The organism is Bradyrhizobium sp. AZCC 1577 (assembly GCF_036924575.1).
In the GTDB taxonomy this organism is placed as follows: Bacteria; Pseudomonadota; Alphaproteobacteria; order Rhizobiales; family Xanthobacteraceae; genus Bradyrhizobium.
In genome coordinates this window covers 3,256,054-3,367,075 of the sequence record NZ_JAZHRQ010000001.1, presented here as the reverse complement: position 1 = coordinate 3,367,075, position 111,022 = coordinate 3,256,054, and the positions used below count along the sequence as shown (strand labels likewise).

Sequence of the window (111,022 nt, the reverse complement as noted above, 5' to 3'; positions counted from 1 at the left end):
GGTCGCCTCTCCGTTGGCACCGCGGCGAAGGTAGACCCTCCCTTCTCGTCCTGGCGCTTCAGTTCTTCAATGATAGCTTCAAGTGTGGTCATCCCGCCCTCCTCGGCTGCAACCATTCCTTGACGTGCGGCACCAGGTCGGCGGAACTCCGTCCTTCGAGCGCTGGCGAGCAGAGTGTCAGATAGTGCGCAGTGAGGTTTCCGCGGTATGTGCGCTCGGCCTCTTCGCCGATGACGAACTCCCCGCCGAGCCCGCCCTCCGGCATCTTCGTTTGCCTGTCTTGAGGTCGAGACAGCCCTTCACCTTGAAAAATCGGGTTCGCTCACGCCGCTATCTCCTCTGTCCCGGCCGCCATCGCGGCCACCAGGAGGCCCCATGCCTCCAACTGTGCGACCGACTCGTCCAGGCCGCACGCCACCGCGCAGATCGCGCCAGCGGCGACCAGGCGGGCCATCATGGTCTTCTGCTCCTTCGACACCCGCCCGCCCTTGGCCTTCTTCATCTCGAGGAAGTAGGCCTACCTGGCGTGGATCACGAAGATGTCCGGCACGCCGGGCGTGACGCCTTCCTCGCGCATCTCCTTCGCGACCTTCGGGTGCCGGTGGCCGCCGTTGCCGATCGCGAACGCCACCGCGCCGGCGACCAGGCGAACGCGGATGTGCTCGTTGAAAAGCTGAACTTGGGCATCGTGCTCTTCGGCTTCGCCCTCTCCTTCGCTGGCATCCCGAGCAGGCGCGCGAGCTTCGGCGTCATCGCTTTCCAGCGGACGGCCTTCCTGCGCGAAGGGGTGCGGGCGAAGTAGGAGGGCATCAGGCAATGCCAGCGGGCGGTTCGACCTTGCAGAAGAACTGGAGCCCTTTTGCAACCGCGTCAGAAAGATCGTCGGCCTCGGCGGTACCATGCCATTCTACCCAGCGGCTATCGCCCCACTCCCTGACGTAGACGACCTGAGGCCCATCAGCGGCGCCACGGTACCGAGTCCACCAGAGTCCTTCGGTGATGCCGGCGAGATATGCCGGGCACTCAGCCATATTCTCAGCCATATTCTCTATGATGAAGCTGCCGATGTGTCCTGTCGTAACGGCATTGGACAGGTTGTCCTTGATGCCGATCGAGCACAGGAACTCCTGCGACTGTCGCTTGGCGTTGGCGACCTGATCGATAAAGTCGTCTGTCAATTCAGCCTCCCCTTGTCGCCTTCACACTCCTCGTATGGCGCCACGATCCGGTCGGCGACCGACAGGAACTACATCACCGACTGCAGAGTCGGGAGCGAGAAGATGTCGCCTCCGGAAAGTTCGCCGGCGACAATCCGCGGCAGCAGCCGGTCGACGAGGCGCTGACCGATCTCGTCGGGACTCAGCCAGTGAGCGTGACGACACCCTCGATCGCCGGCACAATGGATCCAGGCACTTCGAACAAAACGTTGATCTTCAATTCAGCCTCCCTTTTCCGGACGCACACGCGCGTCTCGGTCTCGGTAGCTCATGGTCGCACCATAGTCGGCTCGATCGCCGCTGCCCGTTCCAGCACCTCGACGACATCAGGAATGGCGTCTTCATCGAGCGACATCACGCACATCGATGCGATGTCCTGTCGGTCGTTCAGCCAGAACAGGATCTTGCCCGCCGTCGCGTAACTGCGCGGTGGCGTATCCCTCGGACCGCAGTAGCCCGAACAGCTGATGCAGGAGCGACTTCATGCGCTCGATGGCGGGGTTTGCTATCTCAGCCACAGCAGCCACCGCCGGCATCGTTGCGACGAGTGCGGTAGCGCCGGCACCGGCGATGAGTTGACGACGGTCCATCAATTCAGCCTCCGCTTTCTCTCCGCCTCATCGACCAACCACGCCTTGAACAAGGCATCGTGCGGGTGTAGGTAAATGTCGACGTTCGGCGTCGACAGCGCGCGGGAGATGACCAGCAGGTTCGACAGCGGGCCCATCGCGATGACCTCGCCGTCCTGCACGATCATGACGCGGCCTGGAAATTGGTTGGGCGCGGCGTGGATACGTTGGGTCACGATGTCGTCTCCAGTGGCGGGTGCAGTTTGTTGTGGTGGTCGATGCGTCGCGCTGCTCGGCTTCCGTCAGATCGCGCCAGCGAACGATGAAGTCGCCGACGCGCGGGCGGCAGACCATCCAGAGCGATTCGGCGCCGTCGTCGACGTCGGTGGTGCCGGCGGGATCTCCCATCACCTCCTCATTCCGAGCGAGAGCTTCGGCTCCAACTCGATCACCAGCGCCGGGTCGAAATCCGGATTCTCACGGCGGCCGCCGAGCTCCGGATATCCCCTCGGGTTCGAGACGATCCTGGCGTTGCAGACGGTGTAGTCGCGGTTGCCGTGGATGTGACCGTGCAGCCAAAGAGAAGGTGCCGCGTCGCCAGTCATCAGGCGCTCGAGGTCAACCGCGTAGCACCAGTCCATTTCGCGGATGCGCTCCGGATGCGCAGGATCGTAGCCGAGCAGCGAGCGGCGCGACGGGGCCATGTGCGTGACGACGACCGCGTCCTGATCGGCGGGACGGTCCGCCAGCGCGCTCTCGATGAATCTGACCGACGCCTTGTGGGCGTCGACGGTCTGCCCCGGCGTCAGCCTGTCGCGCGAGCGGCCGGCGCCGGTTTTGATGCACCTGTAGTCGTTCATCGTGCGTCCGGCGGCGCGCACCGCTTCGGCGTGCGACATGTAGGGCGGGCGCACGGACATGTCGGTCCACATCGTGCTGCCGATGAAAAGCACGCCCTCGATCTCAACAGCGGAGTCGTCGAGCAGGATGATGTCCAGTTCGCGCGCGACCTCCGGCATCAGCCTGCGCTGGGCGTCCCAAGTGGTTTTCATTTCGGGGTGACGACGCAGGATCTTGGGATTGCCCTCGCTGTAATAGTCGTGGTTGCCGGCCACATAGATCAAAGGCCGGCTCCGGTCCGAATACAGATCGCGCACGCGGCGCAGCGCGACCGTCCCCGGCGCGGCCGCGTCGCCGGCAACAACCGTCACGTCGGCGTCGACGGCCGGCATGCTCGCGAGCGCGTTGCCGGCGATGTCGAGATGCAAATCGCTAACCAGGTTTATGCGCAGCGTCACGGCGTCACTCCTCCGTTCGGATCCGGGTCGCCCTCAAGATCCGACAGCGGCGGCAGCTTCGCGAGGTGCGCCTTGATCTGATTGAGCCGCAGCGGCGCCCAGCCGAGGACGTCGACGCCGATGTCGGCGCTCCGCTGGGTGCCAGCGAGACGCCCGTGGCTGTGGCCGAACAGGTGGAGGGTCGAACCCTTCCGCATCGACGGCCAGACGCGCATCGCGTAGTGACAGAGAACGAGTCGTGTCGATTCCACCGAGCACAGCAGGATATCCTTAGGCGGCGTAGCCCACGGCAGCGCCAGCGTGTTCGGGCCGTCGTGATTGCCGATCACAAGGTGCTTCCGCCCCTGCAGGCTGTCGAACAGCGCGCGCAATTCCTTCGCGTCGCCGGCGCGGTGGGCGAAGTCGCCGAGCACGATGACGTCGTCATTGTCGCCGACGACCGCGTTCCAGGACATCTTCAGGACGTTGTTCATCTCGCGCACGTCGGCGAACGGGCGCTGGCACAGCCTGATGATGCCGGCATGGAAGAAGTGCGGGTCCGCGATCAGGAACGTGCTCACGCTGCCAGCCTTTCCGGTTCGACGACGCGCAGCTTCGGAGTCGTCGTTCCGATCACGCCTGCGCGCGCCCTTACCTGTCTCGTGGTGCGCGCAACAAGCAGGCCTGCAGTGAGATCCGGACCGAACGTCCGGTAATGGAGGCGAATCTTGCCGTCCTCCTCTGCGGTCCAGGTGCGATACGCGACGCCGAGATTCCACGCGCGACGGCACACCTGATCCGGGGTCCTCCCGGTCAGCAGCAGTCGCGCCGTGCGCTTCGAACCGAGCAGCGGAAAATTCGCGCGGATGATCGCATCCTCCTCGGCCGTCCAGCGGCGTCTCGCCTTTGCGCGGGCGGACTGGACGCCGTGCCGGTGAGCAATGACCTTGATTGTCCCGATCGAGCGATGCGGCAGCAGAGCCTGCACCGCGCGGCAGCCGACGGGATAGAGCCGATGCAAGATCTCGTATTCGTCGTCCGACCACTTCGTCATCGCTGATACGCCTGCACCACTCGATAGTTCAGACCGTTCTCCGTCATCTGAGCCTCCGGCGGAGAAAAGCCGAATCCTTGCAATCCGAAGGATTCATTGGATCGATAATTAACACATGTTCCCGTATAGTACAAGCGCGGTACATATTGTGTCCTACGAACCAGAAGGAAGAGCAGATCATGGCAGGAGGCAGCCACACGAACTTTGAGAGCACCGCATTCAGCGTCGGCGCCGTTGCCGGAGCCGCAACGATCGCTGGCGCGCTCGGAGCCGGGCTCGCCGACTTGCGCGCGCAGCGCGCGGCGGCGAACGCCGGCTGGCGCGAGCACCAGTTGCGCGCCGCGCTCGAGTTGTCGGAACTGCTCCGGCGTCGCGAACATCGCGTCAACCGCGCGCAGCGCATCACGATCGCGCGATTCGAGCGCGAGCGCGCGATCGCACGGGCCAACCGGCATCTGTCGCGTAGCTGAGAAACCCCGGGGAGCCCTCGTCGAACGCCAGCGAGGGCTCCGCCGGCCACATCTGCAGGCGCGGCAGGCGCTGCACGGGCCGCACGCCAGGCAGCGGGAACATCTGCTGCAAATGGGCAGAAACGGCCTTTTCATCGGCCCTAATGAGCGCGAGGCACTCGTCGCGCGTCAGACCCGGCAGCCACTCTCTCAGATCGATCGGAATGTCGCGCGCCGCCAACGGCACCGGCCGGCCGGCCACGACTGAGTCCGCCGCCCAGGTCATGATGCGGTTGGCGACCTCGGCGTAGATCGCCTGGCGATCGAAGCTGTCGGTCGCCTCCCCGTTGTCGTACGGGCGCACCTCCGGAATCTCCTGTGGAGAACCGCTATCGCCGACCAGCACACGGTCGATGAGGCGCAGCGGCGCCACTGCCATTCTGCCGACGACGCGCCCGAACGCGCGCAGCGCAGACACTATTGATCCCACGATAGCTCTTAGCATAGCGGCTCTCCCTGCTGTTCCGAGGAAAACTCCGTCGAAAAGCTGCAAGAGGCAAACAGCAAAAATTTTGCAAGGATTCACGGTCAAGGATTCACTGCCTCTTGACTTTGGCACAACCTCTGTCTCAGATGTAGCCCTAGCGGTAGATATTGTCGCCTTCTAATCTCAAGGACTCGAAGTGCCGAAGAACACAGAGATCCCTGCCACCCAAGGCGGCCGCATCCGCTGGGTCGGCGAACTCCTCTACCCTCTCGTCGGATGGCGCATAAACATCGCCTGCGACCTCGGGATAGGCCGGTCGACGCTCTACAGATATTTGGCGCGAAAGCGCCCTGCGCCCGGCATCGATGACCGCCTGATGCTGCTGATGGCGCGCGAACGCCATCGCCGCCCACAGCCGCGGCCGAGAGATCGCCAAAGCCGAGGAGATGTTCGCCATGAGATGGGCCACACCGCACCAACCTCACGCGCCAAAGACTGACGACCACAATGACCTTTATGCCTTCGACTTCGGGCTTCGCGCGCGCCACGAAATTATCCGACGCAGATCCCTGCGGCCCGATGGACAGGAATGGCGATCACTGGACCGAGGACCAGATACTCATTCTCGCCTGCTTCGTTCGCGACGAGGGACTCTCCAATTCGGCCGTTGCCCTGCGCATGGGCCGTACCGAGGGGTCGATCATCACCGCTGTCTCGCGCTACTGCGTCCGCGATCCGAGGGCGAAGCTGCGGCCATGCCTCGGAGATGCGTGCCACGGGAAGAGATGTTCTTTAGCCTGAATAGGGGCAATCGCATCTGCGCGAAGTGTTCGCGGCAGAACTATTTGGAGTGCTGGTGATGGCGGCACGCTGGCCCAACTATCCGCACTGGGAACGGCTCGTCTCGACGTTCCAGCGGACCGATGGATCCGCATGGCGCACCGCGGGGGCCGCCCTGCTCGGCTGCGAGAAGAGTACGCTCCGTGCGCTCGTCGATCGCAATATGCACCCGGACGACGTCCGAAAGCTCGACGCGCTGTTGGTCGATCATCTGCACCGCTACGCCGAGGATCTGCGGCGCCGTGCGGACGACGCCTGCTACTCCGCCAACGCAGTCGGGCGCGCAGCCAACGAGGTCAGCTCATTCGACATCGATGCATGGATGCGCGAGTGCGAGCCGCTGGACGAGTTTGCTCACAATGCCATAGCCGAACTGTTGGAGGACGCATGATGTCGCGCATTGGAGGTTTCCCCAGGTTCAAGCGGCCGGATCACAAGCCGGCGCCCGTGGTGCCGGTCGCGGCGGCGCCGACTGCCGTCGAGCAGCGGGACGAGCAGCAGGCGAAGCCGAGCACAAGATTTCCGCGGCTGCCGACGTGGCCCGCGACGTCGCCTAGGCCGCCTGGGATCTGGGTGCCCATTCCAGCCGAGCCAGCGGCTCTGATGCCGGTGGCTGAGCCGGAATTCGACGAGGAAGGCAGGCGCATCATCACGACGCCGCTGGCACCGCCGCCGCGGCGTTCAGGGGTAATGTGGCAGCCGACGCCCGCCATCGATCGGACCCCGGCGCCGGCCGCGCCGCCGACGCGACTGCCAGGGGCGGGGCTGATGGCGCCACCGCCACCGTTATCACCACCGCTGCCGCGCCTGTCGATGAACGACGCCGGGAAATTTCCTCTTCGGCCTATCACCAAGCCGCAGCAGCCGGTGCCCGCCAGCACACAAAAGCCGACGCTCACGGCCGACGACATCCCGTTTTAGATCGTCGTTCCTTGGAAATTCCGACTAACAAGCGGAATTCGTAGCAAAAACAGAGGGATGGCTGCTCTGGAGGAATCAATTTTCCAGCTGCCATTCCTCCCCAGGACGTGATTTCGCGGATTCGTCAACTAGGGAGGCGAATCCGCAGGTAAATCAGTTACTTGCAGCCGAACTCGGCAAATAAAATTGCAACTCCTGTCACGCCTCTTCAGCTCCCATATTTCGGCTCCCAAAAACTTCGAACTGGGGGTTGAAGGATGGAATGGGGCGACATTGCTCCTTTGAGCACGAAGACCATTCGGCTGTTGGAAGGTGATCTCTGCGTTCTTGCCATCAACAAGTACGGCCTGCAGGTCGACGACGCCAACTGTATTGCACCATGGTCCTGCGCCCGACGAACATCGCGCTCAGGACTATGCAGGCGCGGATGGATGCGATCTGTCAGCTGTATAATTGGGCGGGACCCGCTGGCGTTGATCTGAAGGCTCGGATCGAGAGCGGAAATTTCGGCCATCCGGATTTTTGTGTGGAATTCCTAGGTTTAGACTCGTCGCCTTGACTATATAATCAGGATTATTATAATCCATATTATATTGATGGAGCGGTCTATGTTTGTCGGTCGCGAACAAGAATTGGTGGATTTGGACCGGGAATTTCGTACCTCACGGGCCTCGCTGTGCATCGTCTATGGCCGCCGCCGAGTCGGCAAATCGACGCTCCTACAGCACGCCGCAGAACACCACGGCAAGTTCGTCTATTTCCAAGCGACGAAGGTTGATGAATCCCTAAATCTCTCAGCCTTCAAGTCGGAAATCGCAAGAACCATCGGGGCCGACCCCCTGCTCGACGGCATCGGCGACTGGGCAAGCGTGTTGCACTATCTCGCACGCGCTGCCGAGACTCACCGCGGGCTTGTCGTCATCATCGATGAATTTCCATATCTGTTGGATGGCAGGGATTCGCTTACCTCGGTCATCCAGAAGTTTTGGGACAGCAAGGCAGCGGAACGGGGCAACCTGAAGGTCGTGCTGTGCGGTTCATTGATCGCGCACATGGAGAGCCTGCTTTCGGAGCGCAATCCTCTCTACGGAAGGCGGACGTTTTCACTCTCATTGGAGCCGATGAGCCTGCGGGAAGCCGCCGAATTCCTCCCCGACTACTCTGCGGCCGAGCAGATCGCGGCGTACGCGACGTTCGGCGGCATCCCACACTACCTGCAGATGTGCGACCCTCACGCCCCTCTTCGGGAGAACATCGAGCGGCTGCTGTTGGCGAAGACTGGCGCCTTGTTCGAAGAGCCCGAGTTCCTGCTGCAATCGGAACTCAAGGAACCTCGCCGGTATGCGTCGATCGTAGCCGCTATCGCCCGCGGCGGAACGAAGCTTGGCCAAATCGTCAATCGCGTGCCCGGCATGAAGGACACGGCGCAGATAACACCCTATCTCGAACCTCTGATCCGGATGAGGATCGTCGAGCGGATACGCTCGCTCGACGCCGATGAAAATTCACGGGACAATAGGTACTATGTAAGCGATCCGCTGTTCCGGTTCTATTACAGGTTCATTCTGCCGAACGCGTCCCCGATCTCTCTCGGATTCGGAGGAGAAGTCTACGAACGACAGATCCAACCTCATCTCGCGGACTACATGGGCTGGGCATTCGAGCAGGTTTGTCGCGACCACATCCGTTTGCACGCGCAGGAGCGTTTCGGCGCGCCGGCGTCGGAGATAGGCAAGATCTGGGGACCCGACTTCGACATCGATATCGCCGGCAGCCTCCTGGATCAGTCGAGACTCTTCGGCGAATGCAAGTGGGAGAACGCCCTTATAGGCGAATCGATACATCGGGATCTGCTCGAAAATATATCCAAATCGAAGTTCGCCACGGAAGGAAGGACGCAAAACACCGTATATTTCTCCCGCAAGGGCTTCACCGATGGCCTCCGCAAATTGGCGGCCACGGATGCGAGCGTTCAGTTGATCGGCACAGATGAGCTTGTCAAAGCGCCCGCATATGGATGGAATGGTCCTTCGGGCCCTTGAGCCGTCATAATAACCCGGCCCGGATCTTTGCCGGCTATATAAAATGTCGAGCGGCGTTTTGCTGACTGGCGAGCCTCCAAACGTTCGCACGCCCATGGCGTCATTCCACACGATAATCCGGATAGCCGAAATTTCTTCGAAAGAGATGAAGTCGTCGCTTTGCGCACAGACTTGCGGAAGGCAAGCTGGGCTTCATTGGAAAGGCCCTCGCGCAAGACATTCTTCCTGATCGTGATCTCGCCGACCACGTTCTCTTTGAAACCGTCCAGCCGCCGGCGGTACTCACGCGAACCGTCCGGTGACGACGCGCGCAGCGCGCAAGGGAGGGTCCGCGCCGCAGGCGTGGATGCCCTTGCGCGCGAGCACGGCGGTGCCAGGGTCTTGAGCGGGAGGGAGGTTCCGGGGATCCGTCATTGATCCCTGGTGAGCCTGAACAGAGGTTTTGTTTGCTGATCTTCGTGTGGGAGTGCGCGATGAAAATTTGACGTTGAGCGCACCGGCCTGAAGGCGGCGGGCTTATCCTCACGGTCGAAGCGGACCGACATTCACGACGGACTCGGGATACCGCTCATTAATCAGCCGGTACTGCCTGATGAGTTCTCTTAGCAGTCCCTTGTCCGCCGGAGCGATTACGCCGTTGCCCGGCTTGTCGATCTCGGGAAAGAATTTCCGCGTGAACGGGATGAACGCTCGCTTGCGAACGTCGATGAAGAAGGGCGACTGATCGCCATTTTTGGTCGCCCGTTCGCCAGTGACCTGTATGACGCCGACAGGCAAGGCGTCGCCGAACTTCTGAACCTGGGATGACGTATAGACCCCCAACCACCAGACCTCGCGAAGACACCGGCGCCGTTGTAGCAGCCGAAGCCTCCTGATTGAAGGCCCCAAATTACGCAGGCCGCGTGCCGTATCGGCCCTGGGACGTCTGGGTCGGATTCATAGGGGAAGAGCGTCCAGACGAAGTCGCCAGACCGCACCGGAATAGTGTTCACCGGAAGAGGCTCTTGCGATGCTCGTATTCTTCGTCGGTTTCCCCGGGGTCGCGCTGCATTTCGTAATGGTCAAGACTGAAGCGGGGCATGTGGGACGATAGGTCGCCGAGAGCCTCAAGGTACTCCGCACGGCGTCGGACAAGGCTCTCCAACAGGGTCGTCACATCAACCTTGTCGATTGCCGCAGCTCGCTTCGCAACCTCGAAGACATCGTCGCTGATCTCAATTGTGCGGGTGGCCATGTCTGATTTCCGGAATCCTGACTTCCTGAACAACATAGTGCACTCGGCCGTGACTCGCCACAGTCCGTGCGGAGCCAATTTGGCAAGAAGCTGTTGCCAAATTGGAAATTTCCTTAAGCGCCGCAAAATCAAGGATTTATAGAAAGACCCCGCGTCCATAGCGGTGGAGAGGCTCAGTCCATCGTTAGGTCGAAGAGAATGTCCGACCTCGACCCCACCCCGATGGACCGCACCCAGATCAGGCATCTCGAAGATATCCGCGAACTGTGGCGCGCTACGACTCCTCACGGCTCTCCAGGAGAAATTCCGGGGCGCCATGGGCTGGAAGCAGGTGGGTCCGCACGAATACCTGACGAGCTATTGGACCGACCCGGTCACCGGCAAAAAGCAGATGAACTCGCTCGGCCGACGGTCGCCGGCGACCGAGAAGAAAAAGGCCGACTTCGACCGCGGTCGCGCCGAGGTCGACAAGGCGGCCGCCGAAATGAAGCAGGAGCTCGAGCCCTTGATCCGGGTGGGACGGGCGTTGCGGATCGGTCGGCTGGAGCCGATCGCTGGCGACGTGTTGCGCGAACTGGCCACGAACGAGCTGCTCGGGCCGAAGCTGATGGTGATCGGCAGCGCCGCCATCCCTCTTTACGAAGCTTCCGCCGGCGCCATGCTGCCGATGGCGATCATGTCCCGCGGCGACCTGGACCTCCTGTCGTCGGCAGACAGCCGCCGGGAAACGCTTGAGGAGTTGCTTCAGGTCATTCTGCGTGCGGACAAGTCTTTCGCGCTCGTTGAAGACCCCGTCCCATCGCTCAGGAATGCTCGTGGCTTCCGGGTCGACCTTCATACTCGTCAATCATTGGTGCGGTCCATCGATCAGCTTGACGGGGCCTCCGAGGAGCAGCTGTCGGTGCTCCACAGCCTGCTCGATCTTGAGCCCGTTTCGGCGGTTACGATCGCCCAGGACGGCGCCCCAGTTGGCATGACGGGAATGGACCCGCGGGCCGTCGCGATCACGAAATACGCGCTCGCGACGCTGGATCCCGACAGGGACGGAGCCGCCCCTCGCCACGCCAAGGACCAAGCCTTCGCCGTCGGCCGACTGGTCATGCGGTTCGGGTCGAGACCATTCGAGGACGAACATTTGGCCGCGTTTCCCGCCTTCGCCGAATCCATTGAGACCGGCGATCCGGGAATCGCGGAGACCATCGGCAGATGCCTGCGGCCGTAGGCCGCTATTCGTGGCGTTCGTGTAGGTCGCGTTTGTCACATGAATCGCGCGTGGATTTCAGTCCCCCGGTAGAATCAGCTTACGGATCGAATCCTTGGAAAAAGGACGAGATGCCGAAGCCGACGAAGGACTGGGAGAAGATCGACAACGGTCGCCGCAAGCGCCCGGTCCGAACCCGCGCGTCCTCGTCGCCTTCGGGCAAGAAGCGCCTCCGGATCAAGGAAGCCGCGAAGAGCCGGATCAGGGATATCATCCTCGACTGGGACGAGCCGAATTTCACGTGGGATCTACTCTTGGAGAAGATCAACAAGGAATTCGGCGGCAAATGGTCGGCTTGGGCCGTCGGCAAGCACCGCGAGCTTCAGGAATATTTTCAGATTACCAAGGACCGGATCCGAAAGGAGAAGGCGGAGCGTGCGGGCGCCAACGACGACGACGAGATCTGCACGCTGGCGCCCGGAAGCCGGCCCGGCATGCCTGCCGAGATCACGATCGGACCGCTGTACGAATCCACGAGCGACGTCGACGACCCGCGCCTGGTGCCCACGCCGGCCGAAAAACGCCGCGGCAGGCGTGCGGACTACGTCACGGTCTGCAGGCGCCAGGTCGAGCGGGTGCGCGAACCCGGCAAGCTGATCTGAATGAATCGCGGGTTTCTCGTCACCAAGGGGGGGAAGTAACGGGGGCGTTCCAGGAATCTGGCGCACGTGTGACGGCGTCACGCGTATGCACAGGGTAACTTAGAGTGCGATAGCGGGAAGCTAAGACGAGTTAGCTTCCCATCAGAATGCATGCACGAGAACGCTGACCGAACTAGCGCCCGGAGCCCGCCGGATCCCGAACGTGACCAGGCGCGCGCAAGCCGAAGGGCACCCGAAGCCTCGCGGGCCCCGGATGCCCTGCGGTCGAATCCCAATGATGGCAGTTTGATCCCAATACTCAGCGCCGCTGCGGCAGCCGGCGGCGGTCGTCCGGAACGATCGGCGTGATCAACCGGGCGGCCCCGACCGCGGAGCGCCGCGCCTGCGGGCGACGGAGAGCTTGCCCGCAGGCGCGCATTCCGCTATATCCGCAGCATGATTTCGAGCCGCGACACACGCCAGATACGACGCGCCTGAGAGCCTTCTCTCCGGCGCAGCACTGGTTCGTGCGGCAGGGATTTATACCCCCTTAGTTGGCAGTGGACGACTGTCTGCGGCTCGGTTCGATTCCGAGGCGCCGGACCAATCCGTTAACTTGTTCGAGCCCGAATCCATGGCATGGTCAGATACGCGGACGTCTCACATGCCCCACTCTTCCGGGGTCTGCAGCTGTTTGAGGATCTCCGAGCGCTGCTGCTCGGCAACGCGCGGGAGCTCGCGCTAGGCCTGCAGGATGATCGAGAGCGCGTAGAGGCCGAACGCGCCGGCCAGACTCAGCGAGATCAACCAGCGAGCTGCTCCCCTCAAAATGGCCGCGATCATCTCCCTGGACGCCCCTTCAAAATTGTGAGCCGGCGGGATCTACGCCGCCGGCCTCGTGCGTGCGCTGTCCGCGTCCGGATTCCGCGCCGCCTCGATCCTGGCTTTCTCGATTTCGTGAGCGTAGCCGTTGATATTGAATTGTATGGCGCCGACGGCGGCGAAGATGTCGTCTCCATCACGCGACGGCATGCCGCAATGCAGGCGCCTCAGATCCTGAAAGTGGCGCGCCAGCGACTTGATGTAGCTGTCGAGCGAGATGCCCTTCTTCCAGTTGTTAGAAGCCCGCCAGCTGCCGTCCGGCAGGATGCGGTGCTCGTGCATGTAGCGGGCGGCGACTTCCTCAGCCAATGGCGACAGGTGTCCCTCGAAATCGATCTTGTCGATGTCGGCGTCGCGGAACGCTCCGGAGTTGAATACAGTGCGGTCGGTCGTTTGTGCGCTCTTCTCGGCTGTCACAGTCCGCATTCCTTCCTGAAAAAATCAATGTCGGCGAGCTCGCGCTCGGTGCACTCGGATCGCGGCACCCATTCGAATGTCCCTCCGGGACCGGCATCAGCACGCAATCCCTGGTCGGAACGCTCGCCCGCATCGCGCGCTGCGCGGCGAGCCGGCAACGGTAGAGGACCATGTCGAAGACCTTCCCGCTCATGCTGCAGCCCTGTACGGAAGCGGCACCGGCCAGTTGACCGAGTGGCGGCCGTCTTCGTAGCCGTCGGCGTGGAGCGCCACTGACCGCATCTCTTTGATGGCACCGGGGAAGTGCAGATGTGCTTAGGCGTCGCCGGGCACCGGCTGGGTGAACGACCCGACCTTGACGCTGCCGACGCGCTTGACGGCGTCGTGGTTCACGTGGCCGAAGATGAACCAGCGGTACGTCGACGCGCCCCAGTAATCCGGGTTCACCTCGGACATGGCGCGGGCCATCATCTCCGGCTTCATATTGCGGCCGTGCATCGAGCCGATGTAGCACTTGCCGAATAGACACCAATAGAAGTCGAAGTCCCAGCCTCGATTTCGATCTTCACGCGCGGATTGCTGGCGAAGTACATTGCCACAGCGATCGTGAGTGCGACAGCGGTCTCCTGATCGTGGTTGCCGCGGAGGTTCTTGACCTCGACGAAGTCGTGCTTCTGCAGCGCCCGCTCGATGATCCGGATGTAGGTCTTGACGCCAGCGATGAGCACCTTCGGGTGCCGGCTATCGACGTCGAGCTGGTGGCCGGACGCCGGGGTGACGTTGCACTGGTCGTTAGCGTGAAAGAAGTCGCCGGGGTTGAGGATGAGGGCGTGGCCGGCCGGCTTCGCGCGGTCGACCGGATCGTCGACGCCGCCGTAGACGCGGGCCGTCACCTCGTCAAGGTCGTTGGCCTGGCCGGTCTCCTTGTCGTCCGAGAGCAGCCCGAGATGAAGATCGACGAGGGTGTAGACCTGCATCTTGTCGTTCAAGGCCATTGGGGCCTCGATAATCTTGCTGACGGGCAAGTACTCCTTGAAGGCCGTCCGGATCGCAGCGAACTGCGATTCCAGGTCGGCGGCATTGGCCTTCAGCTTGAGCCAGTCCTGGCGAACGTTCTGATCACCGTCGCAGTTGACCGTCATCCGATCGATGTACATCCCCCGGCGGTAGCTCGGAGAACCTCGGGCCAGCCTCGTGGCCCGGCACAATCGTTTGGCTCTTGAGGATGCCGCCGCCGGTTGTCGTCTTTACCGAGCGGACTTCGAAGCCATCCTGCGCCGGCTCGTAACCGGTCATTCCGAGCCTCGCCGCCCGCTTCATGTGATGGCCGACGGTGCTCTTGGCCATCCCGAGCGCCTTCATCGCCTGCGCTGCGATCCGAACTTCTCGACGGCAGTTCTTCGCGGGAGCGAGCGGACGGCATCAGTAGCCTCGATACGCGAAGATACGGTTTCGGGGGTAGACGGCCTCGCGTACAGCGCTGAGGTGGTTTCCTGAGATGACGACCACGCCGCCGTCGGCGACGCCTGTGACGATGCCGACGTGGCCGCCGCCGCGGCGATGCATGACAGCGAATGGCGTCCGGACCAGATCCGCTCTGGCTTAATCGCGGGTGGCGGCGCGCCGATCTGGCGCCGATACTTGTGGGCCAGCTCGTGCATGTGCTGACGTTCGCCGTCAGTCAGGCCGGCGACGGCAACGTTGCGTTCCCTGAGTTGGCGCCGGAAGCGCTTGTCGGCACTGCCAGACGACATCGAGAAGGCGCCGAGCCGTCCATAGACGTGAGCGTCTACCGTTGCGGCCCGGGAACTTCCAGATGCCGGAGGCCTTGTGGCCGTGCGCGTCGAGCTTGACGAAGCCGTAGTGGGCCGCCTCGCCAGCGCCCTTCCCCTTCTTGTTGCGGGCGATCCGGGCCGAGACCTTCTTGATGAACTCGGCAGGCAGGCCACCATACTTGTTCTTCGAGACGAATGTCGGAAGCCAGATGCGCTTGCGGGTTGTGCCCGGATCGCCTGGGCCGCGCACACCGCCATCGAAGATGTACTTGAGGTACTCGCTCTGGGTCTCGGCGATCGAGAACATCACCACGACGCTGTCGCCCCGCAGCTGCCGTGTGGACGACTGGTACGCGCCCTTCCTGATCGTGAACGGCGTCGGCTTGTCGACGTACTTGTTCAGCGCATCGAGCGTGCGGTCCTTGGCATTGAGGCCCTTGGCCTTGACAGTGCGCGACGACGACGCCTGGATGGCGCCGGCGATGCCGTTCATGTTTCGCTCGAACTGCTGCTGGTCAACCTTGAACACTGGCAGGCCCTCCCGCAGCCGCACCGGCCTTTGCGAGCAGCGCCTTCACGGTGGTTCGGCAGCCGCGGTCGGTAACATCACCGACGGACAGCTGCTCGACGACCTTCTGCACCAGGTCCGGGATGTCGATCGAGAGCTCACCGGTCTGGTAGGAGGCGAACACCGCCTCGCGCAGCGCACGGTCGAAATTCTGGATCGACGGTTGGCCGGCTGAACGCATCCGCCGGCGCTGCGCGCGCTTGCGCTCGGCCGGCGACATTGCTGCTGATGAGCCTTGTTCCATCATGGCCGGCAATGTGCCGGCCGAAAATCCATCAAACTACAGCCGTGTGACGGGTCACGCCGGTGCATCTGCGTAAAATCGATTCCGGCTGCGTAAAAAGCATCTTCGGAGCACTTCCCTGCGTAAATTCGATTCCGGGCTGGCTACCATGCAAAGAAAAAGCCCGATGACGAATGCCACCGGGCCTGAGTTTACCCACCAACAGCGGGTCAACCCGCCATCGATGACGGCATCACTGAGTCCAAGCTCGGACAAGGTCAACCGGCGATCTGAAAATTAATTGGCCCGGCGCGCGGGGTCGCGGCCGGGCCTGGGGGTCTGTCGGCTTCCCGCCAAGGATTCTGCCGACATGTGCTGACGTTTCAGCGTCGCAAAGAGACGATCGCCCCGATCCCAGCAATCGTCAACCGCGTTCTGCTAAAAAATCGTGGACTCCGTTTTCCACGAAGACGGCCCGATTTGCGGGGCCGGTGGATTCGGATTCCTCGCCCTGCCGGTCTGCCGGATCCAGCAGTCGATTCCGGAGCCTGCGCAGCACCCGCAACACTTGCGCCCGGTCGAAACCTCGGCTTTCGAGGTCAGCCAGTGCCGCGGAGACGAACCTGACCTCCGGCCCTGTCATGGACAGAAGGTCGGGAGACGACGCGAGAGCGGTGACCAGAGACATGCCGATATCACGGGCTTCCGGCCGCCCAAGGCGGTCGAGCTCGTTCCGCCAGGCTGCCGTCCGGGCCCGGGCCTTGGCCCTGCGGATCGCCGGGTCCTGCTTCTGACGTGTGGGTACGAAGGCCCGCGACGGCCGGTCCGGATCCCGCCAGAACTCCGATTCCTTCCGCCTGTCGATCTGGTCGACGATCTTGGCGACGTCCGACGGCCGCAGGCTCATGTTGGTTCTCTCCAGGCTACACGAAGACCACGACACTCTGGTTCCACCTCCTGCAACTTTCAAGTCGTTTTCGTTGCCGGAGAACCTTTGAGTTGATCTGCAGGCCTCTTGGGGCCTGCATGGGGTCACCGGAGACCACCTGATGACCACCGACCACCATGGCGTCACCGGAGCATCGATCTGATGACCACCGGTGGGCCCTGCCTGACGTCGCCGGAGAGCCGCAGGCGACCACCGGAGAGGATGTTTCGATGATTGTGGGTTGGCCGGATCCCGGGAGGCTGTGTCAGCAGGCTGTCTGCCGCGTATCGGCTCAATGTCGACGGTGATGCGACCAGGCGGACCGGTCGAGCAGCATCGCGGCACGGATCATCGGATCATCCTCGTCCAGATCAACCAAGTCACCGTCGTGCAGGTGCTGCGTGGCGCTGCGCCACTCGTCGACCACGAGGCGCCACATCTCTCGGATGCGACAGGCTTCCTGCCAACGTGTTAAAGTGCCCTTGTCCACGACCCACGGAGGAGCTTGACGGTAGGGATGGGGCGGATTCAGCACTGGAGCGACGGTGACAGGTGTATCCTTCGGCTCAACGTCCGTTGTTTCGTTGACGGAGACCGTTTCGGGAATGCTGTCAGGAGTGGCTTCGACCGGCTGACAGGATGACGAAGACGGTGTCTCAAGATGTACTGCTTGATATCTTGGAGCCTGCTGGACGATCTGAAGACAGTAATCGAAATGATTGTAGGCTGTTGATCTCTTTACGGTTCCGGCCTTCACGAGTGCATTCACGACCTCGGACTTGACCACCGGAACGCCGGCGGCAATTCGAGATTCGATCTCCTCGGAGATGAGGCCGCAATGGAGCGCCAGCTTGTTCAGCTGGGTGTACGTCCCGCCCTGGCCCTTCCGCGCGTCTCTCCATGCCTTGCGCTCCTCGGCCGTCGCGTTCCAGCCGGGAGCGGGTAAGGTCTCCTCGTTCAGTGCCGCGTCGCGCCCGTGATTGTACCACTGGCTGGCCTGCTTCGGGGTCAGCTTGAGCTCGACGACGAATTCGCGCTGCGCCTTGAGGACTGAACGCACCGCCGGCGTGTCCCCGTGGATCTTGATGAGCCTTCGGGTCGCATTGCCGTCGACAGGATGGTAGAGCCAATCGACGAACGCCGCGTGCGAGGTTTCGACCGCCTTCAGGAACGCCGGATCCTTGCAGGCCTGAGCGGCGCGGATCAACAGCCGGCGCGAGGTCACGCCGTCGTTAAAGACCGCCGACGACAGCGTCACGTCGTCAGGATCGACGCCGAGCCTGGCGGCTTTCACGACCTTTGCCCGGCGCTTCATCTCGCGCTGGTCGGGCGTGATGGTCGGCAGAAAGCTGCGCCACTCACTCATCGTCGGGAAGGAATCGTCGCAGGCCGCGACGCTCCACTTCGGGGACAGCGGGTTCTTAAATTTCCAGACATTGTGATGGTCCGGATCCGCGCCGATCGGGATGAGCAGGCTGACGATCCCCTTCTGGACCATACTGTGCAGGTTGAACTGCTTCTTCTTGTTCTTGTTCTGCTTGCTCTTGCCATTCTCGAGGCAGACCCGGGCGCCAGGCGGCAGCATCCAAAACAGGTGCGGGTTTTCAACTCCACCCTTTTCCTCGCTGCCGCGACACACGATCAGATTTGGCATGAACTCTGGCGGCAGCAGCCGGCGCAGATCCCGGCGCAACTGCTCGATGCTCGCCCACCAGCCGTCGAGATCAACCACGAACAACGACCGACGGTACCGGTCGCTCTCGATATACTCCATGTCGCGCGCGTCCATGCCGGATGTGCCGGAGATGGACGCGGAGAAAACAGTCGTCTTATCGTAACCGTAGACCAGCGACTTCGGCAGCGCGCTACTCAACAGCTGGAACGAGATGATGTTGAGGGCCGTCCGGAATGCCTTCGACGGGCTGCCGTCTGGCTTCTTGAACTCCTCGATGAAGCGGGCGGTGTCGCGATCGGCGACAGGGCCGCGCGTGTGCACGTAGCGCCTCAGCCGCCGTGCGTTGTAGCGGAAATACGAGGCTGCGCGCATGTTCGCGCGCAGTTCCGGATCCTTGATGAACATCGTCCAGTTGTCAGGCGGTGGCTTGTAAACCGGCCGTGGTGGAGCCGGCTGGCCACGGCGGAACGCCCGGTCGCATGCGCGCTTGTACTTCGCCTCGCGGTCAGCCTCCTGCTTGGCTGACCGGGTCTCGAAGTATGTTTTGACGGCCCGGTGCGCGGCCGCTCCCGCTGCCGTGCTCTGCGCGTCATGCGCGGCTAGGTCGCCCAACCATCGTTCCCAACCAGCCTGTGTGGCCTCGGTCATGCGAGGCATGACCGGCTCCACTGGACCGGTGACAACGAAGGATTTGTCACCACGCATCAGTGTGATGGTCGGGACATGCACGAATGGTGACTTGTGCGGGTGCGACGACGGCTCGTCCCAGTCGGCGGGATAGGGAATGTCGTCGGCGGTCAGAGTAGCGAGCCCGCCACCTGTGCTCTTGATGAGCTTGGCGTTCGGGGGCGGTGCCGGCTTCTCATCGCCGTAGCGCCCGCCTGGCAACGCAAAGATCGATGCAGCCGTTGGCACGGCCGAGACGACTGCTGCAGATGTGGGAGAGATCGAGAGCATCGAAGGTTTGAATCCTTGGCGACTGGCAAGGATTCGATCACGCCTCTCAGAAATCCGGAATAGAAATTTTCAGCACTCCCTAAAAATCTTTCACTCAGAAATCGCCGACTTTCCCTCACCTCATCACTCAAGCCTTGAGGGAAAGTCCGAGTGAAAGTCCGAGACCTCGGAGTGAATTCGACGAAAGATCGACAACACTTCGACTCTCGAATTATCAGAATCTCGAAGTGTCGTCGCACGCATTCTGATCAAGAGATCGCGGGTAGCTCGTGTCGAGTTGCCAACACAGATTCGAGAAGTCGCTGAGATGACTCGCGTTTCCGACGACACTTCGACTCTTTGAATTTCCGAGACTCGAAATGTCAGCGACCGATCAATGGTCGTCGTCGCTCGGAGGCTCGTAGTCCGCCGGGTGCCGCCGCGGCTTTGCAGGATCGCCTCCGATCGCGCGCTGCCAGATGCTGCGGAAGGATTCGGGAGTGCCGAGGGGACGGCTCTGCGGCGGCGGCTCGCTTTTCAGCTCCCGCCCCATGTAGTCGAGGATCGGTTGCGGTTGCGACAAATTGACGAACGAGACCAACGTCCTCTCCACCAGCATGCTCCTCGTGATTCCGTTTTCCGCGGAAAGCCTGCCCAGCCAAGTCATCAAGTCCGGGTGCACGCGTATCACCAAACGATCGGTTCTGAGCGTATTTGGGTCCCGGCGCGGCCTGCCGCCGAGGTTTTTCTCCTGCGCCCGCTTGGTCGCTTTCTTGGGTTTCGAATCCTTAACCACGACGCCTGTCAATCCTTGCTTTTGCGTGCTTTTTGTTGCAACAATAAGCCCTATGATGGCAACTTCGTACAGCGAGATTTGTAGCATGGATTCGAAGGATTCGCAGTCCGCCGGCATCAAGGATTCGAGGGCCGCCGCCTATTGGCTGCAGACCGTCCTCGAAGACCGCGCCGAGAGCGCGCCGCTGCCGGTGTCCGTTGAACCGGAGGCCGAGTGATGAGTGACGTCGACGCGCGCATCATGCTGTTGGCCGGCTGGCTGTGCCTGCCGACGTGGCGGGCGGCGTTCCGCATGGCGAGCGACCGAACCCGTCAGGTCGTCGGTTTCGACGCCGTCGGCGAGCTGGAGGCAGCCGTCACGATCCTGGATCGCATCCACACTCTGAGCGGATTTGCCCAGCGCGTGCGCGTCGCCGACCCAGTTCTGTCGTGCGCGTGGAAATTGCTGGCGCTGCGGCCGACCGACGACCAGTCGGTGATCCACGCCGCCGTCGCTGGCGCAATCGGCGTGGTCGTGAGCGCCGATGGCGACACCCGCGAAGCCCGCGCGCGCTTGCGCGTGTGGGACGACGTCGCGCGCGGCAAGCACGACACTGCGGCGTACGGCGACGATTTCTTCGCGGTCGCAGACATGTACTGGCGCGGTGAAACGCGATTCATCGTTGCTGCCGCCGAAGGAGACAACAACATGCGGCCAGCTACTGAGCACCCGGCGCTCACCCTACTCACGCTCGATCGCTGGGACGATGCGTTCGGATGGCTGCATGGAACGTCCGAGGCCATCCTTGGGGCGCAGCGCAGCCAGGCGATGCTCGACGCGCTGCGCGACCGCCTCGCTGTGCAGACCGAGATCCAGGAGGCGGTCGAATACCTCTATGAGATCGGCACGCCAAGGACGGGCGCGCTGGCGCTGGCCTGGTCGATGCTGACGGTCGACCCGGAGCGGCCGCACACGTTCTGGCACGTGCTGCCGCAGTTACAATTCGCAGTCGACCGTGCGGATCTCGATGCCGACACCGGCGCCGACCTGCGCCAGCGAATCCGCATCTGGTGGCGCGCCGCCGAAGCAGAGTGGACGGGAAGTGAAGTCAGCATTTTTCGTATTGCCGATGTCGAGACCCGCGCAGACAACGAATTTTCCAGGATCGACACGGAGACAGCGGAGCAACTCGAACCGCACATTTCGACGGCCGCCACCCTCTTCGCCGACATCGGCCTGCCGACGCTCGTCGTAATGCCGGCGGATAAGGCGACCAAGCTCAACAACTTGCAAAGCGCCTACAAAGATCTGGTCGACGCCCCGCTTCCGCTCGTCACAGTGCGCAATCTGGCCGGGATTCGGGCCGAGCTGCACGCCGAGTTTCCGCACGCGGTCACGGCCGTCGATCTGATGCTGCGTGATTTGCGCGATCAACGTCCGTTTCGCCTCAAGCCCGTCTGCCTGGTCGGGAGTCCCGGCGCCGGCAAGAGCCGCCTGGTGCGGCGGCTGGCGGACCTTGCGCGCGGCCTCTACGTCTACCGCTTCGATGCGTCGTCATCGACAGACGCGGTGGGGTTTTCCGGCTCCGCAAAATCGTGGTCGAACACTGAGCCGAGCGTCCCGTTTCGTGCGATCGCACAGTCGAAGACAGCGAACCCGGTCGTGCTCATCGACGAAATCGAGAAATCTTCAGGCCACAGGCACGCATCGGGCCGCTGCACGACGCGCTGCTCCCCTACCTCGATCGGGAGACGGCGGCCAGGCACCGCTGTCAAAGCCTTGACGCCGAGCTCGACCTCTCGTTCGTGTCGTTCATCGCGACCGCGAACTCGGTTGAAAAGTTGCCGGCACCGCTGCGCGACCGCTTGCGCATCATCAAGGTGCCGACGCCGACGCTGCAGCATATGCCTGCGCTGGCGGCGAGCGTGATGCGCGACCTCGCCGCCGAGGACGAGGCCCGCGCCGGCGACGAGCCGCTCGCCGGCGACGAGCTGGCGGTGATTGGCAAGGCCTGGGCGCAGGCTAAGTTCTCGATGAGGGCGCTGCAGAAGATCGTCGGCGCGACGCTCGAGGCCCGCGACCAGCACGCGATGAGGCACTGATATGCAAGGAGTCAAAGAGGATCTACTGCGTGACATCGAACGCTACACCTGCGGCGAGCAGCCGTCGCCAATTGAGATGCTGCGCGCGCCGAAGCTGGAGAACTGGTCGGCGCGCATCGGGCGGCGTGGCAAGGAATTCGTTTTGCTCGTCTACGGCAACGTCCACAAGCACCGCGATCACGCCGATGGCGACGCAATCAAGACCAGTGCCGTGGCCTGGTTCGACCGCCACGCGCGATGGGTGCGGACGCACGAGCGCCTATGGGTGCTCGGTAAGCAGCGGGGCGACGAATGAGCGCGATACAAAGACTCCTGGAGCGTCTGCAGACGGGTTGGCGTCCGCTCGCGCTCGAAATCGATCCCGCCGTCCCGCAGCGGACGCTCGTGGAATGGGACTTCGTATATCGCCGTCGGCGCTCGGCGGCGCGGCTGCACGGCACCCTGCTCGATCAGATCTACGATCTCGAGAACACGTGGATGACCGAGGAGGTTCTCTGGCTCGACGCCGGCCTGGCCTGGGCGCTGGCTTCCGACGGATTCTACTGGCTGCAGGTCGAGGTCGTCACACGCCGGCACGGCGTGATGGGCGGAGCCGCATGCTTCGACGGCACGCGGATCCCCGTCCGCATACTATGCAGCTACGTGCTGGCATCGTCGGCGGTGGACGACATGTGCCGCGACTACCCGTCGCTGTCGCCAGGCGCCGCGCAGACGGCGATCGTGAAGGCGTTCAGGCTGCTCGAACGCGAGGCACCTCGCGTCGGAGAGTGGCCGCCGGATCCGCTCGAGCAGGCGCTGCGCGAGATCGCGGATGCAGACGATGTCTGGACGCTGCAGCGCGACCCCGACGAAGCCGACGCGGACTATGCGGAGCGGTGCCGGGCGCTCGGATGCGATGCCGCCGGAAGGCTGCGCTTGCGGCGGTGGCAGTTGAGAGACGAGCGATAGGTGTGGCGTAGGGGCTGCCGACCGCAACTGCGGTGCCGTAGCCGACGATGCGCTGAATTACATTATAACGTAATAAACATCGCAAATTACGTTTTACTGTGACGTCGCGCCAGATCGGGAACATCGTATAATTTTCTGCAGTCAATTCATTTTCCATTTGGAGCTTGCAGCGATCGCGCGGATGATTCCGCTCGGTGGTGCGGTTCGACTCCGCCTCGCTGGCCGAGATCGGGTGAGCAATGAGGTTCGAATCCTCCCCATGCGCAAGCGTGGTTCACAGCCGACATGATTGGAGGTCGGGGCCATTGGGGGCGTCGCGTGTAAGAGCGTGACGCCCCCTCATCAAAACGGGAGAGGCGATGATGGCAGACAAGCTTGTGAGCGTTAGCGTGGTGGACTTGTCCAGCGCCGACACTTTCAGGACGAGGTAACCATGGTTCAGTGCGATGCCTCGCATCCAGACGCCGTACAGGTCAAGGTTAAGCACGCTGGTGGCGAACTGGATGTCTGGATGCGAGAAGAAAGCCGCAGGACCGTGCGCTGCGAAGATCAATCGGAGCCCGCCTGATGCACTCCGTCCTCATCCTCGTCGCCCTGGCGGCCGTCAGCTTCGTGCAGAACGCCGCCTTCGCGGCCGTCTCGCGGTCGCGCAACAGCGGCGACGTCGCGCACCACGCGAAGTGGTCGGTCGCCTCGAACGGCGTCTGGTTTGCGACGCAGATCCTCGTCTTCTCGACCGTCTGGAAGGCAATCGAGAGCGGCAGCTACAGCCTCATCGCCGCCGCTGGCGTCGTCTACGTCGCCGCGACCACGGCGGGGTCGTGCTGGATGATGGCGAAGATGCTCAAGACCGAGACCGGCAAGAGAATGGTGGGGGCACGATGAAGATGATCGTGGCCGAAGGCAACACCCATGGACCCGGTCGACTGGAGATCATGTGGAACGGGTTCATCAGCTTTCTTGTGATGCCTCTTCTTCTAAAGCGCGTTCCTGTTTTCATGGGTCACTGGCGTTTCCAACCCAGCAAGCTCGAGATTGCACTGCGCGGCCTTCCGCCTGATACGCCAAAGCAGACGGTGCGAGACATCTTCCATACCGGCTGGCGTTACGCGTGGCTGTGGGAAGCGGATGTAAGGCGCACGGAGCTGGAACGCCTGTTGGACAGACGAAAGGACTCGCGATGATGCCCGCCGACCGCCGCCTGTTCGACAGCAGCTCGATGACGCCGCCGCCCGCGCCGGAGGTCGACGCCATGACGTGCAATGTCGAGACGCCACATAGCAAGCTGCTGGATGCCTTCCCTTACGAAGGCCCGTCGGTGCCGCTGATGGAGCCGTCTTTCCGACTCATGACACTCCAACAGTACAGGCTCCGCTGATGCCCGCCCTCACCCGCCGCCATCTTCTCGCCGGCGCGGCCGCCACCGCGGCGTGCGCAGCCATGCCCGCTGCTGTGATCGTCGAAGCCGATCACGATTTCCTCTACATCACCAAGGGCGTCGACGACCAAGCACAGGGATTCGATCCCGCAGCTTTCGCTCGCGCGACACGGCCCTCCGCAATCATCAAATTTACGCTGCGGGATCCGGAGAGCGCGTGATGGAGATCGGCCCGATGCCAGCCGACACACTCGACAGGATGACAGATATCTTCGGAAGGCCGCGTCATTGCGTGCCTGATACCGAGATATCGATGTCGAATGCGGTCGGCTACACCATCCTGTTCAGGGCTGACCATAGCCACATTCCGGATCTTTGCTGATGCGCAGCGGATCGGTAATAGCCAGCCATTGCAAGATTGAAGCTTGAGCGTCCGCTTGGCGGGGGACGCATTTGTGTTGCTCGTCCAACCGCTCGATCAGCCAACCAAAGAAACGCTCTGCGTTATAATGCAAATAATTGCCACCTATGACCTCGGCGAAAAGTTCCAGCAGAACGCTCCTAACAAGTGCGGGTTCATAAGTGATCGCGATTCGGGTGAGCTCACCAAGCACGGCTGGTGGAATCGTATCCGTCGTCGACAGCAACTCGTCGATGGTGACGCGATGATCGAGCCGCCAAGCGCGCCACATGCTATCGCTGTATGCAGGCGAAAATCTCTCCCGTGGCAACGCGTCGACACGAACCTGATCGAGCTCGATTGCAACGGACAAATGTTTGAGAAAAGTTTGGATATCGGTCGGCACCAACGTCTCGATCATCGCTACCTCTATTCCTGTCGCTGTGGTGGCAGTTCATTTCGCACATCCACCCCACTTCCTGCATCAAACAGTATTTGGCAAAATGGTACCCTTCAAACGGCATAGGGAAGCTAACTCGAGTTAGCTTCCCTATGCCTAGCTTTTCCACATTTATGTTTTTCTGTCGCCGGAGCCGCTCGGGATATCTGTCGCAGAACGAAACCCAACGCCGGAAGCGATGCCGGGCATTTTGTTGTCGACGCGGGCGAACACAGAGTTAAGCTTAATATCGTGGGGTCCACCTGGGCGAGAACAGTATCAATCACGTGCACCATGGTTGACAGGCGACGACATCGGCCGTGTTGGGCGTACTCCCGCGCCTGATCGTTCGAGTAGGCGCGACCGGCGTGGGCGGCCTTCAGCTTGCGCAAGGCCGGCTGAGGCTCCGCGCGGCCCTTCGTCAGTTTGTCGACGGCCTCTTGGCTGAATACCCCACCGGTCCTACGCCTCCACGTCCTCAACTTCTCCACGGCGGTCGACCAGAGCGATCCTGATGCCGTTGGCCCCGCAGCGGGCGCAAGCTTTCGAACCAGCCGCAACATCACCTCGGTCTGCAGCATGGCGGCCACCTGGCGGCCGGGCGAAGGCTTTGACATCAAGCCCAGACGATCTCGCACAGCCCCTTGTCGAGGCGCGAGAGAGGTCCACGATAGCGGCCTCACCGCGCCTTTCGTAAAGATATCGGTCTGGCTCGTCGCCGGCGCTTCCGCCGTCGGGCGGCCGTTCCACAATCAGATCAAAAGGCCACTGAAATCCGCAACTCGAGATAGTCCCGCGGGAACTCGACCTCCTGCCGATTTTCGCATCAGGTGCAAATCCTTCCAGCAGCAGAGGGCCTCAGCTACCGACAGCCGAATCCAATCTCGCCGCTTTTCCGTTGTGCGGCGGCGAGCCGGCCCGTTTAATGCACGTTACAAGAAACATCTGGAGGAGAGACTGAATGAGAAGGATTTTGATGACCGCCCTCATGGGTGCGGCGCTGACCCTCGCGGGGTGCGGACGGGATCCAGGACCGAAAGGGGATACCGGCCCACAAGGACCGGCCGGGCCGCAGGGCGTACAGGGCTTGCAAGGCGTGCCCGGCCCCCAAGGGCAACAGGGTCCCCAAGGGCCACAAGGACCGCAGGGTGTGCCCGGTCCGAAAGGCGATCCCGGACCGGCTGGCGCTTCCATCAGGTCGGTTCAGGCCAGCGGCGAGGTCGGCTGCGATGCAAATGAAAACCTGGTGTCGGTGTTCTGTCCGTCCGGCGGTGCCCCCGATGGCGGCAAGTGCGGCACCGGTCCGGCCGTTGGTCTCTGCCTCAAGAAGTAGCCGCCCTGCTGCGCTACGATCCGACGAATGATGGTCGGCGAAAAAACATGAAAGCGTTCGCGATTGGTTTTCTCCTGGCTTGTCTTGCCACCACCGCGGACGCCGGCTCCTCAATAATTGGTGCGGGCTCTCAAACCTGCACGGCTTGGACCAACCGCAAGAAGAATGCGGTCGTCAAAGGAAGCTTTGAATCCTGGCTGGTTGGATTTATCAGCGGCCTGAACATCAGCGGCGAGCGGGACATGGTGGGTGGCGGCGACTTCGATGCGATCATCGCGTGGATGGATCAACGTTGCCTCACCACGCCCTCAGACAGAATAGGTATCGCGGCGCTCGACCTCGGTATGGAATTGGCCAAAAAGGCCGCCAAACCATAGTGCGCGGTTCTGAACGCTTGGGTACCCTATTTGCCCTTCCAGTTCGGCGAGCGCTTGTTGAGGAATGCGTCCATTCCCTCGCGGAAGTCCTCGCTCATATAGGCGCGCAGGATCAGGTCCTCGCCCTCGTCACGCGTCAATGTCCGCCGGATGCGGCGCACCGCTTCCTTGGTGACTTCGAGCGTGATCGGCGCATGGCTCGCAACGAGTTTCGCAGTCTCGTCGGCGCGGCGCTGCAACGTTGCGACATCGGGCACCACCTCATTGAGCAGCCCGAGCGCCAACGCTTCCGGCGCTTCCACCAGTCGCGCCTTGAAGATCAGGTCCTTGGTCCGCGCGGGGCCGACCAGCGAGACCAGCCTGGAGATATTGGACATCGACAGGCAATTGCCGAGTGTACGCGCGATCGGAAAGCCGATCCGCGTTGTCGCAGTACCGATGCGGATGTCGCAGCACGCCGCAATCCCGGCCCCGCCACCAGTGCAGGCGCCGGCAATCGCCGCGATCGTCGGCACCCGGCAGGCCTCCAGCGCACCGAGCACGCGGTCGATCCGCGCCTCATAGTCGAGCGCGTCCTGTGCGGTCTTGAAGGCGCGGAACTGCGAAATGTCGGTGCCCGATGCGAACGCCTTGTCGCCGGCGCCGGTCAAGATCATCGCCTTGATCGAGCGATCGTTGTTGATGGTCTCGCAGATCGCCGCCATCTGCTCGTACATGGCAAAGGTCAGCGCGTTGCGCGCCTGCGGACGGTTGAACGTCAGCCGGGCGATGCCGTCCTCGACGGAATAGATCAGGTCTTCGGTCGAAACTACCGGAGCGTTCATAGCAGCTCTCTCTATTTTTGTTTCGGTCAAACAGGCTCAGGCAACGGCGGCCTTCGGCATCGCCACGACGTCGCGTCCCTTGAGCACTTCCATCGCCCCCAGCACGCCACCGCCGCGATGCGGCACCTTGGCGAGATCGAGACCCATCTCGACACCTGTCAGCGTGCCCATCAGCATCAGGTCGTTGAAGTGTCCGATATGGCCGATCCGGAACACCTTGCCCTTGATCTTGTTCAGGCCGGTGCCGAGCGACATGTCGAAGTTTTCCAGCACGACCTTGCGGAAGTTGTCGGCGTCATGGCCTTCCGGCATGACGACGCCGGTCAGCGCGGGCGAATGCGCGCCCTGCTCCTGACATTGCGTTTCCAGCCCCCACACCTTGATGGCCGCGCGCGTCGCGGCGCTGTGGCGCTTGTGGCGGGCGAAGACATTCTCGAGGCCCTCCTCCTCGAGCATCTTGACCGCTTCGCGCAGCCCGAACAGCAGGTTCGTTGCCGGCGTGTAGGGCCAGGTGCCCGCCTTGTTGATCGCGATGACTTCCTGCCAGTCCCAATAAGAGCGCATCGCGGGATTGGCCTTCGCCACCGCGAGCGCCTTTTCCGAGATGGCGTTGAAGCCGAGACCCGGCGGCAGCATCAGGCCTTTCTGCGACCCAGCGACCGAGACGTCGATGCCCCAGGCGTCGTGCTCATATTCCAGCGATCCCAGACCAGAGATGGTGTCGACCATCAAGAGCGCGGGATGGTTGACGCGGTCGAGAACCTTGCGGACGTCCTGCGGATGGGTGACGCAGCCGGTCGAAGTCTCGTTGTGGACCACGCATACGGCCTTGATCTTATGCGCCTTGTCGGCCGACAGCCGCGCCTCAATCTGCTCGAGGTCTGCGCCATGACGCCAGTCACCGGGAATGAAATCCACTTCGAGCTTGAATTTGTCAGCGATGCCGCGCCACAACACGGCAAACTGCCCAGTCTCCGCCATCAGCACTTTGTCGCCCGGCTGCAGCGTATTGACGAGTGCCGCCTCCCATGCGCCCGTGCCGGACGACGGATAGATGATAACCGGCTGTTTGGTGCGGAACACCCGCTGCATGGCCGCCAGCACGGCATGACCAACCTCGGCGAACTCGGGACCCCGGTGGTCCATGGTCGGCATGTCCATGGCGCGCAGCACCCGGTCCGGCACGTTGGTCGGTCCCGGAATCTGCAGAAAATGCCTTCCAGTATGCACAGTCATGGGCGTCCTTCCCGGTATTGCCTTGGCGTTTCGAGCCGCTCGAATATCACCATTCGGCGGGCTTGTCGCCCGCCGGACGCAGCACGTCAATGCGCAAGGAGCAGGGCTGGAGCGGCGTCGCCGCCAGGCGCGAGCCGCTGGCTAGCTGCCGACGACCTTGAGATGCGCCGGGGAATTGCCTTGGGGACGCTGCTCCAGATACCTCATCGCGGCATCGACCCCGCCGGCCCGGTACGGAATGCCCGCGACCGACAATCCCATCTCCACGCCCGTCAGCGCAGCGAGCAAGGTCAGCTCGTTGCATTCGCCGAGATGACCAATGCGGAATACCTTGCCAGCCACCTTCGACAGTCCGGAGCCGAGCGACATGTTGAAGTTGTCGAGCACCACCTTGCGGAACTGGTCCGCGTCATGCCCCGGCGGCATCAGCACGGCGGTGAGCACTGGGGAAAAGTCCCTTGGCTCCTGGCAGAGCACCTCCAGTCCCCAGTGATTGACGGCGGCACGCGTAGCAGCGGCGAGCCGCTGATGGCGCGCGAAGACCTTGTCGAGCCCCTCCTCAAGCAACATCGCAACGGCCTCGCGCAGGCCGTAGAGCAGGTTGGTCGCCGGGGTATAGGGAAAGAAGCCATTCGCATTCGGCTTCAGCATTTCCTCCCAATCCCAATACGACCGCGGCATTTTGTTGGTCTTGGCTGCAGCGCGGGCCTTGTCCGAGATTGCATTGAAGCCCAAACCAGGCGGCAACATGAACCCTTTCTGCGAGCAGCTCACGCTGACGTCGACCTTCCATTCGTCGTGCCGGTACTCGACCGATCCCAGCGAGGAGATGGTGTCGACCATCAGCAAGGCCGGATGACCGACCCGGTCCATCGCGGCGCGGATTTCGCCGATCCGGCTGGTCGAACCCGTCGACGTTTCGTTGTGGACGACCATCACGGCCTTGAGTGCATGCGATGTGTCGCGCGCCAACCTTTCTTCGATGACCGTCGGGTCAGCGCCACGACGCCAGTCGCCGGGCAAGAAGTCGACGTCAATTCCCCAGCGTCCCGCCATCTGGCGCCACAGGGTCGCGAAATGGCCGGTCTCCACCATCAGAACCTTGTCGCCAGGCGATAGCGTGTTGACGATGGCGGCTTCCCAGGCCCCTGTCCCCGACGACGGGAAGATCACCACCGGTCCCGAGGTCTGGAAAATCTTCTGGCTGCCGCCGAGCACGGCCCGCCCGAGTTCGGCGAACTGGGCGCTGCGGTGGTCGATCACGGGCATGTCCATCGCGCGAAGAACGCGGTCCGGGACCGGACTAGGCCCTGGAATCTGCAGAAAATGACGTCCTTGCTGCATGAAAACCTCCCACTAGGCCCCGCCTCCTGATAGCGCCGGCCTCATTTTGCATTCATTTTTTATCTTTTCAATGCTAATTTGGCATTCGATCTGAAACGTCGACGCCGCAGATTTGCCAAACTACGGTTATGCAAATGAAATCAATGATTCCCGAAGATGGGGCGCCGATCGCCCAATCCGCGTCCGGCAGCGGCGCCAACCGGCAGGAACCATCACTGCACGGGGAAATTTTGCTGCGCCTTCGCGACTATGTCGTTGAGGGCAACATTCCGGAAGGCGCGCGGGTTCCGGAGCGGCAGCTCTGCGAAATGCTCAGCATTTCAAGAACGCCGCTGCGCGAAGCGCTGAAAGTTCTGGCCGCTGAGGGCCTGATCGAGCTCCTGCCCAACCGCGGCGCGCGGATACGCCAGCTCAGCCAGCGCGACCTGGAGGAGCTTTTCGACGTGATGGCCGGCCTGGAAAGCCTGGCCGGACGCCTTGCCTGCGAAGCCATCACCGACGAGGAAATCGCGGAAATCGAGCGGCTGCACTACAAAATGTATGGTCATTACCTGCACCGCGACATGCACGGCTATTTTCAGATCAACCAGCGCATCCACGAGAGCATTGTCGCCGCTGCGCGCAACGAGACCCTGCGCGCGGCCTACGCCAACTTCGCCGGCCGGATTCGCCGCGTCCGCTACTCCGCTAACTTTGCCCGCAAGCGGCAGCGCTGGGCGGAGGCCATGCGCGAGCACGAAGCGATCCTGGATGCGCTGCGTCGCCGCGCCGGAAGCGAGCTGAGCGACATCCTGTTCGAGCATTTGCGCAACAAGCGGACCGCCGCTATCGAGCACTTGGCTGAAGCACGGGAGACCACCGCAGCCACGGCCGCCGGGGACTAGCCTTGCCGATTATGAATTCATAAGCTAGTTCATCCGACGAAAAAGTGCATAACCGTGTCGAAGGGGTAGCCTCCCTTGGATCACTTTGGATTTGGGATGAAGAACGCCTCAACGCTCGAGCGACGCCTGCGGTCGAACATGACGGGCGATGTCCTGTTCGACGCTTTCAACCGCGGCCGCTACGCGACTGACGCCTCCTTCTATCAAATCCTGCCACTCGGCGTGGTGGTGCCCCGGACCATGGACGAGGCGTTGCGGGCACTTGACATTGCTGGGGATGAGGGCCGGATCGTCACGCCGCGCGGCGGCGGGACGTCGCAGTGCGGCCAGACGGTCAACGACGGGATCGTCGTCGACTTCTCCAAACACCTGAACCGCATCCTGTCGCTCGACGTAGAAAACCGCACCTGCGTGGTCGAGCCCGGCATCGTGCTCGATGATCTCAACCGCCAGCTCAAGAAGCACGGGCTGTGGTTTCCGGTCGACGTCTCCACCGCCTCCCGCGCCACCATCGGTGGGATGGCCGGCAACAATTCGTGCGGCGGCCGTTCGCTGCGTTACGGCACCATGCGCGACAACACGCTGTCGATGGATGCGGCGCTGGCCGACGGCACGCTTTTGCATTTCGGCGAAGTGCCGCGGGATCTCGCGCGGGTGAATTCGCCCCAGAGCGGGCTTGCGCTGTTCCGCGACATGCTCGATCTCGGCGAGCGCGAGGCCGCCGAGATATCCGAGCGGTTTCCAAAGGTGCAGCGCCGCGTCGGCGGCTACAATCTCGATGCCCTGGTGCCGCGCAACGCGCCCAACAACATGGCGCACCTGTTGGTCGGCTCCGAGGGCACGCTTGCCTTTACAACGCAGGTCGAGCTCAAGCTGTGGCCTGTCATTCGCAACAAGGTGGTGGGCGTCTGCCATTTCGGCAGCTTCTACGAGGCGATGGATGCCACCCAGCATCTGGTGAAGCTGCGGCCGATTGCGGTAGAGCTGGTTGATCGCACCATGATTGCGCTCGGCCGCGAAATCGCGATGTTCCAGCCGATCATCGCCATGGCCGTGCGCGGCGATCCCGATGCGGTGCTGGTCGTCGAATTCGCCGAGGAAGATCAGGCCGAGAATTTGCATCGGCTGAAGCAACTCGGCGAACTCATGGCCGATCTCGGCTTTGGCTGGGACAAGCCGCAGCGCAAATGGGGCGGCGTGGTCGAGATCACGGAGCCAAGCTTGCAGACCGGCATCGCCGATTTTCGCGCCGCCGGCCTCAACGTGATGATGTCGATGAAGCAGGAGGGCAAGCCGGTCTCCTTCGTCGAGGATTGCGCCGTGCCACTGCCGCACCTCGCCGACTACACCGAGCGGCTCAACGCCATCTTCGCCAAGCACGGCACCCGCGGCACCATGTATGCGCATGCCTCCGAAGGTTGTCTGCATGTGCGGCCCGTCCTCAATTTGAAGCTTGAGAAGGACGTCAAGGCGATGCGCGCCATCGCCGAAGAAACATTCGAGATGGTGCGCGAGTACAAGGGCTCGCACTCCGGCGAGCATGGCGACGGACTGGTTCGCTCCGAATTCCACGAAGCGATGTTCGGCTCGCGCATTGTTGCCGATTTCACGGAGGTCAAGCAGCGCTTCGATCCGAACAATTTGCTCAACCCCGGCAAGATCGTCGATCCGCCAAAAATGGACGACCGCTCGCTGTTCCGCTATCGGCCGGACTATCGTGTGGCTGAGCTCAAGACCGTGCTCGACTGGTCGGCTTATCCGGGCGCCGGCGGCGGCTTTCAGGGCGCGGTCGAGATGTGCAACAACAACGGCGCCTGCCGGAAGCTCGAGGGCGGCGTGATGTGCCCGTCCTACCGCGCGACCGGCAACGAGAAGGACGTTACGCGAGGCCGCGCCAATACGCTGCGACTGGCGATCTCGGGACAGTTGGGTCCTGACGCGCTGGCCTCCGACGAGATGATGGAGACACTCAAGCTCTGCGTGTCCTGCAAGGCCTGCCGCCATGAATGCCCGACCGGCGTCGACATGGCCAAGATGAAGATCGAGGTGCTGGCTGCACGCGCGGCAAAACATGGTCTTTCGTTGCGCGACCGGCTGGTCGGCTATCTGCCGCGCTACGCGGACCTGGCGTCCCGCTTCGCTTCGATCGCCAACTGCCGCAACAGCAGTCCGATATTGCGCAAATTGTTCGAAAAATTTGCCGGCATCAGCACGAAGCGCGCCCTGCCCGCGTTCCGCCGCGACGTGTTCAGGCCGGAAGCCGAGATCTTCGGTCCGGCAGATGGCCGCGAGATCGTGCTGTTCGCCGACACGTTTAATCGTGTTTACGAGCGGGAGAATCTCGACGCTGCGCTACGCGTTCTGGTCGAAGCCGGATACCGTGTCCACTTGCCGAGACCGACGGATCGCGCCCGGCCGCTGTGCTGCGGGCGGACCTTCCTTTCGGCGGGTCTGGTCGATCAGGCGCGCAGCGAGTTGAACCGGCTGGTCGCCACCTATGCGCCGTTCGCCGCGCGCGGCGTGCCGATCGTCGGGCTGGAGCCAAGCTGTCTCCTGACGCTGCGCGACGAACTGCTGTCGCTGCGCTCGGACGATGACGCCAAGAGCGTCAGCGCGCATGCATTGCTGTTCGAGGAATTCCTGGTTCGTGAGGCAGAGGCCGGCCGGCTCAAGCTGCCGCTTGGCGCCATGCCGGCGAAAGCGTTGGTGCATGGCCACTGCCACCAAAAATCATTCGGCGCGTTCAAGCCGGTCGAGAAGGTGCTGCGTCTCATTCCCGACCTCGGCGTCGAAACTATCGAGTCCAGTTGCTGCGGCATGGCTGGCGCCTTCGGCTACGGCGCCGACACCTATCAGGCCTCGATGGAGATGGCTGAGCTGTCGCTGCTACCGGCGGTGCGCCGCGCCGATACCGCCACGCTGATCGTTGCCGACGGCACCTCATGCCGCCATCAGATCAAGGATGGCACCAACCGTGCATCACTGCATGTCGCCCGGGTGCTCGCGATGAGCCTCGACAGCGCGCAATCCAACCGTTAATCCTGCCTAATCGCAAAGGAATTCATTTATGGCTGAGCTCACTCTCGACGTCGCCCGCAAGATTCTCGATGCCGCGCTTGCCAAAGGCGTCGAGAAGAAGCTGAAGCCGCTGGTCATAACCATTCTGGACGCCCGCGGCTGCGTGAAGGTCACGGCGGCGCAGGACGGCACCAGCCTGATGCGGGCCGAGATTGCGCACGGCAAGGCCTATGGCGCGCTCGCAATGGGCATGGGATCGCGCGCATTGTTCCAGCGGGCCCAGGAGCAAGCTTATTTCGTCGGCGCGGTGAATGCGCTGGCACAGGGGCGCCTAGTGCCGGTGCCGGGCGGCGTGCTGATCATGGACGGCACGACGTTGCTCGGCGCAATCGGCGTCAGTGGCGACACGTCCGATAATGACGAGACTTGCGCGATCGCCGGCATCGAGGCCGTCGGACTGAAGGCAAATGCGGGGTAACGGTCGGGCGTCGTCAATTGATCTCACTTAGCTGACGCCTCGCGCGCTGCGAGAACGCTAGCTCACCGCAATCGAAACGGCATCGGCTTCCGCCGCACCGTTGCGGATTTCGATCGCGAAAGACGATCCGCACCGGTCATGGGGATTCGGCTTAGCGAGCGAGCGCGGAGTGTCCTCCGCGCCGGCCTCGATCGACACATCTGATGCTACAACGAATGCAGATCCCTGTTTAGCGCCAATATCGATTTCAAAAACTGCGCTAAGTTGTGCCCCGGAAACAAATACCCTTTTATGCCAGCAGCCTGCGCTGCTTCAAGATCGGTGGGCTTGTCGCCTATCAGAATGCTGCGACTGACGTCCACCGGAAAGCGCTCCACGAGATCCTTGATCATCCCTGGTGCAGGCTTGCGTCGCGGACTTACTCGACGATATCGCTCTATCGCTGCCTCGGGATGGTAAGGGCAGTACTCGAATGCATCTATGTGCGCACCGATCTTGGCCAGGTCATTTTCCATCCACTTATGCAACGCTTCTACGTGAGTTTCCTCGTAAAGACCTCTAGCTACTCCCGACTGGTTAGTAATCACGAACACAAAATATCCAGCACCATTGGCAAGTTTGACCGCTTCGCGCGCTCCCTCAATCCATTTCAGCCGACTAATCTCGAAAACATAGCCGTGGTCCTCATTGAGCACTCCATCTCGATCAAAGAAAATCGCTGGTCTTTTCATTTCATCGCCTAAGAAAAGCAGGAAAGGATTTTGGTGAAGATCGCTGGTGCATTTGTTGATGTTCGAGGACTTTGGCTGGCAATTGCCCGAGGCAGCCCCCCTCGGGAATGAGATTTCAAAGCACGATGTCGTTGGAATAGCGAGGTATTATTTCCCATATTCTGAGCGGAGCCGGGTCCGGGATTCGAGTAATTTCGAGCAAGGAACTTGCGACAATGTTGCATGAGAATCGACACTTAGCTGTCCGCTGCGCGCTTATAGCTGCCCCGGTGTTGTCCGTGAGCCGCTATGGAACCGTCCTAATCGCGACAGAATTCGGCTCAGGTTCCACTTCAATCTGTTCCAGTGCCTACCCTTTCGAGTGCCGACTATGCGTACCCTTGGAATTTCCGCGATCGTCATCGCTGTAGCCCTTGCCACACTTTCGATCATTTTCGTCGGACTGGCTCACGACAATGGGTGGTCGGGTGGCCCCGCCTGCTCGATGGCGGCGAGCCTTTGCCGCCAGCCGTCCCTCTTGGCCATCCCGGTATTGGCGACCATGGCTTGGGGTCTAATGTTGATGACCGAGAAATAAGACCGCTTCGGTTTGCGGGCTCTTGAGTCCCCTGACGGTCTCAGCCTCCATTCCTTGCGTGGTCGAAGGCGTCAGCTTGCCTTCGCGGACTTACAATCGAGCTATTTGCCGGGCCACGCAGGCTTTCGCTTCTCGCTGAAAGCCCTCAGCCCTTCCTTGGCGTCTTCCGTCATCGCCAATAGCGCAATCTGGCTTTCGGTATAGGCGATGCTTTCGTCGAACGACATCGAGGCGATCGCCCGCATCGCATATTTGCCGCGCCGGATCGCCGTCGGCGACTTGTCGACGATGCGGCTGACCAGCCAGTCGACCTTGGCGTCGAGTTCGGCCGCCGGCACCACGTAGTTCAGGAGCCCGGCAGCCAGTGCCGCGTGCGCATCAAACGGCTCGCCGGTCAGCGACCACTCGCTGACCAGCCGCTTCGGCGCGATGGACTGCAGCAAGCTCAATACCTGCATCGGGAATACGCCGACTTTCACCTCGGGCAACCCGAAGATGACGTGATCGGCAGCGACTGCCATGTCGGTCATGCACAGCAGGCCCATGCCGCCGGCCATGCAGACGCCCCCGACCCGCGCGATCGCGGGCTTGGTGGCATTTTGCGACAGCCTCAGCAAATCGGCGTAATCGACATTCGGCCGCGAATAGTCCATCGCAAAGGCCGCACCACTGTTCTGCAGGTCGGCGCCGGCGCAGAACGCCTTGTCACCTGCCCCTGTCAGGACGATGACGCGGACGTCCTTGTCGTCATGCGCGTCGCGATAGCCGCGGGCGATGCCAGCGACCACATCGGCATTGATGGCGTTGCGCTTGTCCGGGCGGTTGATGGTGATCCAGAACGCCTGCCCGCGCTTTTCGTTTATCACACTCGTCATGTCGGTCATTGTCCCGCTCGCCTTTTTGCCGTGGCAAGCATTTGCAGCAGGATGACGGTGGACTGCAAGAGCGATCTAACGCTTGCGCCCACTGGCTGACGTCGCCTTTTTCACCCAGACCTTGTTGTCATGAAACGCCGCGCCGCCGACCGGCGCGACGGCTTCGGCCCCGGTCAGCATGTTGATGCCCTGACCACCGATATGAGCCTTGTTGGGATGAATGGATTCCGCGACCAGCACGCCACGGCGCAGGCCGTCGAATAGCCGCGCGGTCAACGTCGTTTCGCCGCGCGTGTTGCCGAGCATGACGGCATCGCCGTCGGCAATCCCGAGTGACGCCGCATCCTCGGGATGGATCATGACGGTCGGACTGCCCTCGCGCGCGATCGACGACGGGGTTTCGTTGAAGCTGGTATTGAGGAAGCTGCGCGACGGACTGGTGGCGAGCCGGAACGGATGCGCCTCATCCGCTTCCTCGATGACCGTCCAGTGGTCCGGCAGCGACGGCATCTGCTCCCACGGACCGAGGCCAGGCTTGCCGGACGGAGGATTCGCCCAATCGGCCTTGAAGTGGAACTTCTTGTCCGGGTGCGCAAAACCGTCGAGATAATGCGAGGTTCGAAAATCCGGCTGGATATCGCGCCACAGATCCGCTTCCAGCGTCTCGATGTCGCCGTGACCGCTCCTCTTCAGCGTCGCGTCGATCAGTTCGCGCGGCGTCATCTCAAATCCGGGATGCACGGCATTGAGGCGGCGGCCGAGGCCCTGCAGCACCTCATGGTTGGAACGGCACTCGCCGGGCGGGTCGATCAGCTTCGCGCCCACCGAAATATGCTGGTGGCCGCCGCCGTAATAGAGATCGTCATGCTCCATGAACATGGTGGCTGGAAGCACGATGTCGGCCATGACCGCCGTCTCGGTCATGAATTGCTCATGCACTGCGACGAACAGGTCCTCGCGCGCAAAGCCCCGGCGCACCAGCGCCTGCTCGGGGGCGACGGTCACCGGATTGGTGTTCTGGATCAACATTGCCTTCACCGGACCACCGCCCTTCAAGGCGTCGGTATCGCCGGTCAGGATGCGCCCAATTTTTGATTGGTCGAGCCAGCGGGTCGTGGGATCGATCGCATCGTGGCCTTCGATGATGGATTCGTTGAACTGCCAAATCGAAGCATTGTTGAAGAATGCGCCGCCGCCTTCGTATTGCCAGGCACCCGTCACCGCCGGGATGCACAGCGCCGCATGCATCTGCGTGGCACCGTTGCGGCTGCGGGTGAAGCCATAGCCGAGGCGGAAGAACGCGCGCTTGGTCTGGCCGACCAGGCGCGCAAACGCCTCGATCTCCTCGACCGGTACGCCCGAGATGTTCGAAGCCCATTCCGGCGTGCGCGTCGCCAGATGCGCCTCGAGTTCGTCGGGGCAGTCGGTATAATGATCCATATAGGCGCGATCCGCGTACCCTTCGCGGAACAGCACGTGCATGACGCCGCAGGCGAACGCGCCGTCGGTCCCCGGCCGAAGCAATATCTTGATATCGGCCTGCTTCATGGTGTCGTTGTTGTAGACGTCGACCGCCGCGATTTTGGCGCCGCGCTCCTTGCGGGCACGTGAGGCATGCGTCATCACGTTGACTTGGGTATTCACCGGATTGGTACCCCAGATCACGACGAGATCGGAGACGCCCATCTCGCGCGGATCGACGCCGGCGATTTTGCCGGTGCCGATGGCGAAACCGACACGCGCGATGTTGGCGCAGATCGTCGAGTAGAAGCGCGAGTACTTCTTCACATGCGCCAGGCGATTGATGCCGTCGCGCATGACGAGCCCCATGGTACCGGCATAGTAATAGGGCCAGACCGACTCAGCACCGAATTCACGCTCGGCCTGATCGAACCGCGCCGCGACTTCGTCCAGCGCCTCATCCCAGGAAATCCGCGCAAACTGACCGGAGCCCTTCGGTCCGGTGCGGCGCATCGGGTAGAGCAGCCGGTCGGGATGATGAATGCGCTCGGCGTAGCGCGCCACCTTGGCGCAGACGACGCCCGCCGTATAGGTCTGCTGCTTGGAGCCGCGGACCCGGCCGATCGAGCGCCCGTCGATCACTTCGATATCGAGCGCACAGGCCGACGGGCAATCGTGCGGACAGGTGGAATGGCGGATATCGACCTTGGCATGCTGGTTCATGCGTTTCTAGGTAACATCAAACACCTCGGTCGCCGAGAGGGTTTGTCCGACAGTACGTCTGCAAAAACGGCCTTTAGCCATGCATCAGGCGCCCAAATAGGCGCCGCCATTCGTATGGATCGCCTGCCCGCTGATGTAGCGCGCGCCAGGCCCGCACAGGAAACGCACGGTTGCGGCGACGTCTTCCGGCAGTCCCCGATTGCCGCTGATGGTCTGATGGGTCAAGTGATGCGCCGGCTCCGGCTTATCCTTCGGCCGCGGCGTGCCGATCAGGCCGGGAACCACGCAGTTCACGGTGATGCCGTCATCAGCGAGGTCGTGCGCCAGCGCGCGGGTCAAGCCGATGATGCCAGCCTTCGCCGTCACTACATGCGCGCGATTTTTTGCCCCCGTGTGCGCGCTGAGGCCACCGATATTGACGATGGTCCCCGCGCCGGACTTTCGCAACGCCGGCAGGCAGGCCTTCACGCAGTGGAACGCGCCATCGAGTGTCACGTCGAGGATTTCGCGCCACGCCGCATAGTCCATCTCGGCGAACGGCTTTTCGCGCCGCAGCGCGGCGTTGTTGACGAGGATATCGATACGGCCGAATTGCTGCACGGCGGCATCCACCATGGCCTGCACTGCGTTAGCATCAGCGACGTCGCCGATATGAACCACCGCCCTGCTGCCGGCGGCCTCGATCTCCTGGGCGACTGCCTCCGCTTCGGTGCGGTTGCTGCGCGCGTTCACCACGACGAACGCGCCGCCTTCCGCCAGCGTCAGCGCGATCGCGCGGCCGATATTGCGGCCTGCGCCGGTGACAATGGCGACTTTGCCGGCGAGTTCTTTGGTCATGAGCCGCTACCCGCGCAATGAGGAAAGATCGATGTGGCCATCATACAGCCCCGCCATCAGCTTCAGCGCCGCGTCGCTTTGCGCGGCGCTCCAGCCGCCATGCTCGGCGTTGAGCAGGAACTTGTCGGTCACGTCCTGCCGCGTCAACGGCTCCTGCGCACCGCCGCGCAGGTACGGCTGCCGCTCTTCCACCACGCTGCCGTCGCGGAGCGTAGCGCGGATGTGGCCGGTGTAGTTGTTCGGATAGGGATTGTCCGGGTCGATCACGAATTTCACCTTGGCGGCCAGCGCCAGCACTTGCTGATCGCGGATCGCGCTTTCGGTGAACGCGGCAAGCCCGACCCCGCCATGCACGAAGCCGGTGGCCAGCAAATAAGGCACGGCGAATTTTGCGGCATACCCGTTGTGCGGATGCTGCTTGTCGGCCAATGGCTCCCACAGCCGATGCACCGTGCCCTCCGCCACCTCGCAGACGATCTCAGCGACATCCTCCGGTCTTATACCACGTGCAGCCAATCGGCGCGCGCAATCGATATAAGGCTGCGCCATTGTCCCGCATGGATAAGGCTTGAACGCCAGCGTGTCCGTCACCCATCGCGTGCCGAAATCGCCGGTCAGCGCGGCGTAGTCACCTTCCGTGGTGTGTGCGAAGCCATGAAACAGGCCGTTTACACCCTCGAATACCGTGCGCGGCCCGACGAACCCTCCCCGCGCCAACAGCGCCGCGCGGATGCCTGACTGCGCCGCCCACCCGGCATGCAGCCGTTTGGTCCAGGCGCCTTCGGCAAGATATTCGATGATGCCGCCGGCCATGCTGCCGGCAATGCCGAGCGCATCGACGATCCGCCTGGCGTTGAGGCCAAGGACAGCACCGACGCCGGCGGCAGCGCCCATCGCGCCGAGGACCGCAGTCGGGTGAAAGCCCGCCTTGTGAACCGCTTTGGGCACCACGAGACTCAGCCGACACAGCACTTCGGTGCCGACCGCAATCCCGATCAGCGCCATTCGGCCATCCGGGTTGTGCCGCTCGCAGGCGGCAAGCACTGCCGGGACAATCACCGCGCCGGCATGCACCGGACCACCTTCAAAAGTGTCGTCGAAGTCCTCGCCATGCGCGGCGGTGCCGTTGACGAAGGCGGCGCCGGCCGCGCTCAGCGTGCGCTTGTGCCCGATCGCCGTGCAGGAACCATCATCGTCGCAACCGGCCAGCGCACTTCCGACGTAGTCCTCGTTGCGCGCGGTGACGCACAGGCCGACCACGTCGATCAGCAGGTCCTCGCATTTGCGGACGGTTTCAGCCGGTAACGCGCCGGGCTTCAGTGCGGCGATCCTTTCGGCAAGCGTTTCGGCGACCGAAATCCTGGGCAGTCCGGAGGCCATCCCGGTCAAATGCGAAAGATCTTGGTGTAGCGCGCCTTGATGGCCTCGCTTTCCTTCTCTACTGCCGCGGCGTCGTCCTTCATGGTCTTGATGTCTTTGAGCGGCTTGCGCCCTGCCTTCTCGACGGTTTGAGAATGCACCGAGCGCAGGCCACCGACATCGATGATCAATTGCTGGGCCTCCCGGCTGAGACTGAACGACTGGAACAGTCTTGCCGCGTTGGGATTGGGTGCATCCTTGAAGACGCCGTTCGGCCCGATGATCAACGGCGAGCCCTCCGTGGCATAAATCGGCTCGACCGGACGACCTGCCTCCCTCATCTGGAGGATGTTGTATTCGTTGCCGTCGGCCATCACGGCGCGCTCGCCTAGATCGAGCTTCTTCGGCGGATCGGCCGACGACTGCACCTGCATGATGTTCTGCCTGGCGAGCTTTTCGAAGAAGCTCCAGCCGAGATCGCGCTGCATCTGGTAGGTCGCGGTCATGATGGTGCCGCTATAGCCCGGGTGTGCCTTGACGATCTTGCCTTTCCATTTGGGATCGAGCAGATCGGCAAAGCTCTTCGGCGCGTCCTCCGCTTTCACCAAGTTTGTGTTGTAGGCAATGATGCTGAGCCAGACGCGGAAGCTCGCAAACTGACCGTCCGGATCCTTGTGCTCGGCCGGATAGAATTTTGCGACGTCTTCCGGCACGTAAGGCGCCAGAATGCCGTCACGCTTCCAGACGATGAAATGCGCGGCGTCGGATGAGTTCACGATGTCGACGGCGTGGATGTTGCTGGAATATTCCTGGCCGATACGCTGGAACAAGCGCTCCGCGCCGGTGCGCTCGACACGCACCGCAATATCAGGATATTTCGCCTCGAACGCCTTGGCCAACTTCTCCGCAACCGGCAAGTCGGTCGAGGTGTAATAGATGACCTTGCCTTCCTTCTTTGCCGCCTCGATCAGCGCGGGTGTGACCGATTCCGGCGGCGGCGCAGCCGCCATGACGCGCGTGGAAAATGCTGCGCTTGCGAGAACGGCCCCCGTGCCGTTGAGCAGGTTGCGTCGCGAAATCGAATTCATTGGCGCTCCCATCTACATTTTGTCAGGCCTGTTCTGCGGGGCCTTTCCCCGGGGTTCGTTCTTGCTGGGTCCGGTACACCGGAGAATACCCTTTATTCCGAAGGCGCGCAGCGACTCTTTCGTCGACAGCTCATTTGCGTTGCAGCTAGACTTGGCGCAACGAACAGAACACAAGTTCGAGGGATGGAGATGACAAGCCCAAGGATTACATTGGCGCTGGCTGCAACTCTGCTCGCAATATCGTCCCCAATCGCGCCAGCGCAATCGCAGGATTATCCGTCGCGGCCGGTGAAGGTGATCGTGCCCTTCGGCGCCGGAGGGCCTGCCGACGTCACCGCCCGGCAGATCGGCAGCATCCTGCAGGAAAGCTTTGGGCAGGCCTTCGTGATCGAGAACCGCACCGGCGCCGGCGGCGTGATCGGCACGCAGGACGTCGTCAAGTCGCCGCCAGACGGCTACACGCTGCTGATGATGTCAAACACCCAAACGGCGAATGAATCGCTGGTGCCGCAACGCAAATACGAATTGATGCGCGACCTCGCGCCGATCGCACCGGTCAACTATTCCGACCTCGTCATCGTGGTTCACCCTTCCGTGCAGGCGAAGACGCTGCAGGAATTCATCGCGCTCGCCAAATCGCAGCCCGGCAAACTGAACTACGCTTCCTCCGGCCAGGGCACGCCGTACCATATGGCAGGCGAGCTGTTCAAAGCCATGGCCGGCATTGACCTCGTGCATGTGCCTTACCGTAACAGCGGCGAGGCGCGCAGCGGCGTGATCGGCGGCCAGGTTCAGATGATGATCGACGCAGTTCCGGCGATGGCCCCGAACGTCGCGGAAAACCAGGTCCGCGCGCTGGCGACGACCGGCAAGACGCGATCGACCGTTCTTCCCAACGCGCCGACGGTGATCGAAGCCGGCATTTCCGGCTACGAGGCCACCATCTGGCTCGGCTTGATGGCGCCCGCAGGCACGCCAAAGCCGATCATCGACAAGCTTAATACGGCGGTAAACGCGGTGGTGAAACGGCCCGATATCGTCAAGCTCTGGACCCGGCAGGGCGCGGTTCCGATGTCGATGACGCCTGAGGAGTTCGACAAATTCCTGCGCCGCGATATTGTGAAATGGGCGGAAGTGGTCAAGAAATTCGATAAGCCGCCGCAATAGAAGCTGCGAGAAAAGGTTCGATGCCGAGCGTTCGATTTCGCCTCAACGGCGCCGAGACCGAGGTTGACGCCGATCCGGAGCGGTCATTGCTGGACATTCTGCGCGGACAACTCGGTATGACCGGACCGCATTTCGGCTGCGGCGCCGGCGAATGCGGCGCCTGCAACGTCATGGTCGGCGATCGCGCGATATCGGCCTGCGATACGCCGCTCTGGTCGGTGGCGGACAAGGATGTCACGACGATCGAAGGGCTGGGAACGAGCGAGCGGCCGCATCCGTTGCAGCGTGCCTTCATCGCTGAGCAGGCGCTGCAATGCGGCTATTGCGTTTCCGGCATCCTGATGAGCGCGGCGGCGCTGCTAAAGCGAAATCCGTCGCCGACCAGCCGGGAGGTAAAGGAAGCGCTCGACCGCAATCTCTGCCGCTGCGGCTCGCATAATCGCATGGTACGGGCGGTGCTGCGCGCGGCCGAAGAAATGGCGGCCGAATGAACCAGCCAGCGCCCGCTCCCTCCGCGCCCGGCTTGCCGGTAAGCCTTGCGGCGAACCCGAAATTATCGTCGTGGCTGAAGTTCTCGAGGAGCGGAGAGGTGACGGTCTCGCCGGGCAAGGTCGAGATCGGGCAAGGCATCGTGACGGCGCTGGCGCAGATTGCTGCCGACGAACTCGATATCGATCTATCTCGCGTGCAGATGATCCGGGCGTCGACTGCCGTCAGCCCGAACGAGGGCGTCACATCGGGAAGCCTTTCCATCCAGCAATCGGGCCGTGCGCTGCGTCATGCCTGCGCCGAGGTTCGCTATATCTTCCTTCAGCAGGCAGCCGAACGGTTGGGCGTCGGCATCGACACCCTCCATATCGAGGACGGCATCATTTCGGGCCCCGGCAATGTCAGGACCAGCTATTGGGAACTTGCCGATGAGGTTTCGCTCGATCGCGACGCTACACCCGGCGTAACGCCCAAGATCGCAACGAGCCGTATGCTGGCCGGGCATTCGGTCCAACGGATCGACATTCCGGACAAGGTTCTTGGTCGGCCGCGGTTCATCCACGACCGCGCGTTGGCGGGAATGCTGCACGGACGCGTGCTGCGTCCGGAGCATGCGCGCGCGAAACTCCGGGATTTGAGCGAAGATGGCGCCCGCGCGGTTGCCGGTCTCGTTGCCATCGTGCGCGACGGCAGTTTTGCAGGCGTCGTCAGCAAGACCGAGCATGATGCGGAGGCAGCCCTCAATGCGTTGCGCAAGGGCGCGACCTGGTCCGCCGGCGAGCCGCTGCCAGACGAAAACGACCTCGCAAGCCTTCTCAAAGTGCAACCGTCCGAATCCACTATTATCGGCAAGAAAACTGCCGCAGCACCCGGCACGGTGACGCGGACGATCAGGCGGCAATATACCCGCCCTTATATTGCTCACGCGTCGATCGCACCCTCCTGTGCCATGGCGCAGTGGGACGGCGATCGCGTTCATGTCTGGACGCACAGCCAGGGCGTCTATCTCCTGCGCGCCGATCTAGCGCTCGTTCTCAATCTCCCGGTCGAGAACATCACCGTTGAGCATCTGGAAGGCGCGGGCTGCTACGGCCACAACGCCGCCGACGACGTCGCGCTCGACGCAGTGCTGCTCGCCAAATCCGCCGGCGGCCGGCCGGTCCGGGCCCAATGGTCGCGCCAGGGCGAAATGTCGGATGCGCCGTTTGGCGCAGCGATGGCGATCGAGATCGAGGCCGATCTTGATGCGCAGGGTGAAATTATCGACTGGCGACATTCCATCTGGAGCAACGGCCATGCGGCGCGGCCGGGGCGCGCGGCTCAGCCCGCCTTGCTGGCAGCGTTCGAACTGGAGAACCCGTTTCCACGCATGGTCTCGACCAATCCGCCGCAGGCCAACGGCGGGGGTGGCGATCGCAACTCGGTCCCGCTCTATGATTTTCCATCCTGGCATATCGAAAGCCATCGCCTGACAACCATGCCGATACGCACCTCCGCGCTCCGGACGCTTGGTGGGCAGGGCAATGTGTTTGCGATTGAATCTATCCTCGAGGAAATCGCAGCCGAGCGCGGCGAGGACCCGGTCACATTCCGGCTGCGCCACTTGCGGGATGAGCGGGCCAAGGACGTCATCCGCGCCGTGGCGGCGCGCGCCGGGTGGAAGCCCGAGAAGCAGCCCGGCATTGGGCACGGCATAGGCTTTGGCCGCTACAAGAACACCGGCGCCTATTGTGCTGCGATCGCCGAGATCGAGGGCGCCGAGGAGATCAATGTCAGGAAGTTGACGCTGGCGGTCGATGTCGGCGAAGCGATCAATCCGGATGGCGTCATCAACCAGATCGAAGGCGGCGCCATTCAAGCCACGAGTTGGGTGTTGAAAGAGCGCGTGCGCTTTGACCGAGAACGCATCACCAGCACGAGTTGGACGGAGTATCCAATCCTGCGCTTCAGCGAAGTGCCCGACGTCGAGGTGGAGGTCATCCAGCGGCCGGATATGGACCCGGTCGGTGCCGGCGAGGCCGCCCACGGCCCGGTTACAGCGGCCATTGCCAACGCCGTGTTCGACGCACTCGGCGTGCGGGTGCGCGATTTGCCCATCACGCGTGACAGGATCATCGCGGCGATGGACTTAAGCTGATGAGCAGCCTGAACCTCCTGAGCGGCGGCGCGGCACAGGGCCTGGTCGGAAGCCTGGTGCCAACCTTCAAGGCTAACACCGGATTCGATATCGCGGGCGAGTTCGGCGCGGTCGGCCTCATGGCCGACAAATTGCGCAAGGGCACACTGGCCGACATCGTCATCCTGACCGCGGAACTCCTCGCCAAACTGGCGCAGGAGGGGCTGGTCGTTGCCGCTTCGATCGCCGATATCGGCCTGGTCGAAACCGCCCTCGCCGTTCGCGACGGCGATCCCCAGGCTGTCGCCAAGGATGCTGCCAGCTTGCGCGAGGTTTTGCTCGCCTCCGATGCGATCTTCGTGCCGGACACCAAAGCTTCGACAGCCGGAATTCACGTTGCGAATGTTCTTCAGCAGCTCGGCATCGCCGATGAGCTCGCCGCCCGACTCAGGATTTTCCCGAATGGCGCGACGGCGATGCGCGAACTGGCGACGTCCAAGGCACGGCGCCCGATCGGGTGCACACAATCGACCGAGATCATCAGCACCAAAGGCGTAACCCTATCCGGCCCGCTGCCGGCGGGTTGCGAACTTGCAACGATGTACACGGCTGGCATCACGACAGCCGCCGCCCACCCGCAACAAGCCCAGCACCTGATCGACTTGTTGATTGGGGACGGACAATATGAACAGCGCAAACGTGCGGGCTTCATCAGCGGCCCCAATTGGGCCGCCACTGCTCTGACCTCCGGATGAGCCTCTGCGGATCACACCCAACACGAAATAGGTGCGCAGCACGATTTTTGGTTTGTCAAAGCCAATTCATATACTAATATATCAATCGAGAAAGCAGCCATGCCCGCCCGCGTATCGAAAAAGACTGATCCAAAGGTTCGCCGAATTGCTGCCGGCACGCGCCGAAGCGGCAGACCGCGCGCGGCGACGGCAGCATCCAGGATCTATTCCGATCTTCGAGGCGAACTGGTGTCGCTGCAGCGCCGGCCCGGCGAAGCGGTCTCGGAGGCGCAGATCGCGCTCTCCTACGGGGTGAGCCGCACGCCCGTTCGCGAAGCGATCCTCAAATTATCGGATGAAGGGCTCCTGGAAATCTATCCCCAGTCCGGCATCTTCGTTTCGCGCATTCCGGTCGCAGCACTCCCCGAGGCCATCATCATCCGCAAGGCACTGGAGGAGACCACCGCCAGGCTCGCGGCGGAACGTGCGACGTCGAGCCAGAAACTGGCGCTACGGTCGATCCTGGAGCGACAGCGCGAGGCCAGCGCGGCCGGAGACAGCGAGACGTTTCATCAGGCCGATGAAACGTTTCATGCTACAGTCGCCGATGTCGCCGGCTATCCCGGAATCTGGAAGTATATCCAGCAGGTGAAGGTTCACGTCGATCGCTATCGTCGGCTAACCCTGCCCCAGCGCGGGAGGATCGCAAAGGTCATCGTCGAACACGAGGCCATCCTGACTGCGATCGAGGCGCATGACGCGGAGGGCGCAAGGCGGGCAATGGAAATCCACCTCGAAAGCCTTCTCGAGAACATCTCGGCTACTCAACATATCAATCCGGAGTACTTCGACGAGCGAATATAGAGTTCGAAAAGTCCATAAAACGATAAACAAACATCAGGAGGAACAACATGAAACGACGCGACTTCATCAAGTTGAGCGCAGGACTCGGGGCTACCATGGCGACCGCGATGCCGCTTTCATCGGCATTTGCGCAAACGAAAATGGTGCTGAAAGCATCGGACGTTCATCCGCTGGGCTATCCGACGGTCGAAGCCGTGGTCCGGATGGGCAAGAAGCTGGAAGCCGCTACCAATGGCCGGCTGACAATCCAGATGTTCCCATCGATGCAGCTCGGTGGCGAAAAGGAAATGATCGAGCAGGCCCAACTCGGCGCGTTGCAGTTCGCCCGTATTTCGGTCGGTGCCGTCGGCCCTGTCGTGGACGACGTCAACGTCTTCAACATGCCGTTCGTCTTCCGTAACTCCAAGCACATGGAGAAAGTGATCGACGGCGAAATCGGCGACGAATTGCTGGCGAAGATTTCCGCGAACGAAAAGACCGGCCTGATCGCGCTGTGCTGGATGAACGCCGGCTCGCGCAACGTCTATAACAACAAGCGGCCGATCCGGACCATGGCCGACCTCAAGGGCCTCAAGGTCCGCATGATGGGCAATCCGCTCTTCGTCGACACCATGAACGCGCTGGGCGGCAACGGCGTCGCGCTGGGCTTCGATCAGGTTTTCAGCTCGATGCAGACAGGCGTGGTAGACGGCGCGGAGAACAATCCGCCATCGTTCATAGCGCAGAACCATTATCAGGTGGCCAAGTATTTCACGATGACCGAGCACCTGATCATTCCGGAGCTTCTGGTGTTCTCGCGGATCTCCTGGCAGAAGCTTTCGCCCGACGATCAGGCGCTGATCAAGAAATTTGCGAAGGAAGCGCAGCAGGAGCAGCGCGTGCTCTGGTATGAAGCGGAGAATGCCGCCATCGAAAAAATGAAAGCGGCCGGCACCGAGATCATCACCGATATCGACAAGAAACCGTTCCAGGATGCGGTCAAGCCGGTCTGGGACAAGTACGGCGCGAAGTACGCCGCGATGGTCAAGCGTATCGAAGCGGTCCAATAGGTACGGCTCGCGAGCGGCGGGTGGCCGGGCGACGTCCGTTCCGGCCACTCCTGCGAGCTACAGAGGCGATTTGAAGCGCCGCTACTCTCCGAGGTCAAAATGTCCAACTCTGCGGCCGGAATTTTCCGACGTGTGAACGATGCGGTTTACTGGACCGGCGCCGTGATCGCGTGCGTGGCGCTCGTGCTTGTCTCGGCTGTCATCCCATGGGCCGTCTATACCCGATATATCCTCAACAGCGCCTCGTCATGGCCCGAGCCGATGGCCGTGCTGCTCACCGTCGGCATCACCTTCATCGGCTCGGCGAACTGCTACCGCCAGCGCATTCACATGAACATGACTGTTGGCACCGACCTGCTGCCGCCACTGCTGCGGCGCGCCTCACTGTTCCTCAGCGAAATATTGATGGGCGTGATTGCAGTCTTCATGGTCATTTGGGGACTGCGGCTGGTCCGTACCACATGGGATAATTCGGTGGATGAGTTTCCATGGCTCTCGGTCGGGATCACCTATCTTCCGATCGTGGTCAGCGGCGCCATGATGCTCCTGTTCGTCATCGAACGCCTGACAATTGGCCCGCCGCCGCGCGACGGCGCTGACGCCCACGTACCGGTCGAGTAATTGCCATGGATATCGCGGTTCTGCTTCTCAGCATGTGCTTGTTCTTTGCGATCGGCATGCCGATCGCCTACGCGCTGGCACTGTCTTCGCTCGTCGGTGCGCTCTGGATCGATCTACCGGTCGGCGCGGTTATGCAGCAATTTGCCAGCGGCGTCGGAAAGGTCTCGATGCTGACCATCCCCTTCTTCGTGCTGGCGGGCGCCATCATGGCCGAGGGCGGCATGGCCAAGCGGCTGGTCGACTTTGCAGCCGTGCTCGTCGGATTCACCCGAATTCGCGGCGGCCTCTCGCAGGTCAATATCCTTGCGACCACGATCATGAGCGGCATCTCCGGATCGTCGGTCGCCGATACGTCCGCGATCGGCTCGGTGATGATTCCCCAGATGGCCGATAAAGGCTATCCGCGGGTCTTCGCGACCAACGTGACCATCAGCGCCTCGCTGCAGGCCATTATCGTCCCACCGAGCCATAATTCCGTGATTTATTCACTGGCGACCGGCGGCGTGGTGTCGATCACCAGCCTCTTCCTAGCCGGCGTGCTCCCTGGCCTACTGCTCGGCTTCTCGCTGATGGTGCTCTGCCTGTTCTACGCTTATCGCGACAAACACCCGAAGGGTGAGCCCGTACCGATCCGCCAAGCCGCCAAGATGCTCGGCGACGCCATGTGGGGGATCGTAACGTTGGCCATCGTGCTGGGCGGCATCCTTACCGGCGTCTTCACGCCGATCGAGGCAGGCGCGGTTGCCTGCGTCTGGGCGTTCTTCGTCACCATGTTCATCTATCGCGACTACAAATGGTCGGAGCTGCCGCTATTGGTCTACAAGACGCTGCAAACCGTCGCCATGGTGCTCACGCTGGTGGCAACAGCCTCATGCTTCGGCTATGTCGCCGCGCTGATGCAGATGCCGGCCAAGATGACCGAGTTCTTCGTCGCCATATCGAGCAACAAATACGTGCTGCTAATGTGGTTGAACATCATGCTGCTGGTCCTGGGGACGGCGCTCGATCTCGCGCCCCTGCTGCTGATCTGCACCCCGATTCTGCTGCCGGTCGTGAAAAGCTTCGGCATCGATCCCGTGCATTTCGGCATCGTCATGCTGCTCAATCTCGGCATCGGCCTGCTGACGCCGCCGGTAGGGACGACGCTGTTCGTCGGTTGCGCCATCGGCAAGGTTTCGGTCGACGAGGTGATGCGCGGCATCTGGCCGTTCTACTACGTGATGTTTGCGGTGCTGATGATAGTGACCTATGTGCCCTGGCTGTCGCTGGCGCTGCCGAGGGCGTTCGGGTTCTAGAACAGACGCAGTTCGCGTCACGGAGACTCCGCGTGAAGATCGTCGACCTCAGCCGAGAGCTCTATCACCGCACGCCGAGCTATCCCGGCCATCCTCCCGTCATGCATGGCGTCTGGAAAACCCACGAAGAATCCTTCGCCGAATCGGGCAATGTGCACGGGCTGGCGTCGATGTTCATCTCCATGGTGGACCACGCCGGCACCCACATCGACGCGCCCCGGCATTTCGGCAAGAGCGGCATCTCAATCGATGAATATCCGTTGGAAAAATGCATCGTGCCGGGCATCTGCGTCGACCTGCGCCACATCGCACCGCGCGCCGAGATAACGCCTGCCGATCTTGAGGCGGCGGTGGCGAAGGCCGGCGTGCCGGTGCCGAGGGCTGGCACCGTCCTGCTCTGCACCGGTCACCACGAACGGACATTCCCCCGCAAGGAATATTCGACCGACAATTCCGGCGTGAACGTCGCCGCCACCGAATGGTTGGCGCAGCAGGGCGTCGTGCATTTCGGCATCGATTCGATGCGGCCGGGGCCGGAGGGCAAGGTCAATGCCCTCGTCCACAAGGCCTGCCTCGACCTCGACATCACCCACATCGAGAGCCTGTGCAATCTCGAAGCGCTGTTGGGGCGCGGCCAGTTCACGTTTATCGGCCTGCCGATGAAGTGGCGCGGCGGGACAGCGTCGCCGATCCGCGCGGTCGCCGTGTTCGACATGTGAACGTCGCCAAAGGGCCGTGGCGCGTATAGATGCGCCGCGAAACATTGCCTAAACTTGGCAGTCCGGACTTCGCTGGCTGCCTTAGCGGACGCGCGTCGCGGTCATTCGCCGTCGTGGCCAGACCCTGCTTCTGCCGTCTCACGAAGCATCTCGGCGTTCAGCACGACGATCGCGCCGTGTTCGAGGCGCACCCAGTCGCGGTTTGCCCAGGCCCGCAATTGCTTGTTGATGCTCTCCCGGGTCATGCCGACCATTTCACTGATCTCCTGCTGAGTGATTGTGATGGTTCGGCCTTGCCCTTCGGATTTGTGCTTTTCGGAAAGGCGCAGCAACGCGCTGGCCAGCCGACCAGGGAGATTTTGCAAGATGATCTGCTCGACCTGATCGCTGGTCGACCGCAGCCGATCGCAAAGAAGTTCGATGAACTTCATCGCCAGCGTCGGCTGATCTTTTACAAAGGGGATGAATTCGCGCCGGTCGATGACGAACAGCTCGCAATTGCTGTTTGCGATGGCATCGGCGGAGCGGGCTTTTCCGTCGAGCAGCGCGATCTCGCCGAAAATTTCCCCAGGTCCGACGATATTCAAGATCGCGTTGCGGCCATCCGGCGAGGAAATGCTCATCTTCACCGTACCCGAAATGACCGCGTACAGGCTGTGGCCAGGATCCCCTTTGGAAAATAACGTGGCGCCCCGCTTCAGCGTGGAGTGCTTGGCGTAGCGGCAGAGCTGCTCGAACGCCTCGGGCTCGAGATCGGCAAAAATCGGGTGCTTGCGCAGCACCGACAGTTTGCCGTTCGAAAATCCGTGAGCTTCACCCGTCCTTCGTTGAGGCACGACAGTCAAACTCCAGGGAAAACTGCTGGGGGTGCAGCCCTTCCGTAATCAACGCCGGTCAGATTTTCAACCGGAAACCATCAAAACGCGTCGATTCGGCGGCCGCAAGGCGAAAACGATGCCCAGCGTCAACGCCCCAATAACTGTGGAACTTGCGACAATATAGTACAGCCAGTCAAGCCGAGGCGCGTGCTGCAGCAGCATCCAGCCGCCGGCGAATACGATGGCAACCCTGAACAGGCTGACAAGCAGCGGAGCTGTCGCCCGTCCCCATCCCTGATAGGCGGAAAACAAGATCATAAAGGCGGCCATGAACCCGTAAACCAGGCCGATCGCGTAAAAATAGCCGGATGCCGCAAAGACAACTTCTTCGACATTTGTGAAGAGACCAGCGATCGATCTTCCCGAAAACGCAACGCCGAGTCCGATCGCCGCAAAAATAGCCGCCGCCAGCAAACAGGAAACAAGCGTCACACGACGTGCGCGTGTTTCCAGGCCAGCGCCAACGCAGGTCCCGACCATTGTCGTCGTACCAACGCCGCCGGCGTCCGTGGCGCCATCCGCGCGGCAACTATTCCTTGGCGATTCCCGTTTCCTTGATCACGCGCTCATATTTCGCGAGCTGATCGCGCGTCATGGCGCGCAGATCTTCCGCTGAACTGCCGCGCACGGCGAAACCCAGCTCTTCAAGCCTGCGGCGCACGTCAGGATCGCCAACCGCCTTCAGCACCTCGGCGTTCAGGCGGGCAACAATATGCTTCGGGGTACGGGCGGGAGCAAGAATTGCGAACCACGAATTGAAGAAGAAGCCGGGCAGACCGGATTCCGAGACGGTCGGCACATCGGGAAATTGCGACAATCTCCTCTCGGTGGTTACCCCGATCAGCTTGAGTCGGCCGCCGCGCACGAGCGTTGCGACCGTGCCGAGGCCCTGGAAACCTACGGGAATCTGGCCAGCGGCGATGTCGGTTGCGGCCTGGGTGGCGCCCTTGTAAGGCACATGCGTGAGCGATATGCCGGCGGCCGACGCGAACATCGCCATCGCCAGATGCTGCGGACTGCCCGGCCCGCCCGAACCATAGTCGATCTTGCCGGGCGTCGCCTTCGCGGCCGCGATCAGATCTGCTGCGTTCTTGAAGCTGGCCTGATTGTTGGCCACCAGCCCCCACTCCACCGTCGCGACCAGCGACACCGGCTCGAAGTCCTTCAGGATATCCCAGCGCATCTTGGACTGCAGGTTCGGCACCATCGTCATGATGCTGTCGTTGAACCCGCCAATCGTGTAGCCGTCCGGTTCGGCGCGGGCGACGGCCTCCGCCCCGATCAGGCCTGAAGCGCCCGGCTGGTTCAGGATCACGATCTGCTGGCCCATATTGTCGGCCATCTTCTGGGTGACGATCCGCGCAGCGACGTCGACCGCACTTGCCGCGGCCAGCGGCACAATCATCTTGATGGGCCGGTCCGGATAGCTCCCCTGCGCCATCGCATGATGGCCTAGGAGCAAGGCAAGCGCTGGAATCACCAGATGAAGCGGCCGCATCATTCCCCCCAATATGAGCGGCACCAACCTTAGGAATGCGGCCGCCATTTTGGGAAAGATTGCGCCCGATGTTCGGCTTATGCAATCGGTCCGACCGGGGAATGCCGCACGGCTACAGCAGCTTCCCATCTGGCCCAAAAAACGGATGTGGGCCGTCGAACGTGCCTATCGGGACTTGATGGGTAACGACCGTGCCGAACCCCTCACCCGGAAACCAGCTATGGAGATGAAAGGCCGGCGGCTCCACCTTGAAGGAAGGTTCGCGCAGTTCGGCCAGATCAAGATCGACGGCATGGTTGGGGGCGGGACAGATCGTGGTCGGTACGCCCGCAAACATGGTCAGTGCCGCGCGGTGCACATGTCCAGTTGCGATCAATTGCACGCGGGGATGACGACGCACGATGGGCGCGAGTTCGCTTGCATTGAGGAGATTCTGACGGTCCATGTGCCAAATTCCGGCCCTGAACGGCGGATGGTGCAGAAACAGCAGCGCCGGCCGGTCTGGCGACGAAGCCAGCATCGCGTCAAGCCATTGCAACGTGGGCCCATCGAGTTCGCCATGCGGCTTTCGGTGTACGCTTGAATCCAGCAACAGCAGATCGAGCCCCGCAACCTCGATCCTCTGATTGAGCGGCCCTGATACGAAGGCATAGGACGCGGAAGGAAACGCGGCACGCATCAATTCGCGCGAGTCGTGATTGCCGGGAATGCCGGCGTACGGAAGCTTGAGCGGCGCCAGCAGCCGATTGAGATATTGATACTCCTCGGCCGTCGGCGTGTCCGCCAGATCGCCGGAGATCACTACAAAATCGGGCGCAGGCCTGAATTCGTTCAGGGCGGCAACGCAACGTTCGAGCGCCTTTGCAGTATCCACCTTGCCATAGGCAAGTGCTCCCGGCGGCTTGATGTGCAGATCAGAAATCTGGGCAATATGAACCGGCATTGGCGACATCGACTTTCTCAGCTTTCGGGCGGCAACAGACGGACGGCGTCCGGCGAAATCGATAATCCGATCCGTTCGCCGGACTTGGCCCGGACCGTATTCGGCGCATCGACGGTGAGCGACCTGTTAGACACGCCGCTGACCACCAGCCGTTGCCTGTCACCAATGAAGCTGACGCTGTCGATGATGCCTGAAAGCGGCGCGCTTTCGGCTGCCACCACGCGTATGGTCTCGGGACGAATCATCGCCACTGCGGCCGGTAAATTTGCATCGCCGTCAATCGGCTGACGTCCGCCCGGCAATACCAAGTGACCATTCTCGACAGCCGCCTCGAGGATATTCGCCGCGCCGATGAATTCGGCGACAAAGCGACTGTTCGGCGTGAAGTAGATCTCGCGCGGCGTGCCGATCTGGGCAATCTTCCCCTTCTGCATGACCACGACACGGTCGCCGAGCTCCATGGCCTCGGACTGATCATGCGTCACGTAAATCGTGGTGATGCCGAGCGCGCGCAGCAGGCGGTTCAGCTCGCCGCGCAGCCGGTCACGCAGGGCGGCATCGAGCGCCGTCAGCGGTTCGTCGAGCAACAGGATGCCCGGCCGGATCGCTACCGCGCGCGCCAGCGCCACCCGCTGCCGCTGGCCGCCTGAAAGCTGGTCGATCCGGCGGTGCTCCAGCCCGGAGATATTGGTCAGCGCCACCAGTTCGGCAACGCGCGCCGCCCGCTCCTTCCTCGGTACGCCGCGGATATTCAATCCATAACCGATATTATCAGATACGGTCATATTGGGGAAAAGCGCATAGGACTGAAAAACCATGCCCACGTTACGCCGCTCTATCGGCACCGCCGTCATGTCTTTGCCGTCGAACAGTACCCTGCCGCCAGCATCGGGCAGTTCGAGGCCGGCGATAATGCGCAGCATGGTGGTCTTGCCGCAACCGGAGGGGCCGAGCAGCACCAGTGTTTCACCACGGGCGATCTCGAGCGTTGCAGGTTCAAGCGCGCGCGTTCCGTCGGCGAAGGTCTTGCCGCAGGCCTCGATACGCACCGAGGCGCCGTGTCCGGCCTGCGCACTCATCTCTTCTGTTCCTTCTCGGCAAACAATTGCATAGCGACCAGCAACGGAATGATCATCACGAAGAAGATCAGCGTATAGGCCGAGGCCACTTCCAGCCGCATCGAGGCATAGCTGTCGGCGAGCCCGATCGGCAATGTCTTGGTCAATGGCGTGTGCAGCATCCAGGTCAGGTTGAATTCACCGAGTGACAGCGTCACCACCATCAGGCTGCCCGCCAATATGCCGGGCAGAGCATTGGGGACGATCACGTCGCGGAAGCGCCGCCACGGCGATGCGCCGAGCGATGCCGCACCCTCATCCAGCGTTTTGATGTCGACGGTCGCGAACACAGCCATCACCGATCGCACCATGAAGGGCATCGTGAAGATGACATGGCCTACGAGAATGAACAGCCAGGAGCGGCGAAAGTCGCCGAAACCTCCATAGGTCAAGAGTAGTGCCAGTGCGATGGCCAGGCCAGGGACCGCCAACGGCAGGGTGATGATCTCCTCGACGATCCGCGACAGGCGCCCTCCCCGCACATGCAAGGCATAGGCGGCTGGGACGCCTGCGGCGAGCGTCACTGCAAGCGTTGCAAATGCAACCACGAATGAAAGCAGGATGGTGCCAGCATAAAGCTCCCATACCTGCACAACCCATTGCAAGGTTACGCCGGATTGGATGCCGCGGAAGTAGTTCACGGTGACGCCGGCGGAGATCGACAGTATCGCGGGCACCACCAGGAATCCGGCTACCAGCAGGGTGAAGATGAACTGGCCGATGAAGATCAGGCGATCACGCATGGTCTCATCCAGCCGCCGCAACGGCACTTCCACTGAAGGAGCGGGCAAGCGCAAGAATAAGCCAGGTAGTGACGCCAAGCCCGACCGACAGCGCGGCCGAGATCGAGAAATTCGCAGCCAGCGTGAATTCGGTATAGATCAGCATCGGCAGTACATCGATGTTGGTCGCCAGCGTAAATGCCGTTCCGAACGCCCCCATCGCGGTCGCAAACGCGATTGCGCCGGAGGCGACGAAGGCCGGCGCCAGGGCCGGGCAGGACGACATCACGCTGCACTGCCCAAGGGCTCGCGCCAAGCGAGCGCGCGGCTTCTTCCAGGCCTGTATCAAGTTTCTGCACCGCGGCCATGATGGTGAGGATGACGCGCGGGATGGAGAAATACAGATATCCAAGAAACAACCCGTAGATCGAATAGGCAAAGACAAGCTTCTCGCCAAGCACGCGGTTCGAGAAATCGCCGATCAAGCCCTGTCGACCGGCGAGAAGAATGATCATGAAGCCGACCACCACGCCCGGAAACGCCAGAGGAAAGGTCAGCATCGCAATCAGAATGGCGCGGCCGGGGAAACGATGCCGCTGCAGGAACATCCCGGCGACCGTCGCCACGATCAGGGTCACAATGGTGGTCGCGGTGGCTAGCAAGACCGTGTTGAGGAGGGTCGCCCGGTAACGCGGCTCAGTCAGGATCGCGAGATACCCCGCGAGCCCCTGCGGTCCTGCTGCTCCCGTTACAACAAGCCGCGCCATCGGCAACAGGAAAAACGCCGCCGTCACTACCGCAAGCGGCAGCAGGCATAACCAGACAAAAGACCTATGCGACATCAGAAAATGGTGCCCAGCGAGAGGCGCCATATTGCCTCAGCGAACCTCGGCGAGATAGCGATCGACAAAGCCTTTTTGCATGTTCTCCATCTGGCCCCAGTCGACGTTCTTCGCACGCGCATATTCGCTGTCAGGCAGGAATTTTTTCTTCACCGCCTCGGGCAGATCGATCGGCCGCGCCGGCCGAAGGTAGGCGTTGGTCCAGATCGCCTGTCCCTTGTCCGACAAAAGATAGTCCAGCACCTTCTTGGCCTTGTCCTTATTGGGCGCGTTCTTGACGAGGCCGGCGACGTAAGGAAACACCACGGACCCCTCGCAGGGGATCACGAATTCAAAATTGCCCTTCTCGGAGTATTTCGCGCGGTAGGCGTTGAAATCATAGTCGAACAGGATCGGCATCTCCCCGGAGACGACGCGGGCGTAGGAAGTCTGCTTGGGGACGATCGGGTCGTTCTTCCGCAGGTCCTTGAAGAAGTTGATCGCGGGATCGAAGTTCGCCTCGGAGCCACCGAGCGCCAGATTGATCGCGACCGCGCCGACATAGCCTACGGCGGCCGACGACGGATCGAGATAACCGACCATCCCCTTATAGTCGGGCTTCAGGAGATCCTTCCAGCAGGCCGGCACCGGCTTGCCGCCGAGCGCGTCCTTGTTCACGAACAGGCCAAGCGTGCCGGAATGAATCGTTGTCCAGGAACCGTCGGCATCCTTCAGGCCGGCGGGGACCTGGTCCCATTTCGCCGGCTTGTAAGGCTCAAGCGCATCCTGCGCCTTGGCCTTCATACCAAAGGTAACACCGAAATAGCCGATATCACCCACCGGGTTATTCTTCTCGGCAAGTATCTGAGCAAGCGCTTGGCCGGAATTCTTGTTGTCGTGCGGGATATCGTAGTTGAGGTCGGCTTTGAGGGCCTTGAGCATGGAAGCCCAGTCCGCCCATTCCGGCGGGCAATTGTAGCAAATGACGTCGGCCGCTTTGGCGGATTGCCAGGGCGCGATTAGCAACAGTGCGAGCAAGGCAAGAACAAAACGGGCGGTCTTCATGGGAAACTCCGGGTTAGGGCGGCAATTGACGATCTCATCACCAATCGGTGTGACGTATAGGCCGCGTATGAAGGTTTTGCGACACAGCGTTTTGCGGAGAAGGCCGCAGCGCCGCCCGGCGCGCCATCAACGTCCGCCCTGCCCCCTGATCAAATTTATCGCGGTCGCATTAGATGCGTCCCAAGGCGGTCAGAATAACCTGAGGCGTCAGGGGGATTTCCGTGATGATTGTCCCAAACGGTCTGAGCGCGTCGTTGACCGCATTGGTCACGGCGGCCGCCGCACCTGCAGTGCCGGCTTCCCCTGCGCCCTTCGCGCCCAGTTCCGATTCGAGGGTCGGTGAAACCACATGTCCGACGTCGATGTCCGGCATTTCACCGGACATCGGAACCAGATAGTCGGCCATATTTGCGTTGGTGAGTTGGCCACGTTCGTCATACACGCATTTCTCGAATAGCGCGGCGCCAAGCCCCTGCACCACGCCGCCTCTGATCTGCTCATTAACCAGTTGCGGGTTGATGATCGTGCCGCAATCCTCGACCACCCAGTGCTTCAGCAGCTTCACAAAGCCCGTATCGGGATCAAGCTCCAGCCATGAGGCCTGAACGCCATTGGTGAAGGCGAAAGGATATTCGCGCGGGACAAAGTGCCTGGTCGCCATCAATTCGGGCTGAATACCTGGCGGCAGCGTGTCGGGACGGAAATAGACAATTCGCGCGAGCTCGCTCAGATCGATCCGCGGCGCGCCATCGACGACATTCACTACCGCGTTGTTGACAATATCGAGTTCGCTTGGCGTCGATTGCAGGACGGCAGCCGCTACGTCGAGGATGTTCTTGCGCAGTACCTTGGCGGCTCGAAGCGCGGCCTCTCCACCGATACCAGCGCCGCGCGAAGCCCAGGTGCCCCCGCCATACGGCGTATTGTCGGTGTCGCCCAGGATCACGCGGACGCGATCCATTGAGACGCCAAGCACGCTTCCGACGATCTGTGCGGTAAGCGATTCCGATCCCTGCCCCTGCTCGGTGATACTTGTTTGGCAGATCACTGACCCCTGCGCATCAAGCCGCACGGCGACACCGTCCTGCGAGGATATCTTCGCACCGCCGACGCCATAAAACGCTGCACTCGGATTGGTAACTTCGATGAAGCTGGCGATGCCGATGCCACGATGGATGTTCTTCCTTCGCAGGGCGGCCTGCTCAGCGCGCAACGCATCGTAGTCCATCATTTGGACGAGCTTGGCGAGCGCCGCATGGTGCGACAACTGCTCGAAGCGCAGACCTGATGGCGAGGCGCAGGGGTAGGCGTCGTCGGCAATCAGATTGCGGCGACGGATTTCAACCGGATCCATGGCAATCTTCATCGCCGCCAGATCGACCAGGCCCTCCGTCACCGAGCAGGCGATCGGATGGCCGACGGCACGGTACTGGCACATCACGTTCTTGTTCTGGAATACGACGCGGGCACGGGCACGGTAATTCCCGGTCACATAGGGCCCGCCGACGAGATTGACGACCTGATTGGCCTCGATCGCACTCGTGCGCGGGTACATGGAATAAGGCCCGATGCCCGTAAGATCGTCGATCTCGAATGCCATGATGGTGCCATCGCGCTTGACGCCGATCTTTCCCTTGCAGCGATGGTCGCGGGCATGAATATCGGTGTTGAAGCTCTCGACCCGGTCGGCGACGAACTTGACCGGACGCCGCAGAAGTTTGGATAGTGCGTAGGTCGCCATCTCGTCGGCATAGATATGGACCTTGATACCGAAGGAGCCGCCGACGTCCTTGCAGACGACGCGGACCTGTGATTCCTTCAAGCCAAGATGGAGCGCCGCGATATTCTGCACCATATGCGGCGCCTGCGTGCCTTGATAGATGGTCAGCCTGGCTTCCGCGGCGTTCCAGTCTGCCACCACCGCGCGCGGCTCCAGCGTCACGCCGGTGTGCCGTCCGAAAACGAACTCTGCTTCGACCACCTCGTCGGACTCGGCAAAGGCCTGACCGACGGCGCCCGCGTCGTGAATGCGCTCGAACGCCAGATTGTCGCCGAGGGAGGCGTGGATCACAGGCGTTGCCGGATCGAGCGCGGCACGCATATCCGTTACGGCGTGCAGCTCCTCATATTCAACCAAGACATGCTCTGCGGCGTCCTCGGCCTGTGCGCGGCTGGCCGCCACCACGGCAGCGACCGCTTCACCCTGCCAGCACACTCGGTCGACAGCGATCGCACTTTGCGGGGCGGATTTGAGTCCCTTCAGATGCGAAAGCACGCCGACCCACGGCGTGATGACGGTCGATAGCTCCCTGCCTGAAACGACGGCGATGACTCCGGGCATCTGCTTGGCCGCTGAGGTCTCGATGCCAACGATCCTCGCGTGCGCGTGCGGCGACCGTAGGAACACGGCATGCGCCATGCGCGGCAGCTCGATGTCACTGACATAGAGCCCACGTCCCTGCATCAGCCGATCGAGGTTCGGCCGCGGCACTGCCTTCCCGATATACGAGTTCGGGCGATCCAGCACAGAAAGTGTTTGAGGATTTGCCCGCTCCGATGTCATGGCCGGCGTCCCGTGCGCGCCCACGCTGTGCTCTCGATGGCGTCAACGATTGCCTGGTAACCCGTACAGCGACAATAATTGCCGGAAAGATGTTCGCGTATCCGCTCTCGATCCGGACACGGCGATTGCTTCAGCAGATCCTGCGCCGCCATCAGCATTCCCGGCGTGCAGAAACCGCACTGCAGTGCGTTACGCTCCCGGAATGCTGACTGCAAATCGGCAATTTCGCCGCTATCGGACACCCCCTCGATCGTCTCGATCGCTGCATTGTGCGTCTGAACCGCGAGCATCAGGCAGGAGCGGACGATGTCGCCGTTGACGCGGACCGTGCATGCCCCACACACGCCATGTTCGCATCCGACATGCGTGCCGGTCAGCTTGAGATGCTCACGAAGAAAATCCGCCAGATTCAGGCGCGGCAGTACATTCGCTTCGACGAGCTCTCCATTGACACTCAACGCAATCGCAACCGTAGCCGTCACGCTGATGCTCCCGCACGAAGATCAGGCCGGGCAAGCAGTAACGACACGCAGCGCGTCAACAGAACCTTCGCCAGATGCCGACGCATGGCGGGTGTCGCCTGTTGATCGTCCAGCGGATCGAGTTCATCGTCCAATGCAGAAGCTGCCTCAGACAACACCGCAGGTGTGATGGCGACATCGACCAGCCTGCTGGCAGACTTGGCCAGCAACGGGCGATCGCCGACGGCAAAGAAGCCAAGTCGAAGATCGGCGAAGCGCCTATCCTTGATGGAAGCCTGCGCTGCGAGGCCAACAATGGCGTAATCGCCATGCCGACGGGCGAACTCATGAAAGAAATGCGTCGCGTTCTTTGAAGTCACCGGCAGCTCGACGGCAACCAGCAGTTCCTGCGGAGTAAGCGCGGTTTCGTAGATCCCGATGAAGAACTCGTTTGCCGCAATCCGCCGCTCGCGGCCCGATCCGCGGGCAATGATGGTAGCGCCAAGCGCAAGCATGCAGGCTGGCAGTTCTGAAGCCGGATCAGCGTGCGCAAGGCTTCCCCCGATCGTGCCGCGATTGCGGATCGCGGGATGGGCGACATGTGCGACCGCATCCTTCAGCAAGGGAGCATGGGCTGCTATTTCGGGGGATTTCAGGAGATCGGCGTGACGTGTCAGCGCACCTACGGTGAGGACGCCTCCCTTAACCGAGAACCCGCGCAACTCGGTCAGCTCGCCAATATCGACAATGAGCTCCGGTGCAACCAGGCGCAGATTCATCGCCGGCACCAGGCTCTGGCCGCCCGACAACACCTTGGCCCGTTCGCCGTACGCGGTCAGCAATTCCAGCGCATTGGTGACGCTGGTTGCGCGGGCATAAGCGAAAGCCGAGGCTTTCATTTTTGGCGTGACCTCCCCGGCCAACTATCGACATTTTCGCGGAATTAGACGGCTGTGATCGCCAAAGGTCAAGTTTGTTGGATGAATATTTCGACTTTGAGCTTGTTTTCGAGCGACGAACGACGCACGTTCTGTGCAAATAAAAAGCCTGCCGTTAGGGAAGAGCGGACCATGAAGCTTGGGTTCTTTACGATGCCGATCCATCCTGTCGACAAGGATTGGCGGCTTTCGCTAAAGGAAGATCGAGAGGCTTTCCTGCTGGCCGATGAGCTCGGTTTCACCGAGGGCTATGTCGGCGAGCACACTACCGACAGAGCCGAGAACATCACGTCCTGCATCGCATTCATTGCATGGCTCGCCGCGGCGACCAGCAAGATCAAACTTGGCACCGGCACCGTCAACATGCCGAACGCTCATCCGGCGGCGATTGCAGCCTCGATAGCGATGCTCGATCACATGCTCGACGGACGACTGATCTTCGGCATCAGCCCGGGCGGTCTGCTGTCGGACGCGGAAGTGTTCGGCAACCTCGAGGCGGACAGGAATGCCATGTTCCTGGAGGCGATCAATCAGGTACTTCAGATCTGGGCCAGCGAGCCGCCCTACAATCTGCAAGGTCAATTCTGGAATATATCGGTGCAGAAGACTCTGATCGAAGACATCGGCCAGGGCTTCATTCCGCGCCCACTGCAGCGGCCGCACCCGCCGATCGTGGTCACTGCGGTGGCGCCGTTTTCAAAAGGCGTGACGGAAGCCGCCGCGCGCGGTTGGGAACCAATCTCGGCAAATTTCCTGATGCCGGCCTGGGTGAAGAGCCATTGGCCGAAATATGTGGAGGGATGCGAACGCGCCGGCCGTCCTGCGGATCCAGCGAACTGGCGCGTTGCCAAGAGCGTGTTCGTAGCCAAGGACGCAGCTACCGCAAAGGCTTACGCCACCGATCCAAACGGACCGTATGTCTACTATTATCGCTCGTTGCTTACCAAGCTGAAGCGGAGCGGTCGCATCGAACTGTTCAAGACCCGCCGTGATCAGCCGGACGACGAGGTGACGCTGGAGTCGATCTGCGACAAACTGATCATTCATGGCACGGCGGACAGCGTGGCGGATCAACTGCTGGCTTTTCAGGAAGAGACCGGCCCCTTCGGAACGTTGCTGTATGCCGGCAAGGACTGGAGAGATCGCGAACTGGGCCGACAGTCGATGGTCCTGATGGCCGAACAGGTCATGCCGAGGATCAATGCCGGCGCGTCCGGCGATTCCAAAGCCGCCGAATAATCCGCGGGGGGAGCTTGCCGTGGCGCTGAGCGATCGCATTCCCTATCAAGCACAAGTCGACAGGCCGAAGCTCACGCTTCCCGGCGGCAAGAAACTCGCGGTGTGGGTCATCCTCAATGTCGAGGAGTGGCGGATCGAGAACGCGATGCCTCGCACCGTGCTGAGCCCGCCGATGGGCCAGCCGCTATTGCCCGACGTGCCGAACTGGTCCTGGCATGAATACGGGATGCGCGCCGGCTTCTGGCGACAGCTCAAGGCACTGACGGATCGCAGAATACCGGTGACGTTGGCGCTCAATGCCAATGTCTGCAACGCCTACCCACGGGTCGCATCCGCGGCGCTCGACGCCGGCTTTGAATTCATGGGCCACGGTTTCGTGCAGGGGCCGATGCACAAAGTCGAGAATCAGGCGGATGCGATCAAACGATCGGTCGAGACAATTTCAACATTTGCAGGTAAGCCTCCGCGATCATGGGAAAGCCCCGGCCTCACCGAGACCGAGGAAACCCTCGATCTGCTGCGTCTCAACGGCATCGAATACGTCGCGGATTGGGTGATCGATGATCTGCCGCAGGACATCGCCACGCCCCACGGGACCATCACGACGATCCCCTATTCGGTCGAAACCAACGACATCGTCATCCACGCACTGCAGCAACTTTCTTCCGAGCAATTCCTGAAACGCTGCACCGACCAGTTCGATCGGCTATATCTAGAAGGCGCATCGAACGCGCGGATCATGGCGATCTCAGTTCACCCGTACATCACGGGCGTGCCGCATCGCATCAAGTATCTGGAGGCGTTGCTCGACTATGTTCTGGGTCACGATGGCGTGGCCCTGATGACAGCCAGCGAGATTGGCGACTGGTATCGCGCAGAGATGGCAAAGATCTAGATTTGATGTCTGCCGCAGGATCGTCGAAGGTCCAACGAGCTTCGGCGGTTGCTCACGAGGCCTTACTGTCATCTCCAGCAATGAACCGGCCGAAACTACCGCGCGCAAACAACAAGGGTTCCTGTCGATTATAGGCATAGGCCTCGACGGCGCCGAGGAAGATGATGTGGTCGCCGCCGTAATAGCGATTGGCCGCGCGGCATTGGAAATTGGCGACGCAATCGGTCAACACCGGCGCATTGCCAAGCCCCGGCGTCCAGTTCACGCCGGCGAACTTGTCATCCGACGACTTTGCGAACTGCGACGCCAGCGGCTGCTGGGAAGCTCCGAGAACATTGACCGCAAAATGGCTGGCATTCTGGAAGATCGTAAGCCCCTGCGAAAACATCCCGAGACTCCACAACACCAGCGGCGGATTGAGCGATACCGAAGCAAAGGAGTTGCAGGTAACGCCATACGGCCTCCCGTCCACGGTCATTGCCGTGACAATGGTGACGCCGGTGGCGAATGTGCCGAGCGCATTGCGAAAATCCCGCGGGTCAATCGCCGAGTTGCCGCTGGCAAGTTCATTGGCCGGATCGGCCGGATGTTTGGGTGCATCAGACATCCGCCGGGCCTCAGAGCGTCAGATTTTCGGACGGCAGGCCAAGCGCCACGCGTCCATAGTTGGTTCCTGCCGCATCAAAATTGAATGCGAGGTGCGAATTCACGGCGTGAGCGTCGCGGAACTGCCGCTGCAACGCGCCTGACGTGAACAGGCTGCGCGCGCCACTTGCCGCGAACAACAGCGAGACCGCCTCGGTGCAGAGGTTCACTGCGAAGGCGCCATCCCGCCGCAACCTCGTCTTGACCGCAAGGTCGGGAATATGGCCCCGCCTCGCCTCGACCATCGCATCGATGCAGTTCGTACGCATCACGAGACGAGCCGCATCGATCTTGGCGGACGCCTCCGCGATCTTGATTTGGGTAGTCTGCAGATCGCTGAGTTTGGCCCGGTTGTAGGTCGAGGCCCGATGCCGCGCGAACTCGACGTAATCATTGAGACAGGCTTGCGCATTGCCCAAACCCACGCCCGACAATACGTAAGGAAATAGCGAGAATACCGGTAGCGCATAGAGCGCGTTTGGATTGACGGCGCTTCCGGGCGTCGGTCCGCCGGTCAGATCGCTGACTGCGATGGTCATGTTCTCCGCAACGAAGCGATCCTCGACCCGTACATCGTTCGACCCGGTACCGCACAGGCCCGTCGCATTCCAGGTGTCGTTGATCCTGTATTCGCTCCGGTTGAGCAGGAATATCCGATATTCGATACCCTCAGCCTCATCGTCCGAGGACACCACGCCTGCAAGCATGTTCCAGTCGCAGGACTCGACACCCGAAGAGAAAGGCCAATGACCGCGCAGAACGTATCCCCCCTCCACCTTTCTCGCGCGCCCGGCTGGAAAGATGAAGGACGAGGCGATCAACGCATCGACATTCCTGCCCCAGACCGCATCCTGCGCGTGGTTGTCAAACATACCCAGCATCCAGTGGTGGCTGGCAAGATTGGCGAAGTTCCATGCTACGGAAGCATCCGCCTGCGCCAACACGTCGGAGCAATCGACCAGAGCAATATAGTCAAGTTCGGCACCTCCGACACGCTTGGGCTGCACGATCCGGAACAAGCCGGCGTCATGCAAATCACGTTCGGTCTCCGGCGGCAGGCGGCGGAGCTGCTCCGTCTTTGAAGCGCGATCGCGCAATTCTGGAATCAGGGCCTTGGCACGTGCAACCATGGCGGCATAGCTGGCCGTCCCCGGTCCCGCGGGTGAGCCCGCATCCGGCTTGCCGCTGTTTAGAGCCATCGGTTTCCTCGCCTGCTCCGTTGTTGTACGCCGCCTGAGCTTTGTCCAGTCTAGTCTACCGGTTGATCGCCGATGATCAAGGCGCAGATCGTCGCCCGGTGCTGACTTCGCTCTTCATCCTCGGCTTCGTGAACAGGATCGATCTGGTATCGTTGCCCCCGGACAAAGTTGGACGACGAGAAATCTCTCTCATCAGAGCTTCGCAAGCAAAGTTGACGAGGCAAGCGTGCTCGACGTCCACAATGACTGCCCTCGTACGCAGGAGCCGGCATCGGTGGCGCGGCGCTCCACCACGCAGGCGACGCCGATGCCGGCGGACCAGGCTGCGGAGATCGCCCGGCTGCACCAGGAGAACGAGCGGCTGCGCATGGAGCGGGACATTTTAAAAAGTCGATCGCGATCTTTGCCGGAACCCGGACATGAGCTCCCGCTTCATCGAGGACCATCGCGATGCCCATCCGGTGCGGCTGATGTGCGCTGTGCTCGAGGTCTCGGCGGCCGGCTATTACGCTTGGCGTGGGCGTCCGGTGAGCGCACGGACAACCACCAATGCCGCGCTCTTGGCTGCGATCCGACAGGTCCATCAGAACAGCGGGGGATGCTACGGCAGCCCACGGGTCCATGCCACGCTGAGGGTGAAGGGGACGTGGCGCCAAGAGTCAGCCGCACATATCCCCGGTACATTGGTTCCTGAACATTCTAAGGTCGTCAGCTAGGGAAATTGATGAACGACGGGCGCGCACCAGCGACCAACCGCATCTTCACGCCCGTCCCCGTGGCCACCATGTCGATCGAAATCCACGGGTAAAACAATAGTCGCAGTTGACGCGGCTAACCTTTGCCGACCAAATTGCTACGTGCAGTTGAGCGCGTCGGCTTCCCCCGTGAACTCTTCTTCGCACGATGCCAGGCGAAACTCGGTGCGGGCATACTTTTGGTTCGGTTCGTGTCGGAACGGGTATGCTCGCGCCATGAACTCGCTCATGAGGGCAGAGGCAGCACGCATGTTGAGCGAAATGACGGAAGGCGCCTGCTCAACCACGCCCTTGATGTAGCCTTCCCGGACTTCCACGTCATGCGCCTCCGGAGATGACCTCTCCAGATATTCTGCCCGGAGTGTTTCGGGCGAATACACGCCGCGGTCTTGCAGCGTCGAACGTCCGGGCTGGACGTAGTCGATGCGGCCGCAGACGTCGGCGATTGCCGGGCAACCGTCAGGTCTCTTGCGCGTCGGGATGGAGACGCCGACGTCGAATAGCGGAATGAGAAATGCACTTGAGATGAGGTCGGCCAGTTGGCGGGCCTCCAACGTGTCGACGCAGCAGAACAGCACATCCGATTGGCTCGCGGCGAGAACTGCGTCGCGCGTCACGATGGAAAGCGGCACGGAACATGCCACTCCCGGACCGCGATAACCTGCGACTGCTTCGGCGAACATTTCGGCCTTCAGCCTTCCTCTCTTGGCGTCCGCCAAGGTGGAGTTCAGAATCCTGTTCAGGTTCTTCAACTCAACCTTGTCGAATTCGACGTACTGGTTGTGCCCGAAGCCCATTCGCGCGCCCTGCTCTGCAGTGATCGAGCCGGTCCCGGACACGCCAATCACGGTCGCGGAGAGCCGGCCAAGTTCGGCCGTCATACCGGAGGAGAAGGCCATCGGCCGCCGCGCCCGCCGCGGTCGCGGGCGTCTCGTTCCCAGAAAAACTGGAGATCGTGGCCGATCACGCTGACCATCTCGACGGCGGTCTTTTTCATTTGGCGGTCGTACAGGCGGGCACGCATGGCGCCATCTGGCGTCATGATGGCGCTGCCATGCAGATCTCCGGTCGCTTCGAACAGGCACGGCATCACGATGCGGTCGCTCGCATCGTCGGCAGCCGAAAACGCGAACAGCCCACCGGGATGGGAGTGCACCAGGACGATGGCGAGGCCCAGGGGCTCGGCCTGGTCGATGGCTTTCTCCAGGTATTCGCCGGGCCAGTAGATCTCGTCCGGCTCTCGCATGCGGCATTCGCGGTGCGTAATGAGGATCAGGTCCTTAGCGAGAAGGCGCAGCCGCGGCCCGGGCGTGCGTGAGCACACCACGATCGCCGCGGCCTCCTTGCCGTCACCTGGATAGAGATGCGCCTTAAGGCGCTCATAGAGAACGCCTGTCAGGGTAAACGTCGGGGAAATCATTGGCCGACTTCCTTGGCGATCGCGGACTCGACGAGCGCGAGATGAGTGATCACGTTGTCGCTGTTCGGGTTCCAGGGAGCCTCCCGGCCGCGGTGACGCGACCAGCCGTTGAAGGGCGTGCCGCAGATCACGGCGGAGACCTGCGTCCGGTCGATCGCCCTGCCCGACGTCAGCCGTAGCGGCGGGCTGGTATAGAACATGTCGATCTGCGCCCCGGGATAGGTGAGCGGGATCTCGAGCGCGAGCAGGACGATCTGAGGCACGTAGCCGGCCGGCACCTGATAGTGGTGAATCAGGAGCCAGCGACGGTTGACGTCGATCACCGTTTCCCAGAAGCAGCCGAGAGCATCCAGGTGCTTCTCGTCGACCTCAAGCAGATCGAACTGCCGCCGCGGCTTGGCGGCAGCTTCCCCGTTGTGGACCCCGGCCGGCGTCAGACGGATCTTTTCGATGCCAGGCGTCCGCAGGTCGACCGTGTAGTCGAGGTTCACCGCGCGCTTGGGCTCTCCCTTCACGATCAGGAAGATCTGCCAAGCCTTGGTGATGTCGAACCCGGCCTTCTGCATCGCGTCGCGAACGACGATGGTCGGCAGGTGCAGCTCCAGCGTCACGCCCTGGACGTTCAGCTTCCAGGTCGGCTTCCGGCTGACGAACGCCTCGGTGCCGTGGTGGCCGAGGTCGATGACCTCACGCGGCTCGATCATCCGGTCCGGCTGATCGACCCGCGTCAGCAGCAGCTCGTCCTCCGTCGCGATGTTGCCGAGCTTCCAGACGACCTCCCCGGAGACGGTACGGCTGGGCCAATCGAAGCGCTCGCCGTTGATCGTGAGGAAGTAGAGGCGGTCGGTCTCCACCGCGATGAACCGGCGACCGCCGTCGAGATCAACGCTCTGGTTCGGGCGAATCTCGGCCAGACCGCCATCGGCGAGGAACTGCAGCACCGCGGTCTGCTGCGCCGGCGTGAAGCCACCCAGAGCGTGGGCAGCATGGACCTCGGCAAAATCAACCTGGGCAATAAAGCTCAGCGGCCAAGTGCGATTGCGGATGCTCCGTTCGGCTTGCTGCGAGCGTTCCCACTCCCTTATCGAATCTTTCCAGCGCGTTGTGCTGAAGAGCCGGTGGAGCCAGTACCAGCGGCCGGCATCAAGTTGCCGGGGTAAGGACCGGCATAGCCGGCTTCCTCAATGAACGGCGGCCTCGTGGGCCAATTGACGTCGAGAGGCAAGTCGGGTTCGCCACCGAGGCGACACGTTCCAATTTGTGCGTTGACTTCTTCGTCAACCGGGCCCGGGACCAGGATGATACAGCGTCGTGCCAACTGAGCCAGCCTTGGCGCCCACTCGCCCAATCCCGCAACTCGGAGCGAGCTTTCCAATTCAGGCCGGTTTGACCACATCTGCGGCTATTCCGATGCCGGCAACGGAAAGGAGTGGTGCTCGTGCGCGACCTGCCACTTGCCGCCCTGCTTACGCAGGCCGATCGTGAGACGCAGGCGGTTGTCGGGATTCATTTCGAGCTCCTCCACGGTCCCGCAACGCAGCAACGCGTGCGCGAAGGCGACATCATTGCCAGCGGTGACGTCGAGCGAGACGATCTCGAACGTGGCACCCTGCTTCTGCCACTTGAAGAAAGGCGGCCATGTGTCGCGATACGCCGTCTTGCCGCGCACCTCATTCGGCGGAGGGACATCGAACATCACGATGTCGTCGGTGTGATCGGCAAGAACGCTATCCATGTCGCATGCGTGCACTGCTCTTGCCCACCGCTCGATCAGCCTGCGTATTTGAGTTTCGTCTGGGCTTCGTGGCATTGCGCGTCTCCTTCAAGTGTTGTGTTGTCCCCCTAAGGACGAGAAAGAAGGCGGTGATCGGACCGCCAGGCCACGCAGACTCTTTTTTGAAGTACGACCAAACTGTCACATTTCCATTTGACCTAGGCGAAAGCGTGTCTGGCATAAGCGCTGGGGCCATCGGCGTCCGCTCTCAGAGGCGGAGCAGACCAAGGTAGGACGCAGCAAGAACGTCGCCTTTTGACCCTAAGGGTGCGTGCCTACGGCCATCTCCGAAAGTCCGCTTCTGCTCCGAGGCGGACAAAGTTGCCACTGGGACTAACGATGTCCGAACTGCGCCACGACCGCATACCACAAGGCCATCGCTTCGGGCGATTTGGGGTCCCCGATCGGCACCTTGCGAACCGCCGTCTGCACCATGATCAGCTTCGACTCGGGATCGACGAAGAGACCCTGTCCATGGATGCCCAGGAGAAGAAACATCCGCCGCTCACCCGGTAACAACCAGACCTGATAGCCGTAGCCCCAGGACTGGGCAATCGTGTTGCGTAGATAACTGTCCCGTGGCGCCACCGTTGCATCGAGAAGCCACTGCCTCGGAACAATCTGCTGACCGTTCCAGCCACCGTCATTTGCCAACATCAATCCCAGGCGTGCCCAGTCGCGTAGTGTGGCGATGAAGCAGCAGTAAGCCACTTCCTGCCCCGTGGAATCGATAGCCCAAGCGGCGTCGGACTCGGCACCAAGCTTCTGCCAGATCCGCGTCGCCAGATAATCGGCAAGCGGCATGTGCACCGCGCGGCTGACAACGAGGCCAAGCACTTCCGTCTCCGAACTGGCGTAGGCGAAGCGTGTATTCGGTGGCGCGTCGCGCGTACTGAATTGGCGAAGGGCGGGGATCACACCCACCGCATCATTCCCCAGCAACGCCATGTGCAATCGGAAAATGTCCTCGTCTGGCTGATACGTTCTCTCTAGAAAAGCTACACCCGACGACATTCGAAGCAGAGCGCGCAACGGGGTAGCGCCGTACGCTGTGCCCTCCAATTCCGGGACATAGGTGGCCGCCGTATCGTCGATCGAGCGAATTGCTCCTTCAGAGATCGCGATGCCGACTAGCAGTCCCGTGATCGTCTTAGCCATGGAGTTCGAGAGCAAACGATCCCGATCGCTACGGGCATAGCGATAGTGTTCGAACAGGATCGTATCACCGCGCGCGATCAGCAGGGCCGTCACCGGGTGCGTATCGAGATAATCGCCGATCGTCTTTTGCCGACCGTCGTAATGGTAGACTGCAACGATCTCCTCGGCAGCTCGCTTCAAAACCGACGGCATCGCCGGTTTTTGAACGGCGCGCATCGAGTGCAGCTTGTCGAAATGACTATGCGTACCAACCAAAAAGTCCTGCCGGGACCCCGGCGGGTATTCGAAGGGTGGTACCGGATATCCCTTCAGAGCCCCATATGCCTCCGCGTCAGGACCGGTGTCCGAGAACACGGGACCCGATTCCGCAAGGGCCACGCCTTCGAAAACAATCGAAAGGAACACGAACAGCAAAAGACGGATCATGGTGCCTCAGCTTGCAACTCGACGGGCTGATAAGGAGCATGTTGACACTTCGATCATACCACCAAATTAAGGGCTCACGTCCGGTCCAGGCCGTAGCCGACTTGGCTGCTGGAGCCGCTGACGGCCGGTCTCGGGGCTAAAACGGACGTGAAGCCAGGCAGGTGAGGACGCCCGGTTCTGACCCTTTTCTTAAATGCTGCGAGGGCGCGACGAGGCTCGCAATGATGAAGAAGCAGAGGTCTGGGCGGCCTCCAGCTTAGGGCCGCGGCTCATTGCGGGACATCAACCTCGTGGGTGTGATCCTCATGGGCATGTGGCTCGAGGCCCGGCATGGGCGCGCCCGTGAAATAACCTAGAGCGCCAGGATGCAGCGGGATGCGCGAGTCGGGTGGCTCGGCGGACGAACCGCTCGGCAGCAGCAATTCGGCGCTGCGGCTCTTGTCCAACGCTTCGGCGATCAAACAGGCATGGCGTGCTGCAAAGTCGTCGCGGCAGACGAACAAATACTCTCCGATGCCGACGACGGTGAACAGCTTGACTGGTCCGTGCTCGGCGAAGGGGAGCCTCCCTTGTCGAAGGGCTGCCGCATCGTCGCGCCGCATCAGCGCGACGTCCAACTGCTGCGAGCTGATCAGACTGGCGATGCGCTCCTTGTGCGGCGCCCTGCTCACCTGAGCCTTGCTGCTCGGCAAGCGATCCGCGAGGACCTCAGCTACCCGCTTGCCGAGCTCGAACGAGGGAGGATCGGCGCGCGAAGTCAGGATCAGCAGGTGGCGCCGGCGGTAGACGCCCCACTGGCCATAGGGTGCGTGGCCACAAAGGAACATGGCTGCGGCGCCGGCCCCCGCCGTTCGGAGGAGTTCCCGGCGGCTCGGCCTCCCGCCAACCTCAGGACCTTCGATCTTATGCCACACGCTACTACTTGCGGAATATGGTGGTCGGCAGGATGGCGGAGACTGCGTAGTTCGGCACGTCGACGACATTGCCGATACGCAGGTCGGCGGCCACGCTCGCCACGACATATGCCTGCTCCGGCGTGAGGCCCTTCTCGACAACCATCCAGTCGATCAGCTCGATCAGGGCGTTGCGCGCCGCCAGCATCAGATCCTCCGAGAGGTTCTCGAGCGGGCCGATTTTCTGGCTGTCGAGGTAGGTATGGTAAGGCGGGATCTGGCCCTTGGCTTTCAGCGGGAAGCCGGTGGTGGCGTAGAACTCGGTCGGCGCCAACCGGATGAGCTGATCGCCGCCTTCGAAGTGCGGGACTTTGACCTTCGCGGCTTGCGCCTTGCGGATCTCGGTGACCAGCGTGACCGTCGCCCCCATCTCGATCGCCGTGCCGGAGACCTCGCCATCACCTTGCGCGAAATGGACGTCGCCGACGAACAACCCGCACCCGTCCACGAAGCAGGGCAGCAGCAGCGTCGTGCCCACCACCATCTGCTTGATGTCCATGTTGCCACCGTTCTCGCGCGGCGGAATGGTGCGCAGGCACTCATTCTTGCTGCTTCCGTTCTGACCGCAGACATCGCTCGGCAGCGCACCGAGCGGCTGCGGAGTCAGCACGACGCCGCCCGCGCTCTGCAGCGCCGCCTCGCGCGTGAGGATCGTGGCCACCTCGGGCTGGCCCGGCAGCACCCCGACCGTGCCCATAAATCCGTTAAAGGGGAGGACGACGCCCGGGATCTGGTCGGAGACCGCCTCCTTGCGGTTGAGTTTCCAATTGGCGATGAACGGCTTGGTGAAGCGATCGCGCAGGAAACCAAAGCCCGGGACGATCACGGTGTAACCGTAGTCGTCCGGCTGTACGTCGAGGAGTGTCACCGCCAGTACGTCGCCGCGCTGGGCACCCTCGATGAAGACCGGGCCGGTCAGCGGATGGACGAGATTGAGATCGGCCGCCGACACATCCTCAGGCTTGGAGCCGAGGTTGAAGTCGGAGTCGAAGGCGTCGCGCGTTTCAAAGACGATATGCTGACTGGGGTTGGCGCGACTCACCGGCTTGATGGCCGGGTGCATGCGGTTCATGCAGTTCTTGTCGTCGACGCAGTGCGCGCCGGTCTTCGCGACGCGCACAACCTGCCACGCCTTAACGGACGTCGTATCCGCATGCGCTGCGGTTGCGCTGAGCAGCAACGTCGCGGCCGCAGTGATGATCCAGAATTGCCCGGATTGCATCATTCGCTCCTCCCTCAGCAGAATCGTGACCCTATTCTGGTCGGGACGACGATCGGCAACGCCTTGGGCGCCCGGCGGCACGATGAGGAGATCAAGATTTCGTCCTGACGACCGTCCGGCGAAGCTACTCCCCTTTGGGGTCAGTGCCAACCACCATGGGTCGAAAGGGCGGAAAAACAACGGCCTCTTCACCGCCATGGCGTTCTTGTCGGTCCTTGTCCTCAAAGTGCAGCGTTTTCAGTGTCGGCGCTGATACGACGGACATATCCTTCGCGGTCAGACAACCAAACGAACGGCGCGAGACCGATCAGCAACAGGGCGACGCCGGTGGCACCTTCCAGGAGACGGGACAGATGGGCTAGGGTCCCGCCATGCCGGGTCCAGCTGCACACGCGCCGTTCGCGTGCGAAGATCGTCAGCAACGCAACGACGCAGAGCGTCAGGGCGACGCCCAGCAGCATCGCGGCGGCGAAGGCAACGCCGGCCGCTGGGACACCGTTTGCCAGGGCGTAGACCATCGCGAACAACGTGAGGCGGGCACGGTACGAGACCCGCCACAAGTCCCACGGACAAGCATCGTGACGGTGCGGCTCACCGCGGATTGCGCGAAAGAGCAGCCATGCGCCGATGGCCGCCAGAAGACCGCGGCTCAGCAGTTAGGGCGGCGCCCGGCGCCTCTGGTCGAGTGTGAACGCATGAAGCCACCGGCGCCAACTCATAGCGACGTCCTCTAGCCCCAAGCAGAACAACGTTTAAACCGTTATCATGTCGGCTGTCAGTGGCAGACTTGACGCCGGTCCATGCTCGCCTCCACCGCCGCTTGTGACCCGAAGCAGTCATTGCACCCGGTATAGTCTCATGAAAAAAGTGCTAAGCTGATCTTCCCACTGGCGTGATCCCTAGAGGGAGCGACGCATGCGACGGCGAGAATTCATAGCCTTCAGCGGTGCCGTAGCAATCCTCCCATTTGCTGCGGGGGCTCAGGCCCAAGTCCGCCGCGTGGGTGCGCTCCTAGCTAGCCCTCTAAGCAGGCCAATTCTCGAAAGAGTGTTGAAGGAGAAAGGATGGCTGTTGGGTCAGAACCTGCTCATAGACTATTGCATAAGCGATGGCGATACTGAGGAGAGCCGCAAGTGCGCGCGCGAATTGATCTCGTTGAAGCCTGATGTCTTGTTCGCGGTTACCAACACGTCGATGGCGTCACTGCAAGCTGAGGGGTCTAACATCCCGACCGTATTCGCGATGGTCAGCGATCCGATTGGAATGCGCTATGTAGAGACTTTCGCGCGACCCGGTCGTAATGTTACCGGCTTCACTGCCTTTGTACCATCTCTCGGGGGTAAGTGGGTCTCCCTGCTGAAGGAAATCGCGCCGCAGATTGAGCGAATCGGCGTTATCTACAACCCGGAACCAGGGAATAACTCTGCTGCGTTTCTCGCTTCGATAAAGGCCGCCGCACAAACCTTCGGAGTGGTTTCGGTGGAGACGCCCCACGGCGATAGCTCCAGCATAGAACGGCTAATCGTATCTCTCCAAGACGCGCGGAACGCTGGTCTTATTTTTCTACCTGACGCACTGACTGCCGCACGACGGAAGGAAATGACCGCGCTTGTTGCTAAGTGCAGGTTGCCCGCGATCTACTTCCTACGACTATTCTGCGATGTAGGGGGTCTTGTTTCGTATGGAGTAAACCTCAATAAAATATATGCAGGCGCGGCATCCTATGTTGATCGAATTTTGCGCGGCGCCAATCCGGCGGACCTGCCAGTGCAAGCTCCGACCGAATTTGAATTCATCATCAACCGCAAGACCGCGAGAGTGCTCGGCTTGGAATTACCCGAAAGCCTCCTAGCCCACGCCGATGAAGTTATCGAATAGAGAGCCGACTTCCGCTTGTGGCCCTTCAGAGACCTGCCAACAGCCGGTCACAACGTCTGCTGTTCGGGGTAGACCGGAAGTGACGGCCTGGCCGCCCAAACGGCGCTCATGACCCGTTTCCGACATTCAATCCTAGAAACGAATCATCCGAGGAGTAATTTTGCGACCGCGGCGACCAGGCCAACCACCGAACTGCCAAAGCCAATCATCGCGGCAATCACAGGTGGGGCCTTAAACGGGTTGGTCGGGAGCACAATCGGCTGTTCGCCACGGACTCGATCCACAACATCCAGCATCTCTGCATCGTTCTTGAAGACTCGCCTTTCATCTTCCGCTCGTCTAACAACCTCATTAGCAAGTCTTAGTCCCCTAAACTGATCTAATGGTAGCGTCTCCATTTTCGTGTAGAGGATCGCTTTGCCCGCAGGATTGGATTCCTTGAAGCTTTTCAGGCAGTCGTAGCCTGAGGGGTTTCCGCCGATATGCCCGATTAGGAGATCAATCCGGTGCGGGCGCCCCCACCCCCAAAACCGCTTTCCTGCGGCTTCCTTCAACTCTTTTAGCTTCTTAGTATCGACATTGCTCCCGTTGCGGGAGGTTTGTAGAGCGACGACCTCCGTCTTGTCTGGAAACTTTTCCTCAAGGCGAGCCTTGAGGTGGTGAAGGCGATCGGGGCTATAGTCGACGACGACGATGCGATACGTCATAGTTCCCTCCTGTCAATCCAAAGCCGACCTCCTATTCAGCGCGAACGCGCTTGACCTGTTGATTCATCGATCGGGAGCGAAGCGGGACTTGCCAATCCGCTGGGCAATCGCATCCCAGGTCTGCTCGCAAGTTTCAGCATTGCGAGATCGCGCAGACGAGAGCGTAGAGCCAAGGCAGTCTCGGTCAAGGGCAGCGGTCCAATAACGACCAGACGCCCATTTATGGTTGGGCACGGCTGCTCCCGTTGCTGGCGTTGCCATTGAGTTCCGCCGGCCTCCGAATAGTCTCCTCGGGTTCTCCTCACGCAGAACAGCGCTTAAGCCGTTGTCATGTCGGCCGACAGAGGCAGACCGGACGTCGGTCTATGCTGGCCTCCACCGCCGCTTGTGACCCAAGCCAGTCATCATGAACGACGCGAGACGTTCAGCCATCGACCTCAGCGTAAGTTCGGACTCACATCCTGCAGCCGTCACACATGGAGTGGCCGGACCTCTTGCGGCCAACCACAAGCGATTGCGAGCTTGCCGGCCCAAAACTTCGCCGACTCTTGCTCGGAGACATCAACGACCGTGAAGCCACCGAGATACTCCGGGGCGTTGGAATACCGACCTTCGCTAAACTGCAGTTCGCCGCTGATGTTATTAGCACTGAAAGCCTTGCTCAGATCTTCATCTACTCCCGCGGCGAAGATGAGCACGCCCGCTTCCTTCATCTCGGCCACGACTGCCCTAGCCAACGGTCCGCGAGACTGAAACCACTCTTTGGAGTGATTGACACACCGAGGTTTCGTCAATCCGTCTATGCCCCGAAGCAACGACTCCGTCCGTGTTGCCAGGACATGGCTTTGCCGGTGACGGCGAAGCTATGCCACGAGCCCGGGGCAGCAGAATCCCCAAATCGAAACGATCCGCGACGACATGGCCGAGTAAACGCGCTCGCTCAGGCGGCGCTTCTCCGGTACCGGGTCGCGCCACAAGCGCGCGGGCACACCCGTCTGCGGCAACATGCCAGTCAGACTCGCGGATAGACGCGCTTTGCGCGGGGACGGCGTGGATTGATGGACCAGGGACGGCGCCTCGGGCCGGCGGGGCCGTGCAGTGCCCGTGGTCAGACCGAAGAAGTGGAAGGAAGCAAACCCTTATTTCACGATGCGTGTGTCCGAGAATGTTGGGCAAGAGGCGCGCGCTCAAACGCTCGGCCCCACGACCTCGATGGGACGCACCAGCGGCTCACCAAGATCATCGCCAAGACCGAGGACAGTTACCCGCACGCCGACTGTTTTTAGGATGATGCTACGGGGTTACTTGCAAACAAGCGCGGCAACGCAAATACTCTCGCTAAAATCGGAGCACGCTATGATTACAACTCTTAGTCGGCGGACATCGATTTTCTTGGTCCTATCTCTCCTATCTCCGATACCAACCGTTCTTCGGGCCGCAGAATTGAGCTTGGGTGAAATAGCCACAGCGATAAAAGATCTCGCAATTTTCATGATCAAAAGGGGCGATCTAGAGACGAGGGAAAAGCGCAAAGTCAGTGCTGCTCAAATAGGCGCGCGGATGATTCGTATCGCTGCAATGGAGCGCATTTTTGCGGAGTACTTGCAGAGCAAGCCCGCAACGATGAGTGAATTTTCGCCCCACGATCAAATGTTAGTCGATCAAGAGCTCAGACGCATCGATCGCGAAATTGCGAATTTTGCGGAGGACCTACGCGAGATAGATCCTGCATGGGCAGCTAAAAATCCGAAGCTCTACAATGAACTATTCGCGATCGGTCACGGAAAGGGATTGTGGTGGGCCGTTAGATTCCGACACTACGGCGCAAACCAGGACGTTGGCCGGTTGCGAGCTTGGATGAATGCCGAAGCTAAGGAGCTCGAGATCGCAGCTGCCGGAATCCAATCAGGGCTAACTCCCTAACTGGCAACAACACGCACCCACCGGCCTTCAAATTTTTTCGGCCGCCCCTCGCCCACTCCGCCACCCCCCTTGCGCGCGCCGCCAGTGAAGGCCGACGCGCTGGGCGATTGAGCCGAAGCCGCCCTGCCGGCGGGCGGGCGCCCGCTGATAATGGGGGCGGCCCAATAACTGAGGGGGTTAAGCAATGAACCAAGAGCGAATCGAAGAACTGAAGATCAAGAAGATCACGCATAGACTTGTCATTAACGTTCGCCACTGGAGTGGCAGCGACAGCACACCGACAGCGTCGCGATCGTGTCAGACACGCCGTTCGCCACCATCCGCAACGGCGAGCGCATCCGGATCGGCGGTGTCGAGGGATTTCCAGAATCTAGACTGATTACCGGCGTGGTCAGGAAGGTGTCGCATACCATCTCCGGCGGCCCTCTCGATTTTACCCAAACAGTGACGGTCGACGTCGACCAGGATCGAGAGCCATAGGGCCTGATGATCATCGCTATCAGATCGTTGACCCGCGCGCTCTCGGCCGCCGCACAATTCGCGAACCCGCATCCTCTCATCGTCGCGGCGCTCTTCCCGGCTATCGCAATCGGCCTCATCGGCCTCGCGGTGCTCGGTGCCATCTCGCGCGTGAAGATGCTCATCGCGATATGACAGAGCAGAAGCACCACGAGCGGAACACGTGCATCATCAGGTTGCCGTCGCAGGTCGTCGCGAACCTTCGCCGCGACGCCCGTAGATGCGGCGTGCGCCGACGCGCGGCGGCGGCGATCTTGAAGGGCGTCAGGGCTAAGCAGGCTCCGTCTCGCAGCTATCTGGGCTTATCAGGCCGCTGGGTGCTCTAATTCCAGCACGCGCAGTCCAGCGGGTGTAATCTCGTATCTGCCATCTGGGCGGCGTACCAGCCACCCAGCTCTGACCATCTCCTGCGCAGTCTGCACGCTACAAACAGGATGACTGCCGCCGGGGTAGTAGAGCCTGTCAGTTCGGTCGATAAGGTATCCGTACAGCCGAGCTTGCCGGAGCGCTCTAATTCTCGGCTTCTCCATACCCTCACATAGTCACCAGGGCCGGGAATTGCGACTCCACGCTCTGCCGATCCGGCCTGACGTCGGCGCCGTTTCCTGGTCGCTCGCGTTGCATCGGGGGCACGCCGCGGCGCCGCCGATGGTGTCCTAATTCCCACAGTGCGAGCGCAAAAGCGTCTCTCTGTCGGATTTCGAACCGACTGGCCGGACCCATTCGTTTGAACCTGTTCGCATTTCATTGGTAGCCGTTTTGGCGGTCGAAAAATGGATGCTCTAGGTATCGCGCTGATTGTCATTGGCCTCGCCATCGTTTGCAGCGGACTCATCTTCCTGCGCGGATTCTCGGAGAAGCCCAACGAGGAGAGCACGGCAATCGCGGAATTTGAGCGCTCCCAAGTAGGTGGATCTGGGGAGATTCCCCAGGGCGAAGCCGCAGGCGTGCCTCAGCATGTGGGCGATCCATTCGAGCGCCACCTGCTCGAAGATCTAAATGCGATGGATCCGGAGGTGCGCAGCGAGTGCGGCAAAGATTCATTAGGCCCGATGGGTGAAGCACCGCGCCGACCCGACTAGATCGACCAGCCGTCTGTCGTCGTATTGGCGTCCAGTCGGTCGAGCGCCTCCCTCACCTTCGACCAGAAGCGCGCGATGTCGCCGGTTAAGGCCGACGCCTCGCGCTCGCGGGCGAAGCCGAAGGCGCCGGAGCCCTTCCGCGCCCAGAGGTGCTCGGCCGCCGCCTGCGGCGACATGCGGCCCCAGAGGGGCCCGCGCAGTCGTTTTGCCATCCCCGCCCCATTTGCTCCGGCGCCCGCCAGCGTCGCGGCGACGCCAGCACAAAGGCCCGGGCTGGAGCACCGGGCCTTTGTCCCTGACTCGACCTGCTGTGTGAGTTTCAGGACGAAGCGAACCGACGATGGCCGAATCATGCCAAAACCTCGGGTGCAATTGGGGCAGGCATCCGCATGCGGTGCGCGGCACGCCTGGACGCAATCAGCTTTGGATAAATTTGACGGTCGAGATCGGCTATCGACCCTCATGTCCTCCGATTGAAACGGACACGCCGACTGCATTGCGCAATGTCCGCTCTCAGGGGCAAAGCGGAAAAAATATACTCACGTTGAGTTTTTCCGGTTTTGACACGAAGCGGACGACGATTGGGGAGCAACCTGCTTTGCGATCCGAGGCGTATGTCATCCCATCGCTGTACTGCTTTGACGGTCGCGGCACGAAACAACCCCTCGGTGTTGCGCGCCAGCACCCTCGTGGTTGGGCCAATTGACTGTCGTACAGCCGACCAGATCGCCGCATCATCTCAACAAGTGAGAACCATTATCCAAAGTACGCCTCGTGCACTTGCTTCGTTTGACTGAGCTCGCCTGGCTCGCCAGCGGCGACGACGCGGCCCTTGGAGAGGACGTAGCCGTAGTCGGAGATCGCGAGCGTCTGATGGACGTTCTGTTCGACCAGGAATACGGTGATGCCCTGCTGGTTGATGCGGCGGATGATATTGAAGTTCTCCCGCACCAGGATGGGCGCGAGGCCGAGCGAAGGCTCGTCGATGAGGAGAAGCTTCGGCGCGCGCATGAGTCCCCGGCCAATCGAGACCATCGCCTGCTCGCCCCCCGACATGGTGCCGGCAAGCTGATCGCGGCGCTCGCCGAGCCGCGGAAAGGTGGCATAGACATGCGCCAAGCGCTGCGCAACAGCCGCGTCCGATGTCTCCTGATAAGCGCCGATGCGCAAATTTTCTTCGACCGTGAGCTTCGCGAATACCCGCCGACCTTCGGGAATACAGGCAATGCCGGCCGCGATCACCCGGTGGGTCGGGAGTCCCGCAAGGTCCGCACCGCCGAATCGGATGCTGCCCCTGTTCGGTGGCGTCAGTCCGAGGATCGAGCGGATCAAAGTGGTCTTGCCGGAGCCGTTGGAACCGAGGAGACAGGTGATCTTGCCCGACGCTGCCGTCAGCGAGACGTTCTCCAGCACGTTGGCCTGATCATAGGCGGTGGAGACGCCTTCGATCACGAGCGCGTTGGCCTCGTCGTTTGTCATTGCAGACCCAGATACGCTTCTTGCACCATTCGGTCGGCGGCGATCTCCGCGAATGTACCAGCGGCGATCTTGCGGCCGAAATTGAGCACCACGCAGCGATTGGTGATGCGTTCGATGACACCCATCTCATGCTCGACGATCACGATCGAAAGCCCGTCGAGTCGCTTCCGCACTTCCAATATATCGTCCATGAGCTGGCTCGTTTCCTCGTGCGTCATGCCGGCGGAGGGCTCGTCCAGCAGCAGCAGCTGGGGGCGGCTGATCAGCGCGCGGCAGATCTCGATGCGGCGGCGGTCGATCATGGGCAGGCCCGCGACCGGCTCCAGCATGCGCCGAGCGAGCGGCGGATCGAACACCTCGACCAGCGCTTGCGCTTTGGCAAAGCTCTCCTCGAATTCGGCCTTGAATGCTTGGCGCCTGACGAGGTTGAACCACAGGCCCTGGTTCAGGCGCTTGTGGTTGCCGATCATGATGTTGTCGAAGATCGACAGCGGCAGGGACAGCCGCGAACGCTGAAAGGTGCGCGACACTCCTGCATGATAGATGGCTTGCGGGGTGGCCCGTGTAATCTCGGCGCCGTCCAATGACACGTGACCTGCGTCTGCCCTGTAGATCCCGGTGATGACGTTGAAGAATGTGGTCTTGCCGGAGCCGTTCGGGCCAATCAGGCCAACAATCTCGCCCCGTGCAACATCGAAGTCGAGATGATCGAGAGCCAGTACGCCGCCGAAACGCCTGGTCAAACCCCGTGCCTCGAGCACCAGCGGCATTTCTTCACGCGGCGCGGGATTTTGCGTCATGGCCGCCATCCGGGGAAATATCTGCGCACCGGCCGCGGCAACAGGCCCTCGGGCCGGAACAGCAGGACCATCATGACCAACGCGGCATAGAGCAGAAAGCGATATTCCTGGATGACCTGCAGCTTCTCCGGAACGATGACGACGATCACGGTTGCCACGGCCACGCCCCAGGGATTGCCGATGCCCCCGAGCAGCAGGATCGATACAAAAACGAGCGAGTCGGCGAACGTATAGTTGTTGGGTTGGACGAAGCCGACGACCATCCCATGCAACGTGCCGGCAACGCCGATTAGGAAATTGCCGAGCAGGAAGGCCGTTATCTTCCAACGTACGATATTGAGTCCGAAGCAACCGGCAGCGGTCTCGTCCAGCCGCAGCGCATCGAGATTGAGGCCGATCCAGGACCGCTCGAGCCGTCGTACGACCACGAAAGCCAAGACCACGATCATCATGCTTATGACGAAATAATTGAGATAGAACGACAGCTCGACCCCACCGATCTCGATATTGTCATTGAACGACCATCCGAGGATCGTCATGCCTCGCACCTGAAGCCCCTGGGGACCTCCAAGGACGTCGTTTACCTCCAGAAAAGTCTTGAACAGGAGGGCAAACGCGATGGTGACCACCGCCGCGTAGTGACCGCGCGTGCGCAAGACGGGCAGCAGGAGGAGCGATCCGATCAGCGCCGCCATGAGCCCGCCAATCAGCAGCACGAGCAAATGCGGAATGGCGGTGTGCTGATTGAGCACGGCAGCGGTGTAGGCGCCTATGCCAAAAAACGAGGCGCCTGCAAAGTTCAGCACCCCCGCATAGCCGAATTGGATGCTCAGCCCAAGTGTCGCGACGGTGTAAAGCACCACAGTGCAGACAAGCAGCAGGACGAAATGGTCTTCGTGGAAGACCGCCCCAACCGCGAGCGCCGCGACAATCGCGAGCAGCCCCAGCGCGTCTTCCCGCTCGCTGAAACTGTGCGCAACGGGCTTCAGCAATCCGAGACGGTTGGCCGCGACAACGGCGCCGATACCAAGGGCCAGCAGCGCGATGATCGCTTTCTGATTTTCGACCCGCAGGAGGATGATCAGGAATACCGTGACCAAGACCACGGCAGCGGCTCCCGGCAGGAGCGACCGCCCTCCATCGTTCCCCGAAAGCGCCATGTCAAACCCGCTCGCTCAACTTCTCTGGAATGAGACCGGTCGGTCGCCATGCCATGAGCGCGATCACCACGGCGAATGCAAACACATCCTTGTAAGCGCTCGCGAAGGGCAACGCGACGGCGCCGATGGTCTGCAGCCCGGCGAACAGGAATCCGCCGAGTATCGCACCGTAGATACTGCCGAGCCCCCCGATGATGGCGGCGCTGAATCCCACCACGCCGAGATAGAGCCCGATACCGAAATTGATTTCGTTGTAGTAGAGACCGTTCATCAATCCCGCGAAGGCAGCCAGGGCGGAGCCGATAGCAAACGTAATCAGCACGATGGCATTGAAGTTCACGCCCATGGTCTTGGCTGTCTCCTCATCCTGCGCGACGGCGCGGATCGCGAGCCCGAGCTTTGTCCGGTTGAGCAGAAGCTGCAGACCGACGATCACAAGTGCGCCGGCCGCCAGGAGGATCGCGTTGTCCAGCCTGAGGTTGAAATTGCCGATGTTGATGGAGTCAGCCGGCAGCAGCCGCGGAAACGGCTTCGGATTTGCGCCGTCGGGATAGAAAAGCCGCACGGCTTCACGCAGAACCGTGCCTAGCATCAACGTGATCAGAAGTGTGTTGAGGGCCGGGGCGGAGCGTAAAGGCAGGATGAATGCCCGCGCGATAAAGGCCCCCAACAACGCCATGGCGCCGATGGCCGCCACCAGCATGGCCAGGAGCTCCACCGCATCGGAGGTGAGGCCGATGCTCTGCAGTCCAATGAATGAGGCCAGCGCCGTGAAGGCGCCGACCGTGAGCACGTCGCCATGCGAGAACTTGATAACGTCCAGCACGCCGAAAAACAGTGTAAAGCCCACGGCAACCAGCGCGTACATCATGCCGAGCATCAGCCCATTCATAGTGTACTGGGCAACCAGCCCCAGATCCATGCCGCGACTCCAGCCTGTCGGGAGCAAGACGGGAAGGTGCTAAACCTTTGCTCCCCCCCGCCTAGGCTACTACTGGCCCGGAAGCTTGCGTTTTCCCGACACATATTCGCTGTCCTCCCAGACCACCCATTTTCCATCCTGGACCACGAAAGCGGTAATGAGGGCGACCGTGTTCTGTCCGTGGTCGTCAAAGGTGATCTTGCCGACGATCGAGTCGCGATCCTTCACCTTGTTGAGGGTTGCTTGCACCTTCTTGCGGTCGGACCCCACCTGCTCGATCGTGTCGAGGATCAGGTTCATGGCTGCGAAGGCGAAGCCGCCATAGGCCTCGGGCGGGTTCGGGTAATTCTGGTCGTTGTATTTCTCCAGGAAGAACTTTCCACCCGGCAGCCGCTCCGTTGGGGCGCCTTCGATGAAGGAGAGCGAGCCTTCCGCCAGCTTGCCGAGACCGTCGATATAGGAATCGGACTTGATCCCCGATGTTCCATCGAACAGCACAGTGTTCAGCCCGAGCTTGTCCATCTGACCGCGGATGCGCACGCCGATCGGCGTCAAGCCGCCGAAATAGATTGCTTGCGGATTGAGCGACTTGATCTGGGTGAGTTCGGCGCTGAAATCCTGCTGGTCGGAGGTGACACCGAAGGTGCCGACGATCTTGCCGCCGTGCTTGGCGAGCGCTTCGCTAAAATACTTGTTGTGTCCCTTGCCGTAGTCGGTTGTGTCGTGAATCACCGCAAAGGTCTTGTAGCCGAGGCTCGATAGCAGCTCCGCGTTGCGCTCGTTCTGATTGATCATCGTGCCGTTGACGCGGTGCACCTCGGCATACTTGTTCCGATAGGTGATGTCGGGCAGGACCGCGCCCCACACGATCACCGGCAGGCCGAACTTGTGATAAACGTCGACCGTGGCGATGGCCACCGCCGAGCAGTAATGCGTCGCAGCCGCGATGATCTCCTTGTCGGTCGCAAGCTTGGTCGCCTGTTGAACGCCGACATTCGGCTTGCATTCGTCGTCGAGCGCGACCATCTCGTATTCGTACTTGGCCGTTGCATCCGCATTGCGGAGTCGCACAGCGAGATCTGCGGAATTGCGCCCGCCGAGACCATTGGCGGATGTGCCGCCGGTCAACGGACCGATAAAGCCGACCTTGATCTTTTCCTTGGCATGGGACGACGACACGACAGCAACGCCCAAGGCCCCGGCGCAAATGAAAGCGGCTGCAAGCGGCAGAAACCTGTTCATGCGGACCTCCCTCAAGTCCGTCTTGCCCCAGCCGGCGAACATCGCGGATGGACGGTTGCGACGGAGGATGCTGCAGCCTAGCGCTCGCGTTTTCCCATGGCTAGTCAAGCCTTGGCCGACCTCTTTAAGACGCTGGTGACCGCAACTCAGAATTGCGCATCACGTGGGGCAGACGACTGTTTATAGCACTTCTGCGGAGCGCCTCAAAGACACCCGTGGACTCCGCCCCACGAATTTGGATTTGGCGGAGCGCCGCACACGCCGCCGGATCATCCTTGTCGCATCATTGTTTGCGAAGTCCTGGCGCCTTGCGACAAGGTAGGAGTGCCCAAGGAGCCCGAGGCCGCGCTGGCCGTGCGGCCGAGTCTCAGGGTTTCCCACCTCAAGGTGATCGACGAAATCGTCGGCCGTCCGTTCCTGCTGCTGTGGTCGACAATCGTCGGCATTATGATCGGCGTGCTGCCGGCGATCGGTGGCAGCGCCGCCAATATGCTGGCCTACGACCAGGCGAAGAAGTTCTCGCGCCACCCCGAGCGTTTCGGCACCGGCGTGCCCGAAGGCATCATCGCGTCGGAGTCCTCCAACAACGCCAACGTCGGCGGCTCGCTCGTGACCATCATGGCATTCGTCATCCGGGCGACGCCGTGACCGCCGTCTGGCGTGTTCGGCTATCCGGAAGCATGTCCCAAGGCGACGATATCCGATAAGATCGTTGCCGGATCGAGCGATCTCGGTCCTCGCAAGAACGGTCACGGAGGAACGTCATGTCTAGGTGGAAAATATTAGCAGCGACGACGGCGTTGGCTGCGATGATGATCGCCCCGACAGTGTCGCTACCAGTTTGCGCGCGCGAACTCCAGCCCCTCGCCACGGCAACGCCTGAACAGGTAGGCATGTCACTCGAGCGCCTTGGGCGCATCACCTCGGTGCTAAAGAAAGAGATTGCCGATGGTAAGTTGCCAGGGGCGGTAGTCATGGTCGCCCGCAAGGGGAAGATCGTCTATTCGGACGCCATTGGCTTCCAAGACAAGGGCGCGAATACGCCCATGAAGCTCGACTCGATTTTCCGCATTTACTCGATGACCAAGCCGCTTGTCTCGGTGGCGGCGATGATGCTGGTCGAAGATGGCGTCATCCAGCTCACCGATCCCATCTCCAAATTCCTGCCAGCCTTCAAAGACATGCAAGTGAGCGTGGCAACCCCTAGTCCCGATGGTAAGGCCACCTATACGAACGTACCGGCTTCCAGGCCGATCATCGTGCAGGACCTTCTGCGACATAGCGCGGGTCTCGCCTATGCGGAGATCACCAAGAACGAGCCGGTAAAGGCGGCCTACGTCGAGGCCACGTTCTACCAGCCGGGCATCATCGAGTACGACTCCCGCGGCATGACACCAGCCGAGCAAGTCGAGCGCATCGCCAAGGCGCCCTTAATTCACCAGCCTGGCACGATGTGGGAGTACAGCATGGCCGTCGATATTCTCGGCCGTGTCGTCGAGGCTGCGTCGGGCAAGCGGCTTGCCATCTTCTTGGACGAACGACTGTTCAAGCCGCTCAAAATGGTGGACTCGGGTTTCTGGGTGCCGTCGTCGACGATCTCGCGTCTCGCGCAGCCGCTGCCGGTCGACCCGGCTTCAGGCCTGAAGACGAGCGTGCTCGATGTGTCGGCAGAGCCGAAGAATGATTCCGGCGGCGCTGGCGCAGTTTCGACCGCCACAGACTATTTGCGGTTCGGCCAGATGCTCCTGAATGGCGGCGAGCTCGACGGCGTACGCGTATTGGGCCGCTCCACCATCAAGCTGATGACGTCGGACCATCTCGGCACGCGCGTCGCGGCGCCGCTCCAGCCGGGTGAGCTTCTGCTGGGAACTCCCGGCTACACGTTCGGCCTTGGCTTTGCAGTGCGTCAGGGCGACGGCGTAGCTGGTGTGCCCGGCTCGGCGGGCGAGTTCATGTGGGCGGGTTACGCTGGCACTTTTTTCTGGGTCGATCCCCAGGAAGAGATTGTCGGTGTCTACATGACACAGGCCCCGAGCCCAATACGCGCCTATTACCGCAAGATGTTCAAGGCCCTCGTCTATCAGGCGCTCGCGGACTGAAGCCGTCAGCCTGCCCTCCATCGCGTTCCGAATGCGAGGCAACGATTTCTCGCTGCCTCGCATTCAATTGGCCCCTTTCGCTGGCAAATGGGCTTACCGTGCCGCCCTCGTTACCCGTCCGCGCCTACGAGGTGATTGAATGACGTCGGCGAATGTTTGCTGTTGGCCCTGGCCGCGATGTCCGCTTTTCCGACGCTCGTGGGAGCTAAGCAGACACCACTTAGAAATTGCAGAAGGGTCGCGATTGTGAGCACGCGCCATCCACTAATTCAGTTTGCCCTTTTGGGCATCGGGCGATGGATGTGTGGCCTTTGCCGAATTGCGCGCCTCCATCCGGTCTGCCAGCATCCGAAGCTCATCCGCAAGAACGGTTCCTCTCGGAACCAGATAATCATGGGAAATGCGATCATTCATATAAACGCGGAAAACGACTTCTTCCGCAGTCTCAACGATCCGCACTCGTTCAATGCCGGGAATGGCCATGCTGTCTGCGGCCGGACTTCCAATCGCCTCTTCTAACGAGGTCCTCAACGCACCGATAAGGTCTGCCGTCTCTACTGTGCTTAGAGCGATTTCGTGTTTACCGCGCTCATCGGTGAACCCAATAACCACCCTTCCATCCCGTGAATCCGTATAGGTTAGTTTCATAACTTTGGCTCTCGTTAGGGCCACTTAGCAGCAGCGCGATCCGCCTAAGCTCTCATGAGTCTTCAAGCGCTCGAAACCAGTGGGATGACGGTGCGGCACTTTCCGGCGGAAGATGGAACCGGCGGTTCGGCGGCCAACTCAACAGACACGCGACCAAGCCCATGCTCATTCAACAGCTTGGTCAATTCGGAATGCACCGCCCGCCAAACCCGGTTTGGGTCAGCGTCGGCTGCGGGATGTAGGCGAACGCGCAATTGTGTTGGCGCAGTCTGTACTATCTGAAACAACTCCACACCGGGTACATGATCGATCTCAAGCGAGAGCGGTGGCACTGCGACTTTCTCTCCGCGTTCGGTTGGGAAGGTGAGGATGTCGGCAGTGCGGCCCCGCACGCGGATCGCCGGAAGCGGGTTGCCGCAAGGACAAGGATCAGGTCGTTGCAGGATGCGGTCGCCTAGATCGTAGCGGAGGATCGGCTGCACGCGATTGGCGAGGTTGCTCACGAGGACCGTATGCGACTCCTCGCCGGGCGGAACCGGCCGATAGCTCGCATCGACGGGTTCGAGAATCACCCAATCGCTGTTGACGTGATACCAACCGCGTTCACAGCCGATGGCCATGAACAGGCATTCCGTCGCGACGTAAACGGTCCGGACCTTGGCGTGGAATGCCCTTGCGATCCGGTCGTATCCGTCCTGCGAAAGCCCTTCCGAAGTCGGAAGAACCAGCACCGGCTGAATACGCAGGCGACCGGCATCCTGCTCGGCGGCCAATAGTGCCATGACGCTGGCGTATCCGATGAGCAGAGCCGGGCGGTACCGATTGAGTTCGGCGACCAGATTGCGCAACGGCGCCTGCGCCGGAAGCGCCCGTAATCGTCTGGCCGACCGTTTTGTGCGGATTGCAGCAAGGCTGGCTGCGCCGATGTAATGGCCGCCCATCGCCAGCACCGACGCCGCGCGGCCGCTGCGGACGAGGAGACGAAACATGTCGCTGGCGTTAAGCCAGCCCATTATCATGCGCAGCAAAAAAGCGAGTGTGACCGTCCAATTGTGTGTATCCAACAGAAATATTCCGGGTGTCCCGGTGCTGCCCGAAGTGGTTGCCACGGAATACTTGCCAAGGAGACGCTGCCCGATCAGCTCAGGGTTATCGACGAACCCTCGCACTGCCGCGAAACTAACTTCGCGATCGGTGACCCAGTCGTCAAAATGACGCATTAGCTCTTGCTTATTAGCCACCGGCAGCACGGACGAACTCTCAATCCGTTCCGATAGACCCTGATAGAGTTCGCGATAATAGGGCGAGTTGGCGCGAGCGAAGGCGACGGCCTCGCTAAGCCGAGCGCGTTGTCGCTGCGCGATGGCGTTGAGACCTTGCCTTCTTGCGCGGTGCGCATCGAGCAATACCGATGAGATGCTTTCGCTCATGACAAGTGAACCCACAGCAGGCGAGCGCGTGGCGATGACATTCACGTCGCACCACCGCGCAAGAGGCTCGCGAAGGCTTACAGGATCATCAGACGAAAACGGCCTATAACTAACCAGCCGCGCCCAACTTGCGGCGCAAGCGCTTGCGCCGCGTGGGGCGCGGAGGTTGATGCTCGCTTTCTCTGGCCGCTAGGACGCTGGCACTGTCGGCGCTGGCCCCGTCGGGCACTGGCACTGTCGATTCAGGTCCTATGGCGCTCGTGGCGCGATAGACCGTCTCGATCAACCCGCCCTTGATGTAGACCCGCGCAGCCAGCGGACCCAACTCACGACTAGGTGAAAGCCGAGATCCGGTTAGGGCCTGATCCGCCCGACCGGACCACGGGCGTCGCGCCTTATCGCATCCGGATGGACGAGACGCCACGCGGCTGCTCGAATGACGCCAACGTGCATTCTTTGATGTGCGTGCGGAGCGGGTCCGGCCGAATGTCCGGCTTGCGCCAAGAGCTGCCCTCCCCGCCAAGTCGCGTTTTGACCCACAAGAGACATCAGAGCGAAGACCAACCGACGGCACCTATTGAACGGCTTACGTCAATGCTTTCGCATCCGGTCGCCTCGCACAACTGCCCAAACACTCTTTCGACGGTCTGTGGTAGTTTGGGTATGGGGCAGCCACCGCGGCGCGCGATCCTACGGCGTCATTAATGAAAAGGAGGAGAACATGTACATCAACTGGGAAACACGCTCCTACTTTGACTTCAACTCGCTAGACCCCTTTGCGACACACGGCATCCCGCTTCCCACTTATGGGAACTATGGTGGTCCGAATTATTCTGCTGGCGAGGTGGGTGGAACGATTACGGGGACCTCGGCCGACCCACCTCCAGTAGACCCGCTAGATGCGTTGTTTTATCAGCATGATCTCGCGTACCAAACTTCTACAGACCCCTTGGTGCGAGCTGCAGCAGACGTTCAGCTTGTGGAGGCCATGCACGCACTAACGTACACAGATCCTGGTGACACTAATTACGACCCCGAGGCCGGTCTGTATGAGGGCTTCGCCACCCTTGGCACCATCGCTGGGCTTGCGGCCGCCGGCGTATTGCAACAGCTCCCCGGTTCCGACCAACTCCTAATAGCCGAGGCTACTCAAGAGGCCGCGGTAAATCTTGAGGCAGGGCTCGCTGAAGCGCCGGCCGAAGCCAAGAGCTTGCACGGTGCCTTCCATGTGTTCGAGCATCAATACTTGGACTTGCTGCTATAAATAGCCGTTAGCCTGCACCAACCTACGGGGCCGGGATTGCTCCCGGCCTCCAAGGGGGCCGCAACATTGAGGTATGAGCCGGCACCGACGGATGGACCGCGATGACAAGAGCCGGCGCTTGAAGTCGCCTTTTTGACCCGACTCGGACATGGCCTGTTGATCCTTTGGTCCCCTCCCAACTCTTTCGGCCCGGATTCACCGATAAGATGCGCAGCTCGCTGATTGTCCTGGTGGGTCTCTGGCCGTCCAGGGCTGGACCGGCGTTCGGCACGGTCACCGTTGCCGGCTTGTGACAACTAGGCGGCTTCATATACCGTTTGGCTTTCATTGAAGGACTTCCAGATGACGGTCACTTTGGGTTCGCGTACCGAGCGGTTCCAAGTGGGCAAAGCGCTCCGACGCAAGACGCCGCGAGAAGCACATGCCGACCTTAAAGGATCGATGTCGCGCAATGCCGTTGCAATTCTCGCCGAGAGCGATCCGGATCGCGTTCCGGAGCTTTTGCCGGAGCGTTATGCGCGCATGACGGTCAACCCGTTCGCGTTCCTGCGCGGCGCCGCCGCCGTGATGGCGACAGACTTGGCTGCCCAGCCAATGGCTGGAATACCGGTGCAGGCAGGCGGCGACAGCCACCTGATGAACTTCGGCGCCTTCGTTACTCCCGAGGACAATATCCTATTCGACATGAACGATTTTGATGAGACGCTGCCTGGCGTCGATTTCACCGTCGATCTGAAGCGTCTCGCAGCGAGCGTAGCGGTAGCAGCATCGGCCGCAGGCACAAACAAGAAGCAGGCCCGCGCGATCGCGGCTGCGACTGTCAAGGCCTATCGGACGCACATTTCCGCACTCGCCAAGCTGTCGCCGCTGGAAATCTGGCACAGCCGGATCGACCTCGAACAGGCGATCAAGCAGATCGGCAATAGCGATCTGCGGCGCCAGCTCTTTGGCGTGATTGCTAAGGCGCGGGGCGAGGGCTTGTCGAAGGACGATAATTTCCCGCATCTGGTCAGCGGCGATCATCCGAAGATCGTCGATAAGCCCCCTACTATTTTCCATCTCGATCCTAAGGCCGACGCGCGACACCGCCTTGGTGTCGAGCGCGTGTTCGCTGCCTATCGCAAATGCCTTAATCCTGATCGTCAGCGGTTGCTCGACCGTTTCACAATGAAGGATCTCGCCTTTAAGGCGATGGGCGTCGGATCCGTCGGCACATTCTGCTGCGTGGCATTGTTCATGACCGACGACAACGAGCCGTTGTTCTTGCAGGTCAAACAAGCGCAGCGATCGATTTTGGAACGGCTCGGCGGCAAGCTTGCCTACAAAGGAAACCAGGGCCGCCGGGTTGTGGAGGGCCAGCAGATGATGCAGGCCGCCAGCGACATCTTTCTCGGTGCTACGCAGGATGATGCGACCGGCCGTCAGTTCTATGTTCGGACACTGAAAAACCGCAGGCTTGGAGCCGTCAGCGAAATCAGCGAAGGCGAGGCACTCTCGGACTATGCCCAGCTATGCGGTCGAACCCTCGCGCGTGCCCATGCGCGCTCCGGCGATCCGGCCGCGATCGCTGGCTACACCGGCAAGAGCGACGCGCTCGATGACGCGATCGCGTCCTTCGCGACGGCCTATGCCGATCAGACAAGCGCCGACCACGCCGCTCTGGTGAAGGCGAAGGGGGCCAAGCCGACGGCTACGAAGAAAGCGAAAGCGGCTTAGCCGCAAAGGGAGAGCCAAGCTCCGGTCCCCAAGATTTAGACGGCGTTGAATCGCCTACTTGTGCGGCAGGAAAGTCCGGAAGTCCCGTCAGTTAGTGCAGTGCAGCGATGTGTCCGGAGTTGGGGGTAGATCGGAGGTGACTGGCCGGCGGTCAAAACGGCGCTCATGACCCCAAAGCCGACATCGGTTTCGGGCAGCTCGCTGGACACGTCACAGGCGTCGGTGGGCCTATCTAGTTCAAAGGCCGCTAAACCAATTGTAGCCTTCATCCTCCCAGTAGCCGCCGGTGTAGTTGTTGAGCACGACAAGCCCGATGACGTGCTTAGGATTTTTGAAGCCGAGCTTGGTCGGAATGCGCACGCGCACGGGAAAGCCGTATTTCGGCGGCAGGACGTCTCCATCGTACTTGAAGATCAGCTGCGTCTGCGGATGCAGCGCCGTGGCCATATCGATGGAGCTGGAATAGCCTTCGGCGCAGGTGAAGTGCACATACTTTGCCCAGTCCGTTGGGACTGTCGTAGCGAGGACGGCGATGAACTTTCCGAAAGGAGAGCGCGGGGTAGCGGCTAGGTGCGTTGTGATCGGCTTCATGTCGCTCTGGAGGCAAGCTCGGATTGCAGCCACCCCGCTATTCGTTCTGCACACTGGGGGTGATCATAAAGGCCATGCCGCCGACCTCTTCGAGCCTCTTCAGCTTGATGGAGCGTTACGACCATCCCCCAATTGGTCGGGGTCGATTCGGATTGAAACTCCGACTGTCGATCAATGCTATCGGGGGCTGACTGGGAATTGATTTCGCACCCCTGGAAAATGGGGAGAAGCTCCCTGCCATAAGCAGAGTTGAATACCCCTCGCAAAAACAAGAATGCAAAAAATGCAAGTACGAGGCCCCTCGCGAACGCTGGGAACCCCTCAAATGAGAAAACAGGTTGAAGAAATTGAAGAAATCGAGTCTTGAAAACCCACGCCATGAAATCCGAAACAGGTTGAAGAAATCCAAGAAATCGAGTCATGAAAGCCGAAGCCGACGCCATGAAATGATCCAACAGGGGCCAAAAAAAGCTGATGGCGATCACGAGGATAAATACAACGAGCAAAATGAAAACAAATCTTATCAAGGCCGAGATTTTGTATGACGACCTTTCTAATAATCGTGAGAACCTGTTACCTATCGTCGCGGCTGCAAGGGTGAGAGCGGCTTCATCATCGACAGCACGAAGCACCAGAAGTGGATGCTTGCGAACGGAGGGGGAAAGCGAAGTCAGTCCCACAAGCTCGTCTACTGTTCGAGCATTCCTGGCGCGCAATCGGAACAACAACATGAAGGGAAGAGCGCAGAGTAGCAGGACAATGAATGACAGGACGTTTGGGTTTAACGTGGGGAAATAGGCGTCCTTAATTGCTATGGCGTAATGAGGTATAAGAACGCTCGTAGTCAGTGAGACCATAACGTCAATCCGTCGTGTCTCCGCAGGCGAGAGTTTTGTCGGTAAAATTTCGACGAACGGTGTAGCGATTGTTGTGATGAAGATTTCGTCACCCGTGACGCCTGGCTGATCAAGTGCACGGAGCGCGACATTGCCACCGTGACTATGCGCTATCACGACCTGGATAGAACCGGGATGGTCGAACTGCTTCGCGCGTATGTGTTCAGCTAATTCCTGTGCAGCTTTGTCTCGCTCCCGCACAGAGTTTGCGCCCGACCATAGGAACGGGGATATCCGGGCGGAAAGCCCACGCTTGGAAAGCCCGGCACAAAGCCTGTTCCTGAATTCGCTGCCGTCCGCGAACCAAAGCGATCTCGGGAAAGAGCGAGTTGGCCATTTTCCATAGAATGGAGTGAGGAATACGTCGCGCCAAACATTGCGCGGCCAAGTCCCGTGGACAAGGGTAATAAACAGGTCGCCATCTGCTCTCATGAAGGGCCGAGCCTCACCAGAGCGTCCATTCAGAATACACAGAATATCACGCTCTTAAAGAGCTGACCACCACGGCTAACAAAGCAGTTGGATCAGATACATTAGCCCAAATCTAATCTGACAGTGGTGTCCAAAAAGCAGGGCAGGTCAAAGAAAACGAATGACTTCCGGTGCTGGCACCTTTGAGACATGCCGACGGGCTCTGAAAATGTCTGCTTATCGAGGTAGACCGGAAGTGGGCGGCGCACAGTCAGAATGGCGCGAATGAGTCCATCTCGGACATCGGGCTTAGTCGGACATCAGCCCATTTTTCTACTAAGCTGCACTCGATTTCTCGGGCCGAGCTGCGTGTTAAGCGGCGAGCGCGTCTAACGGCGACTGGCAAGTGCTGTCGGCGGATGTCGCGGGGTATGGGCCGCTAAGCGCCTTTCAATCTTGCCTTGGCTCTGACCAGATCCGCGGTGTCAAAACCTTCACTAAAGGATGCGTAAACCTCGCCAAGTTGTAAGCGACACCTATTGTCGTCTTGTCTCAGCTTGTACAGGTCACACATGCTCAGACAAAGTCTAAGTTCAAAGTATTTGGCTTTCTGTTCGCGCGCAACCTTAAGGCCTTCGCAAAAATAATGTTCCGCCTGATCCAACTTTTGGTTCGATCGCAGGTACGTTTCACCGAGCAAACGATATATTTCGGCCGCGTAAAAGCGTTCGGAGTTCTCTATATTGAGCCTCAATCGGGCCTGTTTCAAAGAGTCGAGCGCTTGCCCGTAACGTTTGTTCTTTAGGCATGCATCCGCCCGTAACCCGAGAGCGTAAGACTCAAATATTAAGGCGCCAGTGGCCCGTTCTTGCTCCACGCCTTTTTGAAGCTCGGCAATGCCTTTCTCAAACTCACCTTGGTGAGCATTTGCCCAGCCGCGCAAAATCCAAGCCATGGCCAGATAGTGCACAAACTCATGCTCCTCGCAGAATGCGATGGCATCTTTTGCCCGATCTGCAACAGCGGCAACATCGCCCCGAAGCTGATGCACGCGAAGGTTTATCGTTCGTGCGATTGCCTCACTGAACGGATGTTGAGATGCAGCCGCGTATCGGCGAGCCTCCGTGCAAATTCGCAAGGCCCGATCTGGATAGCCAAGCAAGCAAAGTGCCATGCCATCGTATGATCTTACGTGAACTCGGGGATCTTGCGCTGACAGGTCAAGATATGCTGCAGCCTTACTGTCTTCACAGAGGTTAATACTGCGTTCTAGCTCCGCGTGGGCCTCGGCAAATTTCCCCTGTGCAAACAGGGTAAATCCTAAAGCCTCGTGGGCAAGAACCTTGCAAACCGAGTTGTCCACGTTCTCGGCGCTATTCAGCAAATGTTCGGCAAGGGCTTGAGCTTCACCAAGCGATGCGTGAACAAAATTCCACGTCCATAAACCAAAGACCGCAGGCAAGATAAGCTCGTCAAGACCACTCTCTTTGCACAATTGAAGTGCTCGCGTGTACGCATGCTTGACACTGTCAGTGCTCCAACCCTTAATCGCACGGAGGGAGTTGCCGAGAGACGTCTGAAGGAGCAACTCCGATTTGGCGCGTAGCATCGGGTCGTCGATATTTGGAATCTGATTCAACCCTTGTTTCAGATGACCGACCGCTTCGTTGTGCGCCGAACGAGCCGCGGATCGTTTACCTGCCTCGTACCAGTAGTGTACGGCCTTTTCGTAGTTTCTCGCCTGTGCATAGTGGTACGCAATAATCTCAGGCTGAGTTTGTACGACCTCAGGGAATTCCTGCTCCAGCGACTTCGCCATAGCGGCATGCAGATGCACGCGGCGGCTCTTTAGGAGCCCCTCATACGCGGCGTCTCGCAGCAGCGCGTGTTTGAAGGTGTAAACCGCCTGCGGAATTTCGCCCCGGCAGAATATCAGTTCCGAACGCACTAGCTGATCGAGCGCTTCGTCCAATCGCTGTTTCGGCAGCCCGGCGACGGCGCTCACAAGTTCGTAATGGAATTCGCGACCCGCGACGGCTCCGATTTGGGCGACGTCCCGCACCGGCGACAACCGATCAAGGCGAGCCATTAACGAAGCCTGCAACGTGGTTGGGATGGCCAATGACGGCAGGGGCCCCTCGAGAACATATTCCCCGTCCTGCGCTCGCAACAACCCGCCTTCCATCACCATCTTCGTAAGTTCCTCGACGAATGGCGGCACCCCATCGGTGTGTGCGAGAATGTGCTGCATTACCTCCTTGGGGAGTGTTTTGCCGCCGGTCACCCGCAAGACCAACGCTATGCCGTCACGTCGGCCAAGGCGGGTGAGCGGGATCGTTGTAGTGTGAGGATAACTCGGCCAGGTGGCACTGAATTCGGGTCTTGCCGTGATCAGCACCAGTGCCCGAAGCTGCGGCACGTGCTCGACAGTAGCCGCGAGGAGTTCAAGCGACGTTGGGTCAATCCAGTGTACATCCTCAAAAATGAGTAGAACCGGCTGCTGCGCCGCTAACCCATCGAGCTGGGCCAATAGGGCCACAAAGGTCTTCTCTTTGCGTTTTAGTGGAGTGAGGTCCTGCAGTCTGTAGTGAACATCGGTTGGCAGCGCCAACAAATTGGCGAGAACCTCCAAGTGTTCGGGATCGTGCGTGGATTGCGCGAGTAGAGCGTCGAGCTTGGATAGCTTCTCGCGGGGTGAGTCGCTGTGCTTGAACCCGGCAGCCCGTTCGAGCTGACTGATGAATGGAAACAATGCGCTGTGGGTATGATGCTCAGAGCAGAAATAGCGCAGCGTGATGTGTGATTCACCCTGGAGCCGCTCATTAAGCGCCGACGCGATGTGTGACTTGCCAATACCTGGCTCTCCCGTAAGGATCACCACCCGGCCTCCTTTCAGTGTGGCTTGTCGCCAGCGGCGTAACAGCAGCTCTATTTCCTCATCGCGCCCGAACAGCGGCGGCAGCTTGGTGGTGTGCATGGCGTCGAAGTGGCTCTCTACACCGCTCATCTCCAGCACCTGATAGACCGGACCGGTTCGGTCCAGCCTTTCAGTACGACCGGACCGAGGTCGCGGTAATGAAACTCTCCCCCGGTGAGCCGGCGTGTGCTCGCGCAGATCAACACAGTTTCTGGCTCGGCCATCGTTTGTAGGCGCGCGGCGAGGTTCGGCGTCTCACCAACGACCGCTTGCTCTGCCGGAACATTCTCAATCAGAAGCTCGGTTACGACCACAGTGACCGTCGCAATGCCGACGCGAATCTGCAGCTCCGCGGCGACATTCCGGATGCTCGCTACGGCACGGATGAGTGCGAGTGCGGCGTGCACGGCCTGTTCGGCATCATCTTCATGTGCTTGCGGGTAGCCGAAATAGACCAACACGCCGTCACCCATATAGCGAGCAATCTTCCCTTGATAGCGGCTTATGACTTCTGTGATGCAGGTGTGATAGGCGCCAATCAGCGTGCGCATGTCCTCCGGGTCCAACCGCGCAGAAAGGGCCGTGGAGCCAACCAAGTCACAAAACATCACTGTAAGGTGGCGCCGCTCGCCTTCATCCGGCCGCCTCGGTTCGGCCGCTGTTTTCGTCGGTTTAGACCTAGCTGCGTCTTCAAGCTCTGCGATGGCACGCAGTAGCTTGCGACGATGACCTAGCAGGACGCCTAGCTCCTTTAGGTCATGATCTGTCAGGTCGCGCACGACCGAGAGGTCAATGCCGTTTTCGGCGAAGCGCTGGGCGTACTCTGACAAGCCGATTGACTCGAGCCACTCCGTGACGCCTCTCATGGCATTGGCGCCTCCCCGCTCAGTTCTCGGTCCCCGGAGAGTTTGATACTCCACAAGGTATCACACACGGAGAAAAAGTGAACGCGCCGCAAATAGGTTTGAACGAGCGGGGCGGCGCGATCGGCAACTAACACTGACCTTTCATAGTTTGAAACTATTGGACGCTGCGGGAAAGCATAGCGCTTTGGAGAGCGCCGCCAACTCTTCTCGACCCCACGGGGCTCTTCGTTCTTCGGCTACCCCATGGATTTCAGCCGGACCAACATACGCACCACCGCGGCAAGTGAGTTCTTCGCTGCATGTGCACGAATGACCAGCTGAAAGTGCGATTTCCGCTAGTGGCCCCAAGCTGACCAACTTCGTCGCTTGCGGCTGGTCTGCTATTGAAGGCAGTCCGGACTTCGCATCAACGATCCTTCAACCGCCGCTTATGACCCAAAGCTGTCATTAGATCGACAGCGAAAGCTGATCCTTGCTGATGATCTCTCTCACCCACGCGCGGCCGCATAGGTCAATGGTGTTGTCCGAGGCCACGAGTTCCGAAACTTGCCCGGCGGCCCTCCACACACCATCGTGCGGCCATGCTTTGGTCAAATCTGCATTGCGTGTTTGACGGGTTCGTTGACGTAATGGAAATGCGACTGCTCTCTTTCGGGTAACATTGGACGGTCCCCCACCGCATTTTTTAGGTCCCACCGCAAAGGCTCGTGATGGAAAGGACAAGGTTTGGTCTAGCCAAGATTTTCGAATTTGGCAGCGCTCGGAGTGCCGCAACTTACTTGGTCGAGATTTTAATAGTCGCCGCGATTTACATTGGCTTTGCCGAGTCGGCACGTTTACTGCCTGCGATTGGTCCGGCCGCGACACCGTTGTGGCCACCAACCGGGTTCGCGCTCGCGCTGGTCCTGCTGCGCGGCTATCGCATTTGGCCCGCGATTTTAGTGGGGTCCGTTTCTCACCTCCTGGCCAGCCAATCAGTCTTGGAGTTTGGCTCCGTCGGGCTCGGTACTCTCCTCGCTGCGGTTGCCGGAACATGGCTGATCAATCGCTGGTCTGACGGTCGCCAGACGCTTGGCACCCCCCTTACTGTCGCAAAGTTTGCAATCATTTCCTTTGCACCGACCACGATAATTAGTTCAACCGTCGTCGTTGCAGGATTCATTCTCGCCAATAAGCTAATTCTTTCCGATTCTTTCGTCACGTGGTTAACCTGGTGGCTTGCAGACGCGGCTGGAACGTTGGTGATTGCTCCGGTCATCGTGCTTTGGGCGACAATGCCTTTGCGTAAGTCTTCCAAATGGCATCTGTTGGAATCGGTCGCGGTCTCCATTCTCGTGAGCATCATCGGAATCGTGGCTTACAGCCCGCTCATCGGCAGCGACCTCATAAGCGATGACCTCAACGTGCTGCTGCCGTATCGGAGCCTTCTTGGCTTTCTAGTTTTGCTACCGTTGATGTGGGCTGGTTTGCGCGGCAATCGATGCAATGTCGCTACATCCGCGCTCCTTTTCTTCGGAATGGCCGCGTGGGGTTTCTCGGTGGGCAACGATCCATTTCCGAAAACGGATTTGAACGGAGCCCTGTTATCGTTGCTCGTGCTTTCGATCAGCGTATCAGTGGCGCCCCTTGCTTTAGCTGCAGCAATTGCGACACGCCAAAGCATCGAAGCCAATTTGCTTTCGGTGCAGGAGCAATTGAACAGTCGGATTGATCGGAAAAATGTGGCGCTCGACAGCATTAGGCGTCACTTCCAGACGCTGATCGAAGGTGTTGTCGACTATGCAATTTTTGCGCTCGATAAAGAAGGGCATGTTACAAGTTGGAATAGCTCCGCACAAAAAATCATGGGGTATGGTCCGGAAGAAATTATCGGCAAGCATTTTGGGATATTTTACCGACCGGATGAGCGACGGGCTGGCTCTCCAAACCGTGCATTAGAGTTGGCAATCCAAACAGGCAAGCACGACGTTGAGGGTTGGCGTATCAGAAAAAATGGCACGCCGTTCTTCATCACCGGCTCGGTCTTTTCGAGTTGTGATAACGCAGGAAATCTGATCGGCTTTATCAGTATACTCCGGGACGCAACCGAGCGACGCGACGCGGAGGAGAAACTGGTCCAGGCGCGCGAACAGCTCGCGATGTCGCAGAAAATGGAGGCGATCGGTAAACTGACTGGCGGGATTGCGCACGACTTCAATAATCTACTGATGATCATTGGAGGTAGCGCTCAGATCTTTGCACGCCTACTTGATCCGAAATTGCCAAAAGCGATCGAAGCCATACAGACCGCGGCCAAACGTGGAGAAAGTCTCACGCGCCAATTGCTGACATTCTCTCGTCATCAGCATCTTAGCCCGACCGTCGTTGATTTGAATGCTTCTATAAAAAACATGCGGACCATGATTGAAAGTTCGCTGCGCGGGAATATCGTGTACAACGAACATATTGGTGAGGACGTTTGGCCGGTTAAGGTTGACCTCGCCGAACTAGAACTAGCGATCGTCAATATCGCCGTTAATGCCCGCGACGCAATGTCGAACGGCGGTACGTTCACGCTATCCGTCAACGAGGTGACAGTAGACCATGAAATCGGCGATAGTCGCCCTGGGGGAGTCTTCTTTGCGATAGCGTTTAGCGATACGGGCACTGGTATTCCGCCAAATCTTCTGTCCAGAATGTTCGATCCATTCTTCACAACCAAGGAGGTCGGCAAAGGAACCGGGCTCGGTTTGTCGCAGGTCTACGGTTTTGCACACCAGGCCGGCGGAACGGTGACGGCCGACAGCAAGGTGGGACAAGGAACAACGATTACACTCTATTTGCCCTATTGTGCGGACGAGCAGATCACCAGCAAAGACAACTCCGCTGCAAAAGCACTATATTCACAGCGGCAGACGGTTCTCGTTGTCGACGACAGCGCGGAGGTTGCGGAAGTGACGTCCTCGCTGTTCGAGCACCTGGGTTATGAGACTATCTATCGAGATTCGGCCGAAGCGGCGCTAAAACTGCTCGAAGCCGGAACGAAGATCGATCTCGTCTTCAGCGATATCGTCATGCCCGGGACCATCGACGGCGTCGGTCTCGCGAGAGAAATCCGGTCGCGGTATCCCAATTTGCCGGTGGCCCTTACGACGGGCTACAGCGATGCGGCAAAAGCAGCTGGCCCAAATTTAAGGATACTACGCAAGCCGTTCGATACCGAGGGACTAAGAGATTTTATCCAGGACGTTACGCCTCAGAGATTAATCCGGCCGGCCTCTGGCGTCAGGCACGGCTGAGGCTTTGCGCGGAAGTTGACCAGCGGCGCCATCGATGCAATCCGGGCCGCCGATCACTTCACTGCGTCGGTCTTTCTCGGGCGCGGTCAGTACCGCGTCGAAAAGGCCGCGACTGTTTTTGATGCGGTGCGCGCCGCGCGCACCCTCGAAACCGAGCCGGGCGCGTATACCCGGCGTGCGCTCATTTACGCCATCGCTCAGTACGGCCACACCACGCTGCTGACCGCCGCCCTGATCGAAAAACTCCGCATCCTCGCCAATCAATCGAAGCAAAGAACCGGGGCGCGTGCTCATAAATCGGGACGTTGGATTAGCACGTTCGATGTCGCTTGTTTGCCGTGCATCGGGAATTGGAACCAGCGTTTCCGAACGTCTAACGGTGTTACCCATGCGGATTTTGCAGTTGTATCCGGCAGCTATTTGCGTCTAACCCCACGACGCCGCGAGCAGGAAAACCCTTCTCGCGCAGAGGTTTTTGGAATTCGTTTTTGAGGGTGAAAGCGTCTCTAAGTGAGTTGGGTCTCGATGGGCGTAGAGAAAGAAAGCAGAGCTAGGCATTTGTTAAGACCGCCGTTTCACGACGCTCCAGATGGAGCGAGCCGCGGATGCCTCACCGCGGGTTCGACGCAGTGACGCCTCCCGGCGGCATTGGTAACCGCCTTCTGGCAGCGCTACCGCAAGTTGATGTGGATCTGCTCGCGCCCGAACTGGACGCGGTCGCGCTCCATCAGGACGCAGTGATCTCGCGAGAGGGCGACCAGGTCGACTATGTCTTGTTCCCCCATAGCGGTGCCATCTCGCTGATGATCGACATGGCAGACGGTCACACGGTAGCTACGGCGGTGGTCGGGCGCGAGGGAGCATTAGGTACGCTTTCCGTGTTTGGACCGTCAACTTCGGCCCTTACCGCCATCGTCCGTGCGGCGGGCACTGCCTCGCGAATCCCGGCGCCGCGATTTCACGCCGCATTTAACCGGAGCCCCGCGATCCGGCACATGATCCAGTGTCACGTCAAGGCGATGCAGGTACAGCTTCAGCGGAGTGGAGCCTGCAATGCGCTGCATCAGGTGCAAGCCCGGATGGCGCGCTGGCTGCTCCACATTCGCGACTGCATTGACGACGACGTCCTCCCGCTCACCCAAGAGGCGCTGTCGCAAATACTCGGTGTGCGACGAACGACAGTGACGCTCCTGATGCGCAATCTGCGAGCGCGCGGAGCGATCAGGTCTGAGCAACGAGGCAGGATCGAGATCGACCGGTCGCGGCTCGCCGCGGCAGCGTGCGAATGCCACGGCAACATGCGTCTCGAAGTTGAGGAGATCTTCTCGAAGAATACGGCCCGATCTCGTCGGGCGATTCTGGCTGATGATGAGCGCATCTCGGGCGTTGAATTTGGCGATGCCAAGTGAGCGTCGTGCGGTCGCGGCAGCGGGGCGCCTGCAAGATGTCGTTGGTCAAAATGGAGCGTGGCGGTCGCCGCTGCCGCGCCGCTGTGCCGATTGGTGATCGGCCATCGCCTGCTTGCCACGCGCAATTCCGCGATACATGCCGGCGCCGCGCCGCTCGATCTCCGCATATGGGATTTCTTTGCAAGCGAGCCGCGCGCGCTCGGAATTGAGAAAATAGATATATCGCATCTGGTAGCCGTCGAGCGGCATACCCTGGCCCGCCCATGAACCGCCGGTTTTGGCGAAATGCGCCGCGCGGTTCTTTCCGGTTACTTGCGTCATCTTGTGCGTAACTGAACCATCGGGCAATCGCAATAAGCTTTTATTCAACTTGATCCCGGTGAGCACAAAGCCGGCCGCGCGATAGATCGTCCCGTCGCCGCACTGGCATCCATCGGCGAACGAGATCACCCATCCGATGTGCGGATAATGCTTTTTGATCATCCGCAGAGCGATCGAGAGCTGCGCGGCTTTCGGAATTGCGCGGCAGAGCCTCCGAAAACGCCAGCCGGTTCAATTCGAGAAAGCCGTTCCATGCGGTATCGCGCACGAGCCCGAGGATGTCCGACTTGTCCATCGACGGGTCGAACGTCATCGCGCCTTCGAGCCGACCGTCGAGGAAAACGCCCAGCGATAGGAGGCCGTTATTGACCGTCTTATGGCTGTAGTGCAGCCGAATGATCAGCGCGTCTGCATCCTTCTTCGCGATCGGCGCGACTCGGATTTCCTTAGCCTGTCCCATGGCTGTGTGATTTACTCATTTGTCTTCGCGGGAAACCGGCAGAGTCCAAATGTCTAGACCGCTGCTTGTGATACCAAGAGGGACACTTCCGATCTCCCTTTTTATTGCACGAGAACTTTCAGACAGGAGCGATAAATGGTTGAGAACGTGGAAAAATGCGGCTCCGTTACCATTCGGTACCCCAGTGAGTGCGCTTACACCTGCTGGTGCGGTTCCTATGGGTGTCGTTGGCAGGTGAAATGTGACGGCACGGTATTTAATGGGGAGGGTTTTACCCCGCCGAATCCCCCAAAGCACCCGCATGTGACGCTCGCCGGTGATCTAGCGGCGTGTGCGGAAGCCCTGCAGAAAGCGTGGGGACGCCGCGTCATAGTCCCGAAGGAGTTGCGCGGGCGGACAATTCGGAAACGCACCATCAGAGGCACGCCCGAAGACATTGCGCATGCTCTTGGCCTTGAGCTTGGGTCGAGACTCAAGGGTTCCCGCTCAACACGAAAGCGGCAAGAGGTGAAAATCGTGGTTTAGCTTTGCACTGTTTTGTTGCAAGGCTGCGCCTCGCCCGCGAACAATCAATCTCGATTTATGCTCCCTAAATATTCGGCGCAGATCGCGGCGAGCGCATTGCCTTGCGGCGATCGATTGGGATTGTCCGGAGCGCGCGGCTTAGTCGCCCGCGCGATGGCGCGCTCGACGATATCCCACTGCTCGCCATAGAGAATGAATGTCATGTCCCGAAAAGGCGACCGATCGCCATCCGGCAATTCCGGCATCTGCTCTAACTCGCCAACGCCGACGGATAGCTTTGATAGCTCGTCCTCGCTGATTTCCACGGCCGGTTTGCGCGCTAAAGCATCCATGATTCGCCGCCTGAGGGCCGTTTATGGCCTGGGACTAGGGAGTGGGACTCATTACCGCAGCGACTGTATAACGTTACGCTCAACCGCCCACTTCAGTGCGTCGGCTGCAGCAGCGAGTTATGCCTTATCGTGGTCGCGGCGAGAACTGCCATTCCGTGCTGTACTCCAGCCCGTACTTTTCCTGAAGAGCCTTGTATCTTGCTAGGTATTCGGGATGAGATGGCGGTGTCTCCTTCTGAAGCGCTGCCCGCTCTTCGAAGAATGATTCGAGGCCGCCAGGCGAGATGATTGTCAGATGACGCGACGGCGTGGTACCTACGTTCTTGTAGGTGTGCGGAACATTCCGCGGCGCGAATAGGAAGTCACCCGGCCCGGCCTTGATAACCTGAGTCCCCACGCGAAACTCGTACTGACCTTCAAGAATATAAAAACCTTCGTCTTCGCGGCTGTGCCGATGCGGCTCGGGCCCAGTGGAGGGCTGCACGACGGATTCGAGTACAGAATACGCGCCCCCAGTCTCCTGAGTCTTTACCTTCGGCTGTAAGGATTTCCATGCAATCACGAGAGCCTCCTAATATGTGATAGGCAGCTAACGTTTCAGCCAGCGTCGCGCGACCGTGGTGGTGAAAACGAGTGAGCCGCCTCACGGGCGTCCGCCTGCGCTGGGGGATACTTATTTATGGCCCCTCACTGTCAACGGGCTTGGCAGGGTTTAACCGCGCTGGCCCAGCGCGCCAATCAGTAGCGCGTTTTTCGGTTTCGCAACAGACCGACTCGGCATGCAACAATCGCCCCGTTGACACCTCACTTCCGCTTTTGGCGCAAAGCGGTCATTCCTTGGATACCGCGACGGGATATTTTGATACCGCGTTTCGTTTTTCGGCAACGGACTTGCTCGTGAGCTAGAGCTGCTGCCCATAGCGCAAGGTATGCAGAGTTATCTCCGGCGGGCAGTTTAAGCGGACCGGCAGAAGGCTCGTGCCAGCGCCCACCGAGGTATATCCGACCATGGCGCCATGGTGCCATGGTCCAGCGCCCATGAATCAAGGTAATGCTGCCTCCAGCTTGATCGGAATTCCACCGGGTAGGCAAAGCTGGCCTCCGTGGGTGTGTCCGCATAACATGAGATCGAATCTGGCGCTCATCGCTCGATCGTAAACTTCCGGCGTGTGCGCCAACAAAATCGAAAAGGCATCTGAAGGAATTTGCAACGCGGCTTTCTCAATGTCGTCTGCCCGATAGAAATGCGGATCGTCAACGCCGGCCAGGAAAATACGTTGTCCATCACGAACAATCGGTTCGCACTCGTTGAACAGCATGCAGATTCCCATGGCTTCCATTGAAGGGGCCATACGGATGCTGTCGTGGTTACCAAGCACCCCATAAACTGGCCCCTTCAATGGGGCCTGCAGTTCATCGATGATTTCTAGACTTTTTTCGAATGGACCATATGTCTTGCCGCGATAGTCGCCGGTTAAGACGCAAATGTCGTATTGAAGGCCGCCGACCACGCTAACCAGATGCCGCATCGCGCCTACACTTATGTCGGCATGCAGATCGCTGATGTGAAGGATAGTGAAATTGTCAAATGCCGGGGGAAGATTGGCGAAAGCCACGCTATGTTGTTTGACAACGACGTGGTCAGCGTTTCGACGCGCACGGCCATAAAGTCCAGTCAGCTTCAGCGCAGTTCTAACAATCCACGGCGCTGCGTACCAGTTTTCAAGATTAAAGAAGATCAGTCCCTGTCCAAACAGCTGGGCCTCATGCTCGACTTCGATTTTCAGTCGCCGCTCAACATGTTCTGAGCCAATTCGCTCGATCAGGTCTTGCAGAGATGTTCCGGTCGCAACGTTCGAAGTAGGATCCAAATTCTAGTCTCTCCGGTTGGGAGGCCGTTCCAAACAAAAGCATGAATGGCATGATAGGTCCATTGTAGTCGGGCCTCAGGCGGCGCGCCATTTCAGGCCATGGTTAGATTGAGGCAGGCTAATTGGAAGTGGTCGGTTAGCCGGCAAACTCTGCCCATGTCCGTTTTACCCACAGTAGCAGACCTAGCAGAGCGCTGGTTCGACATCCGCTAAGGGCCTTGAACAGACATCTCGTCATTCATTCGATTACCTCGTGCGGGCAAGGAGTGCCTGCGGCACGGTAATGCCGAGCGCCTTAGCGGTCTTGAGGTTTATCAGCTCGACTTTCGCCGTCAGCAACTCCAGCCGCTTCGATCCGAGTTCGACATTCAACGAGGTCACACCCGTGAGATTGCCTGATTTTTTGCGTTCCAAGCCGTGCTAAAGTGTACCTGCAACTTCCGCATGAAGGAGAGTGCCATGAGCGTCGCTAACTCCAAGAGCTCCCTCAACGTCCGCGATCAAGTCAGCAAGGATGAATGGGATGCGCGCGTCAACCTCGCTGCAGCCTACCGCCTCGTCGCGCTATACGGGTGGGATGATCTCGTCTTTACCCACATCTCCGCTCGCGTGCCGGGACCCGAGCACCATTTCCTCATCAATCCATACGGGTGGATGTTCGAGGAGATCACCGCGTCTTCGCTCGTGAAAATTGATCTTGAGGGCCGCAAGGTGATGCCCTCGGAATATGACGTCAATCCCGCCGGCTTTACCATTCACAGCGCGGTGCACGCTGCGCGCCAGGACGCATTATGCGTGATGCACACTCATACGCCCAATGGCGTCGCGGTATCCGCGCAGAAGAACGGCCTGCTGCCGATCTCGCAACAGTCGATGTTCGTCCTTTCTTCACTCTCCTATCACGACTACGAGGGCCTCGCGCTCAACGAGGATGAAAAACCGCGCCTCGTGCGCGATCTCGGCGACAAGAACTTCCTGATGCTGCGCAATCACGGCCTGCTCACCGCGGCCGCCTCGATCGCCGACGCATTCGCATTCATGTACACTTTTGAAGCGAGCTGCATGATTCAGGTCCGCGCGCAATCCGGTGGCAGCGAGCTGATCCCCATCCCCAAACCCATTCTCGACGGCATTCAAATGGCTCGGAATAAGGTCACTCGGGGGGTCGGCCCCGGCGCACTCGCCTGGCCAGCACTGCTTCGCAAGTTGGAGCGGTTGGATCCGTCATTTCGGGACTAGCTAATTGCGACTAGCTTGCCCGCTCGGCAGATTCCAGTGTCCTTGTGCAAGAGCAGGCCGACTCTCCGCGCCTGATGCCCTGGGGTAGGCTGCCTGCCCGCCCGGCTTCAAGCAGTTGAGCCAACGGCCAAGGGTGCACTAAATTGAATCACGAGGTCCGTTCCGGGTCAAAATGCGAAGAACTCAACGTGAGCAAATCTAGTCGGCCATGCCCCACTAAGCGGACGTCAATCAGGCGCGCCGCCACTTCGCGGATGGGCCAACAACGGACATTCCTCATCTGGCTCTGGCTCGCGAGAGCTATCGATAGTTGGCCGAGTCTGGCTTGGCTGCTCGCATGTATCGACCTCAACACCTCAGTCTTCGCCAAGTTCTCCGATATGATGTTGGGCATAGAGCTCGGGGCCGATCTTCGTGACGAGATCGACCTGGGTTTCCAGAAAGTCGATGTGCTCTTCCTCATCGTGCATCAGGGTCTCAAACAGGCTTCGTGTCCCGTAATCTTTGACCGAATGGCAATGGGTCGCGGCTTCAGCGTAGAGGGAGTGCGCTGACAACTCGGCCTTCAAGTCGCTATCGAGCACAGCCTTCACGGTTTTCCCGATATGAAGGGACTCCAGCGTCTGCATATTGGGAAATCCATCGAGGAAGATGATGCGTTCGATGAGCTTGTCAGAATGCTGCATCTCTTCAATGGATTCCTTGCGCCATGTCTTGGCGAGCTCTTTGTAGCCCCAATTGTCGAGCAGACGGTAATGCAGCCAGTACTGGTTCACCGCGGTGAGTTCGTGGCGCAGCGCTTTGTTGAGGTATTCGATAACGTCTTTATCGCTCTTCATACTCTGCTCCTTTCGCGGGTGCGACTTTGAGTGATTTATCCACGCTCTAGCTTACCACACACGGCAGGCTCAAAAATCGGGAAAGCGGACGCGGCCGCCTCGCACCGGCTCGCCGTTCAGCGGGATCCCTGCTTTCGCAGGGAAAAGTATCGACTACAAACGGCGCAGGAAAAAACAGGAGAGTTCTGTCCATGATCGAGGGGATCAGCGCAGTCACACTGTGCACCCGCGAAATGCGACGAGCTGTCCGGTTCTACCGCGCGCTAGGGTTCGAGGTCCTGCATGGCGGCGAGGAGTCATCATTCACAAGCTTTCGAGCGGGACGAGCTATCTCAACCTCATCGCCCAACCTACCGAGCGGCGCTGGTCCTGGTGGGGCGGGTAATCTTCTACGTCGCCGATGTTGACGCACTTTACGACCGTGCGCTCGTACGGGATTGCAGCCAGCTACCGTGCCCCGCGACGCCGAATGGAGTGAGCGCTTCTTCCACCTCGTCGACCCCGACGGCCACGAACTCAGTTTCGCTCGGCCTTTGCACCCGGATTCCGTCCAATAGCAGCCCAAAGCGAACCGCCATTCCAAGAGGCGCCGGGAGGGCGTATGGTGCTCCGATTTTCCGCTGACCCTGGGAGGCAATCATGCAGTTCAGGACAATCGGACTAATGTTGCTCGGCGCATTGGCGCTTCCCGCCTCCGGGACCGCACAAACCACCCCTGCTCCACCGGCAATTACACGAACGGTGGTCGCCGCAACCAAACTGGCGACCGTCACGGACGTGCCGCTCTATTTCAAAGCGGTGAGCGTCACCCTTCAACCGGACGCGATGAGCGCCATCTCGGCGGCCGACGGCATCCTCTACCAGATGTCAGGTACGACCCAGGTCGCGCTCGATGGTGGGGCAAAAAGGCTCAACCCCGGTGAGGGGCTGTTTATCGCCCGCGGAAAGATCGCGGCGCTAAGGGCAGGCGCCAACGGGCCATCTACTTTCCTCCACTTCTTGCTCGCTGCCGCCGCAGACCTGGATCGGCCTGCCGAAGCGGCACCTGCGGCCGTGACAGAATTATATCGCTCAGCGAACCCAATTCCCGACCTGAAGCCAGGTAGTTATGATCTCAATCTCACGCGAGTCATATTTCCGGCGGGGATGCCCTCCAACCCGCCACACCATCGGTCGGGCGCGGCGCTATACTTTATCGTCTCCGGCACCGGGGCCAACACGGTCGATGGCAAGACGGAAACAAGGGGACCGGGTTCCTTGATCTATGAACCGTACGCCCTCGTGCACCAATGGGGAAACCCAGGCAACGAGCCGTTGATATTCCTGGCCTTCAACATCAATCCGGAAGGTATGGCAGCCGTGCTTCCGAGCTCGCCTGCAAAGAATCAATAGCGACTTTGTTCAGGAAGTTGGGGGGCTTGCTGAGACAGAAGGGCCGTCACCCTGACATCAGCTTCGGCTGGGGCTATGCTACGGTCTCTCTGAGCACCGAGAAAATCAAAGGATGGCAACGAACGGTCGCACCGTCACCGTGTTCGGCGGAACCGGCTTTCTCGGCCGCCGCATCGTTCGGCATCTGCGCTCTCGCGGATTTCCCGTTCGGATCGCGTCAAGGCATCCGGATCAGGGGCACAGGCTGTTTAGTCGTGATGATCCGCAACTTCAATCCGTAGGGGCCAACATTCACGACGAGCGATCAGTCGCGGATGCGCTTGCCGGCGCCTGCGGCGTTGTAGATGCGGTAAGGCTTTACGTCGAGCACGGACAGGAGACTTGTCATTCCGTTCACGTCGATTCTGCCCAACGGGTAGCGGCTCAAGCGCACCGTACCGGAGTCGATCGGCTCATTCACATCTCAGGTATCGGCGCCGATGCCGTTTCGCAATCACGGTACATCCGAAAGCGCGGCGAAGGCGAACTGACGGTCC

General features: G+C 60.8%; 120 protein-coding genes and 2 pseudogenes (1 of these 122 cut by a window edge). 47 read left to right on the top strand and 75 right to left on the bottom strand.

Features of this window, described 5'->3' with window-relative positions; translation table 11 throughout:
• Positions 1 to 322: 322 nt before the first annotated feature.
• Positions 323 to 502 carry a hypothetical protein gene (locus V1278_RS15610; RefSeq protein WP_334381410.1) on the bottom strand — a complete coding sequence of 60 codons (180 nt, stop codon included), beginning with the start codon at positions 500 to 502 and terminating at the stop codon, positions 323 to 325.
• Positions 503 to 526: 24 nt separating this feature from the next.
• Here V1278_RS15610 and V1278_RS15605 point away from each other — a divergent pair, with 24 nt between their 5' ends.
• Complete coding sequence (locus V1278_RS15605; protein ID WP_334381409.1) at positions 527 to 802, top strand: hypothetical protein; 276 nt, start codon at positions 527 to 529, stop codon at positions 800 to 802.
• 7 nt (positions 803 to 809) lie between these two features.
• On the opposite strand, the gene V1278_RS15600 is transcribed toward V1278_RS15605, so the two are convergent.
• The 9 genes from V1278_RS15600 to V1278_RS15560 form a co-directional block, all read right to left on the bottom strand.
• Entirely contained in the window at positions 810 to 1,178 is a 369-nt protein-coding gene (locus V1278_RS15600) for a hypothetical protein (protein ID WP_334381408.1), read from the bottom strand.
• A gap of 380 nt (positions 1,179 to 1,558) precedes the next feature.
• Positions 1,559 to 1,807: a hypothetical protein gene (locus V1278_RS15595; RefSeq protein WP_334381407.1), complete on the bottom strand. Its 249-nt coding sequence runs from the start codon at positions 1,805 to 1,807 to the stop codon at positions 1,559 to 1,561.
• The gene (locus tag V1278_RS15590) at positions 1,807 to 2,022 is read right to left on the bottom strand and encodes a hypothetical protein (RefSeq protein WP_334381406.1); all 216 of its coding nucleotides are present in this window, start codon (positions 2,020 to 2,022) and stop codon (positions 1,807 to 1,809) included. The genes V1278_RS15595 and V1278_RS15590 overlap by 1 nt, the downstream gene beginning before the upstream one ends.
• Before the next feature lie 171 nt (positions 2,023 to 2,193).
• Positions 2,194 to 3,084, bottom strand: a complete 891-nt coding sequence (locus tag V1278_RS15585) for a metallophosphoesterase (protein WP_334381405.1) — start codon at positions 3,082 to 3,084, stop codon at positions 2,194 to 2,196.
• On the bottom strand, positions 3,081 to 3,644 hold the full coding sequence (locus tag V1278_RS15580; RefSeq protein WP_334381404.1) for a metallophosphoesterase: 564 nt from the start codon (positions 3,642 to 3,644) through the stop codon (positions 3,081 to 3,083). Before V1278_RS15580 ends, V1278_RS15585 begins: the two co-directional genes overlap by 4 nt.
• The gene (locus tag V1278_RS15575) at positions 3,641 to 4,117 is read right to left on the bottom strand and encodes a hypothetical protein (protein ID WP_334381403.1); all 477 of its coding nucleotides are present in this window, start codon (positions 4,115 to 4,117) and stop codon (positions 3,641 to 3,643) included. Before V1278_RS15575 ends, V1278_RS15580 begins: the two co-directional genes overlap by 4 nt.
• Positions 4,114 to 4,497: a hypothetical protein gene (locus V1278_RS15570; protein ID WP_334381402.1), complete on the bottom strand. Its 384-nt coding sequence runs from the start codon at positions 4,495 to 4,497 to the stop codon at positions 4,114 to 4,116. Before V1278_RS15570 ends, V1278_RS15575 begins: the two co-directional genes overlap by 4 nt.
• 22 nt (positions 4,498 to 4,519) lie before the next feature.
• Positions 4,520 to 5,044 (bottom strand): hypothetical protein, encoded by a 525-nt coding sequence (locus V1278_RS15565; protein WP_334381401.1) that lies wholly within the window; start codon positions 5,042 to 5,044, stop codon positions 4,520 to 4,522.
• A 163-nt stretch (positions 5,045 to 5,207) separates the two neighbouring features.
• Positions 5,208 to 5,510 carry a hypothetical protein gene (locus tag V1278_RS15560; RefSeq protein ID WP_334381400.1) on the bottom strand — a complete coding sequence of 101 codons (303 nt, stop codon included), beginning with the start codon at positions 5,508 to 5,510 and terminating at the stop codon, positions 5,208 to 5,210.
• 402 nt (positions 5,511 to 5,912) lie between these two features.
• Between V1278_RS15560 and V1278_RS15555 the strand changes: the two genes are divergently transcribed.
• From V1278_RS15555 to V1278_RS15545, 3 genes are all read left to right on the top strand, one after another.
• Positions 5,913 to 6,284, top strand: coding sequence for a hypothetical protein (locus V1278_RS15555; protein WP_334381399.1), 372 nt, complete (start codon positions 5,913 to 5,915; stop codon positions 6,282 to 6,284).
• Positions 6,281 to 6,814 carry a hypothetical protein gene (locus V1278_RS15550; protein ID WP_334381398.1) on the top strand — a complete coding sequence of 178 codons (534 nt, stop codon included), beginning with the start codon at positions 6,281 to 6,283 and terminating at the stop codon, positions 6,812 to 6,814. The genes V1278_RS15555 and V1278_RS15550 overlap by 4 nt, the downstream gene beginning before the upstream one ends.
• A 608-nt stretch (positions 6,815 to 7,422) precedes the next feature.
• Complete coding sequence (locus tag V1278_RS15545; RefSeq protein WP_334381397.1) at positions 7,423 to 8,856, top strand: ATP-binding protein; 1,434 nt, start codon at positions 7,423 to 7,425, stop codon at positions 8,854 to 8,856.
• Between the two features lie 522 nt (positions 8,857 to 9,378).
• Here the strand turns inward: V1278_RS15545 and V1278_RS15540 are convergent.
• Entirely contained in the window at positions 9,379 to 9,678 is a 300-nt protein-coding gene (locus V1278_RS15540; RefSeq protein WP_334381396.1) for a hypothetical protein, read from the bottom strand.
• A 166-nt stretch (positions 9,679 to 9,844) separates the two neighbouring features.
• Positions 9,845 to 10,090 carry a hypothetical protein gene (locus tag V1278_RS15535; protein ID WP_334381395.1) on the bottom strand — a complete coding sequence of 82 codons (246 nt, stop codon included), beginning with the start codon at positions 10,088 to 10,090 and terminating at the stop codon, positions 9,845 to 9,847.
• A 316-nt stretch (positions 10,091 to 10,406) separates the two neighbouring features.
• Here V1278_RS15535 and V1278_RS15530 point away from each other — a divergent pair, with 316 nt between their 5' ends.
• Together V1278_RS15530 and V1278_RS15525 are read left to right on the top strand one after the other, a co-directional pair.
• Positions 10,407 to 11,312, top strand: a complete 906-nt coding sequence (locus tag V1278_RS15530; RefSeq protein WP_334381393.1) for a GSU2403 family nucleotidyltransferase fold protein — start codon at positions 10,407 to 10,409, stop codon at positions 11,310 to 11,312.
• Between the two features lie 110 nt (positions 11,313 to 11,422).
• Positions 11,423 to 11,953, top strand: a complete 531-nt coding sequence (locus V1278_RS15525; RefSeq protein WP_334381392.1) for a hypothetical protein — start codon at positions 11,423 to 11,425, stop codon at positions 11,951 to 11,953.
• An 861-nt stretch (positions 11,954 to 12,814) separates the two neighbouring features.
• On the opposite strand, the gene V1278_RS15520 is transcribed toward V1278_RS15525, so the two are convergent.
• The 9 genes from V1278_RS15520 to V1278_RS15480 form a co-directional block, all read right to left on the bottom strand.
• Positions 12,815 to 13,231 (bottom strand): hypothetical protein, encoded by a 417-nt coding sequence (locus V1278_RS15520; RefSeq protein WP_334381391.1) that lies wholly within the window; start codon positions 13,229 to 13,231, stop codon positions 12,815 to 12,817.
• A gap of 315 nt (positions 13,232 to 13,546) precedes the next feature.
• Positions 13,547 to 13,702, bottom strand: a complete 156-nt coding sequence (locus V1278_RS15515; protein ID WP_334381390.1) for a hypothetical protein — start codon at positions 13,700 to 13,702, stop codon at positions 13,547 to 13,549.
• Positions 13,703 to 13,710: 8 nt separating this feature from the next.
• Complete coding sequence (locus tag V1278_RS15510) at positions 13,711 to 14,373, bottom strand: hypothetical protein (RefSeq protein WP_334381388.1); 663 nt, start codon at positions 14,371 to 14,373, stop codon at positions 13,711 to 13,713.
• Complete coding sequence (locus V1278_RS15505) at positions 14,351 to 14,578, bottom strand: hypothetical protein (RefSeq protein WP_334381387.1); 228 nt, start codon at positions 14,576 to 14,578, stop codon at positions 14,351 to 14,353. The genes V1278_RS15510 and V1278_RS15505 overlap by 23 nt, the downstream gene beginning before the upstream one ends.
• Before the next feature lie 330 nt (positions 14,579 to 14,908).
• Positions 14,909 to 15,535, bottom strand: coding sequence for a hypothetical protein (locus V1278_RS15500; protein ID WP_334381386.1), 627 nt, complete (start codon positions 15,533 to 15,535; stop codon positions 14,909 to 14,911).
• Positions 15,522 to 15,794 (bottom strand): hypothetical protein, encoded by a 273-nt coding sequence (locus tag V1278_RS15495; RefSeq protein WP_334381385.1) that lies wholly within the window; start codon positions 15,792 to 15,794, stop codon positions 15,522 to 15,524. The genes V1278_RS15500 and V1278_RS15495 overlap by 14 nt, the downstream gene beginning before the upstream one ends.
• A gap of 427 nt (positions 15,795 to 16,221) precedes the next feature.
• Positions 16,222 to 16,704 carry a hypothetical protein gene (locus V1278_RS15490; RefSeq protein WP_334381384.1) on the bottom strand — a complete coding sequence of 161 codons (483 nt, stop codon included), beginning with the start codon at positions 16,702 to 16,704 and terminating at the stop codon, positions 16,222 to 16,224.
• A 313-nt stretch (positions 16,705 to 17,017) separates the two neighbouring features.
• Entirely contained in the window at positions 17,018 to 19,357 is a 2,340-nt protein-coding gene (locus tag V1278_RS15485) for a hypothetical protein (RefSeq protein ID WP_334381383.1), read from the bottom strand.
• Positions 19,358 to 19,730: 373 nt separating this feature from the next.
• Complete coding sequence (locus V1278_RS15480; RefSeq protein ID WP_334381382.1) at positions 19,731 to 20,219, bottom strand: hypothetical protein; 489 nt, start codon at positions 20,217 to 20,219, stop codon at positions 19,731 to 19,733.
• Here V1278_RS15480 and V1278_RS15475 point away from each other — a divergent pair.
• The 5 genes from V1278_RS15475 to V1278_RS15455 are packed head-to-tail and all read left to right on the top strand — an operon-like array spanning position 20,218 to position 23,161.
• Positions 20,218 to 20,349 (top strand): hypothetical protein, encoded by a 132-nt coding sequence (locus tag V1278_RS15475; RefSeq protein WP_334381381.1) that lies wholly within the window; start codon positions 20,218 to 20,220, stop codon positions 20,347 to 20,349. The two genes, V1278_RS15480 and V1278_RS15475, sit on opposite strands and share 2 nt — an antisense overlap.
• Positions 20,349 to 22,040 (top strand): AAA family ATPase, encoded by a 1,692-nt coding sequence (locus tag V1278_RS15470; RefSeq protein ID WP_334381380.1) that lies wholly within the window; start codon positions 20,349 to 20,351, stop codon positions 22,038 to 22,040. The genes V1278_RS15475 and V1278_RS15470 overlap by 1 nt, the downstream gene beginning before the upstream one ends.
• Positions 22,040 to 22,213: a hypothetical protein gene (locus tag V1278_RS15465; protein WP_334381379.1), complete on the top strand. Its 174-nt coding sequence runs from the start codon at positions 22,040 to 22,042 to the stop codon at positions 22,211 to 22,213. Before V1278_RS15470 ends, V1278_RS15465 begins: the two co-directional genes overlap by 1 nt.
• A 1-nt stretch (position 22,214) precedes the next feature.
• Positions 22,215 to 22,508, top strand: coding sequence for a hypothetical protein (locus V1278_RS15460; RefSeq protein WP_334381378.1), 294 nt, complete (start codon positions 22,215 to 22,217; stop codon positions 22,506 to 22,508).
• Positions 22,505 to 23,161, top strand: a complete 657-nt coding sequence (locus V1278_RS15455) for a DUF433 domain-containing protein (RefSeq protein WP_334381377.1) — start codon at positions 22,505 to 22,507, stop codon at positions 23,159 to 23,161. The genes V1278_RS15460 and V1278_RS15455 overlap by 4 nt, the downstream gene beginning before the upstream one ends.
• A gap of 274 nt (positions 23,162 to 23,435) precedes the next feature.
• On the opposite strand, the gene V1278_RS15450 is transcribed toward V1278_RS15455, so the two are convergent.
• Positions 23,436 to 23,714, bottom strand: coding sequence for a hypothetical protein (locus V1278_RS15450; RefSeq protein WP_334381376.1), 279 nt, complete (start codon positions 23,712 to 23,714; stop codon positions 23,436 to 23,438).
• 14 nt (positions 23,715 to 23,728) lie between these two features.
• Here V1278_RS15450 and V1278_RS15445 point away from each other — a divergent pair, with 14 nt between their 5' ends.
• From V1278_RS15445 to V1278_RS15430, 4 genes are read left to right on the top strand one after another with little or no spacing between them, the layout of a single operon-like run.
• On the top strand, positions 23,729 to 24,046 hold the full coding sequence (locus V1278_RS15445) for a hypothetical protein (protein ID WP_334381375.1): 318 nt from the start codon (positions 23,729 to 23,731) through the stop codon (positions 24,044 to 24,046).
• On the top strand, positions 24,043 to 24,345 hold the full coding sequence (locus tag V1278_RS15440) for a hypothetical protein (protein ID WP_334381374.1): 303 nt from the start codon (positions 24,043 to 24,045) through the stop codon (positions 24,343 to 24,345). Before V1278_RS15445 ends, V1278_RS15440 begins: the two co-directional genes overlap by 4 nt.
• Positions 24,342 to 24,539, top strand: coding sequence for a hypothetical protein (locus V1278_RS15435; RefSeq protein ID WP_334381373.1), 198 nt, complete (start codon positions 24,342 to 24,344; stop codon positions 24,537 to 24,539). Before V1278_RS15440 ends, V1278_RS15435 begins: the two co-directional genes overlap by 4 nt.
• Positions 24,539 to 24,760: a twin-arginine translocation signal domain-containing protein gene (locus V1278_RS15430; protein WP_334381372.1), complete on the top strand. Its 222-nt coding sequence runs from the start codon at positions 24,539 to 24,541 to the stop codon at positions 24,758 to 24,760. Before V1278_RS15435 ends, V1278_RS15430 begins: the two co-directional genes overlap by 1 nt.
• A gap of 123 nt (positions 24,761 to 24,883) precedes the next feature.
• On the opposite strand, the gene V1278_RS15425 is transcribed toward V1278_RS15430, so the two are convergent.
• Positions 24,884 to 25,360, bottom strand: coding sequence for a hypothetical protein (locus V1278_RS15425; RefSeq protein ID WP_334381371.1), 477 nt, complete (start codon positions 25,358 to 25,360; stop codon positions 24,884 to 24,886).
• A gap of 979 nt (positions 25,361 to 26,339) precedes the next feature.
• On the opposite strand from V1278_RS15425, the gene V1278_RS15420 reads away from it, so the two are divergent.
• Both V1278_RS15420 and V1278_RS15415 read left to right on the top strand, forming a co-directional pair.
• A complete protein-coding gene (locus V1278_RS15420; RefSeq protein ID WP_334381370.1) occupies positions 26,340 to 26,711 on the top strand; it encodes a hypothetical protein in 372 nt (123 codons plus the stop codon).
• A 47-nt stretch (positions 26,712 to 26,758) separates the two neighbouring features.
• On the top strand, positions 26,759 to 27,088 hold the full coding sequence (locus tag V1278_RS15415) for a hypothetical protein (protein ID WP_213253380.1): 330 nt from the start codon (positions 26,759 to 26,761) through the stop codon (positions 27,086 to 27,088).
• Between the two features lie 26 nt (positions 27,089 to 27,114).
• Here the strand turns inward: V1278_RS15415 and V1278_RS15410 are convergent, their stop codons facing one another.
• The 3 genes from V1278_RS15410 to V1278_RS15400 form a co-directional block, all read right to left on the bottom strand.
• The gene (locus V1278_RS15410; protein WP_334381369.1) at positions 27,115 to 27,912 is read right to left on the bottom strand and encodes an enoyl-CoA hydratase/isomerase family protein; all 798 of its coding nucleotides are present in this window, start codon (positions 27,910 to 27,912) and stop codon (positions 27,115 to 27,117) included.
• Positions 27,913 to 27,948: 36 nt separating this feature from the next.
• Positions 27,949 to 29,148 (bottom strand): pyridoxal-phosphate-dependent aminotransferase family protein, encoded by a 1,200-nt coding sequence (locus tag V1278_RS15405; protein WP_334381368.1) that lies wholly within the window; start codon positions 29,146 to 29,148, stop codon positions 27,949 to 27,951.
• A gap of 141 nt (positions 29,149 to 29,289) precedes the next feature.
• Positions 29,290 to 30,492 (bottom strand): pyridoxal-phosphate-dependent aminotransferase family protein, encoded by a 1,203-nt coding sequence (locus V1278_RS15400; RefSeq protein ID WP_334381367.1) that lies wholly within the window; start codon positions 30,490 to 30,492, stop codon positions 29,290 to 29,292.
• A 134-nt stretch (positions 30,493 to 30,626) separates the two neighbouring features.
• Here V1278_RS15400 and V1278_RS15395 point away from each other — a divergent pair, with 134 nt between their 5' ends.
• The 3 genes from V1278_RS15395 (at position 30,627) to V1278_RS15385 (ending at position 34,872) form a co-directional block, all read left to right on the top strand.
• Complete coding sequence (locus V1278_RS15395; protein WP_334381365.1) at positions 30,627 to 31,376, top strand: GntR family transcriptional regulator; 750 nt, start codon at positions 30,627 to 30,629, stop codon at positions 31,374 to 31,376.
• Positions 31,377 to 31,472: 96 nt separating this feature from the next.
• Positions 31,473 to 34,415 carry an FAD-binding and (Fe-S)-binding domain-containing protein gene (locus V1278_RS15390; protein ID WP_334381364.1) on the top strand — a complete coding sequence of 981 codons (2,943 nt, stop codon included), beginning with the start codon at positions 31,473 to 31,475 and terminating at the stop codon, positions 34,413 to 34,415.
• Between the two features lie 28 nt (positions 34,416 to 34,443).
• Positions 34,444 to 34,872 (top strand): GlcG/HbpS family heme-binding protein, encoded by a 429-nt coding sequence (locus V1278_RS15385; protein ID WP_334381363.1) that lies wholly within the window; start codon positions 34,444 to 34,446, stop codon positions 34,870 to 34,872.
• Between the two features lie 206 nt (positions 34,873 to 35,078).
• Here V1278_RS15385 and V1278_RS15380 read toward each other — a convergent pair whose 3' ends face one another.
• The 6 genes from V1278_RS15380 to V1278_RS15355 form a co-directional block, all read right to left on the bottom strand.
• The gene (locus V1278_RS15380; RefSeq protein WP_334381362.1) at positions 35,079 to 35,603 is read right to left on the bottom strand and encodes a D-glycero-alpha-D-manno-heptose-1,7-bisphosphate 7-phosphatase; all 525 of its coding nucleotides are present in this window, start codon (positions 35,601 to 35,603) and stop codon (positions 35,079 to 35,081) included.
• 678 nt (positions 35,604 to 36,281) lie between these two features.
• Positions 36,282 to 37,064: an enoyl-CoA hydratase/isomerase family protein gene (locus V1278_RS15375; RefSeq protein ID WP_334381361.1), complete on the bottom strand. Its 783-nt coding sequence runs from the start codon at positions 37,062 to 37,064 to the stop codon at positions 36,282 to 36,284.
• A 66-nt stretch (positions 37,065 to 37,130) separates the two neighbouring features.
• Complete coding sequence (locus tag V1278_RS15370) at positions 37,131 to 39,239, bottom strand: molybdopterin oxidoreductase family protein (protein WP_334381360.1); 2,109 nt, start codon at positions 39,237 to 39,239, stop codon at positions 37,131 to 37,133.
• A gap of 84 nt (positions 39,240 to 39,323) precedes the next feature.
• Entirely contained in the window at positions 39,324 to 40,076 is a 753-nt protein-coding gene (locus V1278_RS15365; RefSeq protein ID WP_334381359.1) for a 3-oxoacyl-ACP reductase family protein, read from the bottom strand.
• 6 nt (positions 40,077 to 40,082) lie between these two features.
• Positions 40,083 to 41,456 (bottom strand): MmgE/PrpD family protein, encoded by a 1,374-nt coding sequence (locus tag V1278_RS15360; RefSeq protein WP_334381358.1) that lies wholly within the window; start codon positions 41,454 to 41,456, stop codon positions 40,083 to 40,085.
• A 5-nt stretch (positions 41,457 to 41,461) separates the two neighbouring features.
• Complete coding sequence (locus tag V1278_RS15355; RefSeq protein ID WP_334381357.1) at positions 41,462 to 42,523, bottom strand: ABC transporter substrate-binding protein; 1,062 nt, start codon at positions 42,521 to 42,523, stop codon at positions 41,462 to 41,464.
• A gap of 189 nt (positions 42,524 to 42,712) precedes the next feature.
• Here V1278_RS15355 and V1278_RS15350 point away from each other — a divergent pair, with 189 nt between their 5' ends.
• The 9 genes from V1278_RS15350 (at position 42,713) to V1278_RS15310 (ending at position 51,577) form a co-directional block, all read left to right on the top strand.
• Positions 42,713 to 43,690: a Bug family tripartite tricarboxylate transporter substrate binding protein gene (locus V1278_RS15350; RefSeq protein ID WP_334381355.1), complete on the top strand. Its 978-nt coding sequence runs from the start codon at positions 42,713 to 42,715 to the stop codon at positions 43,688 to 43,690.
• A gap of 20 nt (positions 43,691 to 43,710) precedes the next feature.
• Positions 43,711 to 44,181 carry a (2Fe-2S)-binding protein gene (locus tag V1278_RS15345; RefSeq protein WP_334381354.1) on the top strand — a complete coding sequence of 157 codons (471 nt, stop codon included), beginning with the start codon at positions 43,711 to 43,713 and terminating at the stop codon, positions 44,179 to 44,181.
• Entirely contained in the window at positions 44,178 to 46,316 is a 2,139-nt protein-coding gene (locus V1278_RS15340) for a xanthine dehydrogenase family protein molybdopterin-binding subunit (protein ID WP_334381353.1), read from the top strand. Before V1278_RS15345 ends, V1278_RS15340 begins: the two co-directional genes overlap by 4 nt.
• Complete coding sequence (locus tag V1278_RS15335) at positions 46,316 to 47,050, top strand: molybdate ABC transporter substrate-binding protein (RefSeq protein WP_334381351.1); 735 nt, start codon at positions 46,316 to 46,318, stop codon at positions 47,048 to 47,050. The genes V1278_RS15340 and V1278_RS15335 overlap by 1 nt, the downstream gene beginning before the upstream one ends.
• A 99-nt stretch (positions 47,051 to 47,149) precedes the next feature.
• Entirely contained in the window at positions 47,150 to 47,893 is a 744-nt protein-coding gene (locus V1278_RS15330) for a GntR family transcriptional regulator (RefSeq protein ID WP_334381350.1), read from the top strand.
• A gap of 47 nt (positions 47,894 to 47,940) precedes the next feature.
• The gene (gene dctP, locus V1278_RS15325) at positions 47,941 to 48,942 is read left to right on the top strand and encodes a TRAP transporter substrate-binding protein DctP (protein ID WP_334381349.1); all 1,002 of its coding nucleotides are present in this window, start codon (positions 47,941 to 47,943) and stop codon (positions 48,940 to 48,942) included.
• 99 nt (positions 48,943 to 49,041) lie between these two features.
• Positions 49,042 to 49,563, top strand: a complete 522-nt coding sequence (locus V1278_RS15320; protein WP_334363902.1) for a TRAP transporter small permease — start codon at positions 49,042 to 49,044, stop codon at positions 49,561 to 49,563.
• A 5-nt stretch (positions 49,564 to 49,568) separates the two neighbouring features.
• A complete protein-coding gene (locus tag V1278_RS15315) occupies positions 49,569 to 50,858 on the top strand; it encodes a TRAP transporter large permease (RefSeq protein WP_028347284.1) in 1,290 nt (429 codons plus the stop codon).
• Between the two features lie 32 nt (positions 50,859 to 50,890).
• Positions 50,891 to 51,577, top strand: coding sequence for a cyclase family protein (locus V1278_RS15310; protein ID WP_334381348.1), 687 nt, complete (start codon positions 50,891 to 50,893; stop codon positions 51,575 to 51,577).
• A gap of 101 nt (positions 51,578 to 51,678) precedes the next feature.
• Here V1278_RS15310 and V1278_RS15305 read toward each other — a convergent pair whose 3' ends face one another.
• The 11 genes and pseudogenes from V1278_RS15305 to V1278_RS15255 all read right to left on the bottom strand — a co-directional run bounded on the left by V1278_RS15305 (position 51,679) and on the right by V1278_RS15255 (position 62,545).
• The gene (locus V1278_RS15305; RefSeq protein ID WP_334384185.1) at positions 51,679 to 52,413 is read right to left on the bottom strand and encodes a Crp/Fnr family transcriptional regulator; all 735 of its coding nucleotides are present in this window, start codon (positions 52,411 to 52,413) and stop codon (positions 51,679 to 51,681) included.
• 66 nt (positions 52,414 to 52,479) lie between these two features.
• Positions 52,480 to 52,941, bottom strand: a pseudogene (locus V1278_RS15300) (MATE family efflux transporter); the annotation flags it as partial.
• 43 nt (positions 52,942 to 52,984) lie between these two features.
• Positions 52,985 to 53,953 (bottom strand): Bug family tripartite tricarboxylate transporter substrate binding protein, encoded by a 969-nt coding sequence (locus tag V1278_RS15295; RefSeq protein ID WP_334381346.1) that lies wholly within the window; start codon positions 53,951 to 53,953, stop codon positions 52,985 to 52,987.
• Between the two features lie 112 nt (positions 53,954 to 54,065).
• Positions 54,066 to 54,905 carry a phosphodiesterase gene (locus tag V1278_RS15290; RefSeq protein ID WP_334381345.1) on the bottom strand — a complete coding sequence of 280 codons (840 nt, stop codon included), beginning with the start codon at positions 54,903 to 54,905 and terminating at the stop codon, positions 54,066 to 54,068.
• Between the two features lie 8 nt (positions 54,906 to 54,913).
• The gene (locus V1278_RS15285) at positions 54,914 to 55,975 is read right to left on the bottom strand and encodes an ABC transporter ATP-binding protein (RefSeq protein ID WP_334381344.1); all 1,062 of its coding nucleotides are present in this window, start codon (positions 55,973 to 55,975) and stop codon (positions 54,914 to 54,916) included.
• Positions 55,972 to 56,757: an ABC transporter permease gene (locus V1278_RS15280; RefSeq protein ID WP_334381343.1), complete on the bottom strand. Its 786-nt coding sequence runs from the start codon at positions 56,755 to 56,757 to the stop codon at positions 55,972 to 55,974. Before V1278_RS15280 ends, V1278_RS15285 begins: the two co-directional genes overlap by 4 nt.
• A gap of 4 nt (positions 56,758 to 56,761) precedes the next feature.
• Positions 56,762 to 57,578, bottom strand: a pseudogene (locus tag V1278_RS15275) (ABC transporter permease).
• Positions 57,579 to 57,614: 36 nt separating this feature from the next.
• Positions 57,615 to 58,622: an ABC transporter substrate-binding protein gene (locus V1278_RS15270; protein ID WP_334381342.1), complete on the bottom strand. Its 1,008-nt coding sequence runs from the start codon at positions 58,620 to 58,622 to the stop codon at positions 57,615 to 57,617.
• A 169-nt stretch (positions 58,623 to 58,791) separates the two neighbouring features.
• Positions 58,792 to 61,185, bottom strand: coding sequence for a xanthine dehydrogenase family protein molybdopterin-binding subunit (locus V1278_RS15265; protein ID WP_334381341.1), 2,394 nt, complete (start codon positions 61,183 to 61,185; stop codon positions 58,792 to 58,794).
• The gene (locus V1278_RS15260; RefSeq protein ID WP_334381340.1) at positions 61,182 to 61,667 is read right to left on the bottom strand and encodes a (2Fe-2S)-binding protein; all 486 of its coding nucleotides are present in this window, start codon (positions 61,665 to 61,667) and stop codon (positions 61,182 to 61,184) included. The genes V1278_RS15265 and V1278_RS15260 overlap by 4 nt, the downstream gene beginning before the upstream one ends.
• Positions 61,664 to 62,545 carry an FAD binding domain-containing protein gene (locus V1278_RS15255; protein WP_334381339.1) on the bottom strand — a complete coding sequence of 294 codons (882 nt, stop codon included), beginning with the start codon at positions 62,543 to 62,545 and terminating at the stop codon, positions 61,664 to 61,666. Before V1278_RS15255 ends, V1278_RS15260 begins: the two co-directional genes overlap by 4 nt.
• A gap of 171 nt (positions 62,546 to 62,716) precedes the next feature.
• Here V1278_RS15255 and V1278_RS15250 point away from each other — a divergent pair, with 171 nt between their 5' ends.
• Together V1278_RS15250 and V1278_RS15245 are read left to right on the top strand one after the other, a co-directional pair.
• Positions 62,717 to 63,823: an LLM class flavin-dependent oxidoreductase gene (locus tag V1278_RS15250; RefSeq protein ID WP_334381338.1), complete on the top strand. Its 1,107-nt coding sequence runs from the start codon at positions 62,717 to 62,719 to the stop codon at positions 63,821 to 63,823.
• Positions 63,824 to 63,842: 19 nt separating this feature from the next.
• Positions 63,843 to 64,718, top strand: a complete 876-nt coding sequence (locus tag V1278_RS15245) for a polysaccharide deacetylase family protein (RefSeq protein ID WP_334381336.1) — start codon at positions 63,843 to 63,845, stop codon at positions 64,716 to 64,718.
• Between the two features lie 52 nt (positions 64,719 to 64,770).
• Here the strand turns inward: V1278_RS15245 and V1278_RS15240 are convergent, their stop codons facing one another.
• The 3 genes from V1278_RS15240 to V1278_RS15230 all read right to left on the bottom strand — a co-directional run bounded on the left by V1278_RS15240 (position 64,771) and on the right by V1278_RS15230 (position 66,943).
• Complete coding sequence (locus V1278_RS15240; protein ID WP_334381335.1) at positions 64,771 to 65,325, bottom strand: flavin reductase family protein; 555 nt, start codon at positions 65,323 to 65,325, stop codon at positions 64,771 to 64,773.
• Positions 65,326 to 65,335: 10 nt separating this feature from the next.
• Complete coding sequence (locus V1278_RS15235; RefSeq protein ID WP_334381334.1) at positions 65,336 to 66,562, bottom strand: acyl-CoA dehydrogenase family protein; 1,227 nt, start codon at positions 66,560 to 66,562, stop codon at positions 65,336 to 65,338.
• A gap of 192 nt (positions 66,563 to 66,754) precedes the next feature.
• Entirely contained in the window at positions 66,755 to 66,943 is a 189-nt protein-coding gene (locus tag V1278_RS15230) for a hypothetical protein (protein ID WP_334381333.1), read from the bottom strand.
• Between the two features lie 38 nt (positions 66,944 to 66,981).
• On the opposite strand from V1278_RS15230, the gene V1278_RS36965 reads away from it, so the two are divergent.
• On the top strand, positions 66,982 to 67,278 hold the full coding sequence (locus tag V1278_RS36965; protein WP_442894633.1) for an IS3 family transposase: 297 nt from the start codon (positions 66,982 to 66,984) through the stop codon (positions 67,276 to 67,278).
• A gap of 137 nt (positions 67,279 to 67,415) precedes the next feature.
• Here V1278_RS36965 and V1278_RS15225 read toward each other — a convergent pair whose 3' ends face one another.
• The 8 genes from V1278_RS15225 to V1278_RS15190 form a co-directional block, all read right to left on the bottom strand.
• Entirely contained in the window at positions 67,416 to 68,216 is an 801-nt protein-coding gene (locus tag V1278_RS15225; protein WP_334381332.1) for a ThiF family adenylyltransferase, read from the bottom strand.
• Positions 68,195 to 68,737: a Mov34/MPN/PAD-1 family protein gene (locus tag V1278_RS15220; protein ID WP_334381331.1), complete on the bottom strand. Its 543-nt coding sequence runs from the start codon at positions 68,735 to 68,737 to the stop codon at positions 68,195 to 68,197. The genes V1278_RS15225 and V1278_RS15220 overlap by 22 nt, the downstream gene beginning before the upstream one ends.
• Positions 68,734 to 69,678 carry a multiubiquitin domain-containing protein gene (locus tag V1278_RS15215; protein WP_334381330.1) on the bottom strand — a complete coding sequence of 315 codons (945 nt, stop codon included), beginning with the start codon at positions 69,676 to 69,678 and terminating at the stop codon, positions 68,734 to 68,736. The genes V1278_RS15220 and V1278_RS15215 overlap by 4 nt, the downstream gene beginning before the upstream one ends.
• 461 nt (positions 69,679 to 70,139) lie before the next feature.
• Complete coding sequence (locus V1278_RS15210) at positions 70,140 to 70,547, bottom strand: YybH family protein (protein ID WP_334381329.1); 408 nt, start codon at positions 70,545 to 70,547, stop codon at positions 70,140 to 70,142.
• 297 nt (positions 70,548 to 70,844) lie between these two features.
• Positions 70,845 to 72,095 (bottom strand): serine hydrolase domain-containing protein, encoded by a 1,251-nt coding sequence (locus V1278_RS15205; protein WP_334381328.1) that lies wholly within the window; start codon positions 72,093 to 72,095, stop codon positions 70,845 to 70,847.
• A 269-nt stretch (positions 72,096 to 72,364) separates the two neighbouring features.
• Positions 72,365 to 72,922: a hypothetical protein gene (locus tag V1278_RS15200; RefSeq protein WP_334381327.1), complete on the bottom strand. Its 558-nt coding sequence runs from the start codon at positions 72,920 to 72,922 to the stop codon at positions 72,365 to 72,367.
• Positions 72,923 to 73,013: 91 nt separating this feature from the next.
• Positions 73,014 to 74,168, bottom strand: a complete 1,155-nt coding sequence (locus V1278_RS15195) for an acetamidase/formamidase family protein (protein ID WP_334381326.1) — start codon at positions 74,166 to 74,168, stop codon at positions 73,014 to 73,016.
• 323 nt (positions 74,169 to 74,491) lie between these two features.
• The gene (locus tag V1278_RS15190; protein WP_334381325.1) at positions 74,492 to 74,788 is read right to left on the bottom strand and encodes a hypothetical protein; all 297 of its coding nucleotides are present in this window, start codon (positions 74,786 to 74,788) and stop codon (positions 74,492 to 74,494) included.
• Positions 74,789 to 75,320: 532 nt separating this feature from the next.
• On the opposite strand from V1278_RS15190, the gene V1278_RS15185 reads away from it, so the two are divergent.
• The gene (locus V1278_RS15185) at positions 75,321 to 76,148 is read left to right on the top strand and encodes an ABC transporter substrate-binding protein (protein ID WP_334381324.1); all 828 of its coding nucleotides are present in this window, start codon (positions 75,321 to 75,323) and stop codon (positions 76,146 to 76,148) included.
• 143 nt (positions 76,149 to 76,291) lie between these two features.
• On the opposite strand, the gene V1278_RS15180 is transcribed toward V1278_RS15185, so the two are convergent.
• A complete protein-coding gene (locus V1278_RS15180) occupies positions 76,292 to 76,855 on the bottom strand; it encodes a hypothetical protein (RefSeq protein ID WP_334381322.1) in 564 nt (187 codons plus the stop codon).
• A 470-nt stretch (positions 76,856 to 77,325) separates the two neighbouring features.
• Complete coding sequence (locus V1278_RS15175) at positions 77,326 to 77,577, bottom strand: hypothetical protein (protein WP_334367127.1); 252 nt, start codon at positions 77,575 to 77,577, stop codon at positions 77,326 to 77,328.
• A 727-nt stretch (positions 77,578 to 78,304) separates the two neighbouring features.
• Here V1278_RS15175 and V1278_RS15170 point away from each other — a divergent pair.
• The 4 genes from V1278_RS15170 to V1278_RS15155 all read left to right on the top strand — a co-directional run bounded on the left by V1278_RS15170 (position 78,305) and on the right by V1278_RS15155 (position 80,379).
• Positions 78,305 to 78,778: a hypothetical protein gene (locus V1278_RS15170; protein WP_334381320.1), complete on the top strand. Its 474-nt coding sequence runs from the start codon at positions 78,305 to 78,307 to the stop codon at positions 78,776 to 78,778.
• A 294-nt stretch (positions 78,779 to 79,072) separates the two neighbouring features.
• Positions 79,073 to 79,258, top strand: coding sequence for a hypothetical protein (locus tag V1278_RS15165; RefSeq protein WP_334381319.1), 186 nt, complete (start codon positions 79,073 to 79,075; stop codon positions 79,256 to 79,258).
• Between the two features lie 6 nt (positions 79,259 to 79,264).
• A complete protein-coding gene (locus V1278_RS15160) occupies positions 79,265 to 79,432 on the top strand; it encodes a hypothetical protein (RefSeq protein WP_334381317.1) in 168 nt (55 codons plus the stop codon).
• A gap of 638 nt (positions 79,433 to 80,070) precedes the next feature.
• Positions 80,071 to 80,379, top strand: coding sequence for a hypothetical protein (locus V1278_RS15155; protein WP_334367123.1), 309 nt, complete (start codon positions 80,071 to 80,073; stop codon positions 80,377 to 80,379).
• Here the strand turns inward: V1278_RS15155 and V1278_RS15150 are convergent.
• The 6 genes from V1278_RS15150 to V1278_RS15125 all read right to left on the bottom strand — a co-directional run bounded on the left by V1278_RS15150 (position 80,376) and on the right by V1278_RS15125 (position 85,982).
• Entirely contained in the window at positions 80,376 to 80,591 is a 216-nt protein-coding gene (locus V1278_RS15150; RefSeq protein WP_334367122.1) for a hypothetical protein, read from the bottom strand. The two genes, V1278_RS15155 and V1278_RS15150, sit on opposite strands and share 4 nt — an antisense overlap.
• Positions 80,592 to 81,135: 544 nt before the next feature.
• Positions 81,136 to 81,858 carry an ABC transporter ATP-binding protein gene (locus V1278_RS15145; protein ID WP_334367121.1) on the bottom strand — a complete coding sequence of 241 codons (723 nt, stop codon included), beginning with the start codon at positions 81,856 to 81,858 and terminating at the stop codon, positions 81,136 to 81,138.
• Positions 81,855 to 82,658, bottom strand: a complete 804-nt coding sequence (locus tag V1278_RS15140; protein WP_334381316.1) for an ABC transporter ATP-binding protein — start codon at positions 82,656 to 82,658, stop codon at positions 81,855 to 81,857. The genes V1278_RS15145 and V1278_RS15140 overlap by 4 nt, the downstream gene beginning before the upstream one ends.
• Complete coding sequence (locus tag V1278_RS15135; protein ID WP_334367119.1) at positions 82,655 to 83,764, bottom strand: branched-chain amino acid ABC transporter permease; 1,110 nt, start codon at positions 83,762 to 83,764, stop codon at positions 82,655 to 82,657. Before V1278_RS15135 ends, V1278_RS15140 begins: the two co-directional genes overlap by 4 nt.
• Positions 83,765 to 83,819: 55 nt before the next feature.
• On the bottom strand, positions 83,820 to 84,740 hold the full coding sequence (locus V1278_RS15130; protein ID WP_334381315.1) for a branched-chain amino acid ABC transporter permease: 921 nt from the start codon (positions 84,738 to 84,740) through the stop codon (positions 83,820 to 83,822).
• Between the two features lie 69 nt (positions 84,741 to 84,809).
• Complete coding sequence (locus V1278_RS15125; protein WP_334381314.1) at positions 84,810 to 85,982, bottom strand: branched-chain amino acid ABC transporter substrate-binding protein; 1,173 nt, start codon at positions 85,980 to 85,982, stop codon at positions 84,810 to 84,812.
• 324 nt (positions 85,983 to 86,306) lie between these two features.
• On the opposite strand from V1278_RS15125, the gene V1278_RS15120 reads away from it, so the two are divergent.
• Entirely contained in the window at positions 86,307 to 86,630 is a 324-nt protein-coding gene (locus V1278_RS15120; protein ID WP_334381313.1) for a tripartite tricarboxylate transporter permease, read from the top strand.
• A 116-nt stretch (positions 86,631 to 86,746) separates the two neighbouring features.
• Positions 86,747 to 88,081, top strand: a complete 1,335-nt coding sequence (locus V1278_RS15115; protein ID WP_334381312.1) for a serine hydrolase domain-containing protein — start codon at positions 86,747 to 86,749, stop codon at positions 88,079 to 88,081.
• Between the two features lie 264 nt (positions 88,082 to 88,345).
• Here the strand turns inward: V1278_RS15115 and V1278_RS15110 are convergent, their stop codons facing one another.
• Together V1278_RS15110 and V1278_RS15105 are read right to left on the bottom strand one after the other, a co-directional pair.
• A complete protein-coding gene (locus V1278_RS15110; protein ID WP_334367112.1) occupies positions 88,346 to 88,729 on the bottom strand; it encodes a hypothetical protein in 384 nt (127 codons plus the stop codon).
• A gap of 62 nt (positions 88,730 to 88,791) precedes the next feature.
• Complete coding sequence (locus tag V1278_RS15105; RefSeq protein ID WP_334381310.1) at positions 88,792 to 90,204, bottom strand: phenylacetate--CoA ligase family protein; 1,413 nt, start codon at positions 90,202 to 90,204, stop codon at positions 88,792 to 88,794.
• 676 nt (positions 90,205 to 90,880) lie between these two features.
• On the opposite strand from V1278_RS15105, the gene V1278_RS15100 reads away from it, so the two are divergent.
• Positions 90,881 to 91,423 (top strand): hypothetical protein, encoded by a 543-nt coding sequence (locus tag V1278_RS15100; RefSeq protein ID WP_334381309.1) that lies wholly within the window; start codon positions 90,881 to 90,883, stop codon positions 91,421 to 91,423.
• Between the two features lie 342 nt (positions 91,424 to 91,765).
• The gene (locus V1278_RS15095; RefSeq protein ID WP_334381308.1) at positions 91,766 to 93,139 is read left to right on the top strand and encodes a DUF2252 domain-containing protein; all 1,374 of its coding nucleotides are present in this window, start codon (positions 91,766 to 91,768) and stop codon (positions 93,137 to 93,139) included.
• Positions 93,140 to 93,376: 237 nt separating this feature from the next.
• On the opposite strand, the gene V1278_RS15090 is transcribed toward V1278_RS15095, so the two are convergent.
• The 4 genes from V1278_RS15090 to V1278_RS15075 all read right to left on the bottom strand — a co-directional run bounded on the left by V1278_RS15090 (position 93,377) and on the right by V1278_RS15075 (position 98,820).
• Positions 93,377 to 93,730 (bottom strand): molybdopterin-dependent oxidoreductase, encoded by a 354-nt coding sequence (locus V1278_RS15090; protein ID WP_334381307.1) that lies wholly within the window; start codon positions 93,728 to 93,730, stop codon positions 93,377 to 93,379.
• The gene (locus V1278_RS15085) at positions 93,727 to 95,058 is read right to left on the bottom strand and encodes a hypothetical protein (protein WP_334381306.1); all 1,332 of its coding nucleotides are present in this window, start codon (positions 95,056 to 95,058) and stop codon (positions 93,727 to 93,729) included. Before V1278_RS15085 ends, V1278_RS15090 begins: the two co-directional genes overlap by 4 nt.
• Before the next feature lie 418 nt (positions 95,059 to 95,476).
• Positions 95,477 to 98,044: an AAA family ATPase gene (locus tag V1278_RS15080; protein ID WP_334381305.1), complete on the bottom strand. Its 2,568-nt coding sequence runs from the start codon at positions 98,042 to 98,044 to the stop codon at positions 95,477 to 95,479.
• Positions 98,041 to 98,820 (bottom strand): adenylate/guanylate cyclase domain-containing protein, encoded by a 780-nt coding sequence (locus V1278_RS15075; RefSeq protein ID WP_334381304.1) that lies wholly within the window; start codon positions 98,818 to 98,820, stop codon positions 98,041 to 98,043. Before V1278_RS15075 ends, V1278_RS15080 begins: the two co-directional genes overlap by 4 nt.
• Before the next feature lie 710 nt (positions 98,821 to 99,530).
• Here V1278_RS15075 and V1278_RS15070 point away from each other — a divergent pair.
• From V1278_RS15070 to V1278_RS15060, 3 genes are all read left to right on the top strand, one after another.
• Positions 99,531 to 102,098: an MASE1 domain-containing protein gene (locus tag V1278_RS15070; RefSeq protein ID WP_334384183.1), complete on the top strand. Its 2,568-nt coding sequence runs from the start codon at positions 99,531 to 99,533 to the stop codon at positions 102,096 to 102,098.
• Positions 102,099 to 102,113: 15 nt separating this feature from the next.
• Entirely contained in the window at positions 102,114 to 102,590 is a 477-nt protein-coding gene (locus tag V1278_RS15065) for a hypothetical protein (RefSeq protein ID WP_334381303.1), read from the top strand.
• 113 nt (positions 102,591 to 102,703) lie between these two features.
• Positions 102,704 to 103,507 (top strand): Crp/Fnr family transcriptional regulator, encoded by an 804-nt coding sequence (locus V1278_RS15060; protein WP_442893653.1) that lies wholly within the window; start codon positions 102,704 to 102,706, stop codon positions 103,505 to 103,507.
• Between the two features lie 45 nt (positions 103,508 to 103,552).
• Here the strand turns inward: V1278_RS15060 and V1278_RS15055 are convergent, their stop codons facing one another.
• The 6 genes from V1278_RS15055 to V1278_RS15030 all read right to left on the bottom strand — a co-directional run bounded on the left by V1278_RS15055 (position 103,553) and on the right by V1278_RS15030 (position 107,397).
• Positions 103,553 to 103,957, bottom strand: a complete 405-nt coding sequence (locus V1278_RS15055; protein WP_442893762.1) for a Mom family adenine methylcarbamoylation protein — start codon at positions 103,955 to 103,957, stop codon at positions 103,553 to 103,555.
• On the bottom strand, positions 103,869 to 104,288 hold the full coding sequence (locus V1278_RS15050; protein WP_442893654.1) for a Mom family adenine methylcarbamoylation protein: 420 nt from the start codon (positions 104,286 to 104,288) through the stop codon (positions 103,869 to 103,871). The genes V1278_RS15055 and V1278_RS15050 overlap by 89 nt, the downstream gene beginning before the upstream one ends.
• Before the next feature lie 569 nt (positions 104,289 to 104,857).
• Complete coding sequence (locus tag V1278_RS15045; protein WP_334381299.1) at positions 104,858 to 105,145, bottom strand: hypothetical protein; 288 nt, start codon at positions 105,143 to 105,145, stop codon at positions 104,858 to 104,860.
• A gap of 124 nt (positions 105,146 to 105,269) precedes the next feature.
• Entirely contained in the window at positions 105,270 to 105,707 is a 438-nt protein-coding gene (locus V1278_RS15040) for a cupin domain-containing protein (protein ID WP_334381297.1), read from the bottom strand.
• A gap of 481 nt (positions 105,708 to 106,188) precedes the next feature.
• Positions 106,189 to 107,016, bottom strand: a complete 828-nt coding sequence (locus tag V1278_RS15035; protein ID WP_334381295.1) for a metallophosphoesterase — start codon at positions 107,014 to 107,016, stop codon at positions 106,189 to 106,191.
• Between the two features lie 246 nt (positions 107,017 to 107,262).
• Positions 107,263 to 107,397: a hypothetical protein gene (locus tag V1278_RS15030; protein WP_334381294.1), complete on the bottom strand. Its 135-nt coding sequence runs from the start codon at positions 107,395 to 107,397 to the stop codon at positions 107,263 to 107,265.
• 78 nt (positions 107,398 to 107,475) lie between these two features.
• On the opposite strand from V1278_RS15030, the gene V1278_RS15025 reads away from it, so the two are divergent.
• Positions 107,476 to 108,255, top strand: coding sequence for a class II aldolase/adducin family protein (locus V1278_RS15025; RefSeq protein ID WP_334381293.1), 780 nt, complete (start codon positions 107,476 to 107,478; stop codon positions 108,253 to 108,255).
• A gap of 356 nt (positions 108,256 to 108,611) precedes the next feature.
• Here V1278_RS15025 and bfr read toward each other — a convergent pair whose 3' ends face one another.
• Positions 108,612 to 109,094, bottom strand: coding sequence for a bacterioferritin (gene bfr / locus V1278_RS15020; RefSeq protein ID WP_334362650.1), 483 nt, complete (start codon positions 109,092 to 109,094; stop codon positions 108,612 to 108,614).
• A gap of 639 nt (positions 109,095 to 109,733) precedes the next feature.
• Between bfr and V1278_RS15015 the strand changes: the two genes are divergently transcribed.
• Together V1278_RS15015 and V1278_RS15010 are read left to right on the top strand one after the other, a co-directional pair.
• Positions 109,734 to 110,486, top strand: coding sequence for a cupin domain-containing protein (locus V1278_RS15015; protein ID WP_334381292.1), 753 nt, complete (start codon positions 109,734 to 109,736; stop codon positions 110,484 to 110,486).
• Between the two features lie 112 nt (positions 110,487 to 110,598).
• Positions 110,599 to 111,022: the 5' portion of an NAD(P)H-binding protein gene (locus V1278_RS15010; protein ID WP_334381291.1), read on the top strand. It continues 422 nt past the right edge of the window; only the first 424 of its 846 coding nucleotides appear in the window; the start codon lies at positions 110,599 to 110,601; its stop codon lies beyond the right edge, outside the window.

Bases quoted from the DNA above. Each gene is read 5' to 3' on its own strand.
- V1278_RS15610 (WP_334381410.1), bottom strand. From the start codon at position 502: ATGAAGAAGGCCAAGGGCGGGCGGGTGTCGAAGGAGCAGAAGACCATG.
- V1278_RS15595 (WP_334381407.1), bottom strand. From the start codon at position 1,807: ATGGACCGTCGTCAACTCATCGCCGGTGCCGGCGCTACCGCACTCGTC.
- V1278_RS15575 (WP_334381403.1), bottom strand. From the start codon at position 4,117: ATGACGAAGTGGTCGGACGACGAATACGAGATCTTGCATCGGCTCTAT.
- V1278_RS15570 (WP_334381402.1), bottom strand. From the start codon at position 4,497: ATGTTCGCGACGCCGGAGCAGTTCCGACAACTCGAGCGCGGCGCGCAA.
- V1278_RS15560 (WP_334381400.1), bottom strand. From the start codon at position 5,510: ATGGCGAACATCTCCTCGGCTTTGGCGATCTCTCGGCCGCGGCTGTGG.
- V1278_RS15555 (WP_334381399.1), top strand. From the start codon at position 5,913: ATGGCGGCACGCTGGCCCAACTATCCGCACTGGGAACGGCTCGTCTCG.
- V1278_RS15550 (WP_334381398.1), top strand. From the start codon at position 6,281: ATGATGTCGCGCATTGGAGGTTTCCCCAGGTTCAAGCGGCCGGATCAC.
- V1278_RS15545 (WP_334381397.1), top strand. From the start codon at position 7,423: ATGTTTGTCGGTCGCGAACAAGAATTGGTGGATTTGGACCGGGAATTT.
- V1278_RS15535 (WP_334381395.1), bottom strand. From the start codon at position 10,090: ATGGCCACCCGCACAATTGAGATCAGCGACGATGTCTTCGAGGTTGCG.
- V1278_RS15530 (WP_334381393.1), top strand. From the start codon at position 10,407: ATGGGCTGGAAGCAGGTGGGTCCGCACGAATACCTGACGAGCTATTGG.
- V1278_RS15525 (WP_334381392.1), top strand. From the start codon at position 11,423: ATGCCGAAGCCGACGAAGGACTGGGAGAAGATCGACAACGGTCGCCGC.
- V1278_RS15515 (WP_334381390.1), bottom strand. From the start codon at position 13,702: ATGATGGCCCGCGCCATGTCCGAGGTGAACCCGGATTACTGGGGCGCG.
- V1278_RS15510 (WP_334381388.1), bottom strand. From the start codon at position 14,373: ATGACGGTCAACTGCGACGGTGATCAGAACGTTCGCCAGGACTGGCTC.
- V1278_RS15505 (WP_334381387.1), bottom strand. From the start codon at position 14,578: ATGGCCAAGAGCACCGTCGGCCATCACATGAAGCGGGCGGCGAGGCTC.
- V1278_RS15495 (WP_334381385.1), bottom strand. From the start codon at position 15,794: ATGTCGCCGGCCGAGCGCAAGCGCGCGCAGCGCCGGCGGATGCGTTCA.
- V1278_RS15490 (WP_334381384.1), bottom strand. From the start codon at position 16,704: ATGAGCCTGCGGCCGTCGGACGTCGCCAAGATCGTCGACCAGATCGAC.
- V1278_RS15485 (WP_334381383.1), bottom strand. From the start codon at position 19,357: ATGCTCTCGATCTCTCCCACATCTGCAGCAGTCGTCTCGGCCGTGCCA.
- V1278_RS15475 (WP_334381381.1), top strand. From the start codon at position 20,218: ATGGATTCGAAGGATTCGCAGTCCGCCGGCATCAAGGATTCGAGGGCC.
- V1278_RS15480 (WP_334381382.1), bottom strand. From the start codon at position 20,219: ATGCTACAAATCTCGCTGTACGAAGTTGCCATCATAGGGCTTATTGTT.
- V1278_RS15470 (WP_334381380.1), top strand. From the start codon at position 20,349: ATGAGTGACGTCGACGCGCGCATCATGCTGTTGGCCGGCTGGCTGTGC.
- V1278_RS15465 (WP_334381379.1), top strand. From the start codon at position 22,040: ATGCGCGACCTCGCCGCCGAGGACGAGGCCCGCGCCGGCGACGAGCCG.
- V1278_RS15460 (WP_334381378.1), top strand. From the start codon at position 22,215: ATGCAAGGAGTCAAAGAGGATCTACTGCGTGACATCGAACGCTACACC.
- V1278_RS15455 (WP_334381377.1), top strand. From the start codon at position 22,505: ATGAGCGCGATACAAAGACTCCTGGAGCGTCTGCAGACGGGTTGGCGT.
- V1278_RS15445 (WP_334381375.1), top strand. From the start codon at position 23,729: ATGCACTCCGTCCTCATCCTCGTCGCCCTGGCGGCCGTCAGCTTCGTG.
- V1278_RS15440 (WP_334381374.1), top strand. From the start codon at position 24,043: ATGAAGATGATCGTGGCCGAAGGCAACACCCATGGACCCGGTCGACTG.
- V1278_RS15435 (WP_334381373.1), top strand. From the start codon at position 24,342: ATGATGCCCGCCGACCGCCGCCTGTTCGACAGCAGCTCGATGACGCCG.
- V1278_RS15430 (WP_334381372.1), top strand. From the start codon at position 24,539: ATGCCCGCCCTCACCCGCCGCCATCTTCTCGCCGGCGCGGCCGCCACC.
- V1278_RS15425 (WP_334381371.1), bottom strand. From the start codon at position 25,360: ATGATCGAGACGTTGGTGCCGACCGATATCCAAACTTTTCTCAAACAT.
- V1278_RS15420 (WP_334381370.1), top strand. From the start codon at position 26,340: ATGAGAAGGATTTTGATGACCGCCCTCATGGGTGCGGCGCTGACCCTC.
- V1278_RS15415 (WP_213253380.1), top strand. From the start codon at position 26,759: ATGAAAGCGTTCGCGATTGGTTTTCTCCTGGCTTGTCTTGCCACCACC.
- V1278_RS15410 (WP_334381369.1), bottom strand. From the start codon at position 27,912: ATGAACGCTCCGGTAGTTTCGACCGAAGACCTGATCTATTCCGTCGAG.
- V1278_RS15405 (WP_334381368.1), bottom strand. From the start codon at position 29,148: ATGACTGTGCATACTGGAAGGCATTTTCTGCAGATTCCGGGACCGACC.
- V1278_RS15400 (WP_334381367.1), bottom strand. From the start codon at position 30,492: ATGCAGCAAGGACGTCATTTTCTGCAGATTCCAGGGCCTAGTCCGGTC.
- V1278_RS15395 (WP_334381365.1), top strand. From the start codon at position 30,627: ATGAAATCAATGATTCCCGAAGATGGGGCGCCGATCGCCCAATCCGCG.
- V1278_RS15390 (WP_334381364.1), top strand. From the start codon at position 31,473: ATGAAGAACGCCTCAACGCTCGAGCGACGCCTGCGGTCGAACATGACG.
- V1278_RS15385 (WP_334381363.1), top strand. From the start codon at position 34,444: ATGGCTGAGCTCACTCTCGACGTCGCCCGCAAGATTCTCGATGCCGCG.
- V1278_RS15380 (WP_334381362.1), bottom strand. From the start codon at position 35,603: ATGAAAAGACCAGCGATTTTCTTTGATCGAGATGGAGTGCTCAATGAG.
- V1278_RS15375 (WP_334381361.1), bottom strand. From the start codon at position 37,064: ATGACCGACATGACGAGTGTGATAAACGAAAAGCGCGGGCAGGCGTTC.
- V1278_RS15370 (WP_334381360.1), bottom strand. From the start codon at position 39,239: ATGAACCAGCATGCCAAGGTCGATATCCGCCATTCCACCTGTCCGCAC.
- V1278_RS15365 (WP_334381359.1), bottom strand. From the start codon at position 40,076: ATGACCAAAGAACTCGCCGGCAAAGTCGCCATTGTCACCGGCGCAGGC.
- V1278_RS15360 (WP_334381358.1), bottom strand. From the start codon at position 41,456: ATGGCCTCCGGACTGCCCAGGATTTCGGTCGCCGAAACGCTTGCCGAA.
- V1278_RS15355 (WP_334381357.1), bottom strand. From the start codon at position 42,523: ATGAATTCGATTTCGCGACGCAACCTGCTCAACGGCACGGGGGCCGTT.
- V1278_RS15350 (WP_334381355.1), top strand. From the start codon at position 42,713: ATGACAAGCCCAAGGATTACATTGGCGCTGGCTGCAACTCTGCTCGCA.
- V1278_RS15345 (WP_334381354.1), top strand. From the start codon at position 43,711: ATGCCGAGCGTTCGATTTCGCCTCAACGGCGCCGAGACCGAGGTTGAC.
- V1278_RS15340 (WP_334381353.1), top strand. From the start codon at position 44,178: ATGAACCAGCCAGCGCCCGCTCCCTCCGCGCCCGGCTTGCCGGTAAGC.
- V1278_RS15335 (WP_334381351.1), top strand. From the start codon at position 46,316: ATGAGCAGCCTGAACCTCCTGAGCGGCGGCGCGGCACAGGGCCTGGTC.
- V1278_RS15330 (WP_334381350.1), top strand. From the start codon at position 47,150: ATGCCCGCCCGCGTATCGAAAAAGACTGATCCAAAGGTTCGCCGAATT.
- dctP (WP_334381349.1), top strand. From the start codon at position 47,941: ATGAAACGACGCGACTTCATCAAGTTGAGCGCAGGACTCGGGGCTACC.
- V1278_RS15320 (WP_334363902.1), top strand. From the start codon at position 49,042: ATGTCCAACTCTGCGGCCGGAATTTTCCGACGTGTGAACGATGCGGTT.
- V1278_RS15315 (WP_028347284.1), top strand. From the start codon at position 49,569: ATGGATATCGCGGTTCTGCTTCTCAGCATGTGCTTGTTCTTTGCGATC.
- V1278_RS15295 (WP_334381346.1), bottom strand. From the start codon at position 53,953: ATGCGGCCGCTTCATCTGGTGATTCCAGCGCTTGCCTTGCTCCTAGGC.
- V1278_RS15290 (WP_334381345.1), bottom strand. From the start codon at position 54,905: ATGTCGCCAATGCCGGTTCATATTGCCCAGATTTCTGATCTGCACATC.
- V1278_RS15285 (WP_334381344.1), bottom strand. From the start codon at position 55,975: ATGAGTGCGCAGGCCGGACACGGCGCCTCGGTGCGTATCGAGGCCTGC.
- V1278_RS15280 (WP_334381343.1), bottom strand. From the start codon at position 56,757: ATGCGTGATCGCCTGATCTTCATCGGCCAGTTCATCTTCACCCTGCTG.
- V1278_RS15270 (WP_334381342.1), bottom strand. From the start codon at position 58,622: ATGAAGACCGCCCGTTTTGTTCTTGCCTTGCTCGCACTGTTGCTAATC.
- V1278_RS15265 (WP_334381341.1), bottom strand. From the start codon at position 61,185: ATGACATCGGAGCGGGCAAATCCTCAAACACTTTCTGTGCTGGATCGC.
- V1278_RS15255 (WP_334381339.1), bottom strand. From the start codon at position 62,545: ATGAAAGCCTCGGCTTTCGCTTATGCCCGCGCAACCAGCGTCACCAAT.
- V1278_RS15250 (WP_334381338.1), top strand. From the start codon at position 62,717: ATGAAGCTTGGGTTCTTTACGATGCCGATCCATCCTGTCGACAAGGAT.
- V1278_RS15240 (WP_334381335.1), bottom strand. From the start codon at position 65,325: ATGTCTGATGCACCCAAACATCCGGCCGATCCGGCCAATGAACTTGCC.
- V1278_RS15235 (WP_334381334.1), bottom strand. From the start codon at position 66,562: ATGGCTCTAAACAGCGGCAAGCCGGATGCGGGCTCACCCGCGGGACCG.
- V1278_RS15230 (WP_334381333.1), bottom strand. From the start codon at position 66,943: ATGTCCCGCTCCATGCGCAGCCGCTCGTTCTCCTGGTGCAGCCGGGCG.
- V1278_RS36965 (WP_442894633.1), top strand. From the start codon at position 66,982: ATGAGCTCCCGCTTCATCGAGGACCATCGCGATGCCCATCCGGTGCGG.
- V1278_RS15225 (WP_334381332.1), bottom strand. From the start codon at position 68,216: ATGGCCTTCTCCTCCGGTATGACGGCCGAACTTGGCCGGCTCTCCGCG.
- V1278_RS15220 (WP_334381331.1), bottom strand. From the start codon at position 68,737: ATGATTTCCCCGACGTTTACCCTGACAGGCGTTCTCTATGAGCGCCTT.
- V1278_RS15210 (WP_334381329.1), bottom strand. From the start codon at position 70,547: ATGCCACGAAGCCCAGACGAAACTCAAATACGCAGGCTGATCGAGCGG.
- V1278_RS15205 (WP_334381328.1), bottom strand. From the start codon at position 72,095: ATGATCCGTCTTTTGCTGTTCGTGTTCCTTTCGATTGTTTTCGAAGGC.
- V1278_RS15200 (WP_334381327.1), bottom strand. From the start codon at position 72,922: ATGTTCCTTTGTGGCCACGCACCCTATGGCCAGTGGGGCGTCTACCGC.
- V1278_RS15190 (WP_334381325.1), bottom strand. From the start codon at position 74,788: ATGGTCTACGCCCTGGCAAACGGTGTCCCAGCGGCCGGCGTTGCCTTC.
- V1278_RS15180 (WP_334381322.1), bottom strand. From the start codon at position 76,855: ATGACGTATCGCATCGTCGTCGTCGACTATAGCCCCGATCGCCTTCAC.
- V1278_RS15160 (WP_334381317.1), top strand. From the start codon at position 79,265: ATGATCATCGCTATCAGATCGTTGACCCGCGCGCTCTCGGCCGCCGCA.
- V1278_RS15155 (WP_334367123.1), top strand. From the start codon at position 80,071: ATGGATGCTCTAGGTATCGCGCTGATTGTCATTGGCCTCGCCATCGTT.
- V1278_RS15150 (WP_334367122.1), bottom strand. From the start codon at position 80,591: ATGGCAAAACGACTGCGCGGGCCCCTCTGGGGCCGCATGTCGCCGCAG.
- V1278_RS15145 (WP_334367121.1), bottom strand. From the start codon at position 81,858: ATGACAAACGACGAGGCCAACGCGCTCGTGATCGAAGGCGTCTCCACC.
- V1278_RS15140 (WP_334381316.1), bottom strand. From the start codon at position 82,658: ATGACGCAAAATCCCGCGCCGCGTGAAGAAATGCCGCTGGTGCTCGAG.
- V1278_RS15130 (WP_334381315.1), bottom strand. From the start codon at position 84,740: ATGGATCTGGGGCTGGTTGCCCAGTACACTATGAATGGGCTGATGCTC.
- V1278_RS15125 (WP_334381314.1), bottom strand. From the start codon at position 85,982: ATGAACAGGTTTCTGCCGCTTGCAGCCGCTTTCATTTGCGCCGGGGCC.
- V1278_RS15115 (WP_334381312.1), top strand. From the start codon at position 86,747: ATGTCTAGGTGGAAAATATTAGCAGCGACGACGGCGTTGGCTGCGATG.
- V1278_RS15110 (WP_334367112.1), bottom strand. From the start codon at position 88,729: ATGAAACTAACCTATACGGATTCACGGGATGGAAGGGTGGTTATTGGG.
- V1278_RS15100 (WP_334381309.1), top strand. From the start codon at position 90,881: ATGTACATCAACTGGGAAACACGCTCCTACTTTGACTTCAACTCGCTA.
- V1278_RS15095 (WP_334381308.1), top strand. From the start codon at position 91,766: ATGACGGTCACTTTGGGTTCGCGTACCGAGCGGTTCCAAGTGGGCAAA.
- V1278_RS15090 (WP_334381307.1), bottom strand. From the start codon at position 93,730: ATGAAGCCGATCACAACGCACCTAGCCGCTACCCCGCGCTCTCCTTTC.
- V1278_RS15085 (WP_334381306.1), bottom strand. From the start codon at position 95,058: ATGAGAGCAGATGGCGACCTGTTTATTACCCTTGTCCACGGGACTTGG.
- V1278_RS15080 (WP_334381305.1), bottom strand. From the start codon at position 98,044: ATGAGCGGTGTAGAGAGCCACTTCGACGCCATGCACACCACCAAGCTG.
- V1278_RS15075 (WP_334381304.1), bottom strand. From the start codon at position 98,820: ATGAGAGGCGTCACGGAGTGGCTCGAGTCAATCGGCTTGTCAGAGTAC.
- V1278_RS15070 (WP_334384183.1), top strand. From the start codon at position 99,531: ATGGAAAGGACAAGGTTTGGTCTAGCCAAGATTTTCGAATTTGGCAGC.
- V1278_RS15060 (WP_442893653.1), top strand. From the start codon at position 102,704: ATGCCTCACCGCGGGTTCGACGCAGTGACGCCTCCCGGCGGCATTGGT.
- V1278_RS15050 (WP_442893654.1), bottom strand. From the start codon at position 104,288: ATGGGACAGGCTAAGGAAATCCGAGTCGCGCCGATCGCGAAGAAGGAT.
- V1278_RS15045 (WP_334381299.1), bottom strand. From the start codon at position 105,145: ATGGATGCTTTAGCGCGCAAACCGGCCGTGGAAATCAGCGAGGACGAG.
- V1278_RS15025 (WP_334381293.1), top strand. From the start codon at position 107,476: ATGAGCGTCGCTAACTCCAAGAGCTCCCTCAACGTCCGCGATCAAGTC.
- bfr (WP_334362650.1), bottom strand. From the start codon at position 109,094: ATGAAGAGCGATAAAGACGTTATCGAATACCTCAACAAAGCGCTGCGC.
- V1278_RS15015 (WP_334381292.1), top strand. From the start codon at position 109,734: ATGCAGTTCAGGACAATCGGACTAATGTTGCTCGGCGCATTGGCGCTT.